Source organism: Actinoplanes octamycinicus (assembly GCF_014205225.1).
Classification (GTDB): domain Bacteria; phylum Actinomycetota; class Actinomycetes; order Mycobacteriales; family Micromonosporaceae; genus Actinoplanes; species Actinoplanes octamycinicus.
In genome coordinates, this window is the sequence record NZ_JACHNB010000001.1 from 7,350,447 (window position 1) to 7,459,365 (window position 108,919).

The following is a 108,919-nucleotide window of genomic DNA, read 5'->3' on the forward strand; positions in this document are numbered from 1 at the left end:
CTCGTCGTCGCGGAGCGCCTGGGCGGCCTGGAAGACCACTGTCCAGGTGGTCTGCACCAGGGTGCCGAGGACGTGCAGGTCCTGCAGGTCGCGGAGCAGGCCGACCGGGCCGCTGCGCACCTCGGCGAGCCCGTCGGCGTGCAGCCGCTCCGGTTCCTTGACGTCCTTCCCGGACGAGGCGCCGTACCGTTGCACGATCGGGGTGAGCCGCTCGACGTGCTCGTCGCTCATCGCGGCCAGGGCCTGGCAGGTGAACAGCACGTCGGGGTGCTTGGCGTGGCCCTGCCCGACGGTGCGCAGCGAGTCGGCGAAGGTCTGCTCCGCGTGGTACGCCAGCCCGAGGTAGGTCACCAGGTTCATCGCGTCCCTCCGGAGGTCGACGCCGGGGCGGAACCGGCCGTGTCCGGCGCCGGGGCCGGCCCGTCCCCCGCCCGGACCTTGCGGACCCGGCACGCCGCGGTCTTGAAACACGGCTGCTTGGACACCGGATCCCAGACGGTCATGGTCAGCTCGTTCGCCTGCCGCCCCACCTCCCCGGCCAGCCCGGGCGTCCCATAGTGGAACGGTGCGAACACCGCCCCCTCGCGCACCTGCCCGACCCGGGCCGGCGCCTCGATCCAGCCGCGCGGCGACTCCACCCGGACCACGTCCCCCTCGGTGATTCCGAGCCGCTCCGCGTCGGCCGGGGACAGCTCCACCCACATGTCCGGAGCCGCCCGGCGCAGCCGTTCGGCCCGCCCGGTCTTGGTCCGGGTGTGGAACTGGTAGACGGTCCGGCCGGTCGTGTAGAGCAGCGGATACTCCTCGCTGACCGGCTCGTGCGCCGGCGTGTGCTCGGCGCCCTTGAGGAAGGCCCGGCCGTCCGGGCGCATCGCCCGGTGCTCCTGCTGGGTGACGGTCGCCCCGGTGAGCAGGTCGTGGCCGTAGGTTTCGCAGGTCTCGGTCGCGGTCGGGAAGACCGCGTCGGTGTAGAGCCGCTCGGTGCCGTCCGGCGCGGCGTCGGTGACCGGCCACCGGATCCCGGTCGGTCCGCGCAATTTCTCGTACGACAGCCCGCTGTAGTCGCACGGCCGGCCCCTGCTGGCCGCCCGCCACGCGTCGAACGCCTCCTCCGGCGTCCGCCACTTGATCAGCGGCGCCCCGTCGGCGTCCCGGAAGTCCATCGCGTCCGCGTAGGCCAGGAAGATGTCCAGGTCGCTGCGCGCCTCGCCGGGCGGGTCGACGGCCTTCTCGGACAGGTGCACGGTCCGGTCCACGTTGGTGAACGTGCCGGTCTTCTCGCCCCAGCCGGCGGCCGGCAGCACCACGTCGGCGAGCCGGGCGGTCTCGGTCAGGAACAGGTCCTGGACCACCACGAAGCACTGTTCGCCGGAGAGGATGCGGCGGATCCGGGCGGACTCCGGCATGGACACCGCCGGGTTGGTGGCCGAGATCCACAGGAAGCCGATCGAGCCCTCCTCGACGTAGCTCATGATCTGCATGGCGTGCGTCGGGTCGGCCCAGTGCGGGATGGTCAGCGGGTCCACGTTCCACAGCTCGGCCAGCTGCTGGACGTGCTGCTCGTCGTCCCAGTTGCGGAAGCCGGGCAGGTCGCCGTCGGCGCCGCACTCCCGGTTGTTCTGCGCGGTCGGCTGGCCGTTCATCTGCAGGATCCCGGCGCCCGGCCGGCCGATCAGCCCGCGCAGCAGGTGCAGGTTGTTCACCGCGACCGCGGCGGCGGTGGCCTGGTGCGACTGGTAGAAGCCCTGCAGCACGGTGGAGAGCACCCGGTCGCTGGTCCCGAAGATCCGGGCGGCCCGGCGCAGCTCGCCGGCGTCCACCCCGCAGATCTCGGCGACCCGCTCCGGGGTGTACGAGTCGACGATCGACCGCAGCTCGTCCACGCCCATGGTGTGCGCGGTCACCCACTTCTCGTCCACCCAGCCGTGCTCGAACAGCTCGCGGGTGAGGCCGTTCATCAGCGCCAGGTTGGTGCCGACGCGCGGGGCCAGGTGCACCCCGCCGGTACGGACGGCCTCCTCGGCGACCTTGGTGCGGCGCGGGTCGACGCAGACCAGCACCGGCGGGTTCGGCCCGTGGGTGCGGTCCAGGATCCGGCTCCACAGGACCGTCTGGGTCTCGGCGAGATTGTGGCCGTACAGGAAAATGGTGTCGCAGTGTTCGATGTCGGCGTAGCAGCCGGGCTGCCCGTCCGCGCCGAAGGACTCCTTGAGCGCGGCCGCGGCGGTCGCCGTGCAGAGCCGGGTGTTGCCGTCCATGTGCGGCGTGCCCAGGCCGGCCTTACCGAGCACGGCCAGCGTGTAGTACTCCTCGAGGAAGAGCTGGCCGCTGGTGTAGAAGCCGTGCGACAGCGGGCCCTTCTCGCGCAGCAGCCGCTGGGACACCTCGACGATCCGGCCCATCGCGGTCGGCCAGTCGCACTCGGTCAGCACGCCGCCGTCCCGGATCATCGGCCGGGTCAGCCGGTCGGCGGCGTGCGACCACGGGGTGCTGCCGTACAGGCCCTTGGGTCCGAGCCGGCCGTGGTTCACCGTGTCGCCGGCCCGGCCGCGGATGCCGACCATCCGGCCGTCCTTGACCGCGATGTCGCAGCCGCAGCCGTTGCTGCACAGCAGGCAGGCGCTGCGCACCCACCGGTCGACCTGGTCCTCGGCGATTCCCGGGTCCAGGTGCTGATCCACCCGGACCGGCCAGGCCGTGCCCTTCGCGTACGGCGTCCTGCCGCCCCAGATGTCGGCGATCCTGTCCGTCACTCCGGCTGCCTACCCGCGATCCGCGGATTCACCCCACCCACCGCGTCACGGGGCGCTACCATCCCGGCCACGTTCAGCTCGACCCGACTGCGCGGCAGGGCCGGGATGCGGCGCAGCGAGATGCTCAGGTCCTGGTCCGGCACCTCGTAGTCGAGCCGGGCCAGCCGGATCGCCAGGGTGGCGAGCAGGGCCACGGTGACGTCCTCGCCGGGGCAGCGGTGCCCGGCCCGCGGGTCGCCGCCGCCCTGCGGGATCAGGTCGTCGCGGCCCGGCTCGTGGTCGAGGAAGCGCTGCGGGTCGAACCGGTACGGGTCGGGCCACAGCCGCGGGTCGTGGTTCTGCCCGAAGATGTCCAGCAGCACCAGGGCGTTGCGCGGGATGTGCTCGCCCTGGAAGGTCAGGTCCCGGACGGCCAGGCCGCCGACGAACGGCGCGAACGGGTAGAACCGGCGCAGCTCGTGGGCGAAGGCGACGGCGTACCCGAGGTCGCCGTCCCGCAGCCGGTCGCGCAGCCGCGGCCAGCGATGCAGCGCGTGCCCGGCGAAGGTCACGAACCAGGACACCGCGACGGTCGGCCGGAGCACGTTGAGCAGCTCGACCGCGGCCCGCTCCGGCGTGAGCAGCCGCCCGTCGGTGCCGGTGTGCCGGGCCACCAGGTCGAGCACCGAGTCGTCCGGCTCGCCGGTGCGGGCGTGCTCGATCACCCGGGCCAGCCAGCGCTCCAGGCGGCCGCGGGCGCGGCGGGCCCGCCAGTGCCGCGGCCCGGCCGTGGCGAACCCGTCGACCAGCGCGGTCAGGTCGGCCGCCGTCCGGTGCAGGTCGGCGTCGGCGAGCGGGACGCCGGCCCAGTCGCAGACCGCCCGGGTCAGCACGCGGGCCGTCTCGTCGAACAGGATCACCCGCGGCTGCGTGACCCAGCCGGCGGCCGCGCTGTCCCAGGCCTGGCCGGCCCGCTCGGCGAGCCGGCCCACCCGGTGCGGATCGGTGAGCACCGACATGAACAGCAGTTTCCGGTTCCGGTGGTCGATCCCGTCGAGCGTGTGGATCGCGCCGTGCCCGAACAGCGTGCCCTGCACCGGCTCGGGCAGCGCGCCGTGCCGCCGCACGTGCTCCTCGTCGTAGAAGAACCGCACCGCGTCCGGGCCGCGCAGCCCCACGGCGTGCCTACCCATCAGCCGGGTGTGCAGCACGTCCGGGTCCGGCGACCGGCGCCACCGGCCGGGGAACCAGGAGTAGCCCTGCGCCGCGAGGCCGAGGCTGTCGTCAACGATGGGGTGCCGATGAACAGACATGGGCCCTGCTATTCCCGGCGAAATCCCCGGGAAACGGCATCCGGCCCGCCGTCGTCACCAGCGGTGCCCGACGTCCACGACGATCCGCGAGTTGCTGCCCGGACCGGCCAGCGTGAAGACCCGGAACGGCAGCCGGGCCCGGACGCCGACCGCGAACGTGGTGTATCCCTCGAACGAGCCACCGAAGACGACGTCCCGCAGGGTGTCGTAGGAGACGACGGTCGCGACGTGCTCCCCCGCGACCGCGCCGAAGGTGGTCGCCGGCGCGCGCAGGGTCACCCAGAGGAAGGCCCCGCCCGCCGTGTACGGCACCAGGTCCACCCCCTGCCCCTCGGTCAGCACCTGGTCGCTGTAGCGCACCGCGTAGCCCAGCGCGCTGCCGCCGAACTCGAAGACCACCCGGTCCCAGCACTCGTGCCGGCCGGTCTCCGCGGTGAGCAGCGGCGCCTGGCTGAGCGTGCCGGCGGCCTTGTCGCCGCTGCCCCAGGTGATTCCGCAGTAGGGTGCGGCCGCCGCCCGGGCCGGGGCGACACCGGAGGCGGTGAGCGCCAGACAGAGCACCGCCATGATCAGAGTTCTCCCGACCGACATTCGCATGGGGCACCTCCCAGGGCTGAATCGGGAAGCCGGTCACCGTCGACGCTAGGCCGCCGGGCACCGCCGGTACACCGTGCGAACAGCTAGGGTCGCTGCGGCGCGGCGTTGTCCACGTTGAGCAGGCCGGCGGCGACGATCGCGCGGCTCAGCGGCCGGGCCAGCTCGGCCAGGCGGGCGCAGCCGTCCGCGCCGAGGACGGCGTAGGCGGGCGCGGCGAGCCGGTCGGTGGCCGCCTCGATCCACTCCCGCTGCGCCCGGCCGTCGCCGGTCAGCACCGGTTCGTCGCCCTCGATCAGCCCCCGCCCGCGCAGGTCGTCGACGGCCCCGGCCCACTGCTCGTCGCTCCAGCCGCGGCTGCGCCGCAGGAAACGCTCCGGCACCTCGCCGGAGGCGGCGTGCAGCACCAGCGCTTCCAGACCGGTCAGACCGGCCAGCAGCAGGGCGGCGAGGTGCCCGTCGCCACGGAACTCGCGGAGCACGGTCTGGGCCTGCCAGAGGACCAGGTGCGGCTGCTCCGGCCAGGGCAGCGCGGCGTGGGCGGCGAACAGCGGGCGGCCCTGGGGGTGGGCGGCGGCGGACTCGGCGGCGCGGCGGGCCAGCTCCGCGGCCTCGGCCACCTCGGGGCCGTGTATGGCGTCGCCGAGTCCCCGGGTCAGGGCCGCGTCGGCCGCTGCCAGCCGGGCGGCCAGGACCGCGGCCGGCGTGGTCCGTTCCCAGGCCGCCGGCAGCGCCCCGGCGACCAGGCGCGGGTTGAAGTTGAAGAAGGCGGCGGTGACCGGCTCGGCGCCGACCGGGCCGAGGGCGGCCGCCCGCGAGGCGAAGTAGCCGGTGCGCCCGGTGAGGCCGAGCGCGGCGTACCGCTCGTGTGCCTCGGGCACGAAATAGATCATGCCGTGCAGCGGCTCGGCGACCCGCCACGCGCGGCGCGCCACGGCCGGATCGATCGCCGGCCCGGGCAGCCAGCGGGACTCCCCCGGGTGCGGTGAATCTGTGGTGACCGTCATGGCGCCGCCTCCAGCCTCGAAGTTACCGATGGGTAACCCTCGCACGCGAACGGCGCCGTGTCACCCCCGGCGATCGACCGCCCAGTGGCTGAGGTCCGCGGCGAACCGGGTCATCTCCTCGCCCGCCTCCAGCACGAAGACCGCCCTGGCCGACCAGCCCTCGTACGCCCCGGCCGGAACCCGCTCCCGCAACGTCACGCCGAGCGACACCCGGCCACGCCCGTCGTGCCGGGCGTCGAGGGCCAGCTCCCGCTCCCATGACTCCCAGGTCCGCACCCCGTCCCAGCCCCGCCAGTCAGCCGCCAGCCCGGCCACGAACCCGGGCAGCGTGCCGGGCGGATTCGCGAACTGCCCGTCGATCCTGGCGACGGTCCGGGCCGTCATGCCGTCCTGATGCAACTCCGTCTCCGCGGTGAGGACGTAGCCGTCCCCGTACGGATCCTTCAGGGGGTGCACGACCCAGCGCTCGCCGTCCGGCGCACCGAGAACGAAGGGTTGCTCCACGAGGAGGAAGTATCACCCGGCGAGGTCCGCGGGGCAGCGGCACTTGTTGGCCTGTCCCTAGGCTGGGGCCGTGAAGGTGCACCGTTACGGGGATCGGGCGCTGCTCGTGGACCTCGGATCCGAGGCCGGTCCGCTCGCCGCCGCCGCGCTGGCCGGAGCGTGCCGGGCGCAGGTGCCGGGCCTGCTCGACGCCACCCCGGCGGCGCGGACCGTGCTGCTCACCTTCGACGGCCCGGTCGATCCGTCCAAGGTTCGCCTCGCGGACCTGCGAGCGGGCGAGACGCGAAGCGAGGGGTCGAGACTTGTCCGGATCAGGGTCAGCTACGACGGCCCGGACCTCGCCGAGGTGGCCCGGCTGACCGGTTTCGCCGCCGACGAGGTGGTGCGGCGGCACACCGCCGGGACGTGGCAGGTGGCCTTCGGCGGGTTCGCGCCCGGCTTCGCGTACCTGGTGGGAGGTGATCCGGCCCTCGCGGTGCCGAGGCGCGCCGAGCCGCGCACGACGGTACCCGCCGGGTCGGTCGCGCTGGCCGGCGAGTACAGCGCGGTCTACCCGCGCCCGTCGCCGGGCGGCTGGCAGCTGATCGGGACCACCGACGCCCCGCTGTGGAACCTCGACCGGGAGCCGCCCGCCCTGCTGCAGCCGGGTGACCGGGTCCGGTTCGAGGTGGCGGCATGATCGAGGTGCTGGCGCCGGGTCCGCTGTCGACGATCCAGGACCTGGGCCGCCCCGGTTACGCCGCGGTCGGCGTCGGCCGCTCCGGTGCCGCCGACCGGGCCGCGCTCACCCTGGCCAACCGGCTGGTGGCCAACCCGGAAGGGGCCGCCGGAGTGGAAAGCCTGCTGGGCGGGCTGACCGTGCGGGCGCTGCGTCAGCTGTGGGTGGCGGTGACCGGGGCGCCGGCACCGGCCACCGTGGACGGCGTCCCGGTCGGGCATCACGCCCTGGTCACGCTGCGGGCCGGGCAGCGGCTGCGGCTGGGCGCCCCGCCCAGCGGTCTGCGGACCTACCTGGCGGTGCGCGGCGGGATCGACGTGCCGGCCGTGCTCGGGTCCCGCAGCCGGGACACGCTGTCCGGGATCGGCCCGGAGCCCCTCGTCGCCGGCTCGCTGCTGCCGGTCGGGCCGGAGCCGCCGGACTGGCCGGTCACCGACTTCGCGCCGGTCGCCGCGCCGCCCGGCGGGCCGGTGACGCTGCGGGCGATCCGCGGGCCGCGGGACCGGTTCCTCGGCGACCCCACGGTGTTGCGACGCGACGGCTGGGTGGTGTCGTCCCGGTCGGACCGGATCGGGATGCGGCTGACCGGCAACGTCATCCCGGTCGACCCGGCGGCCGGCAGCATCCCGAGCGAGGGCCTGGCGCGGGGCGCGGTGCAGCTGCCGCCCGGCGGCGAGCCGGTGGTGTTCCTCGCCGACCATCCGACCACCGGCGGCTATCCGGTGGTGGCGGTGCTGCTCGACGCGGACGTGGACCGGGCCGCCCAGCTGCGCCCCGGCCAGGCGGTGCGGATCGTGCTGCTCGACTGAGCGCATGCTCACCGCGTACCGGAAACGCGGCGGATCTCGGGGCGAGCGGACCGGGAGCGGACCGCGGTCCGTCTCGATGCTCGGTACGCAACCGGCCCGCGGCACCCGAACCGCGCGGCTCCCGGCAGGATGCCCGGCAAGATCTCACCAGTGAACGGGGACCCCGCACAGATGACCATCACGGTACGTCGCGCCACCGCCGAGGAGCTGCCCGAGGTGGCGACGCTGTTCGCCGGATACCTCGACTTCTACCAGCGGCCGGCGCCCCGGGAGACGATCGTCGCCTTCCTGCGCGAGCGGCTGGACCGCGGCGAGGCGATCGTGCTGCTGGCCCGCACCGCGAGCGGCGAGCCGGCCGGTTTCGTCAACGTCTACCCGACCTTCTCGTCGCTGTCGATGGCGCCGGTGTGGACGCTCAACGACCTGTTCGTGGCGCCGGCCGCCCGGCGGCTCGGCGTCGGGCAGGCCCTGGTGCGCGCCTGCGCCGACGAGGCCCGGGCGGCCGGCGCGATCGGCGTGCAGCTGCAGACCGCGCCGGACAACACCAGCGCGCAGGCGCTCTACCGGGCGGAGGGCTTCGAGCCGGACACCTTCAGCGCCTACTACCTGGCCCTCCCCCGCTGACCGCCGGTCCGGCCACGACCCAGGAGCTTCTTCGGTACGACGGGAGCACTCCCGTCGTACCGAGAAGTCATTCCGGGGTGTCGCTGGTGATCCGCTGCTCCAGGACGACGGTGTAGGCGAGCAGGCTGCCGGGCGCCAGCCGGGCCGTCGTCCCGGCCGGACGCAGCACCCGCGTCTCGTCGCCGAGCGCCCGCCCGGTCCGCAGGTCGATCACGAAACGCCGCTCGATCGTGCCGGTGGCGGCGGCGCCCTGGGTGAACGCGAAGCCCTGGCCCTGGCGCCCGCGCTGATCGGCCACCACGCCCAGCGAGCGGACCCCGGGCAGGGTGGCGATCAGCCGGAACGCCGCCGCCCGGACCGGACCGCTCACCGGAATGCCGGTGAACAGGCTGGAGGCGACGGCGAGCAGCCACTGATCGCGGTCGCTGGGCATGTCACCGCCCCCGCCGTCGAAGTACTTGAGTAGGGCGGTGCGCAGCGCGGCCGGGTCGGTCGGCAGCTTCTCCAGGTCGCGGACCGAGACGTTGGTGTTGCCGAAGGCGTAGACCGACCGGTCGTCCCACGTGGTGCTCTGCCGGCCCTGGCCGGCGACGTCGACCGCGGTCTCGTGGCCGAGCTGGCCGGTCGGCAGCGGCTTGCCGACCATGACCTGCGCGGGCGAACCGGCGGCACGCCACGCGGCGTCGTCGGCGGGCGTGAGCGGGGTCAGGCCGAGCTCCTGGAAGAACATCCGGGAGGGTTCCTGACCGGACCGGGACAGCCAGCTGTCGGCCGACGACCGGGCGGTCATCCGGAAGGTGGCGCTGCCGGCCCGGACGGTCAGCACCGATCCGTTCTCGGTCCGGAAGAGCAGGTACCGCCCGGCGCCGGGAACATCCTTGGCGCTGCTCGCGGCGGCGGCCAGCAGGATCTGCGAGGCGGACAGCGTGGTGCTGGTCCCGGTCGCGCCGGGCGCCGGGGCCGGGACCGGGCCGTCCCGGTCGATCGCGACCACCGCCACCCCGGCGACGGCCGCGGCCACCAGCGCCCCGGCCGGGATCAGCGCGGCGGCCCGGAAGCGCCGGGCGGGACGGTCCGGGGCGGCGGGTGCGGTGAGGGCGAACGGCAGCGGCGGTGTGCCGGGCGGGTCCAGCCGGGCCGGGCGGGCGTCGGCGAGTGCGGTCAGGACGTCACGGTCGTTCTTCATCGGGTCGACTCCTTGATCACAAGCTGGTCGGGGGTGCGGGCGTCGGCGGCGGCGCGGGTCAGGCGGGTGCGCGCCCGGTGCAGACGGACCAGGAAGGTCGCGGTGGAACAGCCCACGACCCGGGCCGCGTCGCCGGGCCGGAGCCCGTCCCAGGCGGTCAGGGTGAGCACTTCCCGGTCGCTCTCGGAGAGCCCGGCGAGGGCGGTGAGCAGCGCCGACCGTTCGGCGACGCCGTCGGCGACGTCCGGCGCGTCGGCCACCCAGGCGAGCATCTCGGCGGCGATGGCACGCTGCCGTTCCTCGGTGCGGTAGCGCTCGCGCAGCACGTTGCGGGCTACGCCGAGCAGCCACGGCAAGGGCGTGTCGCGGGGCATCTGGGCGAACCGGCGCCAGGCGACGAGGAAGGTGTCCGCCACCACCTCGTCGGCGAGCGCGGTGCCGGCCCGGGCGACGGCGTAGGCGTACACACGGCGGTGGTGCTCGGCGTAGAGCGCGGTGAACTGCTGCGCGTCATCCGGGTCTGCCACTGATCGGCCGTCCTTAGTGAAGGGGTGCGGTCACCAAGGAATGCGCGGGGGACGGCGTTTCTTACACCGGGTCAGGGCAGCAGCGTGCTGAGGTCCGGCTTCGCGGTCAGCAGCTGGTCGGTGACGGCCAGGTCGGCCAGGGTCTCCACCGACGCGCGGTTCACCTCGGCCGGGAACTTCGGCAGGACCAGGGCGGAGCGGACCTCGGGGGCGATCTTCGTGTAGCTGCCGAGGACGTCGCGGACCTCGTCCGGGTGCTGGTCGGCGTAGGCCAGAGACTTCTTCATCGCGGCGGTGAAGCGCTTGACCAGGTCCGGGTTGCTCCCGATCAGCTGCTGCGAGGTGAAGTACATGGCCACGGTCAGGTCCGGGGCGACGTCCACATAGCTGGACGCGATCTTGCGGGCGCCGGCGGCGACCGCGGCCTGCTGGAACGGCTCGACCACGAAGATCGCGTCGACACTGCCCTTCTGCAGGGCCGGCACCTGGTCGGGGAAGGCCAGCTCGGTGAACTTGACCGCGGCCGGGTCGCCGCCGTCCTTGCGCACCGAGGCCCGGACGCTGGTCTCGACGATGTTCTTCAGGGTGTTCGCGGCGACCGTCCGGCCGGCCAGATCCTTGGGCGACTTGATCGGGCTGTCCGCCCGGACGAACAGGCCGGCGAAGTCCTTGCCCGGCACGCCGGTCGAGTTGTTGCCGTTCGACACCACCTTGACCGGCAGTTTCTTGGACGCGCCGAGCAGCAGCGAGATGGTGTTGCTGAAACCGAACTGGTACTCGCCGCCGAGCACCGCGGGGACGATCGCGGCGCCGCCCTGCGCGGTGGTCAGCGTCAGGTCGATGTTCTGCTCGCGGAAGAAGCCCTTCTCCTTGCCGAGGTAGATCGGCGCGACGTCGACGATCGCGATCACCCCGGTGTTGACCTTGTCGAGCTGCCCGGTGCTCTCCGGCGTCTTCTCGTCGGCGCCGCCGCACCCGGCGACCAGCAGGATCACCGCGGCACACGCCGCGAACAGCCCGGATCTCATCCACGCAAGGTAGGGCAGTCATCGGCGTACGTCAATGATCATCGGCTTTCCTTCAGCGGTGGTCCGCGCTGCCGACTGAAAGCGCATGCGTAAGGCGCGGATCGGCGGAGTGGCCGCGGCGGCCTTGATCGGTGCCGGGCTGGCGCTCGCCACGGGCGGCGCCCCGGCCGGCGGCCCGCACCCCGCCGTCCCGGTGCTGACCGCCGGGCTCGGCACGCCGGTGACCCAGGAGGGGGTCTTCGAGTACACGGTGCGCTCGTTCGCCTGCAGGATCGACTGCCGGCTGGACATCACCGTCCGGAACCTGGGGACCACCGCCCGCGAGCCCGGCATCGCGTTCGCCCGGATCTACGACTCGGCCGGGATCGCCCATCTGCCGGACGCGATGGCGCAGATCCGCGCGGACGGCTCCGGCCCGTCGCTGCTCGACGAGCTGGCGCCGGGCGCCGTGATCACCAGCCAGTTGGTCTACCCGGTCCCGGACGGTCCGCCGGTCACCTCGGTGGTGCTCCGCGAGTCCCCGTCGGCGGCCGGGATCCGGATCGCGCTGCCCTCGCATACGTAGCGCGTAACGGGGCATCCCGGGACGCATGACGACATCGAGTGAGAACCCGTTCGCCGTGGTCACCGGCGCCTCCAGCGGCATCGGTTACGAACTCGCCCGGCAGCTCGCCGAGCACGGCCACGACCTGCTGATCATCGCCGAGGACGAGGGCATCGAGGAGGCCGCCACGGACCTGCGCCGGGACGGGCGCAACCAGGTGGTGGCGGTCCGCGCCGACCTGGCCGACCGGGCCGGGGTGGAGCAGGCCTGGGCGGCGATCGAGGCGACCGGCCGGCCGATCGACGCGCTCGCGCTGAACGCCGGCCGGGGCATCGGCGGCGCGTTCGTCGGCGGCACCGACCTGGCGGACGAACTCAACATCATCGACGTGAACGTGACCTCGACCGTGCACCTGGCCAAGCTGGCGCTGCCCGGCATGGTCGCCCGCGGCAAGGGCCGGGTGCTGATCACCTCGTCGATCGCGTCCATGATGCCGGGCACCTACCAGCTGGTCTACAACGCGTCGAAGTCGTTCACCCAGTCGTTCGCCGAGGGGCTGCGCGCCGAGCTCAAGGACACCGGGGTGACGGTCACCGCGCTGATGCCCGGCCCGACCGACACGAACTTCTTCCACCGCGCCGAGATGGACGACACCCGGGTCGGCGCCGGCCAGAAGGACGACCCGGCGCAGGTCGCCGAGCAGGGCATCCGGGCGCTGCTGGAGGGCAAGGAGAAGGTCCTCGCCGGCTCGGTGAAGACCCGGGCGCAGGCGGTGGCCAGCAAGGTCATGCCGGACAGCGCGAAGGCCGAGATGCACCGCAAGATGGCCGAGCCCGGATCGGCGAACTGATGGGCGACGACGAGGCGCTGCTCCGGCTCGGGCAGCGGCTGCGGGACGGCGGCTACCGGTTCACCACGGTCACCCCGGCGACCCACGCGCGGGTGAACCGGCGGCCGGGCAACGAGGTGGCCCGGGACCTGCGGGACGTGTTCGGCTGGAGCCGGCCGTTCCCGCCCGAGGTGGTGCCGGGCGAGCTGCGTGAGCTGATGCGGGCGGCCGGGGTGGCCGACGAGGACGGGACGCTGTGGCGCAGCCGGGTGCGGTTCTCCTCGTACGACGACGAGCTGTTCGTCCACTCGGCGTTCCCCACCGACGCGCCCGACTCGGTGTTCTTCGGTCCGGACACGTACCGGATGGCCGACGCCGCCATCGCGTACCTGGCCGGTCGGGAACAACCGCTGACCCGCGCGGTCGACGTCGGCTGCGGCACCGGGGCCGGCGCCATCGCGGTCGCCAAGCGGGCGCCGGACGCGCAGGTCCTGGCGGTCGACATCAACGACACCGCGCTGCGGTACGCCCGGGTCAACGCCCGGCTGGCCGGGACCGGCGGGGTGCAGCCGCGCCGCAGCGACCTGCTCGACGACGTCGACGGCGAGCTGGACCTGATCATCTCGAACCCGCCGTTCATGGTCGATCCGGCTGGCCGGGTCTACCGCGACGGCGGCGGCCCGGACGGCAACGACCTGTCGCTGCGGATCATCGACGCCGCCGCGAAACGGCTGGCGCCGGGCGGCACGCTGGTGCTGTTCAGCGGCACCGGGATCACCGGCGGCCACGACCCGCTGCGCCAGGCGGCGGCCGACCGGCTGGCCGGCACCGGCCTGGCCTGGGACTACCGCGAGGTGGACCCGGACGTCTACGGCGAGGAGCTGGATGGTCCGGCGTACGGGAAAGCCGACCGGATCGCGGTGGTCGTGCTGACCGCCACCCGGTCACTCCCGTAGCGACGTGCGACCTGCGGCCCAGGCGTCCATGACGTCCTGGGCCCACAGGTTGTCGACCGCCAGCGCGCACCGGGCGCCCCACAGCACCTGGCCGGCGAGCTCCGGCTCGGCCAGCGCGAACGTGCCGCACATGTCGTGCGCGGCGATCTGCTCGTGCACCGCGTCGGCCTCCACGTGCTCGTCGTAGAACGCGGTCGCGCCCGGGTCACCACCGAGCCGGCGCAGCCCGTTGCCGTACGCCCGGTTCGGCAGCGACGAGGTCATCTCGTAGGCGGCGAGATGGCCGAGGATCGCGCCGCGCCGGGCCCGGTGCAGCCCGAAGAACGACATCAGGTTGTTGACCGCCAGGGTCGCGGCCGGCACCGCGTGCACGTAGCCGCCGTACGTCAGATCCAGCCCGAACCAGCTCATCGTCTGCTTGAACAGCTCCTGGTGCATCCGGCCGGTCACCCCGCCGCCGTACTCGTCGGCCTGGATCTCGACCAGCGCGGCCTTGGCGCGCCCGCCCAGCCGCGGGATCGCGAACGTGTGCGGGTCGGCCTCGCGCAGGTGATAGACCGACCGGTGGATGACGAACTCGCGGAACTGCTCGGGGGTGGCCCGCCCGCGGAGGTACTTGGACAGCGGCGGCCCGTCGTCGGCCGCCACGATCGCGGCCAGCTCGGCCGGCACCGACTCCGGATCGGCCGGGACCGGCGGCCCGACCAGCTCGTGCAGCCGGTCCTGCCAGCGGCTCTCCAGCTCGGCGCGCAGCCGCAGCAGGTCCAGCTGCCACTCCCAGGAGTCGTCCACCCCGTCCCACCCGCGGTAGGCCAGCTCGTAGCAGAGGAACAGCGACAGGTGGAAGTCCTCGTCGTCGTCCGGGGCACCGCTGAAGTCGATGTCGCCGCCGCCCAGGGCGTCGACCAGAGCGCTGGAGAGGGAGCCTCGTGGTGCCGGCATTTTCATGGCTCCGCAGATGCCCGTTTGCGGATCGCCGAAACGGGGATCTTGGCGGGCATGACATCTACCATCACGCCGTACGAGGACGGTCCGCTGATCGTCCGGGGCGACTTCGAGCTGGTCTCGCCGGACGGGGAGCCAATCGACCCGGCGCGCCGCACGATCGCGCTGTGCCGCTGCGGCAAGTCCGCCGACAAGCCGTTCTGCGACGGCACCCACAAGACCTTCCGGTTCAAGGCGGGCACCGGCCGGGACAACCCGCCGCCGAGCGCGGGCGTACTACCTTGACCGGGTGACCGAGAAGCTGCCCGACGTCCCGCCGGCGTACCGGTTGCCCCCGGTCGTCGCCTATCAGCCGCCGCCCCCGCCGGCCCGCAAGCGCACCGGCCTGATCATCCTGGCCTCGGTGCTCGGCGCGCTGCTCGCCGCCGGTGGGGCGTTCGTGGTCTTCCGGGCCGCGCCGCGCGACTCGGCGCCGCCGACCGTGGCGGCCCCGGCCGAGCCGGCGGCCACCGGGCTCGAGGCGCTCCCCGCCGACGCCGAGTCCCGGCTGACCAGCGCCACCGACGGTGCCTCGACCTCGATCCACTTCACCAACGAGACCGCCGATCCGGTCACGATCATGTGGCTCGGCTATGACCGGAAGCGGGTGTTCTACACCGAGTTGCCGCCGGGGCAGGGCTACGACCAGCAGACCTACACCGGCCACGTCTGGGTGGTCACCCGGGCCGACGGCACCGCGATCGCCGTCTTCCAGGCGACCGCCGAGCCGGCCCGGGCCACCATCCGCTGATCAGGCGACCGCCACCGGCTCCCGGTCCGCAGCCGGTCGCAGCACGGTCAGCACCGCCAGCCCGGTGACCACCGCCAGCACCGCGCTGATCAGGAAGATCCGGTCGAGTCCGGCGGCGTAGCCGGACCGTGCCGCGGTGCCGGACGCCGGATACCAGGTGGCCAGCACCGGCAGCGCCACCGCGTAACCGACCTGCCGGAACGTGTTCGCCGCCCCGTTCGCCATCCCGGCCCGCTCCGGCGCCACCACGGCCAGCGCCGCCGACGCCAGCACCGGCGTGCTCAGCCCCACCCCGACGCCGGTCACCGCCAGCCCGGGCAGCACCGCCGCCCAGCCCGACCCGCCGTCGACCAGCATGCACAGCGCGTCACCGCAGCCGATCAGCAGCAGCCCGCCGCCGATCGTCCAGCGGGCCGGCACGGCGTGCAGCAGCCGCCCGCCGGCCGCCGCCACCACGAACGACACCGCCGCCATCGGAGCCAGCACCAGCCCGGCCGCCATCGGGCCGAGGCCGAGCACCGACTGCGCCCACAGCGAGATGAACACCGTGTTCGCGAAGGCCGCCGCGGTCAGCCCGGCCGCGCCCGCCATCAGCACGGTGAAGGCCGGCCGCCGGAACAGCGCGAGATCCAGCATCGGTTCCGGGCGACCGCGTTCCACCAGCAGGAACAGCAGGGTGACGGCCGCACCGGCGACCAGCGTCCCGGCCGTGACCGGGTCGGTCCAGCCGGTCTCGCCGGCCCGGATCAGCCCGTAGACGATCAGTGAGATCGCGGCGGTGAAGCTGACCACGCCGGGCAGGTCGAGCCGGCCCGCGCCGGACCCGCGGCCACCCGGCACCGCGATCCGGGCCAGGATCACCGCCGCCGCCGCGATCGGCAGGTTGACCAGGAAGATGGAGCGCCAGCCGACCTGCTCGGTGAGCAGCCCGCCGAGGATCGGGCCGGCCGCGGCCGCCGCGCCGTTGGCCGCGCCCCAGACGCCGAAGGCCACCGAGCGGTCCCGGCCGGCGTAGGTGAGGCCGAGGATGGCGGCGTTGGTGGCGTACATGGCCGCGGCGGCGGCGCCCTGCACTCCGCGGGCGGCGATCAGCGCGCCGGTGTCCGGGGCCAGCCCGCAGGCCAGTGAGGCGGCCGCGAAGACGACCAGGCCGGCGACGAAGACCCGCCGGTGCCCGAGCCGGTCGGCCAGCGAGCCGGCCGCCATCAGCAGCGAGGCGAGCACCAGGACGTACAGGTCGACGGTCCACTGCAGAGCGGTGAACGACGAGTGCAGCTCGGCGGCCAGGTCCGGGGCGGCGATGGTGACGATGGTCAGATCGACCAGCAGCATGAACGTGCTCAGCGAGACGGCGAGCAGCGGCAACCATTTGCGCATGCCGGGCACGATGCCCGCCGGACCGGGTCCGCGGCACACTCGCGGCCCATCCCGGCGGATTCCGACACACTGCTACGGTACGCCGGTGGAACCACTCACGCTCGATGACCTCGATCGACAGTTGGCCCACGCGCTGCAGGTCGACGGCCGGGTCTCGTTCAGCCGGGCCGCGGCGGTGCTCGGCGCCTCCGACCGCACCCTCGCCCGGCGGTACCACCGGCTGCGCTCGGCCGGTGCCCTCCGGGTGGTCGGCCTGCCCTACGCCGCGGCGCTCGGCCACGTCGACTGGCTGGTCCGGATGCGCTGCACCCCGGACGCCGCCGTCCCGGTGGCCACCGCGCTGGCCCGCCGCGCCGACACCTCCTGGGTGTCGATCATGTCCGGTGGCACCGAGATCAGCTGCATCACCCGGACCCGGCGACCGGCCGAGGAGGGCGAGCTGCTGCTCCAGCGGCTGCCGCGCACCTCGCGGATCACCTCGGTCAGCGCGCACTGCATCCTGCGCGCGGTGGCCGGGGTCAACGGCTGGCCGGGCCGCACCGCCGCGCTCACCCCGGAGCAGGTGGCCGCGCTGCACCCGGCGCCGGCCACCCCGCCGCCCGGCCGGGTCACCCTCACCACCGCGGACAACGACCTGCTGGCGATGCTGGCGATGGATGGCCGGGCGACCTACCCGGCGCTGGCCGCGGCAACCGGCTGGTCGGAGACGACCGTCCGGCGCCGGCTCGAGGAGCTGCGCCGCACCGACATCCTCTACTTCGACGTGGAGATCGAGCCGGAGCTGTTCGGTTACTCGGCCGAGGCGATGCTCTGGCTCACCGTCGCCCCGTCCGCGCTCACCGAGGTCACCCGGGCGCTGGCCAGCCATCCGCAGATCGCTTACGCCACCGCGGTGACCGGGCCGGCCGGCATCGCCGCCTCGGTGATCTGCCGCAACCTCGACGAACTCTACGACTACCTGGCCAACGCGGTCGGCGCCCTCCCCGGCGTCGCCTCCGCCGAGACCGTCCCGCTGGTCCGCCGCGTCAAGGGCGCCGGAACCCTGCTGGTCGCGTGACGCCTTCCTCCCGCACCACCTGGCAGTCGTGACGCGAGGTGAAGTGCACTCAACCCACGACGGAGTCGCCGACCGCTCATGCCCCTTCCCGAGCCGCCGCCCGGTGCTCCAGGTCTGCCGCGATGTCGTCCCAGTCCGGGCCGTGCAGCTTGAGGCTGTGCGCGGCCTCCCGCATCAATGCGGGATCCCCGGGCCTCTGGAGCAGCACCAGCCGGTAGGCGAGGTTGCGCACCCACACCGGTAGAAGGCCGTCGACGAGGTTCGGGCACAGCGTGTGCAGCATCGTCAAGATCTCCGCCGCATCGGCGAAGGTCAGCTTCTCGATGAAGTGCCGGTCGTCGTGGTCCTCGGAACACCGCGGAACGGGCGGCCGATACTCGTCGCCGTAGCGGCACCGGGCGTGCTCAGTAAGGCTGAGGTGCATGTCATGGAACTTAGAGTCGCGGCCGGTGGCCTCGGGGATCCGGGTGGGCGCGAGCGGCCGGCCGGCAACCGTCCCGCGGCGATCATGCCGGTGCGGGCGGGTCGTCGAGGGCCGGCAGCCGGACCGTGAACGTGGTGACCGGCGTGCCCGGCTCGCTGACGGTCAGGGTGCCGCCGTGCTGTTCGACGATCGCCCGGGCCACGGTCAGTCCCAGGCCGTTGCCGGGCACCCCGTGGTGCCGGGCCGCCTCGCCGCGGAAGAACAGGTCGAACAGCCGGCCCCGCTCGTCGGGCGGGATCCCGTCGCCCTCGTTGGCCACGGTCACCACCGCCGCGCCCGCGTCGGCGTGCACGCCCACCTCGACCGTGGTGCCGGGGGCCGCCCAGGTCACCGCGTTGGTCAGCAGCTCGTCGAGCACCTCGCACAGCCGGTCGCGGTCGCCGTCCACGGTGACCGGACCGCACGCGTCGACCCGCACCCCGGTCCGGCCGGCCGCCGCGTCGCGGACCAGCTCGGCCAGGTCCATCGGCGCCCGGTTCAGCTCGATGTGGCCCCAGCGCAGGCCGGCCACGTCGAGCAGCCGCATCACGATGTCGCGCAGGCTGTCGGTGTTGCGCCGCATCACCTCCAGGGCGTCGCGCTGGTCGCCGTCCAGCCCGGGATCGTCGAGCAGCAGCTCGGTGTGCGCCTGGATGCTGGTCAGCGGGGTGCGCAGCTCGTGGCCGACCAGCGCGATGTACTCGTCCCGGGTGCGTTCCAGCTCGGCGGCGAGCCGTTCGGCCCGGCGTCGTTCCAGGAACTCGCCGAGGCGCGCCCCGATCCCGGTGACCACCGCGCCGCGCAGGTCCTCGGAGACCTCGTCGGCGTCGCTGTGGCAGATCAGCACCCCGAGCGGTTTCGGACCGGCCGGGACCGGGATGGCCAGCGTGCCGCCGGCCCCGGGGCCGGGCTCCCACAGCGGTGTGGCAGCCTGCCACGCCCGGCCGGGCAGCCCCTGTTCCGGCTTCCCGGGACCGGTCCGGCCGCCATCCAGGTTCGGCGACACCCAGCGCGCTTCCCGGCGCAGTGACCGGGCCACCTCGTCGAGCACCCAGAACTCGGCCACCGACCACCCGATCGAGGCGCCGACGATGCGCATCACCTGCCGCAGCGTCTCCCCCGAGGGCTGGCCCTGGGCGATCAGGTGGGTGACCTCCAGCTCGCCCTCCTGCAGCCGGCGGGCGAGCCGGCGCGCGGTGATGTCACGCAGCGCCACCACCGTGGTGAGGCCGGGCTGACCGGCGATCGGCCGAGCGTTGATCCGCAGGATCCGCCGCGGCATCCCGGGCAGCCGCAGATCCACCTCGGCGTCCTGGACCACCTCGCCGCGCACCGCCCGCGCCATCGCCGGTCGCAGCTGGTCCGGCCACCGGTCGCCGAGCAGGTCTCGAGCGGTCTGGTTGCGCAGCACCGGCCGGCCGTGCGCGTCGCAGGCGAAGATCGCGATGTCCAGGCTGTCCGCCGCCGCCTGCATCGTCGCGGTCCGCTCCTGCGCCTGCCGGCGGGCGAAGATCTCCGACTCCATCTGCTCGGTGCGCACCCGCAGCTCCCCGGCGAGCCGGCCGAGCGCGCCGTCCCGCTGGGCGAGGACGTACTCGGTGACGTCCTCGACGCGATGCACGATCAGCTCGAGCCGGCCGTCGGCGCTGAAGACAGGCGCGTTGACCGGTACCCACCAGCGGGTTTCGAAGCCGCCGCCGGGCTGCGGGATGTCGTACTTCTGAATGTCCATCGCGTCGAGGACACCCTCTCGGCGAACCCGGTCCAGTGAGGCCGTCAGCCGGGCCACCGACCCGGATTCCGGATCGTCGGGGTTGGCCGGGAAGGCGGCGAAGACGTGCTGCCCGAGCAGGTCGTCACGCCGGCGCATGGTAGCCGTCAGGTAGGCGTCGGAGACCTCGACGATGACCAGGTCGGTGTCCAGCACCAGGAAAGCCGCCGGCGCGGCGCGGAACAGCGTCCGGTAGTCGATCCCGGCCGACGCCGAGCCCTCCGAAATACTAGACATATAGGTCATATAATCGCACGTCACCACGCAGGACGGGCGCTGTCCGCCATCCCCGGAAGATCAAGATCCGCTTGGCGTACGGCGGGGCGGCTCCGCGCGTACGCCAAGCGGGCCTTTGTCCTTGATTGATCAGACAGCGACCGTGGCCGGCAGCCGGCGGGCCAGGAACGCCCCGGCCCGGTCCAGCGCGTCGTCGGCGTCGTCGAGCAGGCCGTAGTTGAGCTGATAGACGTGCGGCAGCCCGGGACCGGCCTCCAGGGTCACCTCGACGTCGTGGGCGGCGGCCCGGGCAGCGAGCCGCACCGCGTCGTCCAGCAGCACCTCGTCCGCACCGACCTGCACCAGCAGCGGCGCCAGCCCGGACAGGTCGGCGAAGATCGGGCTGGCCGCCCGGGCCGCGTCCGCGGAGGGCGCGTACCGCTCGACGTACCAGCGCAGCGCGGCCTCGTCGAACAGCGGATCGGCGGCGGCCCGGGTCCGGATGCTGTCGCCACTGAGGGTCAGGTCGGCCCACGGCGAGAACACCGCGGCCGCGGCCGGCTGCGGCAGCCCAGCCTCGCGCGCCGCGACCAGCAGCGCAACCACGAGCCCGCCGCCGGCCGAGTCGCCGGCCACCAGGATGTCGCCGGCCGGCGTGCTCTCCAGCAGCTCACGGTAGGCGGCGAGGGCGTCCTCGACGGCGCCCGGGAAGGGGTGCTCCGGGGCCAGCCGGTAGTCCAGCGAGTACCCGGTCGCGCCGGTCCGGGCGACCAGCGCCGAGGCGAGGCGGGCGCCGGTCCGGGCCGACCCGATGACGTAGCCGCCGCCGTGCAGGTAGAGCAGCACGGTCCGGGACTGATCAGGGGCGCGCAGCCGCACGGCGGGCCGGCCGCCCAGCGTCCCGTCGTCCGCGACCACCCCCTCGGCGAGCGGCATCGACGTCACGAACTGCTCGAACCCGGCCCGCTCCTGCTCGGTCGTGCCCTGCTCCTTGCCGGACGCGGCCAGCGCCGCCCGGATCGCGTCCCGCTGCTGCTGCCGGTTCATGTCAACCTCCGTCACGATGCTCTGGCAAGATTGCTTCCGAGGAAGCTACTTTGGCAAACTAGCTTCCAGGGAAGCTAATTCCTCCGATTGGAAGTTCTGCGCGTGACGGACCTCACATCGCTCTTCACCGATCTCGTCCGGACCGAGACCCGGCTCTACAACCGCATCGACGCGCGGCTGCGCGCCGAGCACGACATGCCGCTCGGCGCGCTGGAGTTCCTGCAGATCATCGAGCGCCTGCCGACCTGCCGGGTCTTCGACATCGCGCACGAGGTGGACATCACCGTCGGAGCGACCAGCAAGGCGGTGGACCGCCTGGTCGCGCGGGGCTGGTGCGAGCGGCGGGCCAACCCGGACGACCGGCGGTCCTCGCTGCTGTTCCTGACCCCGGCCGGGGAGCAGGCGCTGGCCGCCGCGGTGCCGACCTTCGAGGCGGCCTGGGCCGAGCAGATCGCCGGGCTGCCGCAGCCGATGCTGGCCCAGCTGGCCGACGGGTTGCGGGTGTGGCGGGAGCGGCTGGAGTCCGGATTGGCCCAGCCGACCGGGGCCGAATTGGACCATGGTGACCGGTCCGGCGCGGCCTAACCTCGTTCCCATGCGGATCTTCGTCGCCGGGGCGACCGGGCAGGTGGGACGGCTGCTCATCCCGTTGCTGATCGCCGACGGCCATCAGGTCACCGGGATCGGGCGCAGCGAGACGGGCCTGCGCACGCTGGCCGAGCAGGGGGCGACCGGGGTCCGCGTCGACGTCTACGACCCGGCCGCGCTGACCGCGGCGGTGACCGCGGCCGCGCCGGACGTGCTGATCCACCAGCTCACCGCGCTGGCCGGCGGCAGCCTCGCGGAGAACGCGCGGATCCGCCACGAAGGCACCCGGAACCTGGTCGCCGCCGCCCGGGCCGCCGGCGTCCAGCGGCTGGTGGCGCAGTCGATCGCCTGGGCCTATGCGGCCGGCGAGACGCCGGCGACCGAGGAGACGCCGCTCGACCTGGACGCCGGCGGGACCCGCGGGACGACGGTCGCCGGGGTGCACGCGCTGGAGACGCAGGCGGCGGAGATCACCGAGCACGTGGTGCTGCGCTACGGGATGTTCCACGGGCCCGGGACCTGGTACCACCGGGACGGCCGGGTCGGGCGCCAGCTCCTGGCCGGCGAGTTCACGGTCGGCCAGGGAGTGACGTCGTTCCTGCACATCGAGGACGCGGCGATCGCGGCGGCGCGGGCGGTGACCTGGCCGGCCGGGGTCTACAACATCGTCGACGACCAGCCGCTGCCCGGGCCGGTGTGGGCCGCCGCGCTGGCCGAGTCGATCGGCGCGCCGCCGCCGCGGGTGACCGCGGATCGGGCCGGGTGGGAGCGCGGCGCCGACAACGCGCTGGCTCGCGAGAAGCTGTCCTGGACCCCGGGACACCCCCTTTTCGGTACGGTCTGATCGGGGCTGGGCGGCGCTTACCTCCGTACCGGGAACCGGTCGTCGTCACCGCATCCACCGGCGACCTCGACGCGCCCGCCCGCCGCACCCCGAGTCCCGCCTCGCGTGGTCCCCTCGGCGCCCGCGCGACCCACGGCCGCCCCACCGCGGGGCGCCGCCCACCACGGCCCGATCACCGCGGCCCGCACGCCCAGCGCCAAGCCCCACCACCGCGGCCCGCACCGCCCGCCGCCACGCCCCACCACCGCAACCTGCACCGCCCGCCGCCCGATCACCGCGACCCGCACGGCCACGACCACGGCCCCACCATCGCGGACGGCACCGCCCACCGCCCGATCGCCGCGGCCCGCACCTCCACCACCACGGGCCCACCACCACGACCCCACCATCGCGGACGGCACCGCCGCCACCTCCATGACCCCCGCGCTGCTGCTTTTCATGGGTGATCACTTCCGGGGGCGACGGGCATCACAATTCGGGCGTTTCACCTGCGCGGCGGCTCAGCGGCGATAGCTTTCGTACCGAAATGTCGGTCGAAGCCGAGAAAGAAAGCCGCTCTGTTGCCCCAGCTGCTCGTTGATCACCTGCGCCCGATCATCGTCGTCGCCGCGAGCCTTCTCGTGTGCGCGCTCGCCACCGCCCTGCTGCGCCGCAAGGTGCGGCCCGCCGTCGAAGCCGCCTGCCGGACCGCGCTCGCCCGGGTCCGGCCGCACCTGCCGCACCCGCTGCGCCGGGTGGCCCGCCGGTGCCGCACCTGGATCGACCCGCAGGTGGCCCGCACCGGCCTGGTGACCGCGGTCGCCGCCGGCATCGCCTGGTCGGCGGCGAGCACGCTGCAGCTGGCCGGGCCGGTGACCGCGGCGGTCTCCGCGACGCTGTCGGTGCAACTCAGCTCGCGCGCGTCGGTGCGCGAGGGCACCCAGCGGCTGATCGGCACGCTCGCCGGGATCGCGGTCACCGTCGCGGTGTGGGGCTCGTTCGGGATGACGCCGGTGTCGATCGCGGTGATCACCGGGTGCGGGCTGGCCGCCGGGCGGCTGCTGCGGCTCGGCGACAGTTCGGTGACCGTGCCGCTCACCTCGCTGGGCATCATGGTCGGCGGCAGCGCGGTGACCGAGACGTTCGTGTGGCAGCGGATCGCCGCGACCGCGCTCGGCATCGTGGTCGGCGTGATCCTGTCCCCGCTGGTCGGCGGCATGACGCCGCTGGAGCGGGCCCGGTGGAACCTTACCCAGCTGTCCACCGAGATCGCCCGGCTGCTCGGACAGCTCGGCGCCGGCGCGCAGGACGGCTACAGCCGGGAGCAGGCGGCGCAGTGGCTGGCCCGGTCCCGGGAGCTCGGCGACGACCTGGACGACGCGGTGACCGCCGTCGACGATCTGCTCCGGCAGGCACGCTGGTCGCTGACCACGCCGATCGCACGGGTGGTCCCGCTGCACGAGACGCTGCGGGCGCTGGAGCACGGGGTGCACCAGGTGAACTCGGTGGCCCGCTCGATGTTCGACGCGGCCGCGACGCCGCAGGCCCCGGAGGTGCCCGCCCAGATCGCGCCGGTGCTGACCGCGGCCTCGCAGGCCTTCGCGGCGCACGCCGACACCGCGCACGCCGCCGCCACCCGCACCACGCCGGTCGGCACCGCCGAGCACGCCGGCGCTCCGGTGACCACCGGCTCCGCCGCGCACGCCGCTGGGACGGCACTCCAGGAATCGCTGGAGGCGCTGCGCGCCGCGCGGCATCAGACGCTGCGGACCGTACGGACCGAGATCGACGACACCGGCGTGCTGGTGCTGACCGGTTCGATCATCACCGACATCGACCGGATGGCCGGGTCGCTGGAGCGCTCCGCCCCGGCACTGGCCGTCGGTGTCCGCGAGCCGGGGCCGGGCATCCCGGCGGTCTCCGAGGTGCTGCCGGCCGTCCGCCTCATGTGGCAGAAGGCGGCGGCGGCACGCTGATCTCCAGCCGCTCCGGCGGCGGGAACTCGGCCGGTCGCTCCGCCACCCCGGCCCACTCGATGCCGCCCAGCCGCTCCCCGAAGGTGTAGAGGAACAACTGGTCGTAGCCGCCCCGGACGGTGGCGTCGACCCGCACGGTCAGGCCGACGCCGTCCTGGAAGTCGATCGACGGGCACCCGCAGGCGCACGTTCCGACGACCAGCGCGCCGGCGGCCTGCCGCCGCAGCTCCTCGACGCCCTCGAAGTCGACGGCCAGCAGGGCGTCGAGCACCGCCCGTTCCCGCTCGGTCAGTGCTCTCGGCTCCATGCGGGCGATCATGTCAGGCGCGCGCACCCGGCCCCGCACCGCTCATCGCCGCACCCAGCCCCGCGCCGCCCAGCCCTGCGCCACTCATCGCCGCGCCCAGCCCCGCGCCGCCCAGCCCTGCGCCACTCATCGCCACACCCGGCACCGCGCCGCTCATCGCCGCACCCGGCACCGCGCCGCTCACCGCCACACCCGGCACCGCGCCGCTCACCGCGGCATCCGGTCAGCGCACGGCCAGCCGGTCGTCGAGCAGCACGCGCATCCGGTCCGGGTCGGACCGGCTGTAGCCCCACAGCACATTCGTCAGCACCGTCGGCGCCGCGTTGATCAGCACGAGCACGGGCTGCTGCTCCATCCCGTGCGTCTGCGCGGCCGCCGCCAGCGCCTGCCGCAGCACCTCACCCCCACCGGCGGTACCGAGCGAGGCGACCGCGGCCTGCGGCGGCCACGGGTGGCAGACCGGGTGCGGGCTGCCGGCCTCCCCGGTCGGGTCGACGGCCAGCAAGGTCTGACCGGCACCGAGCAGCAGCAGCCGTTCCGGCGGCTGCAGCTGCCCGTGCAGCATGTCGAAGCACACCTCGGCCATGCACGCCGGATTCTTCCCGATCTCGTCGGCCCACCCGACGATCGTGTCCACGATGGCGTCCACCGCCACCACCAGCAGATGCGCCGGATGCTCCGAGGCGTAGGGCATCAGCGACGCCGCCGCCTGCGCCGACCGCAACGAGTCCTCGGTGAGCCGCCCCTCCACGATCGCCCACAACGCCCGCCACGCCGCCGCAGTCCCCTGGTCCGGCCGAAGTCGCAAAGTCATGCCCCCAGTCTCATACCCATCGATCGCCGGGCATCCCGCGGGGGTCGATCCGGCCAGCAGCCGGCAGAGATTCAACCTCGCGACAAGAACTTGTTCCGGCCCACCCAGTGGTACGGCCTGCGTCCCGGCCATATCCGCAAGACCCGGCCGGACGGCGCCCGATCCACTTCAGTTCAGGGCAGGCCGATACGCATGTCCCGTACGGTAACGAACTTGCCGTTTCCGCCATTTATCAGGCACGTACGGCCTAGCGTCCTTGGCGTGACCAACTCCAGCACGTCCCTCGCGTTCGTCGTCAAGCTTGTCGCCAAGTCCGGGCTCGAGCAGGAGGTAGCGGACCTCCTCACCGGAGCCCTTGAACTCGCCAACGACGAGGTCGGCACGATCGTGTGGTTCGCCCTGCGCACCGACGCGTCGACGTTGTGGATCGTCGACGCGTTCCCGGACGAGGCCTCCCGACAAGCCCACATCAACGGCCCGATCGCCAAGGCGCTGATGGCCAACGCCGACCGCCTGCTGGCCGCACCGCCGGAGATTCTGCCGGCCGACGTGCTGGCCGCCAAGGTGCCCGCCTAGGGTTCGTTCTGCCACCTGGGCAATGCCGCAGCCCCGATCATCGGCAGGACGGACCTCGGGGTCATCCGCCGAGGATCGACACCTCGGCCAGGCCGCTCGTGCTGCCGGCCGTCTTCACGGCCGCCAGGTCCGGGTGCCCGTCCGCGTTCCAGTCGGTGACCACCAACTCCTTGCCGTCGGCGGCGACGCTCGCCCGGGCCAGCGACCGGGTCATCCCGGCAGCCCCGTCCCAGGCCTGGACGCTGCCCTTCTGCAGGGTCACCAGGTCCGGTCGCCGGTCCGCGTTCCAGTCGGTCACCGCGATCTGCGTGCCGGGGCCGACCGGCGCGCCGCTGGTCACCACCGGCGCCACCGTCTGGAAGGTCGACGCCCCGTCGAGCACCTGCACCTCGGCCTTGCCGCTCTTGGTGCCGGCGGTCTGCGCCACGACCAGGTCGGCGCGCCCGTCCCCGGTCCAGTCCGCCACCGCGAACTGGTAGCGGTCGTCGGTCGCCGCCAGCCCGGTGGCGGTGTCCAGCAGGACCTGCTGAAAGTTGGACGCGCCGTCGACGATCCGGATTTCGGTACGCCCGCTGGCCGTCCCGGACCGCTGCGTCACCACCAGGTCGGGTTTCTTGTCGCCGTTCCAGTCGGTGAACGCGTACGCGTGCCGCTCGTCGGTCGGCCCCAGCGTGGTGGCGGTGACCAGCAGCAGCGACAGGAAGTTCGACGCCCCGTCCATGATCCGCACCTCGGTCCGGCCGGTGGCGGCGCCCGCTCCGGTCACCACCAGCAGGTCCGGTTTGCCGTCCGCGTTCCAGTCGGCCATCTGCAGCGCGTGCCGCCCCTCCAGGCCGGCCGTCTGGACCTGTGCGGTGGCCAGCGTCTTCTGGAACGGGCCGGTCGGCGCCGGCACCGGCACCGCCTGCGGCGTCGTCGCGCTCCCGGTCGCGGGCGCGGGCGTCGACGGTCGCGACCAGAGCGCGTTCACGATCAGCGCCGCGTCGTGCACCTCCGGCGAGTAGGCCGCCGGCCGTGCCGAGATCTGCACCTTCTGACAGATCGCCCCGACGTCCCCGCTCATCCATCTGCCGTTCGGATACTTGCGGAGCATCGCGTTCAGGAAGGCGTTCGTCGCGTAGGCCGGGTCGACCAGCTGGTCGGGGCGGCCCCAGCCCTGCGAGGACCGCTGCTGGAAGAGCCCGAGACTGTCGTGGTCGACCATCACGATGTGGTTGGTCAGCTCGCTCTCCGCGACCGCCGTGGTCATCGCGATCAGCGCCGCCCGCGGCCCAAGCTTGCGCTGCTGGACGATCCCGACGATGACCCGGGCACAGGCGATCGCCCGCCCACTGACCGACGAACCCAGCCGGCGCCCGTTCATCAGCGGTTTCAGCTGCTTCGCGATCGCCCGGTCGGCCGCGCTCCCGGCGCCGATCGCGCACGAGGCGGTCGGCAGTGGCGCGGCCTGCGCGGGCGCGGCCGCCACGAGTGCCGAGCCGGAACCGAGCAGGAATGCCAGAACCCATCGCGATGCGGCACCAGCCATGTCGCGCCAGACCTCCCCCAGGCCGTCGAACGTCCGCCCTAATCTTTCATACGGCCGCCCGCCGCGAAAGGCTCAGCGCACGGTCCAAGATCTCAATATCCGGGTCGAGCCCGGGCCTCGTCGTTGTCGATGGCGGCGCCGGTGGAATCGAGGTACTTCACCAGTGCGTTGACCGCGTCCCGCCCGGCCCGGTTGGCGCCCACCGTTGACTGCGACGGACCGAACCCGACCAGGTGCAACCCCGGCTCGTCGGCGACCTGCGTGCCGGCCATCCGGATGCCGCCCCGCTCGTTGCGCAACCCCAGCGGGTCCAGATGCCCGAGCGCTGCCTTGAACCCGGTCGCCCACAGAATAACGTCGACGGCGGTGAATGTCCCGTCCGCCTCCCGCACCCCGAACGGCTCGATGCCGGTGAACATCGGCCGCCGTTCCAGCGCCCCGCGCTCCTTGGCCGCCAACGCATACGGCGTCCAGGCCAGCCCGGTGTAGGACACCACGCTCCCGGTCGGCCGCCCCGCCTCGACATCCGCGATCACCTTGGCGATCGTCTCCCGCCCGGCGACCTCCGGCTCGAACCCGTCCGCCCGGAAGACCGGCTCGCGCCGCGTGTACCAATAGGTGGTCGCCACCCGCGAGATCTCCTCGAGCAGCTGCACCGCCGAGATCCCACCCCCGACGATCGCCACCCGCCGCCCGGCGAACTCCTCCGCCGTCACGAAGTCCCGTGTGTGCAGCTGCCGCCCGAGGAAACTGTCCTGCCCCGGATAGTGCGGCAGCACCGGATTGTTCCAGGTCCCGGTCGCGTTGATCACCGCCCGAGCAACCCAGTCCCCGGAGTCGGTCTCCACCACGAATTCCTGGCCCCTTTTCCGTACGCCCACCACCGTCACCGGCCGCCGAACAGGCAGTCCAGCCACCCGCTCGAAGTCCGCGAAGTACCGCGGCACCGCCGTCCGGCTCGCCTCCGCCGGATCGATCACCGGCTTCGGGAACCGGGGCAGATCGAAGATCCCGTTGACGGTGGCCATCCGCAACGACTCCCACCGCTCCCGCCAAGCACCCCCCGCCCCCGCCGATCCGTCGAGCACCACAAACGTCCGCGCCCCACCGTCCCCGCGGCCGCCCTCACCAGCGCCGTCACCGGCGCCGCGCCCGCCCTCACCAGCGCCGACGCCTGCGCCGCGCCTGCCCTCACCGTCACCGGCGCCGCGCCCGCCCTCCCCGGTGCCGGCGCCGCGTCCGCCACCCACCACGACCCGGTCCCCGCCGCCAACCGAGGCGCTCACCGCGGACCCGTTCGCGGCGCCACCAACCGGCTCACCCACCACGACCCCGGTTCCGCCGCCACCAACCAGGTCCTGCGCGTGGCCGTCGCCGTCCGCGGCCAGCGCGCTGACGAAGCCGCGCCGCTTCAGGTGGTACCCGGCGGAGAGACCCGCCTGACCAGCACCGATGACCACCACCGTGGCCCGCCCACCGCTCATCCCCCAACACTACGAAGTAGTTGACACGTCAGCGATCGCAAGTGGCCGAGCTAACGCCCGCCGGTCCGACCGATGTCCCAGCGTCCCGAGTGCCTGCCCACACCGCCTCCAGCCAGCCGACGGCGACATCGTGATCACCCCTCGACACCCGGCCGTGCGGCGAACATCATGAATTCGTGGAAACCGATCTCCTGCCAGGCGAGCGAGTCCTCTGGCAGGGCCGCCCGCAACGACACCGTCTGTTCCGCCGCACCGACCTGACGCTCGTCCCCTTCAGTCTTCTGTGGTGCGGTTTCGCCATCTTCTGGGAAACCAGCGTGATCCTGAGCGGCGGCCCCACTCTGCTCAAGCTGTGGGGCATCCCGTTCGTGCTGATCGGCCTCTATCTGGTCGCCGGCCGTTTCGTGGTCCGTGCCGTGGCGTCCCGCCGAACCCGCTACACCATCACCACGAACCGCGTCCTGGTCCACGGCGGCTGGTCCGGAACCCGTCTCACCACCGCATACCTCAAGTCCCTCCCTCCCCCGGTCGTCACGGAACGCCCGGACGGCTCCGGAGACCTAGCCTTCGGCGCCCTGCCCGGCCCCACCGACGTCTTCACCACCACCCACCGCCGCAACGGCTGGCGAGCCTGGTCCACCGAACCCTCCACCACCCCGGTGCTCTGGGACATCCCCGATGTCCGCCTGGTCCGCGACTTCGCCGCCCACGCCCAGTCCGCTGCCTGACAACCCGGCGCAGCCGCCCCGACCCGATCACACGTCACACGCCGGAAGCGCCCCGCGCCGCGCCCGGGACCGCTCGGAAGCCCGCGAGCGGCCGGACCGAACCCACGCCCCGCCACGGCCCGGCATCAGGCAGACGCGCCTGCGACGGTCCCCGGGGCGTCACCACCCCTCCGGATTGCGGCCCGACTCGCGGCTGATGCCGGAGCCGGTCTCGGGGAAGCCGCCGAACCTCTTGTCGTGCAGGTGCGCGAAGAAATAACACATCTCCTCCCACTCCGCGTCCATCACCGCCATCGCCGGATTCGCCCGCACCGCCTCATAGAACTGCCGGCCGGCCGCGACGATGAACCCGCGGCAATACAGAAACCCGTCGTCCGAGCCGTCGGTGTACTCATGGATCTCCTCGCGGTCGATGTCGAACAGCTTCCGCTCGACCACCCGGTCCAGATCGGTCAGCTCAGCGCTCGACAGCCCCTCGCACAACTCCCCGAGCCGCGCCATGAACTGCTCCATCCAGCCCTCAAGGGCGAACGCCTCCTCACCCTCCCCTCCCGGGTCCCGCTCAGCCAGCGCCCGGCGAAGCCGCGCCGCCTCACTCCCGCAGCCCGCCCAGGCCGACTCGACCAACTCCCAGAACCGGGCCTCTTCGGCCGCGGTCGGCACCCGCCCCACACCATCGCCAATCACGCCCCGGACGCTATCGACACCCCCTGACATTTCCGGGCCGCCAGCCACCCACCCCCGGGCACCACTTCACGACTGCGGAAATTCCCGGCCGGCCCATGACCGCGCCGGGCACAGAGGAGCGGGGAGTCCAGGCGGACCAAAACAAGACCAGGTCAAGGAACGACCGTCAGCAGGCGACAACAGGTCCGATACGGCGTACGCAAAAGGTCTTCGTGATTGGCTCTGCTGAAGGCAGAGGTGTGAGCGGTGCCAGTGGAGCAGACGCTGCCCTAGCGTCGGATCATGGCGAACGACGAGCCCACCGGACTCAGTGCTTTCACCGGTCACCTGGTCGGCTGGCTGCACCGGCTGATGCCGCCCGGGCCGCGCCTCGACAGGCTGGCGGCCGACCTCGGCGAGACCTTCGCCGGGCGGCCGGAGCCGGTCGACGCCGCGACCTGCCGGGAGGTCGAGGCGCGTGCGCAGCTGCACTCCCGGCACCTGGAGCTGCGTTTCGATCCGGAGGGGACCGCGACCCCGGACACCGAGTCGCGCGGCTGGCCGCCGGTCGACCGCGGGGAGGTGCTGGCCAGGGCGGCCGGGGTTCGTGAGGTGCGCCGGGAGGCGGACGGGACCTTCGTGCTGCGGCTCGACACGCTCGACCCGGTGGAGCACGCCGCGCCGTTCGTGGAGGCGGCGTTCGCGCTGGCCCGGGGCGCCACCCGGCTGGTGCTGGACCTGCGTGGCAACGGCGGCGGCGATCCGGGGACGGTGGCGCTGATCGCCGAGCACCTGCTCGGCGATCACGCGCAGCCGCTGTCCGAGGTCACCTACCGGGATCGTCGCCGGCAGTGGTGGACCCGGGCGCGACCGGCCGGATCGGCGCTCGACCAGGAGCTGACCGTGCTGGTCGGCGCGGGCACCTACTCCTCGGCCGAGGCGCTCGCCTACCATCTGCAGGTCCGCGGCCGGGCCAGGATCGTCGGGGAGGCGTCGCCGGGCGCGGCCGACCACGTGACGCCGGTGCAGCTGACCGCTCAGGTGCACGGGATCCTGCCGGAGGGCACCGTGATCGACGCGGTCAGCGGCGCCAACTGGGAGGGTGTCGGGGTCCGTCCGTCAGAAGGCCTGGTACATCAGGTGTAGGCCGACACGGCCGAGCTTCGGGTGCTCGAAGGCTTCCGGGACGGTGCCGAGGACCTGGAAACCCTGCCGCTGATAGAGCTCGACGGCCGACCGGTTCGACTCGACGACGGCGTTGAACTGCATCCCGGCGTACCCGGCCTGCCTCGCCCACTCCACCGCGTCCCGGCAGAGGGCGGTCCCGACGCCCCGCCCGCGGGCGTCGGCGGCCACCATGAAGCTCGCGGTGGAGATGTGCGACCCGGGGCCGGGCCGGTTCGTGCCCATCTTCGCCGTGCCGAGGACCCGCTCGCCGTCGACCGCGACGACGGTCCGGCCGGGCGGCGACTCGATCCACATCAGGCGGGTCTGCTCCTCGGTCATCTCCGGGTCGTACGGGAAGGTCTCCCGCTCCCGGATGACGTCCTGGATGATCGCCCAGACCTGCGGCCAGTCAGCTTCGGTGATCTCGCGTATCCGCACCCGCGGACGGTAACGGCCCGGCGGCGGGCACGTCCACGGTTTATGGCTTGCGGGCCACCCCGCCGTAGACGGAGACCCGGGCGTCCTCCGGCGGCGCCTCCCCGGTCGGCTCGCCCAGCTCGGGCCGCCACGCCGGCACCACCTGCAGACCCGGGTCGACCAGCTCCAGCCCGGTGAAGAACCGCTCGATCCCGGCCCGGGACCGGACCTGCATGGTGACCCCCTGTTTGCGGTAGATCTCGGCCACCTGCGCCCACGCCTCCGGCCGGAAGTCGCCGGTCAGGTGCGACAACGCCAGGTAGCTGCCGGACGGCAGCGCGGCCAGCAGCCGGTCGACGATCGTCCAGGGGTCGTGCTCGTCGCCGACGAAGTGCAGGATCGCGATCAGCAGCAGGCCGACCGGGCGGTCCAGGTCGAGCGTGCCGCTGGCCTTCACCGCGTCCAGGATCGTGTCGACGTCCCGCAGGTCCGCGTCGAGGTAGTCGGTCTTGCCGTCCGGATGGCTGGTCAGCAGCGCGCGGGCGTGGGTCAGCACGATCGGGTCGTTGTCGACGTAGACGATCCGCGCCCGGGGGTTGACGCTCTGCGCCACGTGGTGCACGTTCGGCGCGCTCGGGATCCCGGTGCCGATGTCGAGGAACTGGTCGATGCCCTGCTCGGCCAGGAACCGCACCGCCCGGCGCAGGAAGAGCCGGTTCTCCCGGGGCGGGATCCGGCTGTCCGGGTTGGCCTGCAGCCCACGCTGGGCGGCCTCCCGGTCGGCGGCGAAGTTGTCCTTGCCGCCGAGCAGGTAGTCATAGACCCGCGCCGGATGCGGCCGATCGGTGTTCAGGTTCACCGGCAATCCGTCCATCTCGGCCATCGCGCGCCTCTCCCCCACCGCTCCACCAGGCGACGCCGATCCTCCCACGCCCCGCGCGGACCCGTCCACTTCGGATCACCCCGGGAGCGGGTGCCGCCCGGCGCAGTCCTGGCACACCGCGATCCGCGGCGGGCGCGGCAGGACTCAGCCGCCTTCGCGATGGAGCAGACGCTGTCATCGCTGCGCGACATCATCGCGCGATGTCACTTCTGCAAGCTGACCCAGACGACTGCGGCGAATCCAATGATCAGAGGTGACAGGAGTAAGAGGGTCAGGAAAAGGCAACCACTCCCGCCACCGCCCTGCTGGGCAGCGTTCCGCCGGGAGTCGTCAATGATGTTCGCCCGATCCTGGTGAGCCTTGAGCGCCTCGTTCTGGGCACGCATCCGCTGCTCGTATTCGCCCATCGTCCCGAACCTTCCGATAGCGAGAATTGCACTCTATTCCCGCTCGGCAGGAGCCGCCTCCATGGATTTATGGCGCCGGACCTTTTCAGTCCATCGAGGTAAGGAGATGCGGCAGCTCGGCGCGCAGCGGCTCGGGCAGGGGCACGCCGGGGGCGGTCGCGCCGTAGGCGGACAGGACCGCCGCGGTCACGGATCGCACGGTTGCGGCGGGGACGGTGTCCGCGATGGCACCCACGGTTGCTGGATCGAATTCATAACCCAATGCGGCGTACGCCGGGAGCAGCGCCTCGCGCAGCAGGGCCGAGCCGGTCACCTGGATGACCGTGCTGAACAGCCAGCCGTCCCGGGTCACCCGCTGGGCGGAGCCGACCAGCTTGGCCCGGCCGTCGTTGATGCTGTAGTCGCCGGGGCAGTATTCGCCCGGGACCGGGCCGATGTGGGCGTCGACGCCGAGCGCGCGGAGCATGGCGGCGTGCATGGCGGCGAAGTGCTGAAAGCGGGCGGTCGGGTCGGGTGGCTGCGGCCCGGAGCGGTGCACGTGGTCGATGATCACGCTGCCCGGGTGCTGGACGGCGAGGCTGCCGCCCTGCGGCCGGACCACCGGGGTGAACCCGGCCGAGCGGGCGGCGGCCGCCGCCCGCTCGTAGCCGGTGCGCAGGGTGTCGCGACGGCTGAACGCCGCGGTCGGCTCCGGCGAGTAGACCCGCAGGATGTCCCGGGCCTCGCCGAGACCGCGGCGCAACAGCAGCGGCCCGAGCGCGGCGTCGAACCCCGGCCCACCCACCACGTCAGCAGCCAGCAACACGACACCGGCCACCCCGGCAGCCGACGGCACAACGCCGGCCGCCGAGGCGGAAGGCGGCAGTGCACCGGCCGCCGAGGCGGGTGGTGGGACGGCGTCGGTCACAGGCGGGCGATCGCCGAGGCCGGGTTCTCGATCGCGTCGGCGACGCAGCGCATGAAGCCGGCCGCCGTGCCGCCGTCGCACACCCGGTGGTCGAACACGAAGCTCATCTGCGTGATCTTACGAACGCAGAGCTGCCCGTCGACCACCCACGGCCGGTCGATCATCCGGCCGAAGCCGAGGATCGCCACCTGCGGGTGATTGATGATCGCGGCGCTGCCGTCGACGCCCAGGTTGCCGTAGTTGTTCAGGGTGAACGTGCCGGCCGACAGCTCCCGCGCGGTGGCCTTGCCGGCCCGGGCCGCGGCGGTCACCCGGCGGATCTCGTCGCTGAGCCGGGCGGTGGTCATCGACTCGGCGCCGAGCACCGCGGGCACGACCAGGCCGCGTTCGCCCTGGACGGCGATGCCCAGGTCGATCCGGTCGTACTCGACGATCTCCTGCCGCTCGGCGTCGAACCGGGCGTTGAGCACCGGGAACTCGCGCAGCGCGGCGACCGTGAACCGGGCCAGGTAGGCGAGCAGTCCGGGACCGTCCGGGTTGCTCTCCCGCAGCTGCCACAGCGGGGTGGCGTCCACGTCGACCCAGACGGTCGCCTCCGGGATCTCGGCGCGGCTGCGGCCCAGCGCGGCGGTCGCCGCCTTGCGGAAGCCGGTGAGCGGGATGCGCCGTTCCCCGGTGGCCGCGGCCGGCGCCGGGGCGGGCCCGGCCATCGCCCGTTCCACGTCGGCGCGGGTGATCACGCCGCCGCGCCCGGTCGGCTCCACCCTGGTCAGGTCGACGCCGTTGCTCCGGGCCAGGTTGCGCACCAGCGGCGAGACGACCTGCGGCGGCCGGACCGAGCCACCCGCGACCGGAGCGACGGCCGCGGCGCGGGTCCGCGGGCGGCGATGCCGGTGCCGGGTGGGCGTGTCACTGGTGCCGTACCCGACCAGGACGTTGCCGGACCCGGCCTGCTCCTCCTCCCGATAGGCGTCGGCAGCGGCCGAGGAAGAGGCCGCGGAAGAGGAGGAAGGCGATGAGGAAGCGTCCGAGGCCGCTTCCACACTGATCAGAGGTTCGCCGACCGCCAGAGTGCTGCCCGCTTTCGCGTGCAGCGTGCGAACCCGTCCGGCGTACGGCGAGGGCACCTCCACCACCGACTTGGCCGTCTCCACTTCCGCCACGGCCTGGTCCACCGCGACCTCGTCCCCTTCGGCCACCAGCCACTGCACCACTTCCGCCTCGGTCAGTCCCTCCCCGAGGTCGGGCAGCGCGAAGGTCCGCGTCGTCATCACATCTCCCAGTTCAGGTCGTCGACGGCGTCGAGCACCCGGTCCACCCCGGGCAGCTGGAAGTGCTCGAGCTTCGGCGGCGGGTAGGGGATGTCGAATCCGGCGACCCGGCGGACCGGCGCGGCCAGGCTGGTGAAGCAGCGTTCGCTGACCCGGGCGGCGATCTCGGCGCCGACCCCGGCGAACCCGGCCGACTCGGTGATCACCACGGCCCGGCCGGTGGACCGGACCGCCTCGCACACCGTCTCGTCGTCGAACGGGACGATCGAGCGCAGGTCGACGACCTGCAGGCTGCGGCCCTCGGTGGCGGCCACCTCGGCGGCTTCGAGCGCCACGGGCACGCTCGGCCCGTACGCGATGAGGGTCGCGTCGGTCCCGGGCCGGCGGATCACCGCGGTGCCGATGCCGGGCGCCCGCACCGGGAACTCGATCTCCTCCTTGCTCCAGTAGAGCTTCTTCGGCTCCAGGAAGACCACCGGGTCGGGGTCGGCGATCGCGGCTCGCAGCAGCGCGTACGCGTCGGCCGGGGTGGCCGGCACGACCACCTTCAGGCCGGGCGTGTGCGCGTAGTACGCCTCCGAGGAGTCGCAGTGGTGCTCGACCCCGCCGATCCCGCCGGCGTACGGCACCCGGATCACCATCGGCAGCGACACCCGGCCGCGGGTCCGGTTCCGCATCTTCGCGACGTGGCTGACGATCTGCTCGAACGCCGGGTAGGCGAACGCGTCGAACTGCATCTCGACGATCGGGCGCATCCCGTTCATCGCCATCCCGACCGCCATCCCGACGATGCCGGACTCGGCGAGCGGGGTGTCGAAGCAGCGGTTGTCGCCGAACTCGGCGGTCAGCCCGTCGGTGATCCGGAAGACGCCGCCGAGCGCGCCGACGTCCTCGCCGAACATGACCACGGTGGGGTCGTCCGTCATCGCGTCGCGCAGTGCCTGGTTCAGGGCCTGTGCCATGGACAGTTTCTCGTGCACCACGGTGCTCATCACTGGGCTCCTTCCCGGCTCAGCTCGTCGGCGATCAGGGCCGCCTGCTCGCGCAGTTGCGAGGTGGGGCGCTCGTAGACGTACGCGAAGAGGTCTTCGGGGTTGGGGGTGATGTCCTGGTTGAGGCCGTCGCGCAGGTGGGTGGCGGCGCGCTCGGCCGCGGCGGCGAAGGCGGCCTCGGTCTCGGCGGTCAGCGCGCCCCGGTCGCGCAGGTACGCCTGGAGCCGGGTGATCGGGTCGCGGGGCAGCCAGGCCGCCACGTCGGCCTCGTCCCGGTACCGGGTGGCGTCGTCGGCGTTGGTGTGCGCCTGCATCCGGTAGGTGTGCGCCTCGACGAGCTGCGGCCCCTCCCCGGCCCGGGCCCGGGCGACGGCGGCGCCGAGAACGGTGAGCAGCGCGGCCATGTCGTTGCCGTCGACCCGCTCGCCGGGGATGCCGTAACCGATGCCCTTGTGGGCGAGCGACGGCGCGGCGGTCTGCCGGGACAGCGGGACGCTGATCGCGTACTCGTTGTTCTGCACGAAGAAGACCACCGGCGCCTGGAAGACGGCGGCGAAGTTGAGCGCCTCGTGGAAGTCGCCCTCGCTGGTGCCGCCGTCGCCGCACATCGCCATCACCACGGTCGGCTCGCCGCGCAGCCGGGCCGCGTGGGCCACCCCGACCGCGTGCGGCAGCTGGGTGGCCAGCGGCGTGGTGTGCGGGGCGACGTGGTGCTCGGTGGGGTCGTAGCCGCAGTGCCAGTCCCCCTTGAGCAGGCTCAGCGCCTCGACCACGTCGACCCCTTTGACCACCGCGGCGACCGTGTCGCGGTAGGTCGGGAACAGCCAATCCGCCGGGTCGAGCACCTGGGCGGCCGCGACCTGGCAGGCTTCCTGGCCGTGCGAGGACGGGTAGACGGCCAGCCGGCCCTGCCGGACCAGCGCGTACGCCTGGTCGTTGAGCCGGCGGGCGGTGATCAGCAGGTCCAGCGAGCGGAGCAGGGTGGCGTCGTCCGGGACGACGCCGACGGCTGTCCCGTCGGGGTCGAGAAGGGTCACGGGGGCATCGGACGGCAAGAGCCGACGTGGGTCAGGCGTCATGCCGTTATCGTGTGTCCCCCGTCACGAATGTTCCATATCCTGGGACAGATCGAGAAGATTGCGTTCCGCGGGCGGGCGGGCGGAGCCAAACGTCCAACCGGGCGGGCGATCGGACAGGGAGTTGAAGACACGTGGTCAGCGGCCTCGACGACATCGACCAGCGGATCCTCACCGAGCTGGGCCGGGACGGGCGGATGCCGATCCGGCAGCTCGCCGAGACGCTGCACATCTCCCGGGCCAACGCGTACGCCCGGGTCCAGCGGCTGCGCGAGACGAATGTGATCCGCGGCTTCAAGGCGGACATCGATCACGTGGCGGCCGGGATGGGCACCTCGGCGTACGTGACGGTGAACCTGCACCAGGCGGACTGGCGGCCGGTCGGCGAACGGCTGCGGAGGCTGCCCGGGGTGGTGCACATCGCCCTGGTCGGCGGCGAGTTCGACGTGATCCTGCTGGTCCGGGCGAGGGACAACGCGGACCTGCGGCGACTCGTCCTGGACGAGATCCAGGGCATGCCGGGGGTGGTGAACACCCGGACGCTGCTGGTGTTCGAAGAGTTCGAGCCGCCGGCATGATCTTGGGTAGAATTCGCCCAAACCACTCATCGGAGGCGGGGGAGACATGAGCGGCGTGAACCGGCGGGCGTTGATCGGCGTGGTCGGCGCGGGGGCCGTGCTGGCCGGCTGCGGCGCCAAGGACGACAGCAGCGAGCCGACCAGCGCCGACGCGACGACGGCGCCCACCGAGACCACCACCACCGCCAGCACCGGCTCGGCGGCCCTGGCCAAGGCGTCGGACGTGCCGGTCGGCGGCGGCCTGATCACCGAGACCCTGGTGATCACGCAGCCGGAGGCCGGGACCTTCAAGGCGTTCAGCAACACCTGCACGCATCAGGGCTGCAAGGTCGCCGAGGTGGCCGACAAGGCGATCAAGTGCAAGTGCCACAACAGCATGTTCGACATCGCCACCGGCGCGCCGACCGGCGGCCCGGCGCAGAAGCCGCTCACCGAGACCGCGGTCAAGGAGTCGGGCGGCGACATCGTCAAGGCCTGACCCAAATCGGGTGAATCATCGGCAAAAACGGCGCTTCGGCAACCGGACTGCCGCAGAATGTCTCCACCATGGAGTCTCCCCGCGTCCTGTTCGCCGCCGTCGCCATCGTCGCGGCGTCGCTGCCCCTCGCCATGTCCCCGCCGGCCGCGCAGGCCGCGCCGGACGGCCACATCCCCCTCTCCGTGCTGCGCGAGGCCACCCTGGAGGTGCCCGCCTGGCCGGCCGACGACGTCCGCGGGCCCTCCGGCACACTGCGCTTCCACCTGGGTGAGGTGCCGATCGAGCCGCGGACGGTCGCCGCGGGCGAGCCGCCCTTCGGCGACGCGGTGACGATCCTGGCGGTCACCTACGGTGACGTCGACCGGGACGGCGCGGACGAGACCATCGTGGTGTTCGGCTGCCTGATCGAGGGCGGCAGCAAGCAGATCGTCGCCTACGACCGGGACCGCACCGGGCAGATCGTCTCGCTCGGCCAGGTGGCCGCCACCACCGGCGAGGTGCGCGACATCCGGCAGGCCGGCGTCCGGGTCGACGACTCCGGCGCGGTGAGCGTGCCGGTCGCCGATTACCAGCGGTGCTGCGCCGACGCGACCCCGCAGACCTGGCAGACCCGTGGCTACGCCCGGCGCCACGACCGGTTCGTCCAGGTCAGCGGTCCGCCCCGGATGCCGGAGAACCCGCACATCACGGACACCACGCTCACTTCCGGTGAGCTGCGGCTGGGACCGAAGAAGAACGGTTCCCGGTACGGCTCCGTGACCGTGACGATCAGCCACCGGCGCGGCGCCCACCCGGAGAAGGTGACCCTGCTCTTCGCGCCGCCCGCCGGCCTGCGCCGCTCCGGCGACTGGCCCCGGGTGACCAGCGAGCCGGACGGGTTCAGCGTCACCGTCGCGGCTCCCCCGGCCGGCGGCAGCAGCACGCACACCTTCGCGTTCCGCCGCCCGGCCGCGGCCACCGGCGGGGAGCTGTCGATCGACCTGGCCACCGTCCCGGAACTGAGCCCGGTCATCCCGTGGGCCACCACCGCGACCGCCCCGATCACCGTCGGCTGAGCGAAGTCAGCCGAGCCGGGCAGCCCGCGACTCCAGGTAGCGCTGCTCCGGCCGGCTGAGCGTGCGCCGGGCCGCCACCCGGTACTGCTCGCGCGCCCCGGCCCGGTCGCCGGCCAGCTCCAGCAGGTGCGCCCGGACCGCGGCGGTGCGGTGGTGCCGGGCCAGCACCGGCTCCCCGGCGGCCCGGTCCAGCGCGGCCAGCCCGGCCTCCGGCCCGTCGACCATGGCGACCGCCACGATCCGGTTCAGCGTCACCATCGGGCTCGGGGCGAGCGTGTGCAGCAGTCCGTACAGGGCGAGGATCTGCGGCCAGTCGGTGTCCGCGGCGCGCGCCGCCTCGTCGTGCACCGCGGCGATCGCGGCCTGCAGCTGGAACGGGCCGATCGGGGCCCGGGCCAGCGCGCCGGTGATGATCGCGACGCCCTCGGCGATCGCGGCCGCGTCCCACCGGGTCCGGTCCTGCTCGGCGAGCGGGACCAGGGCGCCGTCCGGCTCGGTACGCGCGGGCCGGCGGGCGTCGGTGAGCAGCATCAGCGCGAGCAGCCCGGCCACCTCGCCGTCGTCCGGCAGGCGCCGGTGCAGCTGGCGGGTCAGCCGGATCGCCTCCCGGGTCAGCTCCACCCGGTTCAGCGCGTCGCCGGAGCTGGCCGTGTAGCCCTCGTTGAAGATCAGATAGAGCACGTGCCGGACCGCGGTGAGCCGCTCGTCGGTGGCCGGCAGGTCGAACCGGGTGCCGGTGTCCCGGATCCGCTGCTTGGCCCGGCTGATCCGCTGACCCACGGTGGCCTCGGGCAGCAGCAGCGCCCGGGCGATCTCCGCGGTGCTCAGCCCGCCGACCGCCCGCAGGGTCAGCGTGATCTGAGCCGGCACGCTCAGCGCCGGATGGCAGCAGAGCAGCAGCAGGGCCAGCTCGTCGTCGCCCCGGACCTGCGGCGCCGGCTCGTGCCACACGGTCTCCTCGCGGCGGCGGCGGGCCGTCTCGTTGCGCAGCGACTCCACCCGGCGGCGGCTCGCCACGGTGATCAGCCAGTCCCGGGGCCGGTCCGGCACGCCGGTCTCCGGCCACTGCCGGGCGGCCGCGATCAGCGCCTCCTGCACCGCGTCCTCGCCGGCCTCGAAGTCGCCGTAGCGGCGGACCACGGCCGCCAGGACCTGCGGCGCGCAGTCGCGCAGCAGGTCCGGCAGCCCGGTCAGATCTCCCACGTGCTCATGTCCAGGACCGGGCGCACCTCGACCCGGGTGTACGCCGCGTCCGGCGCCTTCGCAGCCCAGGCCACCGCCTCGTCCAGGTCCGCGACGTCGATCAGGTAGAAGCCGGCCAGGTGCTCCTTGACCTCGGCGTACGGGCCGTCCGAGGTGATCGTCCGCCCGTCGCGGACGGAGACCTGGGTGGCCAGCGCGGGATCGCCCAGCCCTTCGCTGACCACCAGCACCCCGGCCTCGCGCATCTCCTCGGTCAGCCGCAGGTGCCCGAGGCCGAAGTCGGTGCGCTGCTGCTCGGTCAGCGTCTCCCAGACGGCCAGGGACTGCGGGTTCGACTGGATCAGGATCAGGTATTTCACGGATTTCTCCCTCGCTCTCTCCTGGGATGTCGAAACCGGGCGGCCCGGCTTCGACACCCCGGCATGAAGGAGATCCGGGAAGTCATCGAAAGCAAAGCCGCCCTGATGCAGAAGGGGGACGCCGAAGCCATCCTGTCGTACTACGCGCCCACCGTCGTCGAATACAACCTCGCCCCGCCGCTGCGCCAGCCCGGCGACCGGCCGAGCCTGACCGGGCTGCGCGAGTGGATGGCCGGGTTCGAGGCCCCGCCGCGCCGCGAGGTCACCCGGCTGGAGATCACCACGGACGGCGACGTGGCGTTCGCCACCAGCATCGACTGCATGTCCGCGGTGCCGCGCGGCGCCACCGAGAGCTTCACCCTGTGGTACCGGGTGACCACCGGGCTGCGCCGGATCGACGGGCGCTGGCTGGTGACGCATGAGCACCAGTCGGTGCCGTTCGAGATGGACGGTTCGTTCCGCGCCTCGACCGGGCTGACCCCGACCGACTGACGATCGATAACCGGTGCCTTAACCGGCGGTGCGATCTTTCGCATTGTTCGCGCCGGTGGCCACCGCGATCGTGGGTCCGTGAGACTACCTTCGATCGACGTCGTGACCGTCCCGGAGCCGGCCGGGACGGCACGGTGGCAGGCGGTGGCGCCGGCCGGCGTCGTAGCCGGGGTGGCCGGGCTGTGGCCGGTGCCCGGCGTGCGGCCCGGAGTTCCCGAGCTGAGCCTGTACGTGCCGCCGGAGTGGCGGCGGCACGGGATCGGCTCCCGGCTGCTGTCCGCGGTCCGGGAGCAGGCCACCGTGCCGCTCCTGGCCGCGGCCGTGGCCGCCGGCTCGCCCGGCGAGGCGTTCTGCCGCCGGCACGGCTTCCGGCACGCCCGGTCCCGGCGCCACGACCTGCTCACCTACTGCGACGTGCACCAGGCCTGGCTGGGCGAGCTGGTGGACACCGAGCACCCCGGCTATCGGCTGCGGCACTGGACCGGCGACCTCCCCGGCGAGCCCCGGGTCGAGGAGCTGCTGCGCAGCCCGAGCGGGCCGGGCAACGCCGTGCTGACCGCCGCCGACGCGGACGGCGACCTGGCCGCCTACGCGGTCGCGGTGATCGCCGGGCCGGCCCGGCATCGCGCCCGCCAGTACGGTCCGGCCGTCCTCCCCCGGCACCGTGGCCGCCGGCTCGGCCGCTGGGTGAACGCCGCGCTGATCCAGCGGCTGCGCCAGACGCACCCGCGGATCGACGAGATCGAGGCGGCCGCCGCCGAGGACCATCCGGCCCTGCTCGCCGCCCGGGCCGATCTCGGCTTCCGGACCCTCCGACACACGCACCTCTACGAGCTCTCGTTGCAATCAAAATCATGACGATGCAACGATAATTTGCCATCTAGCTGCGAAGATCGCGCATTTACGCAACGGAGGCGTTGCCTCACTCGCAAACGCAACGTAGCGTTTCGCTCATCGGAAACAACGAGAACACGGAGAACACGATGCCGACCTTCGCCACCCCGGCCCCGATCACCACCGTCCTGGACATCCCGTCCGGACGCCTCCACCTGGTCGCCGCCGAGCGGTCCGACACCACGGTCGAGGTCCGCCCGGCCGACCCCGGCAAGGCCCGCGACGTCAAGGTCGCCGAGCAGACCACGGTGGCGTACGCCGACGGCGTCCTGCGGATCGAGGCCACCGCCAAGAACCAGCTCCTCGGCCCGTCCGGCGCCGTCGACGTCACGGTCCACCTGCCGGCCGGCTCCCGGATCGAGGCGAAGGCCGCGTACGCCGGGTTCCAGGCCGACGGCAGCCTCGGCGACGTCACGGTCGACGGCGCGCACGTCACCGTCACGATCGAGGAGGCCACCCGGGTCCGGGTCAGCACCTCGGGCGGCGACGTCACGGTCGGCCGGCTGCTCGGCCCGGCCGAGGTCAGCACCGCGCAGGGCGCGATCAGCATCGCCGAGGCCACCCGCGGCACGGTGGTGCTGCGGACCCAGATGGGCGACGTGGCGGTGCACGCCGCGCACGGCGTCTCGGCCGCGCTGGACGCCGGCACCGGGTACGGCCGGGTCGACAACGGCCTGAAGAACGACGGGGCCACCGAGCTCGACATCCACGCGACCACGTCCTACGGCGACATCGTCGCCCGCAGCCTCTGACCTCGTCTCTCGTCAAGGAGCACTGACATGACCGACCTGGCGATCGCCGCGAGCGGACTGCGCAAGTCCTACGGCGACAAGACCGTGCTGGACGGCGTCGACCTGGCCGTGCCGGCGGGCAGCATCTTCGCGCTGCTCGGCCCGAACGGCGCCGGCAAGACCACCGCCGTCAAGATCCTGTCCACGCTGATCGCGCCGGACCCGGCCTCCGGGCCGATCGTGGTCGGCGGGCACGACCTGGCCACCGACCCGCAGGCGGTGCGCGGCGCGATCGGCGTCACCGGCCAGTTCTCCGCCGTCGACGGCCTGATCACCGGCGAGGAGAACATGCTGCTGATGGCCGACCTGCACCACCTGTCCAAGGCCGAGGGCCGGCGGGTCGCCGCCGAGCTGCTGGAGCGGTTCGACCTGGTCGAGGCGGCGAAGAAGCCGGCCTCCACCTACTCCGGCGGGATGAAGCGGCGGCTGGACATCGCGATGACCCTGGTCGGCGACCCGCGGATCATCTTCCTCGACGAGCCGACCACCGGCCTCGACCCGCGCAGCCGGCACACCATGTGGCAGATCATCCGCCGGCTGGTCGCCGACGGCGTGACCGTCTTCCTCACCACGCAGTACCTGGAGGAGGCCGACGAACTGGCCGACCGGATCGCCGTGCTCAACGACGGCAAGATCGCCGCCGAGGGCACCGCCGACGAGCTGAAGCGGATGATCCCGGGCGGGCACGTCCGGCTCCGGTTCACCGACCCGGACGCCTACCGGACCGCCGCCCTGGCGCTCGGCGAGGCCACCGCCGACGACGACGCGCTGGCGCTGCAGATCGCCAGCGACGGCAGCCAGCGCGAGCTGCGCTCCATCCTCGACTGGCTGGACGCCTCCGGCGTGCAGGCCGACGAACTGACCGTGCACACCCCCGACCTCGACGACGTCTTCTTCGCCCTGACCAGCAGCAGCGCCAAGCCTCAGGAGGCCCTCCGATGAGCACCCTCACCCTCGCCGCCCGCGACTCGTCCACCATGCTGCGCCGCAATCTGCTGCACGCGCGCCGCTACCCGTCGCTCACGCTGAACCTGCTGCTCACCCCGATCATGCTGCTGTTGCTGTTCGTCTACATATTCGGCGACACCCTGGGGGCCGGGCTGGGCGGTGGCCGCGCCGAGTACATCGCCTACCTGGTGCCCGGCCTGCTGCTGATGACCATCGGCAGCACGGTGATCGGCACCGCCGTCTCGGTCTCCACCGACATGAGCGAGGGCATCATCGCCCGGTTCCGGACGATGGCCATCCACCGCGGCTCGGTGCTGGTCGGGCACGTGATCGGCAGCGTCATCCAGTCGGTGGCCAGCGTGGTGCTGGTCGGCCTGGTCGGCGTCGCGATCGGTTTCCGGTCCACCGACGCCACGGTGGTCGAATGGCTGGCCGCGTTCGGGCTGCTCGCCCTCTTCGCCCTGGCGCTGACCTGGATCGCGGTCGGGATGGGCCTGGTCAGCCCGACCGCCGAGGCGGCCAGCAACAACGCCATGCCGCTGATCCTGCTGCCGCTGCTGTCCAGCGCGTTCGTCCCGGTCGACGCGATGCCCGGCTGGTTCCAGCCGATCGCCGAGTACCAGCCGTTCACGCCGGCCATCGAGACGCTGCGCGGGCTGCTGCTCGGCACCGGGATCGGGCACAACGGCTGGCTCGCCGTCGCCTGGTGCGTCGGGCTGGCCGTGCTCGGCTACTTCTGGGCCACGGCGAAGTTCAACAAGGACCCGCGGTAGTCGTACCGGAAGATCGTGCCTGTCCTGATCCGCACCCCGGATCAGGGCAGGCTTCTCGCCGTCTCGACGAAGGCGCGGACCCGGGCGGTCGCCCGCACGGTGCGCCACACCGGGCCCCAGAGCAGCGGCGGCGCGTCATGGATCGGCACGTAGGCGACATCCGGCCGGGCGTGGAACGCGGCGGCGTGCGCGCCGGCCACGAAGACGCCCTGACCCGCGCCGATCAGGGTGAGCACCTCCTGGAAGGTCTCCGCGACCGGGCCGGGCTCGCCGGCCGGCCGCGGACCCGCCGGGATCGAGCACGGCGCCACCACCAGGCGCTCCCGGGCCAGGTCGGCGACCGCGACCGAGGCCCGGCGGGCGAACCGGTGCCCGGCCGGCACGGCCAGCATCCGCGGCTCGGACAGCACCGGCGGGCCGGTGGTCAGGTCCGGCCCGTCGATCGGCAGACACCCGAAGAGCAGATCGATCTCCTCGGTACGCAACCGCTCCGCCGCGCCGCCCACCTGCACCTCCCGCAAGCGCACCGCGCAGTCGGCGTGCCGGCGCCGGAACCGCTCGGCGGCCCGCGCCACCAGCTGCCCGGTCGCCGCGCCGACGAAGCCGACGCGCAGCGTGCCGGTCACGCCGCGCCCGTCCGCCACGGCCCGGGCCAGCGCCGCGGTGACCCCCTCGGCCGCCGGCCGCAGATCCTCGTACAGCCGCTGCCCGGTCGGGGTGAGCGTCACCCGCCGGCTGGTCCGCTCGAACAGCGGCACGCCCACCCGCCGCTCCAGCACCTGGACGATCTGGCTGACCCGCGCCGTGGACCGGCCCAGCCGCTCGGCGGTCCGGCCGAAGTGCAGCTCCTCGGCCAGGGTCAGGAACGTCTCGATCTCGTGCCACTCCACCGGAACCCCGCCATCGTCAAGCCACGCTTGACGATCGTCGCACAGGTCGGCGTTGTTCGGCCCGCCTCGATCGACGACGGTGGACGCATGTTCGTCACCGACCCCCAAGCCCTCGCCGCCACCAGCACCGACGCCCTGCTCGCCGAGCTGCGCGACCGCACCGAGGTGATCGACGCGCTGTACCGGTTCGGCCTCGGCCAGGACCTGCGCGACCGGGACCTCTTCGCCTCCGCCTTCGCCGAGACCGCCGAGCTGGACTTCGGCCCGGCGGCGTCCCGGTGGGGCGCCGCCACGCCGCCGATGACCGGCCGGGACACCATCGTCGACACCATCCTGGAGCTGTTCGCCGGCCGGGTGGACACCACCCACGTGGTCACCAACCCGCGCGTCCGGATCGCCGGCGACCGCGCCGACCTCACCGCCGTGGTCGAGGCACAGCACCTGCTGACCGCGGACCACGAGACATTCGCCCTGCTGAAGAACCGCTACGACGTCACCCTGGTGCGGGATGGGCGGCGCTGGGTGGTGGCGACGATGCGGATCGAGAACGTCTGGTACACCGGCGACCCGAAGGCGATCTTCGGGTGATCAACTCGCATACGCCTCCAGCGTGGACAGCTGGCCGGCCGGCCAGCCGGTGTTCGCGGTCGCGGTGACCCGCAGGTAGCGGGTGGCGGCGGCCGGGAAGCTGACCGTCACGGTGTTTCCCGAGGCCGGGTCGAAGGTACGCCCGGCGGCCGCGGACAGCGTCGTGAAGGTGGAGCCGTTGGCGCTGCCGGAGACCGCCAGGGTCTGGGTGCGGGCGCCCCACGACGGCGGGAGCTTGAGGACCAGCCGGCCGACCGTGACCGTGGCACCCAGGTCCACCTGGATCCACTGCGGGAAGGCGTTGTTGACACTCTCCCAGTAGCTGCCGGGGTTGCCGTCGACCGCGTTGCCCGGGCCGTAGACCTGGGTGAACCCGCTGGCCGACGTGCTCCTGTCGCGCGCCAGGTCGGGGTTTCCCACGGTGGGCGGCGTCGGGCGTACCGAAGTCAGTGGAATCTGGCCTTTGAGCATCTTCCCCGCGTCGGTGGTGATCCGCAGGTAGTAGTCGGCGGAGCAGAACGTGCCGTCCTCGTCGAGCGCGCGGATGCCGGGCGGCGCCGACGCGGCCGTCTCGGCGGTCTTGGCGATCTGGTTGCCTTCGTTGAACTCGTCGAACATCGACACGTAGAGGCCCTGGGCGCCGAGCCGGACCATGTTGTAGACGCTGCGCCAGTAGAAGTCGCCGTGCCGCCGGTGCCCGGCCGACAGGTCGCCGGGCAGCACGCACGGCTGGTAGTCGATGCCGTGGGCGGTGCAGTCGGCCTGGTCCGGGGTGTTCACGTTGGTGAAGAACCAGTCGAGGCCGGCCAGGTCGCCGGTGCGCCCGACCATCCACGGCGACAGCATGTGGAAGGCGTGGTAGACGTCGAGGAAGCCGGTCCGGCTGTCGTTCTTGCCCTCGCGCCAGTAGGTGGGCACGCCGCCGATCACGTAACAGCCCTGCGCCTTGAACCAGGTGATCACGTCGAGGCAGGCGGCCGGCGAGAAGTCGTGGTTGGCGTCGTCGAAGCCGAAGCCCCAGATGCAGACGACCGGCTTGCCGTTCTGTCGGGCGTAGGCGCCGGAGGCGGTGTGCGCCGCCATCTTCGTCGTCCAGTCGGTCTTGAGCTGCGACTGCATGCCCGCCCAGCCGCTGACGTCGTACATGATGTAGAACTTCCGGCCGGTCCGCTCGGCTGCGGCGCGCACCTTCTGCGCCATCGCGTCGCGGGTCGGGCCCTCGTCGCCGAACGGGTTGAACCGCTGCAGCGCCGCGGTGTCGACGCCGTAGGTCCGCATCCAGTCGAAGTGGACGTCGACGGTCTGCTGGTCGTAGGAGGAGAACAGCGTGGCCGGCTGGCCGCTGCCCAGGTTCGGGTAGGCGGTCGGATAGGTCCGCGCATAGTCGCGTACGTCCGGCCAGCTCACGATCGTGGTGTTGCTCGGCGACGGCGGCTGGAAGCGGTCGCGGCTCCAGTGCCACCAGCCGCCGATCGGGGCGCCGTCGCCGGGGCAGGCGAACCAGCCCTGATAGCCGACGCTGACCTTGCCGACGACGTCGCCGGGCGGGGACGCGGCGGCGGCCGCTTCGCCGAGGGCGACGGCGGCGGGAACCAGGGCGGCCGAGGACAGCAGGGCGCGCCGGGATACAGCCATGGGGACTCCAGCCGGGAGGGGGACGGCAACGGATCGATGGCCATCGTGGCAGTGGTGGACACGACTACGCAATAGTTGGACGAGTCTTTGCAATATTTGGACGCCGTGACTCGCGGTGGCCGGTCGGCGAGACTTGCGGCATGAGTCGGAACGTCGGGGACGAGATGATGCGGCTGCTCGAGGTGCTGCGGCACCAGCCGACCGACAAGTGGGTGCGCGCCCGGCTCGGCGGCCGGATCGTCGCCGACAGCCGGGCCGCTCTGCTGGTGTGGGAGCCACGGCGGATCGTGCCGACGTACGCGGTGCCGGAGGCGGACGTCCGGGCCGGCCTCGTACCGGTCGAGGCGGCCCCGGCGAGCGACCTACCGGTGCTGCACCCCGGGATTGCGTTCGCCGCGCACTCGACGCCGGGGCAGGCGTACGACGTGCGGCTCGGGGACGAGGTTCGGGAGCGGGCCGCGTTCCGCCCGGACGACGCGGACCTCGCCGGTCACGTCCTGTTCGACTTCGACACGTTCGACTGGACGGAGGAGGACGAGCCGATCTTCTCGCACCCGCGCGACCCGTTCTCCCGGGTCGACATCCGGCGCGGCAGCCGGCACGTGCGGATCTCCCGGGACGGTGTGCTGCTCGCCGAGTCCCACCGGCCGACCCTGGTCTTCGAGACGAAGCTGCACCCCAGATTCTATCTACCGCGCGCGGACGTGACGGCGGAGGCGGTGCCCGGCGACATGGTGACGGCCTGCCCGTACAAGGGCCGAGCCACCTACCTGTCATTCGCGGTCGGCGAGAACCTCGCCTGGACCTATTCGGACCCGCTGCCGGAGGCGGCGCAGCTGGCCGGACTGGTCGCCTTCTTCGACGAGGTCGTCGACGTGACCGTCGACGGCATTCCCCGGAAACGGCCTGATTCACCGGTTGCCAAGGTGATGAAGGACGAATTCGGAATATCCTGAGATTCTCATTTCCGTCGGCGATTGTTGTGGACGCCGCGGGTGGTCACCGAAACCCTTTCCCGGCGCGCCCGGCGGGCGGGAGTTCAGTTTTTGCGGGCGGTGATCAGGGTGAAGCCGAGCAACTCACCGGCGTCCTTTTCGAGCATGTCGATCACTGACGGGGACGGCTCGGGGGCGGCCCGGGTCCAGGTGAGCCAGTCGCGCCAGCCGTCCTGCTGGAGGCGGCAGGACGTGACGGTGACCAGGTCGGTGATCTCCCACTGGAAGCGCCACCAGTCCGGGGTGTGCCAGGCGATCGCCTCCCAGCCGACGGCCTCGCGGATGTGCGGCGGGATCACGCCGAGCTCGCGGATCTCCCGGGTCATCGCCGGGGTCGCCATGCCCAGCTGGCCGCCCGGGCGCAGGAAGCGGACCAGGTAGGGCAGGTAGCTGTCGGCGGTGCCGAAGTACTCGAACGCGTCGATGCTGACGATCGCGTCGAACGACTCCTCGTCGAACGGCAACTGGTGGGCTTCGGCGTGCACCGCCCGGACCCGGTCGCCGACCCCCGCCTCGACGAAGACGGCCGCGGCCTGGTCGGCGCCGATCCACCAGTCCGCGGCGACCACCTCGACGCCGAACTCGCGGGCCAGGAAGACCGAGGTGGCACCGCGCCCCGAACCCAGGTCCAGAACCCGCATCCCGGGCCGCAGGTCCAGGTCGGCCGCCAGGTCCTCGAGCAGCCACAGCGGGTGCGGGCCCATGTCGAGGCTGAGCAGCCACGCCGGGTCGTAGCGGGACGAGCGGGGATAGCGGTCCGGGCGCACGAGATCATCCGTCACGGCGGCGAGCCAAGCCGACCCGGGCGGCGGGCGGCAACCGGTTTTCCCGCCGGCCGCGCGCTCGGCTCGCTCGCCGAGGCCGAGGACGCGGTGCAGGCGCCGGGCTCAGCCGGGAACGGTCCATCCGAGGCTGTTGCACCATGGGCAGTACACGAACGACTGGGATCCGGCCCGATCGACCCATGTCGAGATCGTCACCCTGCCTCGCCCGTGGCACTTGTCGCAGGTGACCGCGGCCTGCGGCCTCGGCGGCCGGAGATGAGCGAGCTCCGGGTGCCGCTCGGCGGCCCGGGCAAGCGCGAAGTCACGTTCCGCCGGATCGGCCGGCCGCAACGGGCCGTCCTCCTCGTCGTTCATCACGACCTCGCCGGCCGAGGTCAGATAGGTGACCGGTCCGAAGTTGTTGAACACGGGCAGGTATCCCGGACGGGCATGGCCGCGACGCCAGTCCGATGCGCGTGCCGCCTCGGCGATCAGTCGATCGATCAGATCCGCGTCCGTCATCCGTACCTCCCCAACCGGGGAGGATATGCCCCTCACCCTGCCGCCGGGTACCGGGTGGCGGATCGATCCCGTGTCTGCCGCGCGGACCGCCCCCAATTCACCGAAACTTTCGGTGCCGGCTTACGCAACTTCGCGTTTGTTGCGGACTTGCCATCGTTTCACAATCTTCTGAGCAGCAGATTCACTGAGCCGATCGCCAGATTTGCTACCGATACATTTCCGTAAGTTGTTGACACCACTGTGGAGACGGGCCAATACTCACGCTGTCGACCGGGATCGCCCACCATCGATCCGGACCGCCGTCGTCGACTCCCATCCCGCTGCCTGGATCCCCGCCCAGGCCTCCCCTAAGGAATGCGAATTGCCTGATTCGCCGACACCACGAACCCATCGTGGCCGGATCCGTCTGCTCTTCGGCGCGGCCTGCGCCGTGGTGGTCGCCGCGGCCAGCACGATGCTCGCCGGCACCGCACAGGCGGACACCACCATCACCTCGAACCAGACCGGTACGAACAACGGCTACTACTACTCGTTCTGGAAAGACAGCGGCAACGTCAGCATGACCATGGGCAACGGTGGTCAGTACAGCACCCAGTGGAGCGGCATCAACAACTTCGTGGTTGGCAAGGGCTGGGCCACCGGCGCGCGCCGCTCGGTCAGCTACTCGGGGTCGTTCAACCCGAACGGCAACGCCTACCTGACCCTGTACGGCTGGACCACCGGCCCGCTGATCGAGTACTACATCGTCGACAACTGGGGCACCTACCGCCCGACCGGCACCTTCATGGGCACGGTCACCAGCGACGGCGGCACCTACGACATCTACCGCACGCAGCGGGTGAATCAGCCGTCGATCCAGGGCACCGCGACGTTCTACCAGTACTGGAGCGTGCGGCAGTCGAAGCGCACCGGCGGCACCATCACCACCGGCAACCACTTCGACGCCTGGGCCTCGAAGGGCATGAACCTGGGCGCGTTCAACTACCAGATCCTGGCCACCGAGGGCTACCAGAGCAGCGGCAGCTCGAACATCACGGTCGGCGGCACCACCAGCCCGACCACCGGCACCACCACCTCCCCGCCGACCGGCGGCAACGGGGGCTGCACCGCGACCCTGTCGGCCGGTCAGCAGTGGAGCGATCGGTACAACCTGAATGTCGCGGTCTCCGGCTCCAGCAACTGGACGGTGACCTTGGACGTGCCGTCCCCGGAGAAGGTGATCGCCACCTGGAACACCACGGCGACCTGGCCGAGCGCGCAGCAGATGGTCGCCAAGCCGAACGGCAGCGGCAACAACTTCGGGGTGACCATTCAGACCAATGGCACCTGGACCTGGCCGAGCGTCTCGTGCAGCGCCGGATAGCGGGGAGGACACCGATGCGTATCGCAGCCACACTCGCCACGATCGTGGCGGCGGCCGGGGTCGTCGCCGTCACCGTGCAGGCGAGCCCGTCGCAGGCCGCGACCTGCAACGGCTACGTCGGGCTCACCTTCGACGACGGACCGGCCGCCGGCAACACGCAGAACCTGCTGACCGCGCTGCGGAACAACGGGCTGCGGGCCACCATGTTCAACACCGGGCAGAACGCGGCGGCCAACCCGTCGCTGGTCCGGGCCCAGGTGGACGCCGGCATGTGGGTCGGCAACCACAGTTACACCCATCCGCACCTGACCCAGCAGAGCCAGGCCACGATGGACTCGGAGATCTCCCGGACGCAGACCGCGATCGCCAACGGGGGCGGCGGCACGCCGAAACTGTTCCGGCCGCCGTACGGCGAGACCAACGCGACACTCAAGGCGGTCGAGCAGCGGTACGGCCTCACCGAGATCATCTGGGACGTCGACTCGCAGGACTGGAACAACGCGAGCACCGACGCGATCGTGGCGGCCGCCGGCCGGCTCACCAACGGGCAGATCATCCTGATGCACGACTGGCCGGCCAACACGGTGGCCGCGATCCCGCGGATCGCCCAGGGTCTGGCCAGCCGGGGCCTGTGCGCCGGGATGATCTCGCCGCAGACCGGCCGGGCGGTCGCCCCGACCGGCGGCACGACGCCCACCACGCCCACCACGCCGACCACTCCGCCGCAGACCGGGAGCTGCACCGCCACCCTGTCGGCGGGCTCCTCGTGGAGTGACCGTTACAACCTCAACGTCGCGGTCTCCGGCAGCAACGCCTGGACCGTCACGCTGAACGTCCCGTCCCCGGCCAAGGTGATCGCCACCTGGAACATCTCGGCCAGTTACCCGAACGCGCAGACCCTGGTGGCCAAGCCGAACGGCAGTGGCAACAACTTCGGGGTGACCATCCAGACCAACGGCAACTGGACCTGGCCGTCGGTCTCCTGCAGCACCTGACCGGTTCCCCGGCCCGGCGCGGTGGCGGCTCCCGAGTCACCGCGCCGGACATCCACATATCCCGATGTGGCGTTGTATCGCTCCGCCACATGGGCCGCCGGTTAACAGGTCCGTAACGTCCGCGTCATGAATTCCCGTAGGTTGTGGCTCGCACTGCTCGCCGCGGTGCTGGTCGTCACCGGTGTCGCCCTGTCCCCGTTCTCCCCCGCGAACGCGGCCGCCACCCTCACCCAGGTCGGCTCGTTCGGCAGCAACCCGGGCGCGTTGCGCATGTACTCGTACGTCCCGACCGGGCTGGCCACCGGCCGTCCGCTGGTGGTCGCCCTGCACGGGTGCACGCAGAGCGCCTCCGACTACTACAGCCACGCCGGCTGGCCCAAGTACGCCGACCTCTACCAGGCGGCGGTGGTCTTCCCCGAGCAGACCTCGGCGAACAACTCGCTCTCCTGCTTCAACTGGTTCACCGCCGGGGACATCGCGCGGGGCCAGGGCGAGGCGTTGTCGATCAAGCAGATGGTCGACTACGCGATCAGGACGTACGGGTCGGACGCGAAGCGGGTCTACGTCACCGGCCTGTCCGCCGGCGGCGCGATGACCGCGGTGATGCTGGCCGCCTACCCGGACGTCTTCGCCGGCGGCGCGGTGATCGCCGGACTGCCGTACAACTGCGGCACCGTCTGCCAGTACCAGGCGCAGAGCAAGACCCCGAAGCAGTGGGGTGACCTGGTCCGCGCCGCCAACCCCGGATACGCCGGCCCGTGGCCGCGGGTCAGCATCTGGTACGGCACCTCGGACACCACCGTGGTCCCGGCCAACGCCACCGAGCTGCGCGACCAGTGGACCAACGTGTGGGGGCTCGGCCAGACCGCGACGTCGAGCGCGACGCTGCCCGGGTCGACGACGGTCGAGCACTACAGCGACGCGGTCGCGCTCTACCGGGTGCAGGGCATCGCGCACGGCACCCCGGTCGCACCGGGCAGCGCCGAGAACCAGTGCGGGTCGACCGGGTCGTACTACCTGAACTCGATCTGCTCGTCGTACTACATCGCCCAGTCATGGGGCCTGTCCGGTGGCGGCTCGACCCCGCCCACCTCCTCCCCGACGCCTTCCCCCTCGCCGACGCCCTCGCCCACCGCCCAGCCGTGCTTCACGGCGAGCAACTACGCGCACACCACCGTCGGCCGCGCCACCCAGTCCGGCGGGAACACCTTCGCCAACGGCTCCGGCCAGGCGATGGGTCTGTGGAACACGTTCACCACGCACACACTGCGCCAGACCGGCCCGAACTACTACGTCCTCGCCGACGGCCAATGCTGATCCGCATCCGACAAGGGCCGGGACCCGCGCACGGTCCCGGCCCGCTGTCCTTCCGGCCGCCATCTCCCGGTACGCCGGGCGTAGAGTCCGCGCCATGCCCGCTCCCCGATGGTTCTTCCGATTCGTGTACGACCGGGAGAGCGTCGCCTGGCAGCGGCGGCGCGACGAGCCCGAGCAGCAGGAGCAGGTCGACCGGATGGTGGCCGAGTTCGCCGGCGTGGTGACGACGCCCGGGCCGGTGGCCGATCTCGGGTGTGGACCCGGCGCGCACACCACCGCCCTGGCCCGGCGCGGCTACGACGTCGTCGGGGTGGACGGCTCACCGCGCATGGTCGAGGTGGCGCGGGCCCGGGCCGGCCGCGCCGGAGTCGACGTGAGGTTCGAGGTGGGCGACGTCGGCACCCGGCTCCGTTTCGCGGACGGCTCGCTCGGCGGCGTCCTGGCGATCCACGTGCTGCAGCACCTCCCCGACCCGGCGGCCTTCGTCGCCGAGATCCGGCGCTGCCTGCGCCCGGGCGGTCACCTGCTGATCACCGCGCCCGCCCGGGCGGACCTGTCGTTCCGGGCGCTGCGCTGGTACTGGCGGCTGCGGGCGATGGGCTACCACCTGGTGCCGGGTCTGGTCCGCTTCTACGACACCGATTCGCTCCCCCGCCTGATCGAAGGTCAGGGCCTGACCGTCGTCGAGTGCGCGGGCGGCGCCGGCCGGGTCAGCGTCCTGGCCCGGGCGTAGACCGACCCGCCCATCGGGCGGAACGACCTCAGCACGCCCGGCCACTACCGCAGCTCGACCCGGACACCCTCGCCGGTGAGGAACGCGACCAGGTCGTCGAAGGTGGCCGCGGGCCCCCAGCTCATCCGGTCGTAGCCGGGCACCAGGTGCTCCCGCGCCACCCCGGCGTCATGCCAGATCAGCTCGAAGCCGGGGGTGGCGCCGCCGTCCCCGGTGGCCGCGTTCTCGTGCAGCCAGAAGGAGTCCCCTCCGAACCAGCCGCCGGGCCCGTTGACCGCCTCCCCGATCGCGCAGCAGAACCCGTCGTAGTCGGTGACGTAGCGTCCATCCGGGTGATAGACGGTCCCGGCGGGCCGGTCCGCGGTCCGGATCCGGTGCACGGCAGCGGCCTGCACCCACAGCGCCCGGCCGCCGCGGTCCAGCGCCGCCCACTGATTGGGCTCGGCCGGCCCACCGGCCCGCCACAGGTCCCAGATCACCCGCTCGTTGGCGGCGAGCGGCTCCGCGATCCGCGCGTCCAGGCTGATGTCGACCAGGCCGTCCCCGAGAACGGACGGCCGGCTGGCCACCACGCTGCCGGAGATCTCGGGCCCCCAGCCGCTGAGCCGGTGCACCGTGCCGTCGACCCGGACGTGCGCCAGCTCCGCCTCGACCGGCCCGGTGAGCTCCGCCGTGCAGCCGAGCAGGGTGATCGGCGGACCCGGCGGCCAGATCTCCGGCCGCTCGCGGAACAGCCCGGCGATCTCCCGGCACTCCCCGGCCCGCTGCTCCCCGATCAGCAGCCGGTACCCGGCGACGGCGGGCGCCACCGTACCGTTCTGATTGTTGTCGTCGTCCCGCCGATGCCCCTCCAGGTCGACGTTGAGCAGCCCGGACCCGTCCCCCGCGGCCCGGTGCCCGACGACCCGGACATCGAGCAGCTCCTCCATGGTGTGCACGCAGTCCCGGCAGTGCGGCACGCACGGCTCGCTCACCGGCCGGCCCGGCACGTGCGCGGTGTCCACGACGACGTTGCCCAGCCAGGCCGGCCCGTCCCCGTCGATCGCGGCCCGCAGCGCCCCGGCCGGCGCGCAGCCCACCAGTGTGTACCGCTCCCGGGCCGGCTCGGCGGGAAACACCCGGTCGGCGAAGAGCCCGTCGACGTCAGCGCACTCGGTGAGGATGCCGCCGGACGTCTCGTCGAGCAGGCGCCAGCGCGGCGGAATCAGCACTCGGGTCTCCCTTCCAGGGCGGCGACGCGGTCCAGCAGCAGGGTCCGCTCTCGCTCGTTGCGGGTCAGCGCCGCGGCCCGCCGCAGCTCGGACCGCGCCTCGGCGTGCCGGCCGAGCTTGGCCAGCAGATCACCGCGGGTGCTGGGCAACAGATGATAGTTCCGCAAGGCGGGGAAGGCCGCCAGCTGGTCGAGCAGGGCCAGACCCGCCGCCGGGCCGTAGGCCATGGACAGCGCCACCGCCCGGTTCAGCTCGACCACCGGCGACGGCGCCGCCGCGGCCAGTTGCTCGTAGAGCCCGGCGATCCGGACCCAGTCGGTGTCCTCGAAGCGCCGGGCCCGGGCGTGGCAGGCGGCGATCGCGGCCTGCAAGGCGTACGGCCCGGGTGCACCGCCGTCCCGAGCTTTCGCCAGGGCGGCCAGCCCGCGGCCGATCAGCAGCCGGTCCCAGCGGGCCCGGTTCTGGTCGGCGAGCAGGATCGGCTCGCCGTCCGGGCCGGTCCGGGCGGCCGCCCGGGACGCCTGGAACTCCATCAGCGCGACCAGGCCGTGCACCTCCGGCTCGCGCGGGGTGAGCCGGGCCAGGATCCGGCCCAGCCGCAGCGCGTCCTCGCACAGTGCCGGCCGCATCCAGTCGTCGCCGGCGGTGGCCGAGTAGCCCTCGTTGAAGATCAGGTAGATGACCTCGAGGACCGAGGCGAGCCGGGCCGCCAGCTCCGCGCCCTGCGGCACCTCGAACGGCACCTTGGCGGTGGCCAGCGTCTTCTTCGCCCGGACGATCCGCTGGGCCACGGTCGGCTCGGGCACCAGGAAGGCACGGGCGATCTCATCGGTGGTCAGGCCGCCGAGCAGCCGCAGGGTGAGCGCGGCGCGGGCCTCGGTGGACAGCACCGGATGACAGGCGATGAAGACCAGGCGGAGCAGATCGTCGCCGATGCCGTCGTCCTCGGCCACCAGCGTACCGATGTCCGGGGTGCTCTCCGCCAGGTCCCGGCCGACCTCGGCGACCTTGCGCCGGTAGGTCTCGGTGCGCCGGATCTGGTCGATGGCCCGGCGTTTCGCGGTGGTCATCAGCCACGCGCCCGGATTGTCCGGCACGCCGTCGGCCGGCCACTGCTCCAGCGCCGCGACCAGCGCGTCCTGCGCCAGCTCCTCGGCCACGCCGACGTCGCGGACCAGCCTGGTCAGCCCGGCGATCAGCCGCGGCGCCTCGATCCGCCAGACCGCCTCGATCGCGCGGTGGGTGTCAGTGGCCACTCCCTCGTCTACCCCACCGCGCGATCAGAAGCAATCACGCCGACCGGTACGCCGGGTCGGCCTTCTCCTCCCGCCGCGCCACGGCCTCCCGCTGCTCGGCGGTGAACTCCTCACCGAAGTCCTCCCCCGAGTACAGCTTCCGGATCTCGATGTTGGTCGGCTCGCCGGGCGCCGTCGTGATCGGGCAGCGCTTGAACCACTCGACGCACTCCTCCATCGACTTCATCTCGACCAGGTAGAACCCGGCGATCAGCTCCTTGGTCTCGGTGAACGGCCCGTCCACCACGGTCTTCTTCTCCCCGTCGAAGTAGATCCGCGCACCGGTGCCGCTCGGCGCCACCCCCTCGGCGGCCAGCAGCACCCCGGCGCCCACCAGCTCCTCGATGAACTTCCCCATCGTCTCGAAGTCCTCGGTAGCCGGCATGACCCCGGACTCACTCGCCGCAGTCGCCTTGGTGATCACCATGAATCGCATCGCTGTCTCCTCGTGTCAGGGTGCCTTCCACCTACGCGTCGAACGGCGACCACCCCACTCGACACCCTGCCAGAACTTTTTTCCGGGCCCCGCCACATCCCGCCCGGCCGCCACCCCGAACCGACCGCCGAACACCATCCCCGCTGCCGCCATGCCGCCATGCCACCAGCGCATTCATCCCGCTGCCACCATGCCGCCCGCCCTCCAGCGCCCATCCCCGCTGCCGCCATGGCGCCCGCCCTCCAGCGCCCATCCCGACTGCCGCGATGCCGCCCTCCAGCGCCCATCTCGACTGCCGCGATGCCCCCGATCTCTAGCGGATCTTTTTTCGGTACGACCGGCAGCCCCGTGCCAGTCGGCCCGCGATGCCCGCCCCACCCAAGACCGCAGCGCGTGTCGTGCGGACCCGCCGGCACACCGCAAGGACCAGCCCACCCACGACCGCAGCGCGACCCACGGCCCTGTTGCCCGCTCACCAGCCAACACCCCCACCGGCTGGGCACCACCGCGAGCAACCGCAGAGCCGATCGCCGAGCAGGCGGATCAGAGCCGGAACGGATTGGTGGCCAGCGCGGCGAGCAGGAACCACGCGGTCGTCCCGGTGTGCAGGCTGGCGTAGTAGAGGTCGCCGAACCCGGTGTCCAACCCGTCGCTGGACGCCGCCGGGATGCCGCGGCCGTCGCCGGCCGCGGTGGTGGCCTGGGCCTGCTGGATGTTCCAGAGCAGCCGCTTGGCGAGCAGTTCGTCGCCCTTGGCGTCGCGCAGGCGGACGGCGAGGGCGGTGTGCGCGGTGCCCTCCAGCCACACCTTGCTGACGTCGGTGTTGCTGAAGCTGACCCCGGCGACGCCGGCGTCCCGGGCGGCCAGCTGGTCGAGGACCCAGGTCACCGACCGGCGGTACCGGTCGTCGAGGGTGGCCAGGTAGGCCCAGGTCTGCACGTCCTCGGGGATCGGGTTGCGGTTGGTGGTGACGCCGTCCGGGTCGGTGCCGGTCCACACGTGCCCGCTCGCCCGGTCCTGCATCGCGGCGACGAAGCCGAACGCCGCCGCGGCTCGGGCCCGCCACGTGTGGTCGCCGGTGAGCCGGGCGAGCATCGTGAAGAACGCGCCGACGTCGATGTTGTGTTCGGTGGCCTTGAAGGTGAGCGGCTGGTCGGTGGCGCTGCGCCCGCCGGTGTAGCCGTGCGGGGCGCGGGCGCCGTCCCAGGTGTGCTCCTGGATCCAGGTGGCTTCGCGCAGGGCGCCGGTCAGGAAGCGGCGCTGCCGGGTGCGGGCGTGCAGGTGGGCGAGGGCCATTCCCACCCAGGCCTGGTTGCCGGTGTAGGCGGCGGGCGAGCCGATGTCCAGTGTCCCGGTCAGCGTGGTGAACGAGTCCGGCTGGTAGGAGGCCCGGGTACGCCCGTCGCCGATCGGGTCGTGCCGCTGGGCGTAGAGCAGCGTGTCGCCCAGGATGGTGGCGCGTCTGACGTCGGCCGGGGTGCCGCGGGCGAGCCAGGCGAGGATCACCAGCGCGTCGTCGTACGCGAAGGAACTGACGAAGGTCCATTCCGGGGTCTCGAAGAAGCCGCCGGTGTAGCTGCGCGGGACCCGCAGGGCGTCGCCGGCGCCGTACTCGTCGAACTTGGTGTCCAGGAAGTCGTAGGCCTTGCGGACGGCGGCGGCGCTCGCGCCGCGCATCCAGGCCGGCGCGGCGGCCCAGGCCGGGCTGGGCAGCATCGCGCCGGTCAGGAACGCGGTGAAGGCGCTGGAGGCGCCGACGAGCAGGGCCCGCCGGTCCCGGGCGAGCGGTTGCTGTGACATGGGGTCCTCACCTCTGACTGATGTTCGCGACCAGTTGGGCGATGTGCAGGGTGCGTTCCTGGCGGGTCTGCGGGCGGCCGGGCACGCCGGGCCGTTTCTGCCAGGGCAGTGGGCCGCCGGCGTGCCGGTACTCCACGCCGAGCGCGTCGAGCCGGGCCAGGTGGTGGCCGAGCCGGGTCTCGAAGTCGGTGAAGTCGCGGTCGCCGGTGCTCCAGAGCGCCTCGGCCACCGCGCACAACCTCGGGAAGGCGAGGTAGTCGACGGCGCGCGGCGAGTCGGCGTGCTCGGTCCAGATGTTGGCCTGGCCGCCGAGCACGTGCCGGGCCTGGTCCGGGGTGAGCTGCTCGGGCACCGGGTCGAAGGCGTAGACGTCGCGCAGGGTCAGCGGGATGGCGACCGGGATCGGTTCGTCCGGCGACTCGGACTGCCGGTAGTCGAGGTAGACCAGGTCGTCGGGGCAGGCGACGACGTCGTGGCCGCGGCGGGCGGCGGCGACCGCGCCGGTCATGCCGCGCCAGGACGCGACGGTGGCGCCCGGCCCGAGGTCGCCCTCGAGGATCTCGTCCCAGCCGAACAGGCGCCGGCCGGCCGCGGTCAGGTGCGCGTCGAGCCGCCCGAGGAACCAGGCCTGCAACTGTTCCGCACCGGTCAGGCCGAGTTCGGCGAGGCGCTCGCCGGTGCGCTCGTCGGCCTTCCACTGGTCGCGCGGGCACTCGTCGCCGCCGACCCCGATCCACCGGGACGGGAAGAGGTCCATCACCTCGTCGAGGACGCCGGTGAAGAAGTCGACGGTGGATTCCTCGACGTTGAGGATGTCGGTGCTGATCCCCCACCGGGTCCAGACCTGCACCGGCTGCCCGGTCACCCCGAGTTCGGGATAGGCGGCCAGGGCCGCCTGGACATGCCCGGGACTTTCAATTTCCGGTACGACCGTGATGAACCGTTCGGCCGCGTAGGCGACGATCTCCCGTACGTCGTCCTGGGTGTAGAAACCACCGTGCGGCCGGCCGTCTCCCGGGGCGGTGCGGGTGGCGCCGACCTGGCTCTCGTGCCGCCAGCCGCCGACCTCGGTGAGCCGCGGATAGCGTGTGATCTCCAGCCGCCAGCCCTGGTCGTCGGTGAGGTGCCAGTGCAGGGTGTTGAGCCGGTGCAGCGCCATCAGGTCGAGGAAGCGCAGCACGTCGTGCTTGGGCATGAAGTGCCGGGCCACGTCGAGCATCGCCCCGCGCCAGCCGAACCGCGGCTCGTCCTCGATCCGCACGGCCGGGATCGCCCAGCGCTGCCCGGCCACCAGCGAGCGGCGATAGATCTGCGGCGGCAGCAGCTGGAGCAGGGCCTGGCAGCCGTAGAAGACACCGGCGGCGGTTCCGCCGACGATCGTGGCCCGGTCCGGGGTGACCGTGAGCCGGTAGGCCTCCGGGCCGAGATCGTCGGCGAGACCGAGAACGATCGTGCCCGCCTCGGCCGGGGGCAACCGCAGCCCGGTGGCCGGGCGCAGCGCCTGCTGCAGCCAGGTGAGGACGCCGCCGAGCTGATCACCGGCGGAAACCGTGGTGTCGTGGTCCAGGACGAGCTCTCCGCCGCTGGCGCCGAAGGAGAGCGGGCGCGGGATCAACAAGGTGGAACCTAGCCCTTCACGGCGCCGGCGGACATCCCGGCGACGAGGTTGCGCTGAATGATCAGGAAGAAGGCGATGACCGGCAGTGAGAACAGCACCGAGGCGGCCATCTGCCCGCCGAAGTCGGTGCCGGTGTGCGGGTTGGTGAACGAGGCCAGCCACACCGGCAGCGTGTAGCGGCTCTGGTCCTGCATGAACGTGTAGGCGAACAGGTAGTCGTTCCAGGCGGCGATGAACGAGAAGATGCCGGTGGCGATGACGCCCGGGGCGACCAGCGGGAACAGCACCCGGGTCAGCACGCCCCAGGTGGTGGCGCCGTCGATGTGCGCGGCCTCCTCTATCTCGGCCGGGATGGCGACGAAGAAGCCGCGCATCACCCAGATCGAGAACGGCAGCACGGTGGCGACGTAGGCCAGCACCAGCGCCAGGTAGGTGCCGAGCAGGTCGAGGCTGTTGAACATGACGAACATCGGGATCAGCAGCGCGGTGGCCGGCAGCATCTGCACGGCCAGGATGACGACCATGATGGTGCGCCGCCCGCGGAACCGGAACCGGGACAGCGCGGCGGCCGCGAAGATGCCCAGCACGATCGAGGCGAGCACGGTGCAGGCGACCACGATCACGCTGTTCGTCAGGTTGGTCAGGAACTGCTGCTGGGTGACCGCCTTGACGAAGTTGTCCAGGGTGGGGTGCTCCGGCACGAAGACCGGCGTCGCGGTCATCACCTCGGGGCGCGGCTTGAACGCGGTGTTGACCATCCAGTAGACCGGGAAGATCCACACCAGGCAGAACAGCACCGCGACGGTGTTGACGGTCCAGCGGCGGCGTGGCGTCACAGGTCCTCCCCGGATCGGAGCAGCCGGCGGATGTAGACGGCGGTCAGGCCGAGCAGCAGCAGCGTGGTGACCACCGAGATGGCCGCGCCCTGACCGAGGTGGAAGCCGACGAACGCGGTCTTGAAGGTGTAGACGCCGAGCGTGGCGGTGGCGTCGCCGGGTCCGCCGCGGGAGATCAGCCAGATCTGGTTGAAGACGTTGTAGTCCCAGATCACCGACAGGATGGTGACCAGCAGCAGGGTGGGCCGGATGTGGTTGAGCGTGACGATCCGGTAGACCGCGAGCTCGGTGGCGCCGTCCAGCCGGGCCGCCTCCTTGTACTCCTGCGGGACCTGCGTCTCAGCGGCGTTCACGGTCAGCGCGATGAACGGCACCGCCTGCCAGACGATCAGGAGCCAGATGCTGACGTACGCCCGGGCCGGGTCCTGTGCCCAGTTCAGGTCGGTGGTGTCGCCGAAGACGCGGAGCTGGTCGAGGAACCAGTTGACGATGCCGTACCCGGGCTGGAAGAGCCAGTTCCAGACCAGCGAGGAGGCGACGTTCGGCATCGCCCAGGCGACGATCAGCACCACGGTGACGGTGAACCGCATGCCCCGGCCGAGCCGGGTGAGCAGGTGCGAGACACCCATCCCGATCAGCACGCTGCCGGCCACCATCGCCGCGGTGAACAGCACGGTGCGTACCAGCGACATCCAGAACGCGCTGTCGGCCAGCAGCTCGGTGTAGTTGTCGGCGCCGACGGACGTGTACTTCCCGGTGAACAGGGTCCGCTGGTTGTAGTCGGTGAACGAGGTGAAGATCAGGAAGCCGATCGGCGCGAGCGTCACGACGGCGAGCACCAGGCCCGCGGGGCTCAGCAGCCAGAGCGGCGCGCGGGTGCGCCGGCGGCGGGGGCCCGGGTGCGGCGGGGCCGATGCGGCCGGCGGGGCGCCGGCCGCATCGGGAAGGACGGTGGTCACGGGCACGCCGGGGTCACTTGCCGCCGTTGAGGGTGGTCTGCAGGTGCTCGTCGAACTCCTTGCCGGCGTCGGCCGGCGACTTGGCGCCCGAGGCGACCGCGGAGAACACCTGGTTGATGCTCTTGTCGCCCTCCAGGGTGGGCCACTGCGCGGCGGCCGGGGTGGCCTTGGAGTTCAGGGCCGCGGTGAAGAAGCCCTTCTTCTGCTCGTCGACGGTGCCCTGGGCGGCCTGGATGCCCTCGGTGCTGTTCGGGATCCAGCCGTCGGTGCCGAACACGTACTTGTCCTGCACGGCCGGGCTGGCCGCGATCTTCACCCACTGCAGGGCGAGGTCCGGGGTGTCGCTCTTGGTGGCGATGCCCCAGTCGGAGCCGCCGAGCATCACCGGCTGCGCCTTGCCGGACAGGCCGGGCAGCGGGAACGTACCCAGATCCTCGGGCTTGATCTTGGGGTTGGCCTTCTGGATCAGGCCGAGCGAGCCGGTGGTGGACAGGATGGCCGAGGTCTTGCCGTCGGCGAAGACCTGGTTCTGGTCCGGGGTGATGGTGTCGATGGCCTGCGACGCCTTGCTGGAGTAGGCGTTCTGGAAGGTCTTGAAGTCGGTGAGGCCCTTCTGCCCGGCCGGGGTCGAGAAACCGCCGGTCCAGGTGCCGCCCTCGCTGGTGGCGATCTCGCCGCCGGCGTCCCAGAGGAACTGCAGGCCGGCGAACCAGTACTGACCCGGCAGGTAGAACGGCGAGAAGTCGGCGGCCGAGTTCTTCGCCTTGATCTTGTCGAGGGCGGCGGTCAGCTCGGCGTAGGTGGTCGGCGCCGCGGTCACCCCGGCAGCCGCCCAGGTCTTCTTGTTGTAGATGACCGCCCGCGCGCCGGCGAAGCCGGGCACCGCGTAGAGCGCCTTGTCGACGGTGGCCGGCTCCTCCAGGCCCGCGAGCCAGGTGCGGCCCTGCTTCAGATCATCCCGGTACGGCGTCAGGTCGAGCAGCCCGCCGTTGGCGGCGAAGCCGGGCACCTGGGTGTTCCCCAGGTCCAGCACGTCCGGGGTGCCGGAGGTGGACAGCGCCGTACTGATCTTGGTGGTGATCCCCTCCCACTGCTGGATCTGCACGTCCACCTGGGCGCCGGTGGCCTGGGTGAACTGGTCGTTGATGGCCTTGATGGTGGCCTCGGTGTAGTCGCCGTCCATGACCCAGACGGTGAGCGTCTTGCCCTCGCCCTTGGCGTTCGGCACGGCCTTGGGCGCGCCGTCGTCACCGCCGGACGAGCTGCCGCCGCCACCGCAGGCGGTCACGGCCAGGAGCGTGGCGGTACAGAGAGCCGCTGTACCGATGTAACGACGTCCGCGCATAAGAGTTCTCCTCGGTAAGGGGTGTGGCGACTTCAGTTCTTCGTCCGGCCCCGGTTGCGGGTCGGGTTCTTCTCGGGAAGGCGGTGGGCGTCCACGGCGCGGCCGGTCACGTCGAACGCCTCGGCGGTCCGCTCGTAGGTGCGCTGGGCGACGGCGACGTAGATCATGTCGAGGATCAGCAGCTGGGAGTGCAGGGCGGAGAGCGCGGCCAGCCGGAACGTGGTCTCCTGCACGCTGGTGGTGAAGACGACGTCGGCCACCTCGGCCAGCGGCGACCGGCTGTGGCTGGTGAGCGCGACGGTCAGCGCGCCGTGGTCGGCCGCCTCGGCCAGGGTCTCGATCACCTCGCGGGTGCGGCCGGAGTGCGACAGGCCGATCGCCACGTCGCCGGGCAGCAGCAGGGCCGCGTTGGTGAGCGCGGTGTGCGAGTCGGCCCGGTGCCAGATCGGCACCCGGATCCGCTCCAGGCGGAACGCCATCTCGCGGGCGCTGGTGGCGCTGCTGCCCAGGCCGAAGATCTCCACCCGGCCGGCCTCGGCGATCGCGGCCGCGACCCGCTCCACCGCGGCCATGTCCAGCCCGGCCGCGGTGTCCTGGATCGCCCGGGTGTCCGCCGCGGTGACCACGCTCAGCACGTTGGTGAGCGGATCGTCCGGGCTGATGTCGCCGCTGATGTCGGTCTCCCAGCGGGCCTGCTCGGCCCGGCCGGTCTCGGTGGCGATCGCGACCCGCAGGTTCGCATACCCCTTGAAGCCGAGTGTGCGGCTGAACCGGGTGACCGTCGCGGTCGACGTCCCGGACCGCTCGGCCAGGTCGATGATGCTGGCGTGGGCCGCCGTCTCCGGATCGTCGAGGATCGTCTCGGCAATCCGCGCCAGGGCCTCCGGCATGCCCGGCCCCTCGATCCGGAGCCGACCGAGCAGTCCGCCGCTCTCACCCGTCACGTTGGTCATCCTTTTCATCGCCTGCTGTTGTTGATGAAAATTACGACCGCAGCGCGCTCTAGTCAACAACCCTTTCCTATGTTTCGATCTCGTCCATGGAACTGGTGGTGGGCGTGGACGCGGGCGGCACCGCGTCGACCGCCGTGGTCGCGACGACCGGCGGCCGGATCGTCGGACGGGGGCGCTCCGGCCCCGGCAACCCGCTGACCGCCGGCGCCGGCAACGCGGCCGCGTCGGTCGCCGCCGCCGTCCGGGAGGCGCTCGGCGAGCACTCCCCCGCCCGGGTCGGCGCGGCCACGCTCGGCATCGCCGGGCCGGCGACCGCGGCCGTGTTCGCCCCGGCGCTGGCCGCGCTGGGCGTGACCGGGCCGGTCACCGTGGTCGGGGACGTGGTCACCGCGTTCGCGGCCGGCAGCCCCGCCGAGTCCGGGGCGGTGCTGATCGCCGGGACCGGGGCGATCGCCGCCGCGGTGCGGGCCGACTCCGTGGTGCGGACCGCCGACGGCTGGGGCTGGCTGCTCGGCGATGAGGGGTCCGGCCGGTGGATCGGGCTGCAGGCGGTCCGGGTCGCGATCCGCAACTGGTCGTCCCCGCTGGCGGTGCGGATCGCCACCCGGGCCGGCGTCGGCACCGCCGACGAGATGGTCTACTGGGCGCAGGCACTGCCCTGGGAGGAGATCGGCGCGCTGGTCCCGCTGGTCTGCGCGGCGGCCCGGGCCGGCGACCCGCACGCCACGGCGATCGTCGAGCAGGCCGTCACCCACCTGGTCCGCACCCTGGACGAGCTGGGCGCCCCGGGCCCGGTCGTCCTCGGCGGCGGCCTGCTGGCCGGCGACACCCCGGTCCGCGACGGTGTCCTGGCCACCCTCCGCTCCCGCGGCGACCACCCCCGCACCAGCACCGATCCGGCCGCCGGCGCCGCCTGGCTGGCCGCCCGGCCCCGCAGCCCGCTGCCGTCGGCGGCCCTGCACGAGGCGCTGCTCGGCGTCCGGCACTGATCAGGGGCGGCGGGGCAGCAGGCCCGGCGCCGGGTTGCTGAACTCCTGGAAGATGACCGAGGTGCGGAACCCGGTGACCTCGCTGCGCTTGCTCAGCTTGTCCAGCAGGAAACCGTGCAGCGCGTCCAGGTCGGGGACGCCGACGTGCAGCAGGAAGTCGTCGCCGCCGGCCAGCACGAAGACGCTGAGCACCTCGGGCAGCTGCGACGCGGACGCCTTGAACGTGTCGATGACCGCCCGGCTCAGCGGCCGCACCTGGACCGACACCATCGCCTGCACCCCGCGGTTGAGCGCGGCCGGGTCGATGTCGGCGTGGTAGCCGCGGATCACCCCGCGCCGGGTCAGCGAACGGACCCGTTCCAGGCAGGTGGACGGGGCGATGCCGAGCTGCCGGGCGAGCTCCCGGTTGGAGAGCCGAGCATCTGACTGAAGCAGACCGATGAGACGCGCGTCTAGTTCGTCCATGCACCCATTTTCGCGTCCAGTTCCGATCGTTCGTTCGGCGGTGAGCCGATCACACCGAACGTCTACCTAGCGTCGATCCCATGGAAACGCATCGTCTGGGAGTGTGGCAGGGGACCGCGACCGTGCTCGGCGGCGTGCTCGGGCCGGGCATGCTGGTGCTCCCGCATCTGGCCGCCGAGGCCGCCGGACCCGGGTCGATCCTCGCCTGGGCCGGGCTGATCGTGGTCAGCGTCCCGGTGGCGTTTACGTTCGCGCTGCTCGGGCTGCGTCATCCGGACGGTGGCGGGGTGGCGCACTTCGCCGGGATCGCGGTCGGGCGGTGGGCGTACGCCGCAGTGGGGTGGTGGTTCTTCGTGTCGGTCCCGATCGGGACCTTCGCCGGGGCGCTCGCCGGTGGCATCTACGCGGCGGACGCGTTCGGCTGGGACGGGCGGACCACGGTGGTGATCGCGTTCGGGCTGCTCGCCGCGGCGTTCACGGCGAACGCGGCCGGCCTGCGGACCAGCGGCCGGATGCAGGTGGTGATGGTCGGCCTGCTGCTCGCGGTGCTGGCCACCGCGATCGTGGCGAGCGTGCCGGCAGTCCGCGCCGACCGGTTCACCCCGTTCCTGCCGCACGGCCTGGCCGGGGTGGGCAGCGCCGTCGGCGTGCTGATCTTCGCGTTCGTCGGGTGGGAGGCCGCCAGCCACCTGTCCGCCGAGTTCGCCGGGCGGCGGCTGCTGACCGCGACCGGGCTCACCCTCGCCACGATCACCGTGGTCTACCTGGGCGTGGCGGTCACCGTCGTCGGGTCCGGCGCGGCCGCGTCGCCGGTCCCGCTCACCGCGATGATGACCGGGCTCGGCAGCGCCGTCGCCGGACCGGTCACCGGGACGGCGGCGTTCGTGCTGACCTTCGGCGCGATCAACACCTACATCGCCGGCGCCTCCCGGCTCGGCGTCGCCCTCGCCGAGCAGCGCCTGCTGCCGCACCGGATCGCGGCCCCGCACCGCAGCCTGCTCGTGCTCGGGGCGGCGATCACCGTCGTCGGCGCGGCCACGCTGCTGCACCCGATCGGCCTGGACCCGCTGCTGCGCGCGACGTCCGCGTGCCTGGCCGCCGTCATGGCCGTCGGCACCCTGGCCGCGGTCCGCCTGCTGCCGGCCGGGTGGATGCGCGCCGTCGCGGTCGCCGCCTGCGCCCTGACCGCCGTGATGCTGCTGCTCAGCGGCGTCTACCTGGCCGTGCCCGCGGTCATCGCCGCCACCGGCTTCGCCACTCAGCTGTTCCGGCCGTCGAGGCGGCCGCCGGTCGTGCCGCCGCCGAGGTCCCCGGCGACGGTGGGCGCGGACGCGGCTCCACCGGTTGCCTAGGATCACCGCGTGCCGAACCCGCCGCGCTGGCGCCTGCTCGACAACACGTCCGGCGCCACCCTGACCGAGTGCGCCGAGATCGACGGCCTCTCCACCGATCGCGTGTTCCCGGTCGAACCGGCCTACGAGCGCTACACCCTGCTGGGTTGCGCTCCGGCCGGTCCGCTGCGCGCGGCGCTCGACGGCACCGGCCCGGCCTGGCTCGGCAACCTCGGCCTCGGGGGCGTGCACGCCCCCGAGCCCTGCCAGCCGGGATGCTACGACTGCTACAGCATCGGGGAGGAACTGCTCGACGTCCGCGTCATCGGGCACCGCCCGGCCGAGGACGGGTCCGGTCTGCTCGACATCGAACTGGAAGGCCATCGCCGCGACGACGACAACAACGCGGGCGGCACCGCCGCGCCCCAAGTCTCCGGTTATCGATTGATCACTGATGACGAGCAGCGCGCCGGCCAGTGCCGTGACATCAGCGGGTTGTTCCACGAGCGGCCGGAGATCTGGCCTCAGGGCCCGCTGGTGACCCTGCTCGGCTGCCGTCCCGGACTTCCCGCTTCCTTCAACGCCGAGCTGGCCCACGTCCGCGTTGACGGCACGGTCCACCACCTCGGACGCTGGGGCCTCGGGTTGTCCGGCCGGATCTTGGACACCCGGCCCTCCAGGCTCGGCGAGGGCCTGGTCGACATCGGGCTGGCCGCGCGCTTCCCGTCACCGCTCGCCGCCGGCGAGCGCCCGCTCTGGGACATGTGGCGAGCCGGCGGGCCGGCCGAAACCAATCAGTGGGCCGCACTCGACCGCAGCGGCCGCTACCTGTGGATCCGCGCCGCCCGGATCCACCGGATCCACGCCCCGGACAAGCCCGCCGGCACCGTCTATCACCTGGACGGACGCCACATCACCGACTACGACGCCTTCTACTGCGCGATGGGTGAGGCGATCAACGGCCCCGGCGGCTGGTTCGGCGGCGACCCGTTCTGGCTGCACGAGAACGCCGGCACCGGCGACGGCGGCGCCACACCCGGGTTCCGGCTGATCTGGCACCACTCCGACGTCGCCCGCACCCATCTGGTGCCCGGCTACGACCGCAAGAGCTGGGGACCCGCCGTCACCTTCGACGACCTGGTCCGCTTCCTCCACGAGGACGGCGTCCAGCTCGACCTGCGGTGACAAGGTGAAGCATGGACACCGGACGTTCCACCGACGCTGATCCCTCGGACGTACGGACCCGTGAGGACGCCGTGCGCGTGATCGAGGCGATGGCCGCGGACCTGCGGCGCCATCCGGACGCGTGGGAGAACGCCACGCTCGACCGCTTCCTCGAAGCCCTGGCCGCCGTGGTGGAGGACGGGACCGCCGAGCCGAGCTGGCGCACGTTCGCCGAGCTGCTGGTCGCGGCCAGCGGCTACGAGTGACCCTCGGCCGGGCCGGCCGAGTCGTTGTATCGCGCCTTGGCGGCGACCACAGCCGGCTGAACGTGCTCCGGGTCGACGCCGCTGACGTTGAGCGGCGGGTGCAGACGCCGGACCAGGGTCGCCTCGACGGAGTTCGGCTCCGCGTCCTGCGCCCAGGTCAGCCGCAGGTTCGCGTGCATCCACGCGGTCAGCCGCGCCTCGTCCTCGGGCACCAGGACGACCCGGTCGGTCCAGGTCGTCCGGTAGCCCTCGGACACCAGCAGGCCGGCCAGCGTGCGCCGCAGCGTCGAGCTACCCGACCGCCGCAGGTGGTTGCGCAGGATCCGGCCCCGCAGGGTGGTCGCCCGGCCCAGATAGAGCAGCCGCAGCGACGGCACGTGCTGGTTCACCATGCCGGGCAGCTCGGGGAAGACCGACGGAGCGGCCCACCAGGCGTAGACCCCGCTGCCCCGGCCGAGCTGCTTGACCGCCACGTCCACGGCGACCGGCACGCCGGACAGCAGCCGCAGCGCAGCCTCGGCCCGGGCCAGAGCGGGTGACGCGACCTCGGGTGGTGTTTCGGGAGCATTCACCGGGGCCATGGTAGGCGAAGCGCCGCCGCGACCACCGCGACGGCGGCACAGGCCAGCACGGTCAGCCCGAGTGGCTGCCACGGCACGACGATCGCGGCGGGCGCGCCGAGCCGGACCAGCGCACCCCAGATGCCGAGCAGGTTCACCGCCGTCACCAGCAGCCCGAGCAACGCCCCGACCAGTACCACGACCACCGCCTCGGCGACCACCAGGAGCAGCACCTGCCGCCGGGTGGCCCCGGCCAGCCGGAGCACCGCCCGGTCCCGGGCCTGCCCGGCCGCGGACATCAGCATCGTGTTGGCCACCGCGATCCCGGTGTAGACCAGCGCGATGCCCAGCACCACGACATAGCCGGCCCGGGTCTGGCGGCTGCCGGTCGGCCGCTGCCCGGCAAGCCACTGCTCGCGGGTCTGCACGAGCGTCCCCGCCGGCCAGGCTGCGGTCGCCACCGGGCCGGTCAGGTCGAGGCGGTCGGGCCGGGCCCCGCCGGCGTTGTGCCTGGTCACGTAGACGCCGTTGTCGCCGGTGCCGGTGGCCAGCACCGCCACGATCCGCAGCGACCGCGGTGTCCCGTCGCCGAGCCACACGTCGACCCGCTCCCCGACCGTGTGCTCGGCCCACTCCTGGTTGACCACGATGCCGTCGTCGTCCAGGTCCTCCAGGCGGCCGGCGACCACCGGCAGCCGGCGCACCGTGGTCAGCGTCTGCGGATCGACGGCCTGGGCCGGCGACCGGATAAGCGCGACGCCGTCCTCCAGGGTGTAGACCGCCGTGGTCGCGCTGGCCGCGGGCCAGGTGTCCAGGCCGGGGCCGGTCACGATCACGTCGGCCGTGGTCCGCCGGTCAAGTTCGGCCGCCTTGGCCGCACCGATCGTGGCCGTCGCGCCGAGCAGCGAACCGGCCAGCGCCACGGTCACCAGCACCGGGGCGGCGACCGCCGCGGTCCGCCGCACCCCCGCCCGGACGTTCTCCCGCACCAGCATCCCGGTCACCCCCGGCAGCCGCACGGCCAGCCGGGTCAGCGGCCCGACCAGGATCGGCGCGAGCAGCGCCACCGCGGTGATCAGCAGCATCGGCTGGGTCGTGTAGGTCTTGCGGTGCAGCGCGTCGCCGGGATCGCTGAGCAGCCGCCAGCCGAGCAGCCCGAGCCCGGTGGCCAGCAGCCCGGCGCCGGAGATCCACCGCCCGAGGGTCATCGCGCCGCTGTCCACCGAAGCTTCGCGCAGCGCCTCGGCCGGCCGGATCCGACCGGCCCGGACCGTCGCGGCGGCGACCCCGGCCAGCGCGACCAGCAGCCCGGTCCAGAACGCCACGTGGTAGGGCCACCGGTGGTCGCCGATGGCGAACCAGGCCGGCGCCAGCCGTTCGCCGACCAGGATCCGCGCGAGCAGCGGCGCGCCCCGGGCGCCGAGCGCGCATCCGGCCGCCGAGGCGACGACGCCGGCCACCGCCGCTTCCGCGATCATCGTCCAGCGGACCTGTCGCGGGGTCGCGCCCGCGGTGCGCAGCAGGGCGATCTCCCGGCGCCGCTGCGCGACGGCGAACGCGAACGTGGACGCGACCACGAACACCGACACGAAAGCGGTCACCCCACCCGCCGTCCCGAGCAGCGCGTTCATCGCGATCAGCGCGTCGCGATCGCGGTCCGGGTCGGGGTCGGCGCGCCGCCGCTGGTCGCCGGTGAGCACCGAGGCCGCGTCGCCGACCACCGCCCGCACCGCCTCCGGCGCCGCCGCGACGACCAGGTTGTCGATCCGCGGCGCGAGCTTCGCGGCCGCGTCATCGCTGAAGAAGACCGGCTTTTCGTACGCGACCGCGCCCACCACACCGGTGACCGTGTAGTCGTTCTGCCCGGCCGGGGTCCGCAGCCGCATCGTCCGCCCGACCAGCGCCGGCTCCCCCGCCAAGACGATGTCGCGCTCGCCCCGGGGCGGGTGCCCGGCGATCAGCCGGTAGCCGCCGAACCCGGCCACCGACCAGGGATGCCCGACCAGGCCGGCGTCCACCGGGAACGAACGGTCGGCGACGGTCGGCCCGAGCACGCCCAGTCGCCCAGCGAGGTCCGCCGGGACCGCACGCGGCTGCGCGAGTGGCTGGACCCGGTCGCCGACCCGCAGCTCGTCGACGCCGTGCACCACGACCGGCGCCCCGGCGAACCGCTCCGGACGCTGCTCCGGCGCGTCCAGGGTGGCGGCCAGCCCGAGCCCCATCGTGGCGATCAGCGCCACTCCGAGCGCGAGCGCCACGAAGGTGCCGGCCAGCGTGATCCACCGGGCGCGCAGGCTGCTCAGCGTCACGATCAGCACGCGGCCGCCGCCATCCGGGTCATCTCGGCGGCGACCGCCTCGGCCGACGGCGCGGCCAGGCTGCCGCTGAGTCGCCCGTCGGCGAGGAACACCACCCGGTCGGCGTACGACGCGGCGACCGGGTCGTGGGTGACCATCACGATCGTCTGCCGCTCGTCGTCGGCCATCCCGCGCAGCGTCCGCAGCACCGCCCGGCCGGTCGCCGAGTCCAGCGCCCCGGTCGGCTCGTCGGCGAAGAGCACCTCGGGCCGGGTGATCAACGCCCGGGCGATCGCGACCCGCTGCTGCTGGCCGCCGGACAACTCGCTCGGGCGGTGCCCGAACCGGTCGGCCAGCCCGACCCGCGCGAGAGCGTCGCGCACCTGCGCCCGGCCGGGCCGGCGCCCGGCGAGGCGCAGCGGCAGCGCCACGTTCTGCTCGGCGGACAGCGTGGGCAGCAGGTTGAACGCCTGGAAGACGAACCCGATCCGGTCCCGGCGCAGCCGGGTCAGCCGGTTCTCGCCGAGCGTGGTCAGCTCGGTGTCGCCGAGCAGCACCGAGCCGGACGTCGGCCGGTCCAGCCCGGCCGCGCACTGCAACAGCGTCGACTTGCCGGAGCCGGACGGGCCCATCACGGCGGTGAAGGTGCCCGCGGCGAACGCCAGGGTGAGGTCGTGCAGCGCGGTCACCGTGGCGTCGCCGGAACCGAAGGTCCGCACGACACGCTGGAGCCGGAGGGCGTCTCGGGTCATGGGCTCCAGCCTGTCGCCCGGCCACCCCGGGCACGACCCCGCCAGATGGCGTCTTCGCGGTAGTGCCAGTGCTACCAGAATGCGGGCCAGTGCTCCGGGCTTCAAGCCGGGGGTGAAGGCCCGCGCTGGGAGGGCCGCTAGGTCCGAGCAGTGCTTTAACCGGGCCGGTTCTGCTGCTCGATGTACTGGTTGACGACGTTCAGCGGTGCGCCGCCGGCGGAGTCTGCGAAGTACGAGCCGGAGCAGAGTTTGTTGGCCGGTAGTAGTGGCGTACCAGGTTGGGGAACTCTTGGCGCAGGCGGCGGGAGGAGACGCCCTTGAGCGAGTTGACCAGTCGAGCGACGGCCACCTTGGGTGGGAAGTTGACGAGCAGGTGCACGTGATTGTTCTCGCCGTTGAGCTCGACCAGCTCTGCCTCGAAGTCGGCGCAGATGTCGCGCATGATCGCCTGCATCCGGACCAGGTGCTGGTCGGTGAACACCTTGTGCCGGAACTTCGTCACGAAAACCAAGTAAACGTGCATCGCAAAAAACACAGTGCCTACCTTGAAGCTCAGCCATAAGCCAACATGTGACAGTGATGGTCGTGCAGCTCCGTTACAACTTCCGGGTCACCCCGGACGCCGCCCAGCGCACCGCGCTGGCGCAGGCGTTCGGGTGTGCCCGCGTGGTTTTCAACGACGGACTCAGGCTGCGTCAACAGGCCCGCGAGGCAGGCGAGAAGTACCTCTCCGACGGCGACCTGTCGAAGCTGGTCATCACCCAGGCCAAGGCCACCGAGGACCGGGCGTGGCTGGGCGAGGTGTCGGCCGTGGTGTTGCAGCAAGCCCTCGCGGACCTGAACACCGCGTACCGCAACTTCTTCGCCTCGGTCACCGGAAAGCGCAAGGGCCGCAAGGTCGCCCCGCCCCGGTTCCGGTCGCGCAAGGACAACCGGCAGGCGATCCGGTTCACCAAGAACAGCAGGTTCAAGGTCCTGGACAACGGCCGCCTGCGGCTGCCGAAGATCGGCGACCTACCGGTCCGCTGGTCGCGGACCCTGCCGTCGGACCCGTCCAGCGTCACGATCATCAAAGACGCGGCAAACCGGTACTTCGCCTCCTTCGTCGTGACCGTCGGCGAGGACGAGATGCTGCCGCCGGTCGAGCCGCAGATCGGCATCGACCTCGGGCTGACCCACTTCGCGGTCATGTCCGACGGCACGAAGGTGACCGCGCCGAAGTTCCTGCGGCGGGCGGCCCGCAAGCTCAAGCGGTTGCAGCAAGCCCTCTCGCGTAAGCGCAAGGGCAGCAACCGCCGCAAGAAGGCTGTCATCAAGGTCGCCAGGGCGCACGCCCGGGTGGCTGACACCCGGCGCGACTGGCAGCACAAACTGTCCACGGCGATCATCCGCGACAACCAAGCGGTGTACGTCGAGGACCTGTGCGTGACCGGTCTCGGCCGGACCCGGCTCGCCAAGAGCGTGCACGACGCGGGCTGGGCCAGCTTCACCACCATGCTGGAGTACAAGGCGGCCCGGTACGGGCGCACGTTCGCCCGGGTGGACCGGTTCTTCCCGTCCACCCGAATGTGTTCGGACTGCGGACGGATCACCGAGAAGTTGGCGCTGAACGTTCGGGAGTGGGACTGCCCCTGCGGCAGTCACCACGACCGGGACGTCAACGCCGCCATCAACATCAAGGCCGCCGGGCAGGCGGACTTCAACGACCGTCGAGCGCAGGTAAGACCAGGACTCATCCCGGCACCGCGCAATGAAGCGGTAACCCGCCAGAACGCCGCGCGTGCCACGCGCAGCGTGGCTGGAATCGCCGTCCTTTAAGACGGCGAGGATGTCAACGCTTATGGTGTCGGCCATGTGGTTCCCGGGGTCGTGGCGCGCGGCGCTCTACCTGCTGGCCAACGGTGTCGCCGGCCTGCTCGCCCTGCTCGTGTCGCTGCTGCTGTTCGCGGTCGGCGGCGTGCTCGCGGTGGCCGTGGTGGGCCTGCCGCTGCTCGCCGCGCTGGCCCTGATCGGCCTGCCGGCGGCCACTCTGGAACGCCGCCTGCAGCGCCTGGTCAGCGACCGGCCGCTGCCGCACGGGCACCGGGAGCCGCCCGGGCCGGGGCTGGCCCCGTGGCTGCGCACCCGGTACACCGAGGGGGCCACCTGGCGGGAGCTCGGCTTCGCGGCGCTGCTGATGACCGTGCTGTGGCCGCTGGACCTGCTCGCGGTGACGCTGGCCGTGACCGTTCCGGCGGCGCTGCTCGCCACGCCGGTGCTGTTCGACGGCGAGCAGGTCAACGTGCTCAAGGCGTACCCGGTGACCACCTGGCCGCAGGCGTTCCTCACCGCCGTGGCCGGGCTGCTCGTCCTGCTCGCCTGCGCCTACGGCCTGCGCGTGGTGGCCGGTGCGCAGGCCGCGCTGACCCGGCTGATCCTCGCGCCCGGCGGCGAACACCAGCAGGTGGTCGAGCTGACCCGTTCGCGGGTGCGGCTGGTCGACGCGTTCGAGGCGGAGCGCGCCCGGATCGAGCGGGACCTGCACGACGGCGCCCAGCAGCGGCTGGTGGCCCTGTCGATGATGCTCGGCCTGGCCCGGCTGGACGCCCCGCCGGGCCCGCTCGGCGACCAGCTGTCCCGGGCGCACGAGGAGGCGGATCGGGTGCTGGTCGAGCTGCGCGAGCTGATCCGGGGCATCCAGCCGCCGGTGCTGACCGATTTCGGCCTGGCCGCCGCGGTCGCCGACCTGGCCGGCCGCTGTCACGTGCCGGTCGATGTCGACTTCCCGGTGGCTGGGCGCTTTCCTCGCGCGGTCGAGTCGGCCGGCTACTTCGTGGTCGCCGAGGCGCTGGCCAACCTGGCCAAGCACGCCGGCGCCGACCGGGGCACGATCATCGGCCGGTACGCCGCGGGGATACTGACCGTCGAGGTCGCCGACGACGGGTGCGGCGGCGCCGCGATCGGGGCCGGGACCGGCCTGATCGGGCTCGCCGACCGGGTCTCGGTGGTCGGTGGCAGACTGTCGCTGTCCAGCCCGGCGGGCGGGCCGACCCGCGTGACCATGGAGATTCCTTGCCAGGCCCTTCCGGACTCCGCGTAGTCCTCGCCGAAGACAGCGTCCTGCTCCGCGACGGCCTGACCGGGTTGCTGGCCCGGTTCGGTCACGAGGTGGTCGCCGCGGTGGGCGACAGCGGCGCCCTGCGGGACGCGGTCGCCGGCCTGGCTCCGGACGTGGTGGTGACCGACGTCCGGATGCCGCCCGGTTTCCAGGACGAGGGCCTGCGCGCCGCCATAAACCTGCGGCGCGCCCACCCGCGGCTGCCGATCCTGGTGCTCAGCCAGTACGTCGAGACCCGGTACGCCACCGAGCTGCTCGACGCCGGCGACGGCACCCACGTCGGCTACCTGCTCAAGGACCGGATCGGGCACGTCACCGAGTTCGTCGACGCGCTGCGCCGGGTGGTGGACGGCGGCACCGTGGTCGACCCGGAGGTGGTCCGGCAGCTGCTGCGCCGCCGCCGCGACCCGCTGGCCCGGCTGACGCCCCGGGAGCGCGAGGTGCTCGCACTGGTCGCCGAGGGCCGCTCCAACCTGGCCATCGCCGCCGAGCTGACCGTCACCGAGGCCTCGGTCGCCAAGCACATCCGCAGCATCCTGCACAAACTGGGCCTGCCGCCGGACGACGAGACGCACCGCCGGGTGCTCGCCGTGCTCACCTTCCTGCGCTGCTGACCCGCGCCCCGCGCCGCTCGATCAGCGCGCACAGCCACCCGGCCACGGTGACGATCACCGCGAGGGCGACCCAGCCGGGAGTGCCGCCGTCGACGCAGAGCGTGATGACGACGACCGGGGCCACCGCCTCGACGAACCCGTGACCGAGTCCGATCACGCCCTGGTACTGGCCCTGCGCCTCCGGCCGGGCCAGCGCGAAGGACAGCTCGAACGTCCCGGCCGCCTGCCACACCTCGGCCAGCGAGTGGACCAGCACCGCGACCAGCAGCAGCGCGACGGCGACCCAGGCCGGCGGTCCGGCCGCGAAAGCCATCAGCACCCAGGCCACCAGGAACAGCGGCCCGGATCGGGCCAGCAGCCGGGCCGCCGTCCGGGGTCCGTCGATCGACCGGGTCGCCGGGATCTGGGTGAGCGCCACGGTGACCGCGGCGACGAACAGCACCAGGGCGGCCATCGAGCGTGGCGCCGCGGTCCGCAGCACGATCCACACCGGCAGCGCCTGGACCAGCACCCAGTACTGCAGGCTGGCCACCGACGAGGCGGCGGTGAACCCGAGGTAGCGCCGGTCGCGCAGCGCCACCCAGCGCGGCTCGTCCGAGGCGGCGGTGACGGCCCGGGTCGGCGGCAGGTGCGGCAGCCGGGTCAGCACCGCGGCCGCCAGCAGGAACGTCACCGCGTCGGTCAAGATCAAGCTGAGGTACGCCGCGCGGCTGTCGACGGCCAGGACCGCGGCCGCGCCCAGCATGCCGATCGCCAGCCCCACGTTGGTGACCGCCCGCAGGTAGGTCCGCAGCGCGGCGCCGCGCCCCTGCTCGGCCAGCACCCCGATCATCGCCCCGCGGGCGCTGCCCGACCCGGCCCGGCCGATCGCCGCGACCGACGCCACCAGGATCAGCGCCCACAGGTCGTGGACCAGCAGCAGCCCGACGCTGGCCGCCGCCTCCACCAGCATCGCGGCGATCAGGACCTCCCGGGCGCCGCGCCGGTCCGCCTGGTCGCCGACCAGCACACCGGCGCCGAACCCGATCAGCGAGCCGATGGTGAGCCCGGCGCCGGCCTCGGCCGGGCTGAGCCCGGCCGACCGGATCAGGAAGATCGTGCCGGCGGACAGGAACAGTCCCATCCCGACGGTGTTGACCAGGGTGGACAGCGCCATCAGGCGCTGCCGGGAGTCGCGTGGGACCGCGAGATCGATCGGCATGCCCGCACGCTAAGGTTTGACATGGGTGTCAACGTCAAGGGCGGATCATGCTGATCAATCAGCTGGCGCACCGCAGCGGGGTGAGCACGCGGGCGCTGCGGCACTACGACCGGCTGGGTCTGCTCTCCTCCCGCCGTCTCGGCAACGGTTACCGCGACTTCGCCGACTGCGCGGTCGAGGAGGTGCGCCGGATCCGGCTGCTGCTCGACATCGGGCTGAGCCTGCAGGCGGCGGCGGAGGTGCTGCCCTGCTTCACCCCGGACGGCGAGCTGACCTCCTGCCCGACCGCCCGCGAGCGGCTGCGCGGGCAGATCGTCCAGGTGGACAGCTCCATCGCGCAGCTCCAGCACCTCCGCAAGCAGCTCGCCGGCACTCTCGACAACCTGGTCGACGACTGACGACTCAGATCTGGCTCGCGCCGCCGTCGACGTAGATCTCGGCGCCGGTCATGAAGCTGCTGGCGTCCGAGGCCAGGAAGAGCACCGCGTCGGCGATCTCGTCCGGCTTGCCGAGCCGGTTCATCGGCACCCCGGCGGCCAGGCCCTTCAGCAGCTGCTCCGCCTCGGCCGGGTCGCCGGCCAGGCCGCTGAGCCCGGGCGTCTCGATCGGTCCGGGCGCGATCGCGTTGACCCGGATCCCCTGGCCGACCAGTTCGGCCGCCCAGCTGCGGGCGAACGAGCGCAGCGCCGCCTTGCTCGCCGCGTAGACGCTGAACGACCCGGCGCCCTTCACGTCGATGTTCGAGCTGGTCAGGATCACCGACGCGCCCCGGTTGAGCAGCGGCAGCGCCTTCTGCACGGTGAACAGCGTGCCGCCGACGTTGGTGTTGAAGGTGTCGGCGTAGTGCTGCCAGGTCACGTCGCTCAGCGCTGCGAACTCGCCGCCGCCGGCGTTGGCGAACAGGATGTCCAGCCCCGCGCCGCGCGCCGAGATCGCCGCGACGACCCGGTCCAGGTCGTCGAGGTTCGCGACGTCGGCCCGCACCCCGGTCGCCTGTCCGCCGAGCGCGGCGACGGCCTCGTCCAGCACGTCCTGGCGCCGCCCGGTGACGAAGACGTGCGCGCCCTCGGCCGCCAGCCGCCGCGCCGCGGCCAGGCCGATTCCCGAGGTGGCGCCGGTCACCAGAGCGGTCTTGCCGTCGAACTGTCCCATCACGAACTCCCTCAACTATTTCTGTACCGTTCGGTACCGATGTGAGGAACGCTAGCACCGGGCTGGCTAATTCCGTACCGATCGGTACAGTTGAGCTGCGTCACAGTGACAGGAGGCAGTCGATGGCGGAGAAGACGCGCGAGCGCGGCCGGCCCCGGGGCTTCGACGCCGACGCGGCCCTGGACCGCGCGGTCGAGGTGTTCTGGCGGCACGGTTACGAGGGCGCCTCGCTCAGCGACCTGACCGGGGCCATGGGGATCAACCGGACCAGCATGTACGCCGCCTACGGCGGCAAGGAGGACCTGTTCCGCCGCGCGGTGGCCCGTTACGCCGAGGCCGACATGGCATACGCCCGGGAGGCCCTCGCCGAGCCCACCGCGTACCGGGTGATCGAGCGCTTCCTGCGGACCAACGCGGACGCCCTCACCCGACCGGACCGCCCGGCCGGCTGCCTGTCCATCCAGGGCGGCCTGGCCTGCGGCAGCGACAACGGCCACGTGGCCCAGTTCCTCGCCGCCAGCCGCCTGGCCGGCGAGCAGGCCCTCACCGAGCGGCTCACCCGCGCCGCCGAGGAGGGCGACCTCCCCACCGGCACCGACCCGGCCGCCCTGGCCCGCTACGTGATGGTGGTCAGTGAGGGCAACGCGGTGCACGCCGCCGCCGGCGTCCCCCGCGAGGCCCTGCACGCCACCGTCGACCTGGCGCTGCGCGCCGTTCCCGGTCATCCGTCGTCACATTTGACGACATCGTGACAACAGCGAGGGTTTTCCCTATTTCTTAAATCGACCTCCGTGGATAGCGTCACTCCTGTCTCACCCGGTCCCGGCCACCCCGCCGCACCGGCAGTCGAGCCCGCCCGCCACCCCCCGGGCGGGAAAGGAGTTACGAGATGGCACGAATCCCCCTGGGCATCGCGCTGGCCGCCGGCACCGCGGCGGCCTCGGCGCTGGTCGCGGTGTCCGGTCCAGCGGCGGCGCAGACGCCCACCCCGGCGGTGGACCCGGTCGCCCAGGCCGACGCGGTGGTCGCCGCCCGGCCGGCCGCGCTGCACGCCGGCGCGCACGACGCCTTCCAGCGCAGCCAGGTCTTCCGGTCGCAGGGCCTGACCTATTCGGCCTACGACCGCACCTACAAGGGACTGCCGGTCAAGGGCGGCGACCTGGTCGTGGTCACCGACGCCGCCGGCCAGACCCGGTACACCTCGGTGGCGCAGAGCAGCCCGCTCGGCGAGCTGTCGACCGTACCGAAAATCTCCCCGAGCGACGCGGTCGTGACCGCGAAGCAGCAGCTGAAGAGCGTGTCCGGGGTGGAGGGCACGCGCCTGGTGGTGGTCGCGGCCGAGGGCCGCACGCCGACCCTGGCCTACGAGACCACGGTGAACGGGACCAGCGCCGAGGACGTCAGCCGGCTCACCGTCGACGTCGACGCGGTCAGCGGCAAGGTGCTCGCCACCGAGGAGCACGTCACCGAGGTGACCGGCACCGGCACCGGCTGGATCAACGGCACTGTCTCGCTGAACACCACGCAGTCCGGCTCCACCTACTCGCTCAAGGACCCGACGACCACGAACCTGAGCTGCCAGGACGCCTCCACCCGGGTGACCTTCAGCGGTTCCGACAACGTCTGGGGCAACGGCAACGGGACCAGCAAGGAGACCGGCTGCGTGGACGCGTTCTACGTGGCGCAGAAGCAGAAGGCGATGCTGACCGCGTGGCTGGGCCGCAACGGGCAGAACGGCTCCGGCGGCGCGTGGCCGATCCGGGTCGGGCTGAACCAGCAGAACGCCTACTACGACGGCACCCAGGTGCAGATCGGCAAGAACACCGCCGGTAAGTGGATCTCGTCGGCCGACGTGGTCGGGCACGAGCTGGGCCACGGCATCGACGACAAGACGCCGGGCGGCATCTCGAAGGGCGGCACCCAGGAGTTCGTCGCCGACACCATCGGCGCGGCCACCGAGGCGTACGCGGCCAACCCGAACGACCCGGCCGACTACCAGGTCGGCGAGGAGGTCAACCTGGTCGGCAGCGGCCCGATCCGGTACATGTACAACCCGTCGCTCGCCGGCGACAGCAACTGCTACTCCAGCAGCACCCCCAGCCAGGAGGTGCACGCCGCGGCCGGGCCCGGTAACCACTGGTTCTACCTGCTGGCGCAGGGCAGCAGCGGGAACGGCCAGCCGGCCAGCCCGACCTGCAACGGCTCCACGGTGACCGGCGTCGGCATCCAGACCGCCATCAAGATCATGTACAACGCGATGCTGCTGAAGACGTCCAGCTCGTCCTACGCCAAGTACCGGGTGTGGACGCTGCAGGCGGCGAAGAACCTCTACCCGGGCAGCTGCACCCAGTTCAACGCGGTGAAGGCCGCCTGGAACGCGGTCAGCCTGCCGGCCCAGTCCGGCGAGCCCACCTGCTAGGAACGCGCCTCACGGCGCCGGCCAGACACCCATCGCCATCGCGGCGACCCGCTCCAGGGTGTCCCGGCCGGCGCCGTCCCGCGCCTGGCGGGACATGCCCTGGACGACGGTGGCGAAGAAGGCGGCCAGCCCCGCGCTGTCGGTCCCGGGCGGCAGCAACCCGGCGTCCACATCGGCGGCGATCCGCCGGGCGACCGCCTGCTGCCCGGCCGCGCGCAGCTCCCGCAGCGTCTCCGCGGCCTCCCCGGTCCCGGCGCTGATCACCAGGCAGCCCCGCGGACGGCTCGGGTCGGTGTAGGCGGCGGCCGCCTCGCGCAGCAGCCGGCCGATCGCCCGCCGCGCGGTCGGCTCCTCGTGCAGCGCGACCGTCGTGAACGCTCCGTAGGTCCGCTGATAGTGGTCGAGCACCTCACCGAAGAGGGCCCGCTTGTCGCCGTAGGCCGCGTAGAGACTGGGCGGGTTGACCCCGGTGAGCTTGGTCAGGTCGGCGACCGAGGTGCCGGCATAGCCGTCGCGCCAGAACGCCCGGGTGATCTGGTCGAGCACCGCGTCCCGGTCGAAGCCCCGCTGCCGACCCCTGCTGACCACCATGCCGCGAATTCTATAACGACCACTACAGTCATGCTACGGTCATTCTGTAGTGGTCGTTACACAAATGTGGGAGGACACATGGCGGCACATCTCGACGGCAGGATCGCCCTGGTCACCGGGGCGAGCCGGGGCATCGGCCGGGCAATCGCGGAGCGGCTCGGCCGGGACGGGGCGTTCGTGGTGGTGCACTACGCCCGGGACGACGCCGCGGCCCGGGAGGTGGTCGCGACGATCGCCGGCGCGGGCGGCCAGGCGGCTGCGGTACGGGCCGAGCTGGGCACGCCCGGCGACATCGGCACGCTCTTCGCCGGACTGGAGCGGGCGCTGCGCGACGCCGGGCGCGAGGTCGCACTGGACATCCTGGTGAACAACGCCGGCATCGGCCTGCCGGCGACCATCGAGCAGGTCGACGAGGCGGGCTTCGACCGGGTGTTCGCGGTCAACGTGAAGGCGCCGTTCTTCCTCACCCAGCGGGCGTTGCCGCTGCTGCGCGACGGCGGCCGGATCATCAACGTCTCGTCCGGGGTGACCCGGGTGGCGTTCCCGGAGGGCATCGCCTACGCCAGCACCAAGGGCGCCCTCGACGCGTTCGGGCACAGCCTGGCCAAGCATGTCGGGCCGCGTGGCATCACGGTCAACGCGGTCGCACCCGGCGTGATCGACACCGACGTGAACGCCGGCTGGCTCCGGGACAACCCCGGCGCGCAGGCGACCGTGGCCGAGTGGTCCGCGCTGGGCCGGGTCGGGCAGCCGGCCGACGTGGCCGACGCGGTGGCGTTCCTGGCCTCGGACGACGCCCGCTGGGTGACCGCCGGCCGGATCGACGCGACCGGCGGCGCCCGCATCTAGGTCGGCGATCGACGCATTTGCACGCGTCGACTAGAACGGGCCGCATGCGCAGACTCATGGTCGCCGCGATCGCGGCAAGCACCCTGATACTCGGCATGCCGGTGCCCGCCTCGGCGGATCCACCCGCCCCGGCGACCGGCTCGCTCCCACCCGGCTGGTCGGTCGCCGGCCGCACCCTGACCTGGACCAGCGAGCGGCCGATCCCGCCGGGTGACGCGGCGGTCGAGTTCTGGTCCGGCGACCGGCTGCTCGGCCGCGCCGAGGGCGGCGCGGACCTGCGCACGTTCACCCTCGGTAAGGCCACCCCCGGCGCGCTCACCGACCTGCAGGTCCGGGTCGGCGGCCGGCGGGTCGACGCGGCGGCGCCGAAGCGGGCGCAGCGCCTCGCCGCGCCGAGCATCCCGGCCGCCGCCCCGGCGCACCCGCTCGACCCCGGCGTCCCGGGTCCCTACGCCACCACGAGCGGCGAGTACACGCTGCCCGGCCTGCGGCTGACCGGCTTCCCGACGCCGATCGAGATGCAGGCCGTGGTGGTCGCGCCGACCGGTGCGCCGGGCAAGCGGCCGCTCGCGCTGTTCCTGCACGGACGGCACTGGACCTGCTTCGCCGGTGACGACATGAGCACGATCAGCGGCGAGTGGCCGTGCCCGGCCGGCTCCCAGGCGGTGCCGAGCCACCGCGGTTACCTGCAGGCCCAGCAGCTGCTGGCCTCGCAGGGCTACGTCACCGTGTCGATCTCGGCGAACGCGATCAGCGCCCAGGACAACGACGTCGCCGACTACGGCGCGCAGGCCCGGTCCACGCTGATCCGGACCCACCTGGCGCACTGGGCCGACTGGTCCGGCGCCAAGCGCGGCTCGGCGCCGGCGATCGTCCGGGCGGTCCCCCGAGCCGACCTGTCCCGGGTGTTCCTGATCGGCCACTCCCGCGGCGGCGAGGGCGTCAGCCGGGCCGCGCTGGACAGCCTCACCCCGCCGCCGGCCGGCGCCGACGACTACCGCGGCGCGGTCCGCTGGACGATCCGCGGGCTGCTGCTGATCGGGCCGACCGCGTTCGGCCAGAACCCGCAGCCGGACGTGCCGTCGGCGACCATCCTGCCCGGCTGCGACGGCGACGTCTTCGACCTGCAGGGACAGATGTATGTGGACGCCACCCGCCAGGTCAGCGCCGGCCGCGCCCTGCACAGCGCGCTCTACGTGATCGGCGCCAACCACAACTACTTCAACACGGAGTGGACGCCGGGACAGGCTTCCGGGCCGGCGTTCGACGACTTCTGGACCGAAGAGCCCGACCCTTTGTGTACGGCCGGAGCCCCCACCCGCCTCACTCCCGGACAGCAGCAGGACGTCGGCGCCACCTACATCGCCACCGCCGCGCGGCTGTTCGTCGCCGGCGACGACCGCGCCCGGCCGCTGCTGGACGGCTCCGGGGTCCGGGCGCCGTCAGCCGGCCCGGCCCGGGTGCTGAGCCACGCGATCGGCGCGAACCGGAGTCCGGCGATCATCCCGGGTCCCGGGCTGTCGGTCCGCCACGCCCAGCTCTGCGACCAGGTCGCCGACGATCCGGCGACGGCCTGCCTGAGCACCGACGGGTTCTTCGTCGGCTCCCCGCACTTCGTCCGGTTCACCGGCCCGGAGCCGGACCGGAACGCGGTCAAGCTGTCCGGGACGGCGACCGCCACGCTGCGCCCGGCCGCGCCGATGCCGGTGGCCGGCGCCACGGCGCTCGCGCTGCGCCTGGTCGTGCCGCCGAACGCGCCGGCCACCCGGTTCCGGGTCGCGGTCACCGACGAGCACGGCCGGCGGGCCGAGCTGGGCACGGCCACCCTCACCGGGGTGCCCGGCACCGCGGCGACCACGTCGTACTGGGCTCAGGAGGTCCGGCTGCCACTGCCGCGCGGCGTCCGTACCGTAAAAGATCTGGAAATCACGCCGGACGGGGACGGACCGGCCTGGCTGATCGACGCCTGGGGCTGGCGGCCCGGCACCCCGGCGTCGCGACCGGCCGCGCTGGACCGGGTCGACGTCGGCGATCTGACCGTCGACGAGGGCGACAACGGCACCCGCGGTTACCGGATCCCGGTGCGCTCGCACGGTCCGCGGCCGGCCAAGGTCCGGCTCTTCCTGGGCGACCCGGCGAAGGCGACGACGTCCTGGGTGGCCGAGCTGAAGCCGGGGCGCACCACGATCGAGGTGCCGGTCTCGGTGGCCGGCAACACCACCTACGGCGGCGACCGGTCCTACCCGGTGACCGCCAAGGCGATCGGCAGCGCGGTGGTCGGCGACTACGTCGGCGGGGTGCTGTCCCGGGAGGACGACCCGATGCCCACCTTCACGGTCAGCCCGGCGGTCGCCACCGCGGCCGAGGGCGCGCCGCTGACCTGGACGCTGCACCTGTCCGCGGCCGCCGACAGCCCGCTCTACCTGCTGATCGTGCCGCAGCCGCCGGCGACCGGGCCGGAACTGTCCAGCACCGACGTGGACCCGGAGTGGTTCAGCGCGGTGAGCGGCCGCGATCCGGAGCCGTCCCGGCCGCTGTCCGGCACCGGCCTGGAGGTGTTCCTCGAGGTGGCACCGGGCACCACGGCGGTCGATGTCGCCATCCCGACGATCACCGACGGGCTGGCCGAGGGTGACGAGCACGTCCGGTGGCAGGCGCTGGTCTTCCCGGCCGACTTCGGCGACCCGATCCCGGTCGCCGCGGCGGACGGAACGCTGAGCGACTGACGTCACCGCTGCTGAGCCTCGCCGGCGAGGCGGACGAACAGGGCGTGCGCCGCGTCCACCTCGTCCGGGTCCTCGCCGGCGAGCAGGTCGATCAGCAGGCCCCGGCTGACCGCGACACCCAGCCGCGACGCCACCCGGTCGGGCGCGACCCCGAGCCGCTCCGCCGCCCTGCCGGCGTCGTCCAGCCAGCTCGCGGTCAGCCCGGCCGGCACCGGCGCCGCCCCGCGCGTGGCCAGCGCGAACACCTCGAAGAACAGCCGCACGAACGGCCTGGCCTCGGGACTCGACACGGCCTGCCAGACCCCGTTCATCAACTCCTCCGGGCCGGCCGCGGTCTCGGCCAGCGCGGTCATCGCGGCCCGCTGCCGGGCCTCCATGGCGCCGACCACCGCGGCGAGCAACCCCTCCCGGGAGCCGAAGTGGTGCAGCAGCATCCGGTGGCTGGTGCCGGCGCCGGCCGCGATCTCGCGCAGGCTGCGATCGGCCAGCCCGTCCCGGGCCGCGGACTCCAGAATGCGGGCGAGCAACTCGGCACGTGCTTCAGACATGTACCAAATGGTACAGTCCCCGCATGCGCTACGAGGTGAGCACCGTGATCGACGCGCCGGTCGAGCTGATCTGGCGCCTGACCGCCGACATCGAGGACTGGCCGGCCTTTCTGCCGACCATGCAGCGGGTGACCCGGCTCGACGCGGGCGAGCTGCGCGTCGGCAGCACCGCCCGGGTCAAGCAGCCCGGCCAGTTCGGCGCCGTCTGGACGGTGACCCGCCTCGACCCGGCCCGCGAGTTCACCTGGGAGACCCGCCGGCCCGGCCTGCGCCTGACCGGGCGCCACCTGCTGGAGCCGGCCGGCGCGGGCACCCGGATGACGCTCGTGCTGGACGTCACCGGCCGGGCGGCCGGTGTGGCGTCGGCGCTGCTCGGCGGCATGATGCGGGCGTCGCTGCGGCGGGAGAGCGAGGGCTTCGCCCGCCGGGCCACCACGACGGTCTGAGTTCTCCTCAGCCCGGCCGCCCGCCTGCCGACAGTCGGGGCCAGCGCGCTGGGCAAGGAGAAACGATCATGCAAGCAGTCTCGGTGCCGCCGGCCACCACCGGTCAGCTGGCCGAGGTCGAGCGGATGCTCGACAAGGTGCGCCACCACCTGGGGGTGGAGGCGGCCTGGGTGTCCGCGCTCGGCGCCGGCGACCTCACCATCTGGGCGGCGACCGGCGCGGTCGAGGAGATGCGCCTGCCGCTGGGTGGCGCCACCGGCCTGCTCGGCTCGTTCTGTGTCCGGGTGCTGGCCGGCACGCTGCCCGACGTGGTGCACGACGCCCGCCGGCACCCGGTCACCCGCGACCTGGACGTGACCCGGGACCTGGGCATCGGCTCCTACGCAGGGGTCCCGTGGCGGTCTCCGGACGGCGCCACCGCCGGCATGCTGTGCTGCGCCAGCCGGCACCCGGACCCGTCCCTGGACCAGCAGGCGGTCCGCTACCTCGGCCTGATCGCCGACCTGATCAGCGAGAACATGAGCGGGCCGCTGGCCGTCCAGCGGCACACCATCGCGTCGGCGCGCGCCGCGGTGCAGTCGGTGCTGGACGGCCGGGCGGTCCGGATGGACTTCCAGCCGATCGTGCGCCTGGGCGACGGCGCGCACGTCGGCTACGAGGCGCTGGCCCGGTTCGACCCGGGCACCTTCCGCGACCCGGACCACGCGTTCGCCGCCGCCTCGCTGTGCGGGCTCGGTGTCCCGCTCGAACTGCTCGCCGTGCGCCAGGCCCTGGACCGGCTCCCCGACCTGCCGGACCGGGCCTTCCTCGCGGTCAACCTGTCCGCCGACGCGCTGCTCGACGGCGAGGTGCTGGACACCCTGCTGGCCCACGCCGGTCCCCGGCTCAACGTCGAGGTCACCGAGCACGCCCAGGTCAGCGACTACGACCTGCTGACCGGCGCGCTGGCCGCCCTGCGCCGGACCGGCGTCCGGCTCAGCGTCGACGACGCCGGCGCCGGTTACGCCAGCCTGCAGCACATCCTGCGGCTGCGGCCCGACCTGATCAAGCTGGACATGAGCCTGGTCCGGGACATCGACACCGACCTGGTGAAGACCGCGATGGCCCGCTGCCTCAACGACTTCGCCGCCCAGATCGGCGCCGACCTGATCGCCGAGGGCATCGAGACCCCGGCCGAGCTGGCCCGCCTGCGCGACCTCGGGATCGCCCACGGCCAGGGCTACCACCTGTCCCGCCCGGCCGCCCTGCCCTGACCAGCCGGGCCGGGCCGGTCAGCGTGCCAGCGAGTCCAGCGCCTCGACCACCGCGCCGGGCGCCCGCAGCGGCAGGAAGTGATCCGCCCCGGGGACCTCGACGAAGCGGCAGCCGGGGATCCGCCGGGCCGCCGTCACACAGGCCGGGACGAACGACGGGCGCTCCAGGTCGCCGAGCAGCAGCGCGGTCGGCACGGCGACCTCCTCCAACCGGGACCACGCGTCACCGTCGTCGGCGAGGCTGTCGCCCCAGTGCAGCCAGAACCGGACCGCGCCGCGCAACAGGTCGACGACCAGCGGATCGCGGCCGGCCCGCGCCCAGCGAGCCAGGCCCTGTTCCAGGAAGACCGCCGGGTCCGGGCTGTCCGGCTCGTCATCCGGGTCGTGCGCCGGTGGGGCGCCGGAGATGCCCGGGCAGGCCAGCACCATCCCGCGGGCCCGGTCCGGCTCGGCCAGGGCCAGGTCGAGGGCCGCGCCGCCGCCCATGCTGCAGCCGGCGAACAGCGCCGGGCCGACGCCGAGCCGGTCGAGCACCCGGCGCAGGTCGTCGAGCGGGGAGAACCGGCCGGCCGGGGGCGCCGACCGGCCGAAGCCGCGCACGTCGTACCGGATCAGCCGGTACCGGCCGGCGAGCCGGGCCCGGACCGGATCCCAGATCCGGGAGTCGCCGGTGCCCGGGTGCAGCAACACGACCGGCGGCAGGTCACCGCCGCTGTCCTCGGCCCAGACCGACCCGTGCCGCACATCGATCAACCGCTCCACGGCGACGAGCCTGCCACAGAAGGTGGACTGGGCTCTGTACCGGTATCGCGGTAGCGTGGGTCACTGCGCCACGTCGGGGCCCGGCCGCTCAGGTCGTCTTCTCGGCACTCGTCCCGCAGACGCGAGGACGGGTCGAACCGAAGCGATCGGATCGGGAGTACCCCGTCATGCTGAGAACCGTTGACTCCTTCTCGGGGCTCGTCGTCGAGCTCCGGGAGCGGACCGACACGCTGACCGCCATCACCGTGGCCGGCGAGATCGACATGGACAACTCCGCCGACCTGCTGCACGAGGTGGTGCGGTTGCTGCCCCGCCACGGCACCGACCAGGTCGATCTCGACCTCGGCGAGGTCACCTTCCTCGGCTCGGCCGGCGTGCTGGCGCTGGTGCAGTGCCGGGAGATCGCCGAGCAGCGGGGCAGCCGGTTCGGCATCAGCCAGGCACATCGCAACGTCCGTCAGGTGCTGACCATCTGCCAGCTCACCGACCTGTTCGACCTGACGCCGGGCTGAGCGGTCGCCCGGCAGGCCGGCGGCCCAGGGCCAGCACCGCCGCGACGGTGATCGGCACCAGGGTCAGATGGCACAGCGCTAGGGTGATGGTGCTGACCGTGTCGAAATCCGCCGGCAGCGTCATCGCGAGCACCGTGCCGGCCGCCAGCGCCGGCCCGGCGACCAGGGCGACCCGGATCACCCAGGCCGCCCGGGGCGCCAGCAGCGCGACCGCGGTGAGGCCGAGCAGCAGCGGCACCGCGGTGAACCCGGCCACCGTCACCGCGTCGACCCGCGCGGGACCGGTCGACGAGGTGAAGGTGAAGGTCCCGCCGACGGCCCGCCCGGCCAGGTAGACCGCGAGGTTGACCAGCACGGCGACGCCGGCGGCCGTGGCGACCAGCGCGGCGCGCGGCAGCCTAGGCATCGACTTCGCGCCCGGCGCGGACCAGGTAGGCCTCGATCCGGGCGAGGGCGCCGGCCCAGACCTCGCCGGCGAAGAAGTCGCGGACCTCGGGCGCCGGGAAGCCGCTCTGCACCACGGTCATCAGGGTGCCGCCGTCCGCCGCCTCGAAGGACACCTCGATCCGGGTGGTCATCGTCATCCCGTCCGGGCTGACCCCGGTCGACTCGGTGACCAGCCGGTGCGGGCGGTCGATCTCCAGGAACGTCTGCGTCTCCCGGAACAGCATGTCCGGGCTGGGCCCCCAGACCGCGGTCTGCTGCCCGCCGACCCGCAGGTCGACCTCGATCTCCACGATGCCGGGCTGCTCGTCGAGGATGCTGAACCAGATCTTCTGCTTCTCCGCGTCGGTGTAGGCGTCGAAGACCTCCTCCGGTGTGGCCGGCAACTGCCGCGCCATCCGCATCTCCAGGCTCATTCCGAGGGTCCCTTCGGGTCGGGTCGCATGGTGAAGTAGGCATCCAGGCCGTCCAGCCGACGGGCCCAGAGCCGCTGGTAGAAGCTGATCCAGGCCATCGCCTCGTCGAGCGGCGCGGCACCGAGCCGGCACTGCCGCGACCGGCCCACCTTCTCGGTGACCACCAGGCCGGCGTCCTCCAGCACCCGGACGTGCTTTTTCATCCCGGTCAGGGTCATCCCGGTCGGCTCGGCGAGCTCCCCGATGGTGGCCGGACTCTCGCCGAGACGAACGAGGATGCCGCGGCGGGTCGGGTCGGCCAGCGCGGCGAACACACGATCCAGAGCAGCTTGCTGAACCATGTGGTTCACCTTACAACAGTGAACCGGGAGGTTCAATGTCGGGCGGATTTCCGGATCATTACGCTGACGTGGTGGAACCGCTTGATCTGATCGGCTGGGCCGGCTCGTGTCTGCTCGTCTGGTCCCTGTTGCAAAACCGGCTGCTGCGCCTGCGGGCGCTCAATCTGGTGGGCTGCCTGGTGCTCATCGGGTTCAACGCGGCCGTCGGCGTCTGGCCGATGGTGGGGCTCAACGTCGTGCTGGCGCTGATCAACATCTGGTACCTGGTCAAGATGCTGGCGACCCGGCACGACGAGAAGACCTATCAGGTGGTCGAGGTGCGGACCGACGACGGCTTTCTCGCCCATCTGCTGCACCGCCACCGCGCCGACATCGAGCGGTTCACTCCCGGCTTCACCCCGGAGCGCCTGACCGGCCACGACCAGTCGGCGTTCCTGGTGGTCAACGGCGACGAGGTGGCCGGGGTGGTGGCGTTCCACATGGCCGGCAACGGGGTGGCGCAGGTCGACCTGGACTACGTGACCGAGCGGTACCGGGACTTCACCCCGGGCGAGTTCGTCTTCCGGCGCAGCCGCTACTTCATCGACCGCGGCTGCCGGACCGTGCTGACGCCGCCCGGGATGCGGACGCCGTACTACGACCGGCTGGGCTTCCGGCGCAGCGGCGAGTCGTACGTGCTGGAGCTGACCGCCTGACGGTGGCCCGGCTCACCGGCCACCACTCTCAGCCCACCGTGGGTTCGGCCGATATTGTCGGACATGAGGACGGCGGCGGTGCGATTGCTACCGGTCCGCGCGTCGCTGTCCGTGGCGGCGTTCGCGGTCACGGTCTTCGCCCTCAACTTGACGGCCCCGCGCGGACCCGAGGTCCTGCTCTGGCTGGGGCCGTGCGGGGCCGTGCTCGTCCCGCTGGTGAGCGCCTGGCGGGTGGCCCGGATGCCGGATCTGCCGGCCCCGACCCGCCGGTTCTGGCGCACCCTGGCGGTCTGCCTGGTGATGGCCGGGTGCGGCGCCGCCGCGCACGGCTACGACACCATCCACTCCCCCTCGCTCGGCCGGCACATGTCGATCGGGACCATCTCGCTGTACGGCCTCACCATGCTCCTGCTGCTCTGGAGCCTGATCCGGCTGCCGATGGGCACCTCCGGGCGGGGCGACGTGCTGCGGATCGCGCTGGACGCGGGCACCGTGATGATCGCCGGGGCGGCCTTCCTCTGGCACTTCGAGGCCCGGCCGCAGCTGGAGGCGGCCGGCTACCGTCCCGCCACGCTGCTGGCCATGACGGTCACCCTGCTGCTCGAACTGGTCACCGTCTTCGCGATCATGAAGGTGGCACTGGCCGGGCAGGCGTACATCGCTCCCGGGGCGCTGCGCCTGCTCGCCGGCGCACTGCTGGTCGGAGCGCTGAGCAGCCTGTTGCAGGGACTCATCGAGGACCGTCGGCACCTGGACATGGTGCAGCTCACCCTGCCGGCCATCCTGGTCTGCGTGACGGCGGCCGCGGAGCGGCAACGGAAGGTCGGGGTGACCAGGGCGACCCGGGAGAAAGCCGGCCGGAGCCCGTTCAGCCGGCTGCCCTACCTGGCCGTGGCCGGCGTCGACCTGCTCCTGCTGATCTCGGTCCGGTCCGGCGCCGACCTGCTGCCAACCGTCATCGCGGTGATCGCGCTGACCGGCCTGGTGATGTGGCGGCAGGTCACCGCGTTCCGGGAGAACGCCGAACTGCTCTCCCGCCTCGACCACAGCGCGACCCACGACGCCCTGACCCAGCTGCCGAACCGGGCGCTGTTCACCGAGCGACTCGCCGCCACGCTGGCCGCCGGCGGACCGTGCCGGGGCATCGGTGTGGCCCTGATCGACCTGGACGATTTCAAGATCGTCAACGACACGCTCGGGCACCAAGCCGGTGACGTGCTGCTGGTCGCCGTCGCCCAGCGGCTGCGGGCCTGCCTCCGGCCGGGGGACACCGCGGCCCGGCTCGGCGGTGACGAGTTCGTCGTGCTGCTCGAGGACGTCACCCCGGACGAGGCGGAAGGGGTGATGCGCCGGATGATCGACGTGCTCACCGAGCCGGTCCTGGCCGACGGTCAGCACCTGCTGGTCCGGGCCAGCATCGGCATCGCCGGCGGCCGGCTCGGCGAGGAGCCCGACGAGGTGCTGCGCCGGGCGGACATCGCGATGTACGCCGCCAAGCACGGCGGCGGCGGCGCGGTGCAGCGGTACCGGCCCGGCATGGCCGGCGCGGTGGCCGGGTCCGCGGCGCTCGGCGCCGAACTGCAGCAGGCGCTCGCCGCCGGTGAGCTGTTCCTGGAATACCAGCCGATCGTCTCGCTCAGCGACCGCCGGATCATCGGGGCGGAAGCACTGATGCGCTGGTCGCACCCGGTTCGCGGCCGGATCGCCCCGGCCGAGTTCATCCCGGTCGCCGAGCGCACCGGCCTGATCGTCACGATCGGCGCGTGGGCGCTGCACGAGGCCTGCCGGCAGTTCGCTGCCTGGCGGCAGGAGCACGGCGCGGACGCCCCGGGCACGCTCAGCGTCAACGTCTCGCCGCGCCAGCTCGCCGACCCGGACCTCGTCGCGCACGTGCGGGCGGCGCTGGCCGGGGCCGGCCTGCCGGCCGACTGTCTCACCCTGGACCTCACCGGCACCGCCGAGGCAGACCTCACCGAGGCGGCGCAACGCCTGCGGGAGCTGCGCGACCTCGGCGTTCGGGTCGCCCTGGACGACTTCGGCACCGGGCAGGCCTCGCTGACGCTGCTCCACCGGCTGCCGGTCGACCAGCTCAAGCTGGACCGCGCGTTCCTGGACCCGGCCGACGGCACCGGGGTGCCGATGCCGTCGGCCGTGCTGGCCCTGGCCCGCGCCGCCGGCCTGGAGGTCGTCGCGGAGGGGGTGGAGACCGCGGACGAGGCGGCGGCGCTGGCCGCTTGCGGCTACCGGATGGCGCAGGGCTTCCACCTGGGGCCGCCGATGCCCGGCGCCGAGCTGGGTCAGCGCCTCTCGTCGCACCAAACCGCCGTCACGAGCTAAATCCCGCGCCCTATGTGAACGTCAATGACCATGCGCGATCCCGGCCCAGCGCGCGTCGCGGTCACCGGCTGGGCGTGACGGGTGCTTCGGCACGGTCGAGACACCCGTGAGGCCCAGCCGGACCACCGCCGGACGCGCTGCAACCGCGGGCCACGGCGCGCGTCGCGGTCACCGGCTGGGCGTGACAGGTGCCTCAACACGGTCGAGACACCCGTGAGGCACAGCCAGACCACCGCCAGGCGCGCTGCAACCGCGGGCCACCGCGCGCGTCGCGGTCACCGGCTGGGCGTGACGGGTGCTTCGGCACGGTGGAGGCACCTGTGAGGGCCAGCCGGACGACCGGTGGGCGCGCGGCTACCGTCGGGGCGGCGCGTGGCGCGGGCGCGGGGGCTGGGCGGGAGGGGGCCGGTGGTTTTCTGGGGGTCCACGGACCTTGAAGGGGGCGGCGATTGGTTTGGACGCGCCAGCGGCCAGATCGCCGGGCCCGGCCCGCGCTACTTAAAGAGAATTTGGTGTACGACCGCGGCCCGGCCAGGCTTGGTCGAGGTGATCGGTAGGGTGCTCAGGCCCGCGCTGCCCACTCATATGGCGGGGTGTGGCTCTCTCCCGGCTTGGACCCTGCCGGTCACCGTGGCGCGGAGTGGCTGAAGAGGGGTTTGCCCAGCTGTAAGTAGCGTTGCCCTCCCGCTGGTGTGGTTCTGCCGCGACGACGGGAAGGTCAACGGGTACATGGGTCAGCTGATCATTGGAGTCGATCCGCACAAGCGGTCCGCGACGATCGAGATCATCAACGAGCGTGAACAGGTGCTGGCCCGTGGCAGGTACGGCACCGACACCGGTGGCTACCAGCAGATGCTCGCCGCCGGCCGCCGTCACGCCGGCCGGGTGTGGGCGGTCGAGGGCTGTAACGGCATCGGCCGGCACCTGGCCCAGCGGCTGGTCGCCGACGGCGAAACCGTGCTGGACGTCCCGGCGAAACTCGCCGCGAAAGCCCGCAACTTTGACACCGGGCACGGCCGTAAAACCGACGGTCACGACGCGCACCACATCGCGGTGACCGCCCTGCGCACCCCGGGCCTGCGCCGCGTTCACGCCGACGGCGCCACCGTCGCGCTGCGGCTGCTGGCCGACCGCCGCGACCAGCTCGGTGTCGCCCGCACCGAGACCATCAACCGGCTGCACCAGCTACTGCTCGAACTGATCCCCGGCGGCGCGAAGAAGAACCTGACCACCGACCAGGCCCGCACCCTGCTCGAACGCGTCAGCGTCCCGGCCGGCGACATCGTCACCGCCACCCGCTATCAGCTGGCCGGCGACCTGGCCGACGAGCTCACCACCCTGGACACCAAGATCAAAGCAGCCAACCGGCAGCTGAAGACCGTGCTGGCCGCCACCGGCACCCAGCTGACCAGCCTCAACGGCATCGGCCCCTCCGGCGCCGCCCGCCTGCTCGGCGACATCGGCGACATCAGCCGCTTCCCGACCCGCGGGCACTTCGCCACCTGGAACGGCACCGCCCCCATCGACGTGTCCTCCGGCGACAACCATCATCACCGGCTCAACCGGGCCGGGAACCGGCGCATCAACCGGGTCCTGCACATCATGGCCATCACCCAGCTCCGCTTCGACACCCCCGGCCGCGCCTACTACCAGCGCAAACGCGCCGAAGGCAAAACCGCGATGGAAGCCATGCGAGCGTTGAAACGACGCCTGTCCGACACCGTCTACCGCCAAATGATCAAAGACGACCACACGGCACAACAGACAGCGACGGGTCCGGGAGGACACACGGGGGCGACTCTGAACTCCAGCGCGGCCGACCCAAACCCCAAGATCGACACTTCGGAAAAGTCACAACCCGGACCCGCCAACCACCACCCTAAAACACCCCTCACACCAACCCCTTGACAGAGGGGTGCCGGGAGCATGCGATCTGTACCCGCGCGGACCTGCGTCTATGACGAATTTGAGGTTGATCTTTTGACGTGGGATCGGGCAGGGGGCTTGGGCGAGCGGGGCACTGGGTCAGGCGGAGGCCAGGGAGAAGACTCCGGTGATGCGGGTGGTGGGGTGTGCGGTGGGGAGGTGCGGGGTGCGGTCGCCGGTGAGGACGGAGTGGAGTTCGGCGAGGATGCGGCGCGGGGCCAGCGGCTTGGGGAGGTAGCGGTCGGCTCCGGCGGCCAGGCCGGCGTCCACGTCGTAGGGGTGGATGCTGGCGGAGAACATCAGGATCGCCAGGTCGCGGGTGGCCGGGTTGCGGCGGATCAGGCGGCAGAGGTCCATGCCGTTCATGTCCGGCATCCGGACGTCGGTGATCAGGGCGACCGGGTGGGCGCTGCCGACCAGGCGGGCGGCGGTGGCGCCGTCGCGGGCGGCGAGGGTGCGGTAACCGGCGTTCTCCAGGGCGAAGGTCAGTAGCTCGCGGACGTCGCGGTCGTCCTCGGCGATGACCACCAGGGGCTGGTTCATGAGTGGGTCCTCCGGCTGACCTCGGGTACGTGACCTCCGGCTCTTCGGCGCGGCCGGATGCCGGTGCAGTGCGGGACGGTTGCGACTCGGTGGCGGATCCTGTCTGGCGGGGCGGCGCTTCTGTCTGGCGGGGGTGCCTGGTTGGGGCGTCGCTTCTGCCTGTGGGCGTCGCTTCTGCCTGCCTGTGGGCGTCGCTTCTGCCTGGCGGGGGCGTCGCTTCTGCCTAGGGGTGTCGCTTCTGCCTGGCGGGTGTCGCTTCTGCCTGGCGGGTGTCGCTTCTGCCTGGCGGGCGTCGCTTCTGCCTGGCGGGTGTCGCTTCTGCCTGGCGGGCGTCGCTTCTGCCTGGCGGGTGTCGCTTCTGCCTGGCGGGTGTCGCTTCTGTTTGGCGGGGGCGTCGCGGGGCACTTGTCGGGCATGGCCGACAGCGTTCTGGTGCGTTCCGCGGTTCTCGGCGCCTCGGCGGGCGCCCGCAGTCTCACTCCCCTGGCTCGCCTGGCGCTGCGCAAGCGTGGCTGGATCCGGGTGGCGGCGGGGGCGGCGGCGCTCGGCGAGATGGTGTTCGACAAGTCGGCGAAGGCGCCGAGCCGGCTCAAGCCGGCGCCGCTCGCCGGGCGGGTGGTGCTCGGGGCGATCGCCGGGGCGGCCTACGCGCGGCGGCGCGGGGCCGGGATGGTCGGACCGGCTGCGGTCGCCGGGCTTACGGCCGGGGCGGCCAGTTTCGCCGGGGCGCGCTGGCGGGCCTACGCCGCGCGGCATGACTTCGCGGTGCCGGGTGCGGTGGCGGAGGACGCGGCGGCGGTGGCCTTGGCCTGGGCTTCCTCGCGCGACTAGGGGCGGCCTTCGGCACTGGCGCGGACTCGCTCAGCCGCCCGGTTCGGTCTCCACTCGCTCAGCCGTCCAGCTCGGTCTTCACCCGCTCGGCCGCCGAGTTCAGTCTCGACTCGCTCGGCCGCCGAGTTCGATCTCCACCCGCTCGGCCGCCGAGGTCGAACTCCACGGGCTCAGCCGCCGAGTTCGAACTCCACGGGCTCAGCCGCCGAGTTCGATTTCGACCAGCGGGCTGCCGGCCAGCCAGGACTCCATGGTGCCGGCCCAGGACAGGCTCGGCACGATCTCGCCGAACACGCGGGCGCGCTCGGCCGGGTCGGTCACCGGACGGGCACGTACCGGAAGGTCCTGGTCCTTGAGGTGCAGGGTGAACTCGGGATGGGCGAGCAGGTTGGCATACCAGTCGCGGCGGCCCGGACTGCCGGAGAGCCAATAGCGGCCGCCCGCCCGGTAGCGCCACGTCTCCATCCGTCGGGGCCGGCCGCTGCGCCGCCCGATCGTGGTGATCTCCACGGTCTGCTGCTCGTCCAGGGCCTGCCGGATCGCGTCGGTCGCCGTCATCCGGCCATCCTGTTCCCTCAACCCGACTTCAGCTCAAGCATGCTCGCGCGGGGCCGATACCTTCACGGCCGCGACCATCTACGGGAGCTAGTTCAGTAGGCGCTGCGCCCAGTAGACCTGGCCGTCCGGGCCGACCCCGATCAGCGCGACCAGCAGGTCGTCGACCGACACGGGCGCGGTCGCCACGGCGGCCTCCGGCGGAGTGCCCGGGCGGGCCCGGTGCAGCACGGTCTGCAGGGTCACCGGCGAGGCGTCCACCGACGCGGTGACGGCGCTGCCCGGCCACCAGAAACCGCCGTTGATCTCGCGCGCGCCGATGCCGCGCAGCCACGGGTAGCGTTCCTCGGCGAGATCGAGCGCGTGGTCCGATCCGGCGCCGACGTCGGCGGGGTCGGCCGCGGTCGCCGCGATGAATCCGGGCATCAGACGACGGCGTTTGTCCAGCAGCACGATCCGGAACGAATCACCGGCCCGCGCCTCGGCGGGCGGCGTCCAGCTGACCCGGCCGAGCAGGATCTGCTCGCCGGGCTCGGCGTGCTCGGCGTTGCCCGGGGCCAGGGCGGCGTCGGCGGTCGCCTGGTCGACGAACCGCAGCGTGGCCTGGGCGTGCAGGGTCTGCGGCGGGTAGGGCGCCCGCTGCTGCCACCACCGCCGGCCGGCCACCGCACCGGCCACGGCCAGCAGGAGCACCACGCCCAGGATCAGTCCCACCCGTCGCCGCACCGGCCCATCCTAGATTCAGCTGGCTACAGTGGCGATCATGACGGCACTGACCCGGATCGATGCGGAAGAGCGTGCCCGCCGCTGGATCGAGGAGGCCGCCCCCGGCGCCGAACCGGTCCTGTACGAGTTCGAGCTGGGCTGGGTGATCTCCGCCCGGTTCCCGCCCGGCGATCCCAGCAACGTGCCGAGCATGGTGCTCGACCGGCGGACCGGCGATCTGGTCCTCGGCGGCACGCTGCCGCCGTCGCACCTCGCCGAGTGGTATGCCCGGGACTTCCGGCCACCGCCCCGACCGGCACGGGCCGTGCCCCGGGCCCGGCGTTTCCCGGCGACGATGAGCCGGCTGACCGTCGCCGGGAAGCACTGGCTGGCGCTCAGCGGCCGCTCCGAGATCACGCTGCCGCCGCACCCGGCCGTCGCCGCGTTCTTCGAGGCGATGCCGGCGCAGTACCGGGAGCGCGGCTGTGACCGGTCGGCCGAGGCGGCGGTCTTCTCCCGGCTCTTCTGGGCCGAGGAGAACGCCCGGGCCGAGGCGGGCCGGCCGCCGCTGACCCTGGCCGAGCTGCGGGAGCTGGTCCGCGGCGCGCGGCTGGAGTCGTACCGGATCCGCGAGGACGGCGACCCGGCCGCCGGGACGCCGGTCCGTCCCGGGCTGCCGGCCCTGCTGCTCCTGGACTACCTGGGGCTGAGCCCGGACGCGGCCGCGTGACGCGCTTCCCGGACGAGGTCGACGCCGTCCTGCGGAACGCCGGCTGGTCCGAGGGCCGGCACGTCCCCGAGGTGGCCGGCCACATGATCGAGGTGGTGTGCGCCTACACCGCGGCCGGCGGCGCCCGGCACACCCGGTTCCCGGCCGCCGAGCGGGCCCTGGCCGAGTTCGCCGGGATCTACATCGACCAGGACGGTCCCGGCCTCGTGCTGCGCCGCTCCCTGTTCGCGATCGACCCGACGATGGCGATCCCGACCGCGACCACCCTGGCCGACTTCGGCGCGGCGCTGGGCAGCCGCCTCTTCCCGCTCGGCGTCGAGGGCGTCGACGACGCCGTCCTGGCCATCGACGAGCGCGGCCGGGTCTTCGCCCTCGACCCGACCGGCGAGTGGCATCTCGGCGACACCCTGGACGCGGCCCTGACCACTCTGGTCACCGGGGCCGCCCCGGCCCGCGTGTCGGACAGCGGCACCTGGTGACCGGAAACGGGCGGTGCCCTGGTCCCGGCCGGTTTGGCCGGCGATCCGTTTATCCTGAATGGCCTGGTGCGGGCACATGAGATCCGCGAGTGGCGGGAGATCTACGGCTGAGCGCGGTCGAGGGGAGGCGGCATGCTTCGCGGGGTTGCCAAGGTCCGGATCGGCGTCCGTGACCAGGAGCGCGCCAAGCGTTTCTGGACCGAGACCGTGAAGTGCGAGGTCGTTCAGGATCAGCGCTACGGCGACGAGCGCTGGCTGGAGGTCCGGCTGCCCGACGGGGTGGTGCTGATCCTGGAGCGGGCCGACGGGCCGGATCCGGCGGCCGCGGACGGACAGCCGAACACGCCGGTCTTTCTCGCCTGCGACGACGTGGACGCGACCTGGCGGGAGCTCACCGACCGGGGTGTGAGCTTCGTCCAGGAGCCGATCGACATGCCGTTCGGACGCTGGGCCCTGCTGGAGGACAGCGAAGGCAACCGCTTCCCGCTGCTCGCTACCCGAGGCTGAAGGACCGCCGCAGATCAGCCAGGAACGAGTCGGCCGCTGAGCCGTGGGCGGTTACCGCGTACCAGACCGCTTCCAGGGCGGCCCGCAGCGGATCCGGCTCGGCGGCGGCCGGCAGGGCGGGCAGCGCCATCGACACCGGGTCGAGGGGTACGGCCAGCATCCGGGCGATCAGCTCGCGCGGCTCCATGGGTGGCAGGTAGTGCGGCTCGAAGCGGACCTCGGTGTGGTGGGTCTCCGCGCCGCGCTCCCCCATCAACTGCTTCCGCAGCGTGGCCAGGTCGGTGTACTCGGCCGGCAACGGCTCGCCGTGTTCCAGCGCTGACCAGGCCGGCGCCAGCCACGGCACCTGGGCGATGCCCGCGTGCTGATAGGCGCGCCGGGCCGCCCAGAGCGCGATCCGTCGCTGGGTGGCCGGGCCGGCGTCGACGACGGCGTCCGCGGTGTCCCGGTCGTACTGAACGATCTGGAGGATGTTGCCGCCGACCTGGCGCAGCTGATCGGTGGGCGGGCGGCCGCCCCAGACCCGGGCCAGCTCCCGAGCCTCGAACTCGGCCTGCCGGCGCAGCCGTGCCTCCTGCTCGCGGCGTTCGGTCTCGGCACGCTGCTCGGCGGTCGGCGGCTTGGGCAGGCCCCGCGCCCACTGATGCTGGTGGGCCGCGTCCTTGCTGGTCTGCCGCAGCACCGCGTCGGGCCGCGGCTGCCCGGCCGGGTCCGGCCAGAAGCGCAGCAGGTAGCGGTCCGGCCGGTGGTCGAGGTAGCTCGCGTCGTCGTCCTCGATGGTGTCCGGGTCGATCCCACCGTACGGATCCCGGCCGAGGTCCATGCCGCTGGCGCAGTACTGCACCCGGTAGACCGGCGCCTCGAGCTCGATCTCCACCAGCTCGGACTCGCCCCATTCGACCAGGCCGACCGGGGACCCGTTGGGCACGAACGACACCTCGACCACCTCCTCCCACCCGTCGGCGGGCGGGGGCGGCTGGTCGTGCATCTCCACCGTGAACCGCACCCGGCCGGTGTGCGTGCCGGTCTGCAGGATCAGCACGCCGGGCTCCGCCGCGCCGCACAACCCGTTGGCCTGCCCGGCGAACGCGTCGGTCAGGTCGGGCACGTCGTCACTGGTGACGTAGATCTGGCAGTAGGCGATTCCCGCGGTCCCGTCGTAGAGAATTCGCATCCGCCGATCTTTGCACGGCTTGACCCGGACCCTGGGGTACGGGTTTATCGTCGCCGCATGATCACCACCGACCTGCGGCAGTACCTGCGGAGCCTGCCCGTCTTCGCCGGTCCGCTGCCCGATTTCGATCCGGGCGCCGCGCCGGACGAGCCGGAACCACTGTTCGTCGCGTGGCTCACCGCGGCCGTGGACGCCGGGGTGCGCGAGCCGCACGCCATGACTCTGTCGACCGTCGACAGCGACGGCATCCCGAACGCCCGCGTGCTCATTCTCAAGAACGTCGACGCGGACGGCTGGCAGTTCGCCGTGCACGCGGGCAGCCCGAAGGGCCGGGAACTGCACCGGCATCCGGTCGCCGCGCTGACCTTCTACTGGCCGGAGCAGGGCCGGCAGATCCGGGTCCGCGGGCGGGTCCGTCCGGAACCGGCCGACCGCAGCGCCGCGGACTTCCTCGCCCGCCCGGCCGGCTCGCGCGCGGAGGCCTCCCTCGGCCGGCAGAGCCAGCCGCTGGCCGATCCCGCGACCCTGGTGCGGGAGGTGGCGGCGGCCCGCGCCCGCATCGAGGCGGAGCCCGGTTTCGTCGCCGAGGAGTGGACGCTGTGCACTCTGGCCGCCGACCGGGTCGAGTTCTGGCAGGCCGACAAGGAGCGGAAACACACCAGGCTTCGGTACGCCCGCAGCGCCACCGGCTGGGCCCGCGAGTTGCTCTGGCCCTGAGCCGCCGAGGTGAAAGCCAGGATCCGCCCGAGGCGAAAGCCGCGGCCCGCCGATGTGAAGATCATGTGGAGATGCGCCGCCCGGCCTGCCGCCCGCCGCCGATCGCTGATCTGATCTCGGGGTGCCCGACCTGACCTCCGCGATTCTGCCCGCCCTCGTCCTGGCGATCTGGGTGCCGTCCTGGTGGCGCCGCACCCGCGGGTTCCGGTTGCGGTTCGCCCTGCTGGCGCCGGTCGTCTGCGGACTCGGCTTCGTGATGGCGGCGTTCCTGGCGCTGACCCAGGGCGGCGGCTCGTGTCCGGGCTCGTGCCCGGGCGGCGCGGTGCAGCGCTGGGCGGCCGGCGCCGACAACCCGGCCCCGCTCGTCGCCTGGCTCGGCGCGAGTTCGCTGCTCGCGTTCCTGGTCTCGGTGGTGCTGACCGTCGTCACGCTGATCGTCGAGTTCGTCCTGCTGGTCCGCCGGGACGCGCGCGCCGGCCGTACCGGGAATGGTGAAGCGCAACCCGGAGCGGACCGTGCGGAAAGGGTCATCTGGTCAGAGCGTTGACCACCAGGTCGGTGAAGCCGTTCACCAGCAGCACCACGGCGATGCAGGTGAGCAGGATGCCGGCGATCCGGTCCAGCATGGCGGCGGCCGCCGCGTTGATCCGGCGCTCGACATGCCCGGACAGGTAGAGGGCGATCAGCCGCCGTTCAGGAGGTCGGTGCGAGGATGCACACCATGTCCAGCCGACTTGATCAGAGTGTTCGCGAACGACTGGACCGGGAACCGCTGGCCTGGTTGTGCACGCTGCGGCGGGACGGCAGCCCGCACCAGACCCCGGTGTGGTTCGTGTTCCGCGACGGGACCTTGTGGATCTGCAGCGCCGAGAAGAACCGCAAAGTTCGCAACGTGCTTCTCGACCCGCGGGTGTCCGTGGCGCTGGAGGGCGGAAGCGCGCCCGTGGTGGCGGAAGGCCGGGTGACGGTTCGCCCGTGTGACTTCTCGCCGGACGTCGTCGACCGGTTCAAGTCCAAGTACGACTGGGACATCACGCTTGCGAACGAGCACGAGGGCCCGCGGGTGCTGCTGGAGATTCCCGTCGCGCGCTGGCTGCTCGCCGGCGTCGCGCAGTGACGACTCCGCCAGGAGCGGGCCGCAGCTTGAGACGGATCACGGACAGCGCGGACCGGTGGCACTGATCCGTCGGCGACAGTGACGGCATGAAAGCTCTGCCGCTCGTCGCGCCGATCGCCCCAGGAACGCACCTGGCGGTCTCCGGCACGGTCTGATCTTGGCTGCCCGCTTGCTCCCGTCCGATCCCCCGCGGAGGCACACATGCAGATGGACGACGCCACGGTCACCTGGGAGACGCTGTGCGGTGCGGCGGACGAGAACCGCTTGCGGCTCGTCGCCTACGCCCACCAGCTGCGCGAGCGCATCGACGCACTCCGGGCGCAGGTCGACGAGCTTCGCCAGCGGATCGCGGACTCCGGCGACGACCTGTAGCAGCGCCGGGTAGGCGCTGGGCTCAGACGGTCTCGCGGACCACCTCGATCTCGTGCTCGGCGGAACACGGCAGCCAGGCCGGCGGAATGGTCACCGTGGGAACCAGCGCGACCCGCACCTGGCTGTCGCCGGCTACCGCCCCGGCCCGGGCCACCTCCGGGGACCCGGTCACGGCCAGGATCTCGAAGTCCCGGGCGGTGATCGCGCGCCGCCGGGTGGACTGCTCGTAGTGCCGGCGGGCCAGCGCGCCGGCCTCGTCCTCGATCGCCCGCCCGCCGCGCGCCGGAGCCGGATTGGTGACCCGGACCCCGGGGATCGGGTCGCGCATCGCGGTGACCGTCTCCGCGGGCACGTTGCCGGCCGGGCCGCCGCCGGTCGGGTACCAGATCCGGATCGGCGCGCCGGCCGGCGGGGTCGCGCCGACCACCCGCGGCCGCGCGTCGGCGGTGTCGCGCAGGTCCAGCACCGGGGCGAAGGTGACCGTGCCCGCCGCGCGGTCCAGCAGGTACACCCGGTCGGCGCTGGTCGCCCCGGCGAAACTGGTCACCGGCTGCCACACCTCGTAGGTGACGCCGTAGTGCTCCCGGGTCGGCCCGGCCGGGTCCGGGACGGCGACGCCGAGCACCACGTCGTCCGCGTCGTCCAGGGTGACGATCGGCGCGCGGGCGACCCGGAGCATCTGGCCGGGCTCGCCGGTGGCCGCGCCGAGCAGCTCCCCGCCGACCTGTTCGGCGTGGTGGGCCCGGACGGTCACCGCGCTCTGACCGGGCTCGACGGTCGCCGACCAGGCGGTCACGAAGACGACCGGGCCGGACGCGACCCGGGTGCCGGCCGGGACGATGATCCGCTCGTCGCCCGCGCCGGTCCGGGTGAACCGCAGGTCCACCGACGCCGCCGCGGGCGGGTGCCGGGTCACCCCGCCCGGGGTGCGGTCCAGCAGGGCGTCGGCCGCGCAGGCGAGCAGCCCGCGGAGCGCCTCGCGGACCGGGGACACGACCTGCTCCAGCCAGTCCGGCAGGGCGGGATTGTTCGGTACGGACGTGGTCACCGTGCACCTCCGGTGGGCTCGGTTCGTCTACGCCACCGCACTATCCCATCGCGACACCGCCTCAGGGACGACCCGAACGGATGGACTGGGACGGCCGCCCGGCGTCGACGCGCATCACGCTCCCGCTCGCCGCGACGACCACGGCCAGGACCACCGGGATCCACAGCGCGACCGGCAGGCCGACCACGGTGGCCGCCGCCCCGATCAGGATCGGTCCGACCAGGAACCCGACGTAGCCGATGCTCACCACGGTGGACAGGTCCCGTCCGGAGCGCTGCGCGTCGCGGCTGCCGACGGCCGAGAAGACCTGCGGCGCGATGCCGGACAGGCCCAGCCCGAGCAGGCCGAACCCGATCACGCCGGCCACCGGCCGGTCCACCAGCAGCGCGACACCGAGCCCGGCCGCCGCCAGCAGGCCACCGGCCCGGACCAGCATGACCGGTCCGAGGGCGGTCACCAGCCGGTCCCCGAAGATCCGGCCGACGGTCATCATGATCGCGAAGGCGGCGTAGCCGTACGCCGCGAACCCGGGCGTGGTGTGCAGGTTGTCCCGCAGGTAGACCGCGCTCCAGTCGGCCGCGGCTCCCTCACCGACCAGGGTGAACAGCACCAGCACGCCGCAGAACACGACCAGCAGCGACCGCCGCCCGGCCCGGTCCGCGGCCGTCTCGACCGAGGGCTCGCGGCTGACCGGCCGGGACGGCAGCACCCACAGCGCCGCCCACCCGGTCAGCGCCAGCACCCCGGCGCCGGTGATCAGGAACGTCGGCCCGATCCCGACCGCGTGCCGGGCGAACTGCCCGCCGATCAGCGCCCCGGCGAACCCGCCGATGCTGTAGATCGCGTGGAACGACGACATGATCGGGCTGCCCCAGGCGCGCTGCACCTCGACCGCGTTGGCGTTCATCGCGATGTTCAGCGTCCCGTGCACGGCGCCGAACCCGAACACGGTCACGCACAGCCCCACCAGGGTGGCGTTGAACCCGGCCACGGCCAGCAGCGTCCCCTCCAGCGCCGCCGCCACCACGAGCAGCCGGGAACTGCCGAACCGGTCGGACAGCCGCCCGAGCACCGCGAGCCCGAGCAGGCACCCGGCGGCGAACGACAGCAGCACGAAGGTCAGCCGCCCGTCGCTGAGCCCGAGCCGCTCCTTGACCGCCGGCAGCCGCGCCGTCCACACCCCGAGCGCCGCCCCGAACAGCAGGAACGCCAGCGAGGTGGCGATCCGCCCGCGGCGCAGCCGCCGCCGATCGGGCAGCAGATCTGACATGCGTCCTCCCCCGTGCTCGACGCTTGCGGGCCGCTTCCGGCCCGGTCAGATCCTATTCGAGTACGATCAATGCCCGCTCAGAACGAGAACGGGTCGTAGCCGTCGTTGTCGCAGGTGCGGCGCTGGGCGATGCAGTTGCGCACCCGCTGGTTCATCGCGCCGGCGTCCCACATCAGGAAAGCGTCGCCGTGCATCGACGAGGCGCTCTTCCCGTCCGGGTCGGAGGACAGGTAGTAACCGGCCTTCGAGCCGGTCACGCCGTAGGTGATCTCGAAGGTCAGCGCCGGGATCCGGACCGGATGGGCGGCCGGGCAGCCCTCGTTCGTCCCGAAGGCGACATGGTCCTTGTGGTTCGGGCTGTCCAGGTTCTTCCCGTCCCAGCAGTCCGGGAACTGCAGGGTGAAATGCAGGTGCGCCGGCTTGCCGCAGATCGGCCAGTTGCCGTTGTCGCTGCGTGCGTCGCCGTCGAGGTTCCCGGGGCCGTAGAAGGCGCAGTAGAACTGGCCCTGCGCGCCGCGCGGCGTCGGGACCTTCTTCTTGGCGTCGCCGGCGATCATCCGCAGGCCGTTCGGGATCGGCATGATGCCGCGGGAATTGTCGCGGATCGACCGGTAGTAGACCCGGAACCCGGTGGTCTCGACCCGCTTCCGGGTCGCCGCCTCGTAGAGCGTCGGCACCCAGTAGGCGGAATGGTCCACGGTCGGCTCGCAGGTGGTGGCCGTGAACTTCATCAGGTCATCGGCGGTGGTGCCGGCGTCGACCGCCTTGTTGCCGACGAAGGAATGCATGTGCGAGGCGCCCGGCAGGCCGGGGAAGACGATCGGGTCGTCGGCCTTCCGGTGGCTGTACTGGCAGTCGGCGCGGAACTCGGCCAGGTTGCCGGCGTTGCCGGGCGGGTCCGCCCTGGTCGCCTTGAACTTGGCCACCTGCGTCTTCCAGGCGGCCTGGTCGACCGGGATCCAGCCGAGCTTCGCGGCCACCGGCTTCGTGGTGGCCGGGCTGGCCTTCGTGGTGGCCGGGGCGGCTCTGCTCGTGGCGGGCGCACCCGGCGGCGCGGAGCGGACCGGTTCGGTGCTGGTGGCCGGTGGCGGCGGCGCGGGGGACGCGCTGGGCCGGCTCGCACACCCGGCCGCCGCCCCGGCCATCAGGAGGACGGCCACGGCGGCGGCGAGGGCGGAACGACGAGGCTCGTGGAATGCGGACGACGACACGACGGAAGGGTAGGCAGCAGCCACCGGGGCGGGACAGGCACTTAACGCAAAAGAAAAGAAAGACTGTCCGGAGGTACACAATGTGCCGGAGCGGCTCGGAAAACTGTTATCCGTCGTCCCGGCCGGCGTCCTGGACGCGCAGATAGGGCTCGATCAGCCCCGGGTCGGCGACGAACCCCCGGACCCGGTCCCGCTCGTCGGCGGCGAGCTCGGTCGCGCGCAGCCGCGCACCCCATTCCGGGACGCGTTCCGGCTCGTTCAGCACGGTGGACAACTCGACCAGGGCGGCCAAGGCCATCGCCTGCTCGACGGCGGGCGCGGCCGGGCCGTGCCGGCGCAGCCCGGAGTTCAGCGCCCGGAAGGCGGCGAGGTCGTCGGTCTTGAACTCGCGCAGGATCCGGGCGTTGTCGAGCACCTTGGCCAGGCCGGTGAGCTGCTTGGACCCGCCGTACTCCACCTGCGGCTCGTCCCGGCGGATGAAGACGATCGAGTTCCCGGACGGGTCCATCACGGTGAACCGGGAGGCCCCGGCCCGGAACCGGGTGATCCGTGGCAGCCCCTTGCCGAGCACCTTGCCGTAGGCGGCGCGCATCCCCTCGGTGAACGCGGCGTGGTACGGCGCGACCGCGTCCACCATCACCAGGCAGCCGCCGGTCTCCTCCCGCGCCGGGTCGACGCCGTCCCCGGCCCGCCCGTAGTGCAGCTGGAAACCACTCCATTCAAAAGCCAGATAAAGGTACGGCTTGTGCTGTTCCCAGGTCACCCGGAAACCCAATGCGCGCCAGAAGGCAAGCGTTTCCTCCGGCGCCGTGCACGGCAGTAGCGGAACTGTCGTCTCGTTGGCTTCGACCCGCTCGTCAGTCATTGACGGCCCCCGTCGATAGGCGATTTCGGTAAGGCCGAAGTCTTCCGGAATTCGCCTCTGGTCGCACATGGGTTGGCACAGAGTGGCGGTGAGCTGCGAGTCTTCCGAGCCCCACCCGGTTGGCCGGGGATTCAGCGGGTATGCGGCGATCCGTTCCAGGAGAGGAGAACGTGATGACCAACGTTCAACAGCCCGAGATGCGGCGCAGCGGGGAGTCGCCCACCACGAAGCAGCGCACCGAGGACGCCCACCCCACCGAGGCGCCGCACGGCAGCCCGGACCGCAACGCGAACCGGCCGACGCCGGCCGGTCAGACCTCGCCGTACGGGCCGGAGGGCAACACCGCCGCCGACGGCTCCTGACCGCGCGACCGTGGCCGGGCGGGTTTCACGGTGCCCGTCCGGTCACGGTCACGCTCCCGGCCGGACGAACCGATAGGTGACGCCGGTGAGGCGTTCCGAGATCTCCCACAGCCGGGCGGCGGTGGCGGTGTCCCGGATGGCGTGCTCCCGGGTGCGGCGGGTCGGCTCGCCGCGCATCTGCAGCGGGCCGTCCGGCACGATGTAGCTGCCGCCGGGCAGGTCCGGGGCGGTCGCGGCGTACAGGGAAGTCTTGGCTCCCGCCGCGGCCGGGCGGAAGATCGCCCGCATGGTGAGCCGGACGAACGTGGTGTAAAGACGGCCGCGGGTGCTGTTCGCGCCGCCGGTCAGCACGTTGGTCCGGGTCAGTCCGGGGGCGACCGCCATGCTGCGCAGGGCCAGCCCGGCGCCGTCCGAGCGGCGCTGCAGCTCCATGGCGAAGTGGAGATTGGCCCGCTTGGACTGGGTGTAGGCCTTCCCGGCGCGGTAGCCGCGCTCGGCGTTGAGGTTGTCCAGGTCGATCTTGCCGAACCGCTGCCCCTCGCTGCTGACCGTCACCACCCGCGGCTCGGTGGCGGCGAGCAGGTGCGGCAGCAGCAGGCCGGTGAGCGCGAAGGTGCCCAGGTGGTTGACCCCGAACTGCGATTCGAACCCGTCTTCGGTACGGGCGAACGGCACCACCGCGATGCCCGCGTTGTTGACCAGCAGGTCGAGCCGGTCGTGGTCCCAGCCGGCGGCGAACGCCCGGATCGACGCCAGGCTGCCCAGGTCCACCTGGCGCAGCTCCAGCCGGGCGCCGGCCGCCTCCGC

General features: G+C 72.7%; 119 protein-coding genes and 1 pseudogene (2 of these 120 only partly in view). 56 read left to right on the forward strand and 64 right to left on the reverse strand.

The annotated features are described in order from the left end of the window. From BJY16_RS33020 to BJY16_RS33045, 6 genes are all read right to left on the reverse strand, one after another. Positions 1 to 360 carry the 5' portion of a hypothetical protein gene (locus BJY16_RS33020; RefSeq protein ID WP_185043472.1) on the reverse strand. Its footprint begins 105 nt before the window's first position, so 360 of the gene's 465 nt are visible here — the first part of the coding sequence; the start codon lies at positions 358 to 360; its stop codon lies beyond the left edge, outside the window. Beyond that, positions 357 to 2,753, reverse strand: a complete 2,397-nt coding sequence (locus tag BJY16_RS33025; protein ID WP_185043473.1) for a molybdopterin oxidoreductase family protein — start codon at positions 2,751 to 2,753, stop codon at positions 357 to 359. Before BJY16_RS33025 ends, BJY16_RS33020 begins: the two co-directional genes overlap by 4 nt. Continuing rightward, positions 2,750 to 4,045, reverse strand: coding sequence for a cytochrome P450 (locus BJY16_RS33030; protein ID WP_185043474.1), 1,296 nt, complete (start codon positions 4,043 to 4,045; stop codon positions 2,750 to 2,752). The genes BJY16_RS33025 and BJY16_RS33030 overlap by 4 nt, the downstream gene beginning before the upstream one ends. Before the next feature lie 54 nt (positions 4,046 to 4,099). Next, the gene (locus BJY16_RS33035; protein WP_185043475.1) at positions 4,100 to 4,612 is read right to left on the reverse strand and encodes an AMIN-like domain-containing (lipo)protein; all 513 of its coding nucleotides are present in this window, start codon (positions 4,610 to 4,612) and stop codon (positions 4,100 to 4,102) included. A 113-nt stretch (positions 4,613 to 4,725) separates the two neighbouring features. After that, complete coding sequence (locus BJY16_RS33040; protein ID WP_239177816.1) at positions 4,726 to 5,646, reverse strand: SCO6745 family protein; 921 nt, start codon at positions 5,644 to 5,646, stop codon at positions 4,726 to 4,728. A 60-nt stretch (positions 5,647 to 5,706) separates the two neighbouring features. Next, complete coding sequence (locus tag BJY16_RS33045; protein WP_185043476.1) at positions 5,707 to 6,150, reverse strand: DUF6228 family protein; 444 nt, start codon at positions 6,148 to 6,150, stop codon at positions 5,707 to 5,709. Positions 6,151 to 6,220: 70 nt separating this feature from the next. Here BJY16_RS33045 and BJY16_RS33050 point away from each other — a divergent pair, with 70 nt between their 5' ends. The 3 genes from BJY16_RS33050 (at position 6,221) to BJY16_RS33060 (ending at position 8,301) form a co-directional block, all read left to right on the forward strand. After that, complete coding sequence (locus BJY16_RS33050) at positions 6,221 to 6,829, forward strand: 5-oxoprolinase subunit B family protein (RefSeq protein WP_185043477.1); 609 nt, start codon at positions 6,221 to 6,223, stop codon at positions 6,827 to 6,829. Further along, positions 6,826 to 7,677: a 5-oxoprolinase subunit C family protein gene (locus BJY16_RS33055; RefSeq protein WP_185043478.1), complete on the forward strand. Its 852-nt coding sequence runs from the start codon at positions 6,826 to 6,828 to the stop codon at positions 7,675 to 7,677. Before BJY16_RS33050 ends, BJY16_RS33055 begins: the two co-directional genes overlap by 4 nt. A gap of 171 nt (positions 7,678 to 7,848) precedes the next feature. Beyond that, positions 7,849 to 8,301, forward strand: coding sequence for a GNAT family N-acetyltransferase (locus BJY16_RS33060; protein WP_185043479.1), 453 nt, complete (start codon positions 7,849 to 7,851; stop codon positions 8,299 to 8,301). A 67-nt stretch (positions 8,302 to 8,368) separates the two neighbouring features. Here BJY16_RS33060 and BJY16_RS33065 read toward each other — a convergent pair whose 3' ends face one another. From BJY16_RS33065 to BJY16_RS33075, 3 genes are all read right to left on the reverse strand, one after another. Next, the gene (locus BJY16_RS33065; RefSeq protein WP_185043480.1) at positions 8,369 to 9,487 is read right to left on the reverse strand and encodes a CU044_5270 family protein; all 1,119 of its coding nucleotides are present in this window, start codon (positions 9,485 to 9,487) and stop codon (positions 8,369 to 8,371) included. Continuing rightward, positions 9,484 to 10,014: an RNA polymerase sigma factor gene (locus BJY16_RS33070; RefSeq protein ID WP_185043481.1), complete on the reverse strand. Its 531-nt coding sequence runs from the start codon at positions 10,012 to 10,014 to the stop codon at positions 9,484 to 9,486. The genes BJY16_RS33065 and BJY16_RS33070 overlap by 4 nt, the downstream gene beginning before the upstream one ends. Positions 10,015 to 10,085: 71 nt before the next feature. Further along, positions 10,086 to 11,042: an ABC transporter substrate-binding protein gene (locus BJY16_RS33075; RefSeq protein ID WP_185043482.1), complete on the reverse strand. Its 957-nt coding sequence runs from the start codon at positions 11,040 to 11,042 to the stop codon at positions 10,086 to 10,088. An 85-nt stretch (positions 11,043 to 11,127) separates the two neighbouring features. Between BJY16_RS33075 and BJY16_RS33080 the strand changes: the two genes are divergently transcribed. The 3 genes from BJY16_RS33080 to BJY16_RS33090 are packed head-to-tail and all read left to right on the forward strand — an operon-like array spanning position 11,128 to position 13,371. Further along, positions 11,128 to 11,607: a hypothetical protein gene (locus tag BJY16_RS33080; protein ID WP_185043483.1), complete on the forward strand. Its 480-nt coding sequence runs from the start codon at positions 11,128 to 11,130 to the stop codon at positions 11,605 to 11,607. Between the two features lie 25 nt (positions 11,608 to 11,632). Next, positions 11,633 to 12,436 (forward strand): SDR family NAD(P)-dependent oxidoreductase, encoded by an 804-nt coding sequence (locus BJY16_RS33085; RefSeq protein WP_185043484.1) that lies wholly within the window; start codon positions 11,633 to 11,635, stop codon positions 12,434 to 12,436. Further along, positions 12,436 to 13,371, forward strand: coding sequence for a methyltransferase (locus BJY16_RS33090; protein ID WP_185043485.1), 936 nt, complete (start codon positions 12,436 to 12,438; stop codon positions 13,369 to 13,371). The genes BJY16_RS33085 and BJY16_RS33090 overlap by 1 nt, the downstream gene beginning before the upstream one ends. Here BJY16_RS33090 and BJY16_RS33095 read toward each other — a convergent pair. Continuing rightward, a complete protein-coding gene (locus BJY16_RS33095; RefSeq protein ID WP_185043486.1) occupies positions 13,360 to 14,319 on the reverse strand; it encodes an iron-containing redox enzyme family protein in 960 nt (319 codons plus the stop codon). The two genes, BJY16_RS33090 and BJY16_RS33095, sit on opposite strands and share 12 nt — an antisense overlap. A 51-nt stretch (positions 14,320 to 14,370) precedes the next feature. Here BJY16_RS33095 and BJY16_RS33100 point away from each other — a divergent pair, with 51 nt between their 5' ends. Both BJY16_RS33100 and BJY16_RS33105 read left to right on the forward strand, forming a co-directional pair. Then, positions 14,371 to 14,601, forward strand: a complete 231-nt coding sequence (locus BJY16_RS33100) for a CDGSH iron-sulfur domain-containing protein (RefSeq protein WP_185043487.1) — start codon at positions 14,371 to 14,373, stop codon at positions 14,599 to 14,601. A 4-nt stretch (positions 14,602 to 14,605) separates the two neighbouring features. Next, a complete protein-coding gene (locus tag BJY16_RS33105) occupies positions 14,606 to 15,106 on the forward strand; it encodes a VHL beta domain-containing protein (RefSeq protein ID WP_185043488.1) in 501 nt (166 codons plus the stop codon). Here BJY16_RS33105 and BJY16_RS33110 read toward each other — a convergent pair whose 3' ends face one another. Beyond that, positions 15,107 to 16,483: an MFS transporter gene (locus BJY16_RS33110; RefSeq protein WP_185043489.1), complete on the reverse strand. Its 1,377-nt coding sequence runs from the start codon at positions 16,481 to 16,483 to the stop codon at positions 15,107 to 15,109. Between the two features lie 85 nt (positions 16,484 to 16,568). Between BJY16_RS33110 and BJY16_RS33115 the strand changes: the two genes are divergently transcribed. After that, a complete protein-coding gene (locus BJY16_RS33115; RefSeq protein WP_239177814.1) occupies positions 16,569 to 17,540 on the forward strand; it encodes an Lrp/AsnC family transcriptional regulator in 972 nt (323 codons plus the stop codon). Between the two features lie 76 nt (positions 17,541 to 17,616). Here BJY16_RS33115 and BJY16_RS33120 read toward each other — a convergent pair whose 3' ends face one another. From BJY16_RS33120 to BJY16_RS33130, 3 genes are all read right to left on the reverse strand, one after another. Then, positions 17,617 to 17,964: a hypothetical protein gene (locus tag BJY16_RS33120; RefSeq protein WP_185043490.1), complete on the reverse strand. Its 348-nt coding sequence runs from the start codon at positions 17,962 to 17,964 to the stop codon at positions 17,617 to 17,619. 82 nt (positions 17,965 to 18,046) lie between these two features. Further along, positions 18,047 to 20,011, reverse strand: a complete 1,965-nt coding sequence (locus BJY16_RS33125; protein WP_185043491.1) for a PAS domain-containing sensor histidine kinase — start codon at positions 20,009 to 20,011, stop codon at positions 18,047 to 18,049. A gap of 129 nt (positions 20,012 to 20,140) precedes the next feature. Continuing rightward, entirely contained in the window at positions 20,141 to 21,037 is an 897-nt protein-coding gene (locus tag BJY16_RS33130) for an alpha/beta hydrolase (protein ID WP_185043492.1), read from the reverse strand. A 102-nt stretch (positions 21,038 to 21,139) separates the two neighbouring features. Between BJY16_RS33130 and BJY16_RS33135 the strand changes: the two genes are divergently transcribed. From BJY16_RS33135 to BJY16_RS33145, 3 genes are all read left to right on the forward strand, one after another. After that, complete coding sequence (locus BJY16_RS33135) at positions 21,140 to 21,622, forward strand: MarR family winged helix-turn-helix transcriptional regulator (RefSeq protein WP_185043493.1); 483 nt, start codon at positions 21,140 to 21,142, stop codon at positions 21,620 to 21,622. 10 nt (positions 21,623 to 21,632) lie between these two features. Continuing rightward, positions 21,633 to 22,469 (forward strand): NAD-dependent epimerase/dehydratase family protein, encoded by an 837-nt coding sequence (locus tag BJY16_RS33140; protein ID WP_185043494.1) that lies wholly within the window; start codon positions 21,633 to 21,635, stop codon positions 22,467 to 22,469. Positions 22,470 to 23,029: 560 nt separating this feature from the next. Next, positions 23,030 to 24,424 (forward strand): FUSC family protein, encoded by a 1,395-nt coding sequence (locus BJY16_RS33145; protein WP_239177813.1) that lies wholly within the window; start codon positions 23,030 to 23,032, stop codon positions 24,422 to 24,424. Here the strand turns inward: BJY16_RS33145 and BJY16_RS33150 are convergent. The 3 genes from BJY16_RS33150 to BJY16_RS33160 are packed head-to-tail and all read right to left on the reverse strand — an operon-like array spanning position 24,393 to position 25,545. After that, positions 24,393 to 24,731 (reverse strand): hypothetical protein, encoded by a 339-nt coding sequence (locus BJY16_RS33150; protein WP_185043495.1) that lies wholly within the window; start codon positions 24,729 to 24,731, stop codon positions 24,393 to 24,395. The genes BJY16_RS33145 and BJY16_RS33150 overlap by 32 nt on opposite strands. Before the next feature lie 13 nt (positions 24,732 to 24,744). Continuing rightward, entirely contained in the window at positions 24,745 to 24,942 is a 198-nt protein-coding gene (locus BJY16_RS33155; protein ID WP_185043496.1) for a hypothetical protein, read from the reverse strand. Between the two features lie 12 nt (positions 24,943 to 24,954). Next, the gene (locus BJY16_RS33160; RefSeq protein WP_185043497.1) at positions 24,955 to 25,545 is read right to left on the reverse strand and encodes a hypothetical protein; all 591 of its coding nucleotides are present in this window, start codon (positions 25,543 to 25,545) and stop codon (positions 24,955 to 24,957) included. Positions 25,546 to 25,806: 261 nt separating this feature from the next. Between BJY16_RS33160 and BJY16_RS33165 the strand changes: the two genes are divergently transcribed. After that, positions 25,807 to 26,121, forward strand: a complete 315-nt coding sequence (locus BJY16_RS33165) for a putative quinol monooxygenase (protein WP_185043498.1) — start codon at positions 25,807 to 25,809, stop codon at positions 26,119 to 26,121. A 61-nt stretch (positions 26,122 to 26,182) separates the two neighbouring features. Here BJY16_RS33165 and BJY16_RS33170 read toward each other — a convergent pair whose 3' ends face one another. Both BJY16_RS33170 and BJY16_RS33175 read right to left on the reverse strand, forming a co-directional pair. Next, positions 26,183 to 27,649, reverse strand: coding sequence for an FG-GAP repeat domain-containing protein (locus tag BJY16_RS33170; protein ID WP_185043499.1), 1,467 nt, complete (start codon positions 27,647 to 27,649; stop codon positions 26,183 to 26,185). Positions 27,650 to 27,741: 92 nt separating this feature from the next. Further along, positions 27,742 to 29,133 (reverse strand): NAD(P)-binding domain-containing protein, encoded by a 1,392-nt coding sequence (locus BJY16_RS33175; RefSeq protein ID WP_260418341.1) that lies wholly within the window; start codon positions 29,131 to 29,133, stop codon positions 27,742 to 27,744. 176 nt (positions 29,134 to 29,309) lie between these two features. Between BJY16_RS33175 and BJY16_RS33185 the strand changes: the two genes are divergently transcribed. Then, a complete protein-coding gene (locus tag BJY16_RS33185) occupies positions 29,310 to 29,861 on the forward strand; it encodes a PH domain-containing protein (RefSeq protein ID WP_185043500.1) in 552 nt (183 codons plus the stop codon). A gap of 159 nt (positions 29,862 to 30,020) precedes the next feature. Here the strand turns inward: BJY16_RS33185 and BJY16_RS33190 are convergent, their stop codons facing one another. Next, positions 30,021 to 30,524 (reverse strand): DUF4240 domain-containing protein, encoded by a 504-nt coding sequence (locus tag BJY16_RS33190; RefSeq protein ID WP_239177811.1) that lies wholly within the window; start codon positions 30,522 to 30,524, stop codon positions 30,021 to 30,023. A gap of 306 nt (positions 30,525 to 30,830) precedes the next feature. On the opposite strand from BJY16_RS33190, the gene BJY16_RS33195 reads away from it, so the two are divergent. Continuing rightward, entirely contained in the window at positions 30,831 to 31,673 is an 843-nt protein-coding gene (locus BJY16_RS33195; protein ID WP_185043501.1) for a S41 family peptidase, read from the forward strand. On the opposite strand, the gene BJY16_RS33200 is transcribed toward BJY16_RS33195, so the two are convergent. The 7 genes from BJY16_RS33200 to BJY16_RS33230 form a co-directional block, all read right to left on the reverse strand. Next, positions 31,647 to 32,132 carry a GNAT family N-acetyltransferase gene (locus BJY16_RS33200; protein WP_185043502.1) on the reverse strand — a complete coding sequence of 162 codons (486 nt, stop codon included), beginning with the start codon at positions 32,130 to 32,132 and terminating at the stop codon, positions 31,647 to 31,649. The two genes, BJY16_RS33195 and BJY16_RS33200, sit on opposite strands and share 27 nt — an antisense overlap. Positions 32,133 to 32,172: 40 nt before the next feature. Then, positions 32,173 to 32,994, reverse strand: coding sequence for an SAM-dependent methyltransferase (locus tag BJY16_RS33205; RefSeq protein ID WP_185043503.1), 822 nt, complete (start codon positions 32,992 to 32,994; stop codon positions 32,173 to 32,175). Between the two features lie 203 nt (positions 32,995 to 33,197). Next, a complete protein-coding gene (locus tag BJY16_RS33210) occupies positions 33,198 to 33,401 on the reverse strand; it encodes a hypothetical protein (protein ID WP_185043504.1) in 204 nt (67 codons plus the stop codon). Positions 33,402 to 33,486: 85 nt separating this feature from the next. Next, positions 33,487 to 34,308: a lipoyl protein ligase domain-containing protein gene (locus tag BJY16_RS33215; protein WP_185043505.1), complete on the reverse strand. Its 822-nt coding sequence runs from the start codon at positions 34,306 to 34,308 to the stop codon at positions 33,487 to 33,489. Then, positions 34,305 to 35,579, reverse strand: a complete 1,275-nt coding sequence (locus tag BJY16_RS33220; protein ID WP_185043506.1) for a dihydrolipoamide acetyltransferase family protein — start codon at positions 35,577 to 35,579, stop codon at positions 34,305 to 34,307. The genes BJY16_RS33215 and BJY16_RS33220 overlap by 4 nt, the downstream gene beginning before the upstream one ends. Continuing rightward, positions 35,579 to 36,571, reverse strand: a complete 993-nt coding sequence (locus BJY16_RS33225) for an alpha-ketoacid dehydrogenase subunit beta (protein WP_185043507.1) — start codon at positions 36,569 to 36,571, stop codon at positions 35,579 to 35,581. Before BJY16_RS33225 ends, BJY16_RS33220 begins: the two co-directional genes overlap by 1 nt. After that, a complete protein-coding gene (locus BJY16_RS33230; protein ID WP_425551357.1) occupies positions 36,571 to 37,608 on the reverse strand; it encodes a thiamine pyrophosphate-dependent enzyme in 1,038 nt (345 codons plus the stop codon). The genes BJY16_RS33225 and BJY16_RS33230 overlap by 1 nt, the downstream gene beginning before the upstream one ends. Positions 37,609 to 37,781: 173 nt before the next feature. Between BJY16_RS33230 and BJY16_RS48700 the strand changes: the two genes are divergently transcribed. From BJY16_RS48700 to BJY16_RS33245, 3 genes are all read left to right on the forward strand, one after another. Continuing rightward, the gene (locus BJY16_RS48700; protein WP_185043509.1) at positions 37,782 to 38,225 is read left to right on the forward strand and encodes an Lrp/AsnC family transcriptional regulator; all 444 of its coding nucleotides are present in this window, start codon (positions 37,782 to 37,784) and stop codon (positions 38,223 to 38,225) included. Between the two features lie 46 nt (positions 38,226 to 38,271). Next, positions 38,272 to 38,703 carry a Rieske (2Fe-2S) protein gene (locus tag BJY16_RS33240; protein ID WP_185043510.1) on the forward strand — a complete coding sequence of 144 codons (432 nt, stop codon included), beginning with the start codon at positions 38,272 to 38,274 and terminating at the stop codon, positions 38,701 to 38,703. A 68-nt stretch (positions 38,704 to 38,771) separates the two neighbouring features. After that, positions 38,772 to 39,758 carry a hypothetical protein gene (locus BJY16_RS33245; protein WP_185043511.1) on the forward strand — a complete coding sequence of 329 codons (987 nt, stop codon included), beginning with the start codon at positions 38,772 to 38,774 and terminating at the stop codon, positions 39,756 to 39,758. Positions 39,759 to 39,764: 6 nt separating this feature from the next. Here BJY16_RS33245 and BJY16_RS33250 read toward each other — a convergent pair whose 3' ends face one another. Together BJY16_RS33250 and BJY16_RS33255 are read right to left on the reverse strand one after the other, a co-directional pair. Then, positions 39,765 to 40,961, reverse strand: a complete 1,197-nt coding sequence (locus tag BJY16_RS33250) for an RNA polymerase sigma factor (protein WP_203759159.1) — start codon at positions 40,959 to 40,961, stop codon at positions 39,765 to 39,767. Beyond that, positions 40,949 to 41,320, reverse strand: coding sequence for a YciI family protein (locus BJY16_RS33255; protein WP_185043512.1), 372 nt, complete (start codon positions 41,318 to 41,320; stop codon positions 40,949 to 40,951). The genes BJY16_RS33250 and BJY16_RS33255 overlap by 13 nt, the downstream gene beginning before the upstream one ends. Positions 41,321 to 41,383: 63 nt before the next feature. Between BJY16_RS33255 and BJY16_RS33260 the strand changes: the two genes are divergently transcribed. From BJY16_RS33260 to BJY16_RS33280, 5 genes are all read left to right on the forward strand, one after another. After that, positions 41,384 to 41,812 (forward strand): YybH family protein, encoded by a 429-nt coding sequence (locus BJY16_RS33260; RefSeq protein WP_185043513.1) that lies wholly within the window; start codon positions 41,384 to 41,386, stop codon positions 41,810 to 41,812. 78 nt (positions 41,813 to 41,890) lie between these two features. Next, on the forward strand, positions 41,891 to 42,670 hold the full coding sequence (locus BJY16_RS48705) for a GNAT family N-acetyltransferase (RefSeq protein WP_185043514.1): 780 nt from the start codon (positions 41,891 to 41,893) through the stop codon (positions 42,668 to 42,670). A gap of 59 nt (positions 42,671 to 42,729) precedes the next feature. Then, a complete protein-coding gene (locus BJY16_RS33270) occupies positions 42,730 to 43,458 on the forward strand; it encodes a DUF4097 family beta strand repeat-containing protein (protein ID WP_221502057.1) in 729 nt (242 codons plus the stop codon). A gap of 27 nt (positions 43,459 to 43,485) precedes the next feature. Continuing rightward, positions 43,486 to 44,439 (forward strand): ATP-binding cassette domain-containing protein, encoded by a 954-nt coding sequence (locus BJY16_RS33275; RefSeq protein WP_185043516.1) that lies wholly within the window; start codon positions 43,486 to 43,488, stop codon positions 44,437 to 44,439. Next, positions 44,436 to 45,218 carry an ABC transporter permease gene (locus BJY16_RS33280; protein ID WP_185043517.1) on the forward strand — a complete coding sequence of 261 codons (783 nt, stop codon included), beginning with the start codon at positions 44,436 to 44,438 and terminating at the stop codon, positions 45,216 to 45,218. Before BJY16_RS33275 ends, BJY16_RS33280 begins: the two co-directional genes overlap by 4 nt. A 41-nt stretch (positions 45,219 to 45,259) precedes the next feature. Here the strand turns inward: BJY16_RS33280 and BJY16_RS33285 are convergent, their stop codons facing one another. Continuing rightward, positions 45,260 to 46,108, reverse strand: coding sequence for a LysR family transcriptional regulator (locus BJY16_RS33285; RefSeq protein ID WP_185043518.1), 849 nt, complete (start codon positions 46,106 to 46,108; stop codon positions 45,260 to 45,262). Positions 46,109 to 46,195: 87 nt separating this feature from the next. Here BJY16_RS33285 and BJY16_RS33290 point away from each other — a divergent pair, with 87 nt between their 5' ends. Then, positions 46,196 to 46,696, forward strand: coding sequence for a nuclear transport factor 2 family protein (locus BJY16_RS33290; protein WP_185043519.1), 501 nt, complete (start codon positions 46,196 to 46,198; stop codon positions 46,694 to 46,696). On the opposite strand, the gene BJY16_RS33295 is transcribed toward BJY16_RS33290, so the two are convergent. Further along, entirely contained in the window at positions 46,697 to 48,331 is a 1,635-nt protein-coding gene (locus BJY16_RS33295) for a glycoside hydrolase family 99 protein (protein WP_185043520.1), read from the reverse strand. 140 nt (positions 48,332 to 48,471) lie between these two features. Here BJY16_RS33295 and BJY16_RS33300 point away from each other — a divergent pair, with 140 nt between their 5' ends. Beyond that, complete coding sequence (locus tag BJY16_RS33300) at positions 48,472 to 49,287, forward strand: DUF427 domain-containing protein (protein WP_185043521.1); 816 nt, start codon at positions 48,472 to 48,474, stop codon at positions 49,285 to 49,287. A gap of 83 nt (positions 49,288 to 49,370) precedes the next feature. On the opposite strand, the gene BJY16_RS33305 is transcribed toward BJY16_RS33300, so the two are convergent. Together BJY16_RS33305 and BJY16_RS33310 are read right to left on the reverse strand one after the other, a co-directional pair. After that, positions 49,371 to 50,108 (reverse strand): SAM-dependent methyltransferase, encoded by a 738-nt coding sequence (locus BJY16_RS33305; RefSeq protein WP_185043522.1) that lies wholly within the window; start codon positions 50,106 to 50,108, stop codon positions 49,371 to 49,373. A 105-nt stretch (positions 50,109 to 50,213) separates the two neighbouring features. After that, positions 50,214 to 50,612 carry a hypothetical protein gene (locus BJY16_RS33310; RefSeq protein ID WP_185043523.1) on the reverse strand — a complete coding sequence of 133 codons (399 nt, stop codon included), beginning with the start codon at positions 50,610 to 50,612 and terminating at the stop codon, positions 50,214 to 50,216. Between the two features lie 361 nt (positions 50,613 to 50,973). Between BJY16_RS33310 and BJY16_RS33315 the strand changes: the two genes are divergently transcribed. The 4 genes from BJY16_RS33315 to BJY16_RS33330 all read left to right on the forward strand — a co-directional run bounded on the left by BJY16_RS33315 (position 50,974) and on the right by BJY16_RS33330 (position 55,020). After that, the gene (locus tag BJY16_RS33315) at positions 50,974 to 51,975 is read left to right on the forward strand and encodes a glycoside hydrolase family 11 protein (protein ID WP_239177809.1); all 1,002 of its coding nucleotides are present in this window, start codon (positions 50,974 to 50,976) and stop codon (positions 51,973 to 51,975) included. 14 nt (positions 51,976 to 51,989) lie between these two features. Then, positions 51,990 to 52,970 (forward strand): polysaccharide deacetylase family protein, encoded by a 981-nt coding sequence (locus tag BJY16_RS33320; protein WP_185043524.1) that lies wholly within the window; start codon positions 51,990 to 51,992, stop codon positions 52,968 to 52,970. A gap of 126 nt (positions 52,971 to 53,096) precedes the next feature. Then, on the forward strand, positions 53,097 to 54,287 hold the full coding sequence (locus tag BJY16_RS33325; RefSeq protein WP_185043525.1) for an extracellular catalytic domain type 1 short-chain-length polyhydroxyalkanoate depolymerase: 1,191 nt from the start codon (positions 53,097 to 53,099) through the stop codon (positions 54,285 to 54,287). 94 nt (positions 54,288 to 54,381) lie between these two features. Continuing rightward, positions 54,382 to 55,020: a class I SAM-dependent methyltransferase gene (locus BJY16_RS33330; RefSeq protein WP_185043526.1), complete on the forward strand. Its 639-nt coding sequence runs from the start codon at positions 54,382 to 54,384 to the stop codon at positions 55,018 to 55,020. Positions 55,021 to 55,064: 44 nt separating this feature from the next. On the opposite strand, the gene BJY16_RS33335 is transcribed toward BJY16_RS33330, so the two are convergent. The 9 genes from BJY16_RS33335 to BJY16_RS33375 form a co-directional block, all read right to left on the reverse strand. Then, positions 55,065 to 56,231, reverse strand: coding sequence for a barstar family protein (locus tag BJY16_RS33335; RefSeq protein WP_185043527.1), 1,167 nt, complete (start codon positions 56,229 to 56,231; stop codon positions 55,065 to 55,067). Next, entirely contained in the window at positions 56,225 to 57,487 is a 1,263-nt protein-coding gene (locus tag BJY16_RS33340) for an RNA polymerase sigma factor (protein ID WP_185043528.1), read from the reverse strand. Before BJY16_RS33340 ends, BJY16_RS33335 begins: the two co-directional genes overlap by 7 nt. 34 nt (positions 57,488 to 57,521) lie before the next feature. After that, positions 57,522 to 57,962: a YciI family protein gene (locus BJY16_RS33345; RefSeq protein WP_185043529.1), complete on the reverse strand. Its 441-nt coding sequence runs from the start codon at positions 57,960 to 57,962 to the stop codon at positions 57,522 to 57,524. A 543-nt stretch (positions 57,963 to 58,505) separates the two neighbouring features. Next, complete coding sequence (locus BJY16_RS33350; RefSeq protein ID WP_185043530.1) at positions 58,506 to 59,762, reverse strand: hypothetical protein; 1,257 nt, start codon at positions 59,760 to 59,762, stop codon at positions 58,506 to 58,508. A gap of 7 nt (positions 59,763 to 59,769) precedes the next feature. Beyond that, complete coding sequence (locus BJY16_RS33355) at positions 59,770 to 61,380, reverse strand: beta-N-acetylhexosaminidase (protein WP_185043531.1); 1,611 nt, start codon at positions 61,378 to 61,380, stop codon at positions 59,770 to 59,772. An 8-nt stretch (positions 61,381 to 61,388) separates the two neighbouring features. Then, on the reverse strand, positions 61,389 to 62,216 hold the full coding sequence (locus BJY16_RS33360; protein WP_185043532.1) for a carbohydrate ABC transporter permease: 828 nt from the start codon (positions 62,214 to 62,216) through the stop codon (positions 61,389 to 61,391). Further along, on the reverse strand, positions 62,213 to 63,181 hold the full coding sequence (locus BJY16_RS33365) for a carbohydrate ABC transporter permease (protein WP_185043533.1): 969 nt from the start codon (positions 63,179 to 63,181) through the stop codon (positions 62,213 to 62,215). The genes BJY16_RS33360 and BJY16_RS33365 overlap by 4 nt, the downstream gene beginning before the upstream one ends. Positions 63,182 to 63,188: 7 nt before the next feature. Then, positions 63,189 to 64,463, reverse strand: coding sequence for an extracellular solute-binding protein (locus BJY16_RS33370; RefSeq protein ID WP_239177807.1), 1,275 nt, complete (start codon positions 64,461 to 64,463; stop codon positions 63,189 to 63,191). Positions 64,464 to 64,552: 89 nt separating this feature from the next. Further along, on the reverse strand, positions 64,553 to 65,473 hold the full coding sequence (locus BJY16_RS33375; RefSeq protein ID WP_239177805.1) for a MurR/RpiR family transcriptional regulator: 921 nt from the start codon (positions 65,471 to 65,473) through the stop codon (positions 64,553 to 64,555). 86 nt (positions 65,474 to 65,559) lie between these two features. On the opposite strand from BJY16_RS33375, the gene BJY16_RS33380 reads away from it, so the two are divergent. Continuing rightward, positions 65,560 to 66,462, forward strand: coding sequence for an N-acetylglucosamine kinase (locus tag BJY16_RS33380; RefSeq protein WP_185043535.1), 903 nt, complete (start codon positions 65,560 to 65,562; stop codon positions 66,460 to 66,462). Here the strand turns inward: BJY16_RS33380 and BJY16_RS33385 are convergent, their stop codons facing one another. Then, on the reverse strand, positions 66,463 to 66,927 hold the full coding sequence (locus tag BJY16_RS33385; protein ID WP_185043536.1) for an Lrp/AsnC family transcriptional regulator: 465 nt from the start codon (positions 66,925 to 66,927) through the stop codon (positions 66,463 to 66,465). 80 nt (positions 66,928 to 67,007) lie between these two features. On the opposite strand from BJY16_RS33385, the gene BJY16_RS33390 reads away from it, so the two are divergent. From BJY16_RS33390 to BJY16_RS33400, 3 genes are read left to right on the forward strand one after another with little or no spacing between them, the layout of a single operon-like run. Next, complete coding sequence (locus BJY16_RS33390) at positions 67,008 to 68,279, forward strand: APC family permease (RefSeq protein WP_185043537.1); 1,272 nt, start codon at positions 67,008 to 67,010, stop codon at positions 68,277 to 68,279. Between the two features lie 9 nt (positions 68,280 to 68,288). Next, positions 68,289 to 69,443 (forward strand): barstar family protein, encoded by a 1,155-nt coding sequence (locus BJY16_RS33395; RefSeq protein ID WP_185043538.1) that lies wholly within the window; start codon positions 68,289 to 68,291, stop codon positions 69,441 to 69,443. Positions 69,444 to 69,454: 11 nt separating this feature from the next. Continuing rightward, on the forward strand, positions 69,455 to 69,688 hold the full coding sequence (locus BJY16_RS33400) for a DUF7660 family protein (protein ID WP_185043539.1): 234 nt from the start codon (positions 69,455 to 69,457) through the stop codon (positions 69,686 to 69,688). Here BJY16_RS33400 and BJY16_RS33405 read toward each other — a convergent pair. The 4 genes and pseudogenes from BJY16_RS33405 to tnpA form a co-directional block, all read right to left on the reverse strand. Next, on the reverse strand, positions 69,679 to 70,269 hold the full coding sequence (locus BJY16_RS33405) for a GIY-YIG nuclease family protein (RefSeq protein WP_185043540.1): 591 nt from the start codon (positions 70,267 to 70,269) through the stop codon (positions 69,679 to 69,681). The two genes, BJY16_RS33400 and BJY16_RS33405, sit on opposite strands and share 10 nt — an antisense overlap. Then, positions 70,257 to 72,566, reverse strand: a complete 2,310-nt coding sequence (locus BJY16_RS33410; protein ID WP_185043541.1) for an FtsX-like permease family protein — start codon at positions 72,564 to 72,566, stop codon at positions 70,257 to 70,259. The genes BJY16_RS33405 and BJY16_RS33410 overlap by 13 nt, the downstream gene beginning before the upstream one ends. Beyond that, positions 72,560 to 73,297, reverse strand: coding sequence for an ABC transporter ATP-binding protein (locus BJY16_RS33415; protein WP_185043542.1), 738 nt, complete (start codon positions 73,295 to 73,297; stop codon positions 72,560 to 72,562). The genes BJY16_RS33410 and BJY16_RS33415 overlap by 7 nt, the downstream gene beginning before the upstream one ends. Positions 73,298 to 73,452: 155 nt before the next feature. Next, positions 73,453 to 73,857 (reverse strand): annotated as a pseudogene (gene tnpA / locus BJY16_RS33420) (IS200/IS605 family transposase). A 25-nt stretch (positions 73,858 to 73,882) separates the two neighbouring features. On the opposite strand from tnpA, the gene BJY16_RS33425 reads away from it, so the two are divergent. The 3 genes from BJY16_RS33425 to BJY16_RS33435 are packed head-to-tail and all read left to right on the forward strand — an operon-like array spanning position 73,883 to position 77,008. Beyond that, on the forward strand, positions 73,883 to 75,115 hold the full coding sequence (locus BJY16_RS33425; RefSeq protein ID WP_185043543.1) for an RNA-guided endonuclease InsQ/TnpB family protein: 1,233 nt from the start codon (positions 73,883 to 73,885) through the stop codon (positions 75,113 to 75,115). Between the two features lie 34 nt (positions 75,116 to 75,149). Then, entirely contained in the window at positions 75,150 to 76,376 is a 1,227-nt protein-coding gene (locus BJY16_RS33430) for a sensor histidine kinase (protein ID WP_239178059.1), read from the forward strand. Beyond that, positions 76,349 to 77,008 (forward strand): response regulator, encoded by a 660-nt coding sequence (locus BJY16_RS33435; RefSeq protein WP_185043544.1) that lies wholly within the window; start codon positions 76,349 to 76,351, stop codon positions 77,006 to 77,008. The genes BJY16_RS33430 and BJY16_RS33435 overlap by 28 nt, the downstream gene beginning before the upstream one ends. Here the strand turns inward: BJY16_RS33435 and BJY16_RS33440 are convergent. After that, on the reverse strand, positions 76,989 to 78,209 hold the full coding sequence (locus tag BJY16_RS33440) for an MFS transporter (protein ID WP_185043545.1): 1,221 nt from the start codon (positions 78,207 to 78,209) through the stop codon (positions 76,989 to 76,991). The genes BJY16_RS33435 and BJY16_RS33440 overlap by 20 nt on opposite strands. Positions 78,210 to 78,256: 47 nt before the next feature. Here BJY16_RS33440 and BJY16_RS33445 point away from each other — a divergent pair, with 47 nt between their 5' ends. Then, the gene (locus BJY16_RS33445; RefSeq protein ID WP_185043546.1) at positions 78,257 to 78,607 is read left to right on the forward strand and encodes a MerR family transcriptional regulator; all 351 of its coding nucleotides are present in this window, start codon (positions 78,257 to 78,259) and stop codon (positions 78,605 to 78,607) included. Positions 78,608 to 78,611: 4 nt separating this feature from the next. On the opposite strand, the gene BJY16_RS33450 is transcribed toward BJY16_RS33445, so the two are convergent. Continuing rightward, positions 78,612 to 79,361, reverse strand: coding sequence for an SDR family oxidoreductase (locus tag BJY16_RS33450; RefSeq protein WP_185043547.1), 750 nt, complete (start codon positions 79,359 to 79,361; stop codon positions 78,612 to 78,614). Positions 79,362 to 79,483: 122 nt separating this feature from the next. Between BJY16_RS33450 and BJY16_RS33455 the strand changes: the two genes are divergently transcribed. Both BJY16_RS33455 and BJY16_RS33460 read left to right on the forward strand, forming a co-directional pair. Further along, positions 79,484 to 80,113 carry a TetR/AcrR family transcriptional regulator gene (locus tag BJY16_RS33455; RefSeq protein ID WP_185043548.1) on the forward strand — a complete coding sequence of 210 codons (630 nt, stop codon included), beginning with the start codon at positions 79,484 to 79,486 and terminating at the stop codon, positions 80,111 to 80,113. A 137-nt stretch (positions 80,114 to 80,250) separates the two neighbouring features. After that, complete coding sequence (locus tag BJY16_RS33460) at positions 80,251 to 81,780, forward strand: M4 family metallopeptidase (protein WP_185043549.1); 1,530 nt, start codon at positions 80,251 to 80,253, stop codon at positions 81,778 to 81,780. Between the two features lie 9 nt (positions 81,781 to 81,789). Here the strand turns inward: BJY16_RS33460 and BJY16_RS33465 are convergent, their stop codons facing one another. After that, entirely contained in the window at positions 81,790 to 82,371 is a 582-nt protein-coding gene (locus BJY16_RS33465) for a TetR/AcrR family transcriptional regulator (RefSeq protein ID WP_185043550.1), read from the reverse strand. Positions 82,372 to 82,449: 78 nt separating this feature from the next. Here BJY16_RS33465 and BJY16_RS33470 point away from each other — a divergent pair, with 78 nt between their 5' ends. After that, positions 82,450 to 83,220: an SDR family oxidoreductase gene (locus BJY16_RS33470; protein ID WP_185043551.1), complete on the forward strand. Its 771-nt coding sequence runs from the start codon at positions 82,450 to 82,452 to the stop codon at positions 83,218 to 83,220. A gap of 44 nt (positions 83,221 to 83,264) precedes the next feature. Continuing rightward, entirely contained in the window at positions 83,265 to 85,946 is a 2,682-nt protein-coding gene (locus tag BJY16_RS33475) for an alpha/beta hydrolase family protein (RefSeq protein WP_185043552.1), read from the forward strand. 2 nt (positions 85,947 to 85,948) lie between these two features. Here the strand turns inward: BJY16_RS33475 and BJY16_RS33480 are convergent, their stop codons facing one another. After that, entirely contained in the window at positions 85,949 to 86,494 is a 546-nt protein-coding gene (locus BJY16_RS33480) for a TetR/AcrR family transcriptional regulator (protein ID WP_185043553.1), read from the reverse strand. Between the two features lie 23 nt (positions 86,495 to 86,517). Between BJY16_RS33480 and BJY16_RS33485 the strand changes: the two genes are divergently transcribed. Together BJY16_RS33485 and BJY16_RS33490 are read left to right on the forward strand one after the other, a co-directional pair. Beyond that, positions 86,518 to 86,940 (forward strand): SRPBCC family protein, encoded by a 423-nt coding sequence (locus BJY16_RS33485; RefSeq protein ID WP_185043554.1) that lies wholly within the window; start codon positions 86,518 to 86,520, stop codon positions 86,938 to 86,940. A gap of 68 nt (positions 86,941 to 87,008) precedes the next feature. Beyond that, on the forward strand, positions 87,009 to 88,193 hold the full coding sequence (locus BJY16_RS33490) for a sensor domain-containing phosphodiesterase (RefSeq protein ID WP_185043555.1): 1,185 nt from the start codon (positions 87,009 to 87,011) through the stop codon (positions 88,191 to 88,193). Positions 88,194 to 88,211: 18 nt separating this feature from the next. On the opposite strand, the gene BJY16_RS33495 is transcribed toward BJY16_RS33490, so the two are convergent. Then, complete coding sequence (locus BJY16_RS33495) at positions 88,212 to 88,955, reverse strand: alpha/beta fold hydrolase (RefSeq protein WP_185043556.1); 744 nt, start codon at positions 88,953 to 88,955, stop codon at positions 88,212 to 88,214. A 167-nt stretch (positions 88,956 to 89,122) separates the two neighbouring features. Between BJY16_RS33495 and BJY16_RS33500 the strand changes: the two genes are divergently transcribed. Beyond that, positions 89,123 to 89,467, forward strand: coding sequence for an STAS domain-containing protein (locus BJY16_RS33500; protein WP_185043557.1), 345 nt, complete (start codon positions 89,123 to 89,125; stop codon positions 89,465 to 89,467). On the opposite strand, the gene BJY16_RS33505 is transcribed toward BJY16_RS33500, so the two are convergent. From BJY16_RS33505 to BJY16_RS33515, 3 genes are read right to left on the reverse strand one after another with little or no spacing between them, the layout of a single operon-like run. Next, complete coding sequence (locus BJY16_RS33505) at positions 89,436 to 89,873, reverse strand: DUF6069 family protein (RefSeq protein ID WP_185043558.1); 438 nt, start codon at positions 89,871 to 89,873, stop codon at positions 89,436 to 89,438. The two genes, BJY16_RS33500 and BJY16_RS33505, sit on opposite strands and share 32 nt — an antisense overlap. Further along, positions 89,866 to 90,327 (reverse strand): SRPBCC family protein, encoded by a 462-nt coding sequence (locus tag BJY16_RS33510; protein WP_185043559.1) that lies wholly within the window; start codon positions 90,325 to 90,327, stop codon positions 89,866 to 89,868. The genes BJY16_RS33505 and BJY16_RS33510 overlap by 8 nt, the downstream gene beginning before the upstream one ends. Continuing rightward, positions 90,324 to 90,668: an ArsR/SmtB family transcription factor gene (locus tag BJY16_RS33515; RefSeq protein ID WP_185043560.1), complete on the reverse strand. Its 345-nt coding sequence runs from the start codon at positions 90,666 to 90,668 to the stop codon at positions 90,324 to 90,326. Before BJY16_RS33515 ends, BJY16_RS33510 begins: the two co-directional genes overlap by 4 nt. Positions 90,669 to 90,739: 71 nt before the next feature. On the opposite strand from BJY16_RS33515, the gene BJY16_RS33520 reads away from it, so the two are divergent. From BJY16_RS33520 to BJY16_RS33530, 3 genes are all read left to right on the forward strand, one after another. Further along, a complete protein-coding gene (locus BJY16_RS33520) occupies positions 90,740 to 91,363 on the forward strand; it encodes a YgjV family protein (RefSeq protein WP_185043561.1) in 624 nt (207 codons plus the stop codon). Positions 91,364 to 91,441: 78 nt separating this feature from the next. Then, positions 91,442 to 93,700 carry a putative bifunctional diguanylate cyclase/phosphodiesterase gene (locus BJY16_RS33525; RefSeq protein ID WP_185043562.1) on the forward strand — a complete coding sequence of 753 codons (2,259 nt, stop codon included), beginning with the start codon at positions 91,442 to 91,444 and terminating at the stop codon, positions 93,698 to 93,700. Between the two features lie 690 nt (positions 93,701 to 94,390). Then, a complete protein-coding gene (locus tag BJY16_RS33530) occupies positions 94,391 to 95,608 on the forward strand; it encodes an IS110 family RNA-guided transposase (protein WP_311775285.1) in 1,218 nt (405 codons plus the stop codon). A gap of 117 nt (positions 95,609 to 95,725) precedes the next feature. On the opposite strand, the gene BJY16_RS33535 is transcribed toward BJY16_RS33530, so the two are convergent. Next, positions 95,726 to 96,169, reverse strand: coding sequence for a response regulator (locus BJY16_RS33535; protein ID WP_185043563.1), 444 nt, complete (start codon positions 96,167 to 96,169; stop codon positions 95,726 to 95,728). A gap of 414 nt (positions 96,170 to 96,583) precedes the next feature. Here BJY16_RS33535 and BJY16_RS33540 point away from each other — a divergent pair, with 414 nt between their 5' ends. Then, complete coding sequence (locus tag BJY16_RS33540; protein WP_185043564.1) at positions 96,584 to 97,000, forward strand: hypothetical protein; 417 nt, start codon at positions 96,584 to 96,586, stop codon at positions 96,998 to 97,000. Between the two features lie 198 nt (positions 97,001 to 97,198). On the opposite strand, the gene BJY16_RS33545 is transcribed toward BJY16_RS33540, so the two are convergent. Continuing rightward, positions 97,199 to 97,579, reverse strand: coding sequence for a nitroreductase/quinone reductase family protein (locus tag BJY16_RS33545; RefSeq protein WP_260418343.1), 381 nt, complete (start codon positions 97,577 to 97,579; stop codon positions 97,199 to 97,201). A 66-nt stretch (positions 97,580 to 97,645) separates the two neighbouring features. Continuing rightward, a complete protein-coding gene (locus BJY16_RS33550) occupies positions 97,646 to 98,281 on the reverse strand; it encodes a hypothetical protein (RefSeq protein ID WP_185043566.1) in 636 nt (211 codons plus the stop codon). 37 nt (positions 98,282 to 98,318) lie between these two features. Here BJY16_RS33550 and BJY16_RS33555 point away from each other — a divergent pair, with 37 nt between their 5' ends. The 3 genes from BJY16_RS33555 (at position 98,319) to BJY16_RS33565 (ending at position 99,976) form a co-directional block, all read left to right on the forward strand. Further along, positions 98,319 to 98,990 carry an SUKH-4 family immunity protein gene (locus tag BJY16_RS33555; RefSeq protein ID WP_185043567.1) on the forward strand — a complete coding sequence of 224 codons (672 nt, stop codon included), beginning with the start codon at positions 98,319 to 98,321 and terminating at the stop codon, positions 98,988 to 98,990. Continuing rightward, the gene (locus BJY16_RS33560) at positions 98,987 to 99,469 is read left to right on the forward strand and encodes an SUKH-3 domain-containing protein (protein WP_185043568.1); all 483 of its coding nucleotides are present in this window, start codon (positions 98,987 to 98,989) and stop codon (positions 99,467 to 99,469) included. The genes BJY16_RS33555 and BJY16_RS33560 overlap by 4 nt, the downstream gene beginning before the upstream one ends. A gap of 132 nt (positions 99,470 to 99,601) precedes the next feature. Next, positions 99,602 to 99,976, forward strand: a complete 375-nt coding sequence (locus BJY16_RS33565) for a VOC family protein (protein ID WP_185043569.1) — start codon at positions 99,602 to 99,604, stop codon at positions 99,974 to 99,976. On the opposite strand, the gene BJY16_RS33570 is transcribed toward BJY16_RS33565, so the two are convergent. Next, positions 99,963 to 101,150, reverse strand: coding sequence for a hypothetical protein (locus BJY16_RS33570; RefSeq protein ID WP_185043570.1), 1,188 nt, complete (start codon positions 101,148 to 101,150; stop codon positions 99,963 to 99,965). The genes BJY16_RS33565 and BJY16_RS33570 overlap by 14 nt on opposite strands. Positions 101,151 to 101,207: 57 nt before the next feature. Between BJY16_RS33570 and BJY16_RS33575 the strand changes: the two genes are divergently transcribed. From BJY16_RS33575 to BJY16_RS33590, 4 genes are all read left to right on the forward strand, one after another. Next, positions 101,208 to 101,867 carry a pyridoxine/pyridoxamine 5'-phosphate oxidase gene (locus BJY16_RS33575; RefSeq protein ID WP_185043571.1) on the forward strand — a complete coding sequence of 220 codons (660 nt, stop codon included), beginning with the start codon at positions 101,208 to 101,210 and terminating at the stop codon, positions 101,865 to 101,867. A 121-nt stretch (positions 101,868 to 101,988) separates the two neighbouring features. After that, positions 101,989 to 102,414: a hypothetical protein gene (locus BJY16_RS33580; protein WP_185043572.1), complete on the forward strand. Its 426-nt coding sequence runs from the start codon at positions 101,989 to 101,991 to the stop codon at positions 102,412 to 102,414. A gap of 165 nt (positions 102,415 to 102,579) precedes the next feature. Beyond that, the gene (locus BJY16_RS33585) at positions 102,580 to 102,984 is read left to right on the forward strand and encodes a pyridoxamine 5'-phosphate oxidase family protein (RefSeq protein ID WP_185043573.1); all 405 of its coding nucleotides are present in this window, start codon (positions 102,580 to 102,582) and stop codon (positions 102,982 to 102,984) included. Positions 102,985 to 103,185: 201 nt separating this feature from the next. Then, on the forward strand, positions 103,186 to 103,356 hold the full coding sequence (locus BJY16_RS33590; RefSeq protein ID WP_185043574.1) for a hypothetical protein: 171 nt from the start codon (positions 103,186 to 103,188) through the stop codon (positions 103,354 to 103,356). A 22-nt stretch (positions 103,357 to 103,378) separates the two neighbouring features. Here BJY16_RS33590 and BJY16_RS33595 read toward each other — a convergent pair whose 3' ends face one another. From BJY16_RS33595 to BJY16_RS33610, 4 genes are all read right to left on the reverse strand, one after another. After that, positions 103,379 to 104,404, reverse strand: a complete 1,026-nt coding sequence (locus BJY16_RS33595; protein WP_185043575.1) for a baseplate J/gp47 family protein — start codon at positions 104,402 to 104,404, stop codon at positions 103,379 to 103,381. Positions 104,405 to 104,465: 61 nt separating this feature from the next. Next, complete coding sequence (locus tag BJY16_RS33600) at positions 104,466 to 105,674, reverse strand: MFS transporter (protein WP_185043576.1); 1,209 nt, start codon at positions 105,672 to 105,674, stop codon at positions 104,466 to 104,468. Positions 105,675 to 105,751: 77 nt separating this feature from the next. Then, positions 105,752 to 106,885 carry a DUF1996 domain-containing protein gene (locus tag BJY16_RS33605; protein ID WP_185043577.1) on the reverse strand — a complete coding sequence of 378 codons (1,134 nt, stop codon included), beginning with the start codon at positions 106,883 to 106,885 and terminating at the stop codon, positions 105,752 to 105,754. Between the two features lie 106 nt (positions 106,886 to 106,991). Further along, the gene (locus BJY16_RS33610; protein ID WP_185043578.1) at positions 106,992 to 107,750 is read right to left on the reverse strand and encodes a DUF8817 family protein; all 759 of its coding nucleotides are present in this window, start codon (positions 107,748 to 107,750) and stop codon (positions 106,992 to 106,994) included. A 173-nt stretch (positions 107,751 to 107,923) separates the two neighbouring features. On the opposite strand from BJY16_RS33610, the gene BJY16_RS33615 reads away from it, so the two are divergent. Continuing rightward, entirely contained in the window at positions 107,924 to 108,112 is a 189-nt protein-coding gene (locus BJY16_RS33615; RefSeq protein ID WP_185043579.1) for a hypothetical protein, read from the forward strand. A gap of 48 nt (positions 108,113 to 108,160) precedes the next feature. Here the strand turns inward: BJY16_RS33615 and BJY16_RS33620 are convergent, their stop codons facing one another. Continuing rightward, positions 108,161 to 108,919, reverse strand: partial view of an oxidoreductase gene (locus tag BJY16_RS33620; protein WP_203759188.1) — the 3' portion only. 171 nt of this gene lie beyond the right edge of the window; only the last 759 of its 930 coding nucleotides appear in the window; the start codon falls outside the window, past its right edge; its stop codon occupies positions 108,161 to 108,163.

What these genes read in the sequence shown, in the direction of transcription:
- BJY16_RS33030 (WP_185043474.1), bottom strand. Translation starts at nt 4,045, where the DNA reads ATGTCTGTTCATCGGCACCCCATCGTTGACGACAGCCTCGGCCTCGCG.
- BJY16_RS33035 (WP_185043475.1), bottom strand. Translation starts at nt 4,612, where the DNA reads ATGGCGGTGCTCTGTCTGGCGCTCACCGCCTCCGGTGTCGCCCCGGCC.
- BJY16_RS33040 (WP_239177816.1), bottom strand. Translation starts at nt 5,646, where the DNA reads ATGACGGTCACCACAGATTCACCGCACCCGGGGGAGTCCCGCTGGCTG.
- BJY16_RS33055 (WP_185043478.1), top strand. Translation starts at nt 6,826, where the DNA reads ATGATCGAGGTGCTGGCGCCGGGTCCGCTGTCGACGATCCAGGACCTG.
- BJY16_RS33060 (WP_185043479.1), top strand. Translation starts at nt 7,849, where the DNA reads ATGACCATCACGGTACGTCGCGCCACCGCCGAGGAGCTGCCCGAGGTG.
- BJY16_RS33065 (WP_185043480.1), bottom strand. Translation starts at nt 9,487, where the DNA reads ATGAAGAACGACCGTGACGTCCTGACCGCACTCGCCGACGCCCGCCCG.
- BJY16_RS33075 (WP_185043482.1), bottom strand. Translation starts at nt 11,042, where the DNA reads ATGAGATCCGGGCTGTTCGCGGCGTGTGCCGCGGTGATCCTGCTGGTC.
- BJY16_RS33080 (WP_185043483.1), top strand. Translation starts at nt 11,128, where the DNA reads ATGCGTAAGGCGCGGATCGGCGGAGTGGCCGCGGCGGCCTTGATCGGT.
- BJY16_RS33085 (WP_185043484.1), top strand. Translation starts at nt 11,633, where the DNA reads ATGACGACATCGAGTGAGAACCCGTTCGCCGTGGTCACCGGCGCCTCC.
- BJY16_RS33090 (WP_185043485.1), top strand. Translation starts at nt 12,436, where the DNA reads ATGGGCGACGACGAGGCGCTGCTCCGGCTCGGGCAGCGGCTGCGGGAC.
- BJY16_RS33095 (WP_185043486.1), bottom strand. Translation starts at nt 14,319, where the DNA reads ATGAAAATGCCGGCACCACGAGGCTCCCTCTCCAGCGCTCTGGTCGAC.
- BJY16_RS33100 (WP_185043487.1), top strand. Translation starts at nt 14,371, where the DNA reads ATGACATCTACCATCACGCCGTACGAGGACGGTCCGCTGATCGTCCGG.
- BJY16_RS33110 (WP_185043489.1), bottom strand. Translation starts at nt 16,483, where the DNA reads ATGCGCAAATGGTTGCCGCTGCTCGCCGTCTCGCTGAGCACGTTCATG.
- BJY16_RS33120 (WP_185043490.1), bottom strand. Translation starts at nt 17,964, where the DNA reads ATGCACCTCAGCCTTACTGAGCACGCCCGGTGCCGCTACGGCGACGAG.
- BJY16_RS33125 (WP_185043491.1), bottom strand. Translation starts at nt 20,011, where the DNA reads ATGTCTAGTATTTCGGAGGGCTCGGCGTCGGCCGGGATCGACTACCGG.
- BJY16_RS33130 (WP_185043492.1), bottom strand. Translation starts at nt 21,037, where the DNA reads ATGAACCGGCAGCAGCAGCGGGACGCGATCCGGGCGGCGCTGGCCGCG.
- BJY16_RS33140 (WP_185043494.1), top strand. Translation starts at nt 21,633, where the DNA reads ATGCGGATCTTCGTCGCCGGGGCGACCGGGCAGGTGGGACGGCTGCTC.
- BJY16_RS33150 (WP_185043495.1), bottom strand. Translation starts at nt 24,731, where the DNA reads ATGGAGCCGAGAGCACTGACCGAGCGGGAACGGGCGGTGCTCGACGCC.
- BJY16_RS33160 (WP_185043497.1), bottom strand. Translation starts at nt 25,545, where the DNA reads ATGACTTTGCGACTTCGGCCGGACCAGGGGACTGCGGCGGCGTGGCGG.
- BJY16_RS33170 (WP_185043499.1), bottom strand. Translation starts at nt 27,649, where the DNA reads ATGGCTGGTGCCGCATCGCGATGGGTTCTGGCATTCCTGCTCGGTTCC.
- BJY16_RS33175 (WP_260418341.1), bottom strand. Translation starts at nt 29,133, where the DNA reads ATGAGCGGTGGGCGGGCCACGGTGGTGGTCATCGGTGCTGGTCAGGCG.
- BJY16_RS33195 (WP_185043501.1), top strand. Translation starts at nt 30,831, where the DNA reads ATGGCGAACGACGAGCCCACCGGACTCAGTGCTTTCACCGGTCACCTG.
- BJY16_RS33205 (WP_185043503.1), bottom strand. Translation starts at nt 32,994, where the DNA reads ATGGCCGAGATGGACGGATTGCCGGTGAACCTGAACACCGATCGGCCG.
- BJY16_RS33210 (WP_185043504.1), bottom strand. Translation starts at nt 33,401, where the DNA reads ATGGGCGAATACGAGCAGCGGATGCGTGCCCAGAACGAGGCGCTCAAG.
- BJY16_RS33220 (WP_185043506.1), bottom strand. Translation starts at nt 35,579, where the DNA reads ATGACGACGCGGACCTTCGCGCTGCCCGACCTCGGGGAGGGACTGACC.
- BJY16_RS33225 (WP_185043507.1), bottom strand. Translation starts at nt 36,571, where the DNA reads ATGAGCACCGTGGTGCACGAGAAACTGTCCATGGCACAGGCCCTGAAC.
- BJY16_RS33240 (WP_185043510.1), top strand. Translation starts at nt 38,272, where the DNA reads ATGAGCGGCGTGAACCGGCGGGCGTTGATCGGCGTGGTCGGCGCGGGG.
- BJY16_RS33245 (WP_185043511.1), top strand. Translation starts at nt 38,772, where the DNA reads ATGGAGTCTCCCCGCGTCCTGTTCGCCGCCGTCGCCATCGTCGCGGCG.
- BJY16_RS33260 (WP_185043513.1), top strand. Translation starts at nt 41,384, where the DNA reads ATGAAGGAGATCCGGGAAGTCATCGAAAGCAAAGCCGCCCTGATGCAG.
- BJY16_RS33275 (WP_185043516.1), top strand. Translation starts at nt 43,486, where the DNA reads ATGACCGACCTGGCGATCGCCGCGAGCGGACTGCGCAAGTCCTACGGC.
- BJY16_RS33280 (WP_185043517.1), top strand. Translation starts at nt 44,436, where the DNA reads ATGAGCACCCTCACCCTCGCCGCCCGCGACTCGTCCACCATGCTGCGC.
- BJY16_RS33290 (WP_185043519.1), top strand. Translation starts at nt 46,196, where the DNA reads ATGTTCGTCACCGACCCCCAAGCCCTCGCCGCCACCAGCACCGACGCC.
- BJY16_RS33295 (WP_185043520.1), bottom strand. Translation starts at nt 48,331, where the DNA reads ATGGCTGTATCCCGGCGCGCCCTGCTGTCCTCGGCCGCCCTGGTTCCC.
- BJY16_RS33300 (WP_185043521.1), top strand. Translation starts at nt 48,472, where the DNA reads ATGAGTCGGAACGTCGGGGACGAGATGATGCGGCTGCTCGAGGTGCTG.
- BJY16_RS33310 (WP_185043523.1), bottom strand. Translation starts at nt 50,612, where the DNA reads ATGACGGACGCGGATCTGATCGATCGACTGATCGCCGAGGCGGCACGC.
- BJY16_RS33320 (WP_185043524.1), top strand. Translation starts at nt 51,990, where the DNA reads ATGCGTATCGCAGCCACACTCGCCACGATCGTGGCGGCGGCCGGGGTC.
- BJY16_RS33325 (WP_185043525.1), top strand. Translation starts at nt 53,097, where the DNA reads ATGAATTCCCGTAGGTTGTGGCTCGCACTGCTCGCCGCGGTGCTGGTC.
- BJY16_RS33330 (WP_185043526.1), top strand. Translation starts at nt 54,382, where the DNA reads ATGCCCGCTCCCCGATGGTTCTTCCGATTCGTGTACGACCGGGAGAGC.
- BJY16_RS33345 (WP_185043529.1), bottom strand. Translation starts at nt 57,962, where the DNA reads ATGCGATTCATGGTGATCACCAAGGCGACTGCGGCGAGTGAGTCCGGG.
- BJY16_RS33350 (WP_185043530.1), bottom strand. Translation starts at nt 59,762, where the DNA reads ATGTCACAGCAACCGCTCGCCCGGGACCGGCGGGCCCTGCTCGTCGGC.
- BJY16_RS33375 (WP_239177805.1), bottom strand. Translation starts at nt 65,473, where the DNA reads ATGACCAACGTGACGGGTGAGAGCGGCGGACTGCTCGGTCGGCTCCGG.
- BJY16_RS33380 (WP_185043535.1), top strand. Translation starts at nt 65,560, where the DNA reads ATGGAACTGGTGGTGGGCGTGGACGCGGGCGGCACCGCGTCGACCGCC.
- BJY16_RS33385 (WP_185043536.1), bottom strand. Translation starts at nt 66,927, where the DNA reads ATGGACGAACTAGACGCGCGTCTCATCGGTCTGCTTCAGTCAGATGCT.
- BJY16_RS33390 (WP_185043537.1), top strand. Translation starts at nt 67,008, where the DNA reads ATGGAAACGCATCGTCTGGGAGTGTGGCAGGGGACCGCGACCGTGCTC.
- BJY16_RS33400 (WP_185043539.1), top strand. Translation starts at nt 69,455, where the DNA reads ATGGACACCGGACGTTCCACCGACGCTGATCCCTCGGACGTACGGACC.
- BJY16_RS33405 (WP_185043540.1), bottom strand. Translation starts at nt 70,269, where the DNA reads ATGGCCCCGGTGAATGCTCCCGAAACACCACCCGAGGTCGCGTCACCC.
- BJY16_RS33415 (WP_185043542.1), bottom strand. Translation starts at nt 73,297, where the DNA reads ATGACCCGAGACGCCCTCCGGCTCCAGCGTGTCGTGCGGACCTTCGGT.
- BJY16_RS33430 (WP_239178059.1), top strand. Translation starts at nt 75,150, where the DNA reads ATGTGGTTCCCGGGGTCGTGGCGCGCGGCGCTCTACCTGCTGGCCAAC.
- BJY16_RS33440 (WP_185043545.1), bottom strand. Translation starts at nt 78,209, where the DNA reads ATGCCGATCGATCTCGCGGTCCCACGCGACTCCCGGCAGCGCCTGATG.
- BJY16_RS33445 (WP_185043546.1), top strand. Translation starts at nt 78,257, where the DNA reads ATGCTGATCAATCAGCTGGCGCACCGCAGCGGGGTGAGCACGCGGGCG.
- BJY16_RS33450 (WP_185043547.1), bottom strand. Translation starts at nt 79,361, where the DNA reads ATGGGACAGTTCGACGGCAAGACCGCTCTGGTGACCGGCGCCACCTCG.
- BJY16_RS33455 (WP_185043548.1), top strand. Translation starts at nt 79,484, where the DNA reads ATGGCGGAGAAGACGCGCGAGCGCGGCCGGCCCCGGGGCTTCGACGCC.
- BJY16_RS33460 (WP_185043549.1), top strand. Translation starts at nt 80,251, where the DNA reads ATGGCACGAATCCCCCTGGGCATCGCGCTGGCCGCCGGCACCGCGGCG.
- BJY16_RS33465 (WP_185043550.1), bottom strand. Translation starts at nt 82,371, where the DNA reads ATGGTGGTCAGCAGGGGTCGGCAGCGGGGCTTCGACCGGGACGCGGTG.
- BJY16_RS33470 (WP_185043551.1), top strand. Translation starts at nt 82,450, where the DNA reads ATGGCGGCACATCTCGACGGCAGGATCGCCCTGGTCACCGGGGCGAGC.
- BJY16_RS33475 (WP_185043552.1), top strand. Translation starts at nt 83,265, where the DNA reads ATGCGCAGACTCATGGTCGCCGCGATCGCGGCAAGCACCCTGATACTC.
- BJY16_RS33480 (WP_185043553.1), bottom strand. Translation starts at nt 86,494, where the DNA reads ATGTCTGAAGCACGTGCCGAGTTGCTCGCCCGCATTCTGGAGTCCGCG.
- BJY16_RS33485 (WP_185043554.1), top strand. Translation starts at nt 86,518, where the DNA reads ATGCGCTACGAGGTGAGCACCGTGATCGACGCGCCGGTCGAGCTGATC.
- BJY16_RS33490 (WP_185043555.1), top strand. Translation starts at nt 87,009, where the DNA reads ATGCAAGCAGTCTCGGTGCCGCCGGCCACCACCGGTCAGCTGGCCGAG.
- BJY16_RS33500 (WP_185043557.1), top strand. Translation starts at nt 89,123, where the DNA reads ATGCTGAGAACCGTTGACTCCTTCTCGGGGCTCGTCGTCGAGCTCCGG.
- BJY16_RS33505 (WP_185043558.1), bottom strand. Translation starts at nt 89,873, where the DNA reads ATGCCTAGGCTGCCGCGCGCCGCGCTGGTCGCCACGGCCGCCGGCGTC.
- BJY16_RS33510 (WP_185043559.1), bottom strand. Translation starts at nt 90,327, where the DNA reads ATGAGCCTGGAGATGCGGATGGCGCGGCAGTTGCCGGCCACACCGGAG.
- BJY16_RS33515 (WP_185043560.1), bottom strand. Translation starts at nt 90,668, where the DNA reads ATGGTTCAGCAAGCTGCTCTGGATCGTGTGTTCGCCGCGCTGGCCGAC.
- BJY16_RS33535 (WP_185043563.1), bottom strand. Translation starts at nt 96,169, where the DNA reads ATGAACCAGCCCCTGGTGGTCATCGCCGAGGACGACCGCGACGTCCGC.
- BJY16_RS33540 (WP_185043564.1), top strand. Translation starts at nt 96,584, where the DNA reads ATGGCCGACAGCGTTCTGGTGCGTTCCGCGGTTCTCGGCGCCTCGGCG.
- BJY16_RS33555 (WP_185043567.1), top strand. Translation starts at nt 98,319, where the DNA reads ATGACGGCACTGACCCGGATCGATGCGGAAGAGCGTGCCCGCCGCTGG.
- BJY16_RS33565 (WP_185043569.1), top strand. Translation starts at nt 99,602, where the DNA reads ATGCTTCGCGGGGTTGCCAAGGTCCGGATCGGCGTCCGTGACCAGGAG.
- BJY16_RS33570 (WP_185043570.1), bottom strand. Translation starts at nt 101,150, where the DNA reads ATGCGAATTCTCTACGACGGGACCGCGGGAATCGCCTACTGCCAGATC.
- BJY16_RS33575 (WP_185043571.1), top strand. Translation starts at nt 101,208, where the DNA reads ATGATCACCACCGACCTGCGGCAGTACCTGCGGAGCCTGCCCGTCTTC.
- BJY16_RS33585 (WP_185043573.1), top strand. Translation starts at nt 102,580, where the DNA reads ATGCACACCATGTCCAGCCGACTTGATCAGAGTGTTCGCGAACGACTG.
- BJY16_RS33590 (WP_185043574.1), top strand. Translation starts at nt 103,186, where the DNA reads ATGCAGATGGACGACGCCACGGTCACCTGGGAGACGCTGTGCGGTGCG.
- BJY16_RS33600 (WP_185043576.1), bottom strand. Translation starts at nt 105,674, where the DNA reads ATGTCAGATCTGCTGCCCGATCGGCGGCGGCTGCGCCGCGGGCGGATC.
- BJY16_RS33610 (WP_185043578.1), bottom strand. Translation starts at nt 107,750, where the DNA reads ATGACTGACGAGCGGGTCGAAGCCAACGAGACGACAGTTCCGCTACTG.
- BJY16_RS33615 (WP_185043579.1), top strand. Translation starts at nt 107,924, where the DNA reads ATGACCAACGTTCAACAGCCCGAGATGCGGCGCAGCGGGGAGTCGCCC.